We start from the raw sequence: 111,666 nt of genomic DNA, 5'->3' as shown, positions 1-111,666 counted from the left end.
ACCGGATCTTCGGCGGCTCCGGCAATGACTCCGTCGAGGGACGCGGCGGCTCGGACATCGTGGACGGCGGTGCCGGCAACGACGTGATCTACGGCGGCAGCGGCAACGAGCACATCGTCGCCGGCGCCGGCAACGACTACGCCGAGGGCGGCAACGGCCGGGACACCATCGACGCCGTGGACAACGTCAGCGGCAACGACTACGTCGAAGGCGGCGCCGACGTGGACGACTGCCGCGCCGACTTGGGCGACAACGTCAGCGGATGCCCGTGACCAGCGCGAGTGAGCAGCGCGCCCAGTTCCCGTACACGGCGAGACAACACGAAAGGCGGGCACCCATGAGAACACGAAGCATCTGCACCACCGTGGTGGCGATCGGCGCACTCACCTGCGCCCCGCTGACCGCCGCCTCCGCCACGCCCGGTGCGGTTCCCGGGGCAAGCCTGGCCGGCACCACGGTCGTGCAGGAGGTGGGCGACACCTTGGTCGTCACGGCCGCCCAGGGTGTGGCGAACGACATCACCGTCCGGCGCCAGGGCAACGTTGTCGTGGTGACGGACACGGGCGACACCGTGTCCGCCGTCGCCCCGTGTCAGTCGACGGGGACGCACACGGCGGAGTGTCCGCTGCCCGTCACGTCGATACGGGTCAACGCCGACGACGCCGATGACAGCGTCACCATCTCCCCGAACCTGGAGGCCGCCGGAACGGTGATCGGCGGTGCGGGTGACGACCGCCTCAGCGGCGGCCCCCGGGCGGACCGGCTCGTCGGCGACGACCCGGCTGCCACCGGACTGCGGGCGACGCCGGGCAACGACACCATCAACGGCGGCCCCGGCCACGACACGATCTCGGGGCTGGCGGGTAACGACACCATCAACGGCAATGCCGGCAACGACACCCTCAACGGCGACGACGGCAACGACACCCTCGGGGGCGACCAGGGCAACGACACCCTCACCGGGGGCCGCGGCAACGACACGCACATCGGCAGCGAGGGCAATGACACCCTCAACGCCATGGACAGCGTGATCGCCAACGACAGCCTCGACGGCGGCCTCGGCTTCGACACCTGCAACCGCGACTCCGGCGACACGGCCGTCAACTGCCCCTGATCGGGACTTCCCGAACCGCTTTACCGTCACGCGCTCCTGCGGCATTCCGGAGGACTGATCGGATCGGAGGCGTCGCCGGGCAGCCGTATCGGCTGCCCGGCGGCAGCATGACAGCCGGTGATGAACGACTGCTGGTCGGCGATGCCGGCGCTGGTGAGAGCGCGCTCGGCGCCTGCCGAAGGTGGCCCCCTACGTGCCTACTGCACTGGTTGTGGCACGTGTCGTGCGCGCCTGAAACGTCCGGGAGCGACAGCGAAAGCGCGCCGAAGGCGTTGGCGAAGGCCAATTCTGCGCCGCGCGACCGCGGCTTGCGATCTCCGGTCGAGGCGGCTCAGCCGAGCAGTTGCGCGCTGCCGGCCGGTTCGCGACGCTCTTGTCCGTTGATGCGGTGCCGTTCGATGGACGAGCGCCGGTAGACCTCCTGCCGCACCCGCTGGATCTCACCGATGGGCCGGTGCTCCTCGCGTGAGCGCCACGGTGTGATCGACGTGGCGTCGGCGGCCACGAGGTTGCCGTCCCCGCCGATGTCCTGGCGCGGGAGGTCCACCCGGGCGACTGTCACCCAGGGGGCCAGCTCCTCGGGCCATTTCACGGAGGTGTTGTCTACCGGCATTCGGGCCAGATCGGTGTTGAGCTGCACCTGGAGCTCGAAGGAGTGATCGCGCTCGGCCACTTCGGCAACCAGAGTGCGACGGAACGCCTCGTTGTCCGCGCGCACGTCCACGATCTGGTGTGTGAGGGCGGCCAGGGACTCGGCCGTCGGCACGGTGCGGATCTTGGCGATGTGGTCGCCGTACCGGAAGGCTCCCATGCTGTTGTAGGTGTACGACAGCAGGTTCCGGCGCGGGACGGTGGTGAACGAGAGCATGGCGAACAGCTCGTCCCACAGCCAGCCTTCGGGATCAGTGAGCGTGCCCCGGCGGGTGAGGAACTCCGCCATCCAGGTCTTGCGGCGGGCGGGGTTCACCAGGGCCTCGGGCAGCTCGGCGAACAACTCCTCGATGACCATGTAGTCGTAGGCGGTGTTCGCGAAGAAGACCTCGTTGTTGATCAGGTTGAGGTCGAAGGTACCGGTGTCTTGTTCGTCGGCCAGCAGTGAGGGGCCGGGGACCCCGAACAGCTTGATGCCCATCCCGCACGCCGCGCCCAGCTGGTGGTCGGGACGCTGGTGGCCCAGACCGTTGGAGTAGCGGACGACGGCGTCGTAAACGGTGGGCCGGGCGAAGATGCCCTGCCCGTGGAATCCCCGGTTGTCACCGACCGTGACGGTGGCCTTGAGTAGCCCGTAGGTCTTTCCGTGAGCGGTCCGGACGGCGCGGCCGACGGCCTCACGCTCGACCGAGGCGCCGGTGCGCTGGGCCACCTGTGCGACCACTGCCTCCAACTCCTCTTGGTAAGTCGGGCGTTCGACGGGGCGGTAATCCTCATAGCGGACGGGATCCATGGTGCTGCCTCCCTGTGACGGTGCTGTCGACTCCAGACGCTAGCCAGCAATTCAATTGTGCACAACGTAACTGGTTGTGATGAATCACACGTTGCCGTGGGCAACCATATGGGGGGCGCCGCACCGCAGGGCCGACGTCGGCGTCGGCGGGCGGCGACTCCCCAGGCGCGGCGGGCCGACAACTCCCCCGTGAGGTCGGCCCCGTTGGGCCGAAGTGAAGCTCGCGGGTCGCGGGGTTGTTGTTGAGGCGGACGAAGACACTTGCGCCGCTGCCGAGCTTGATCGTGAGCACCACGCATGTGGCACTCAGCCCCCGCCGCCTGACCACCCAGTTCCGGGCCGAGCACACACGCGACGCCGTCGTCCGGACCGTCGCCACGGGCTGCGCACCAGACCTGGCACGGGTGGCCGCCGAGTGCGGCTACTACGACCACTCCCACCTCGTGCGCGACTTCAGGCAGTACACCGGCCTGAGCCCCACCGCCTGGCCGGCCGAAGAGTGCCGGAATATCCATGGCCGACATCGCGGCCCTTGAGTGAGAAGGCGAGCCGCGTGTCCTCCTCGCCCGCTCCCCGCCGACGTCCGCGCCCGGTGGGCCGAGCACCGCGCGCCACCGAACGGCTCAACCGCGCCGTCGAGCCCGCCGGTGCCCGGACGTCACGTCTGGTGCGCCGAGCGCCGGTTCGGCAGCGTGCTCATACGGTGTGATCGGGGCGACGGAGAAGCGGGCGCAGGGTCTCGATGACGCCCGGGTCGTCCACTGTGGACGGGATGGGTTCATCCAGGCCGTCGGCGATACCGCGCATCGTCTTGCGCAGGATCTTCCCCGAGCGCGTCTTGGGCAGGGCGGCCACGACGGCGACCTCCTTGAGGGAGGCGACGGCACCGATGCGCTCGCGTACGAGCCGGACCAGTTCGGCCTCGACCTCGCCGGGGCCGCGGGAGGTGCCCGCCTTCAGGACGACGAAGCCGCGTGGCACCTGCCCCTTGAGGGGGTCCGCGACGCCGATCACGGCGCACTCGGCGACATCGGGATGAGCGGCCAGTGCCTCTTCCATGCTGCCGGTGGACAGCCGGTGTCCGGCGACGTTGATGACGTCGTCGGTGCGGCCCATGACATACAGGTAGCCGTCCTCGTCGAGGTGCCCGCTGTCGCCGGTGAGGTAGTAGCCGTCGTAGGCGGAGAGGTAGGAGGCGACGAAGCGGGCGTCGTCGTTCCAGAGGGTGGGCAGCGCACCGGGCGGTAGGGGGAGCTTCACGACGATCGCGCCGTCGACGCCGGTCGGCACGGGCTGCCCCGAGGGGTCGAGGACGCGGACGTCCCAGCCCGGCAGGGGACGGGTGGGCGAGCCGGGTTTGACGGGGGCGGCCTCGATGCCGACCGGGTTGGCGACGATCGGCCAGCCCGTCTCCGTCTGCCACCAGTGGTCGATCACCGGGATGTCCAGGAGGGCGCTCGCCCAGTGGTAGGTCTCGGGGTCGAGGCGCTCACCGGCGAGAAAGAGGTAGCGCAGGCGGGAAAGGTCGTAGGCCGCGGTGAGGGCTCCCTTCGGGTCCTCCTTCCTGATGGCGCGGAAGGCGGTGGGTGCCGTGAACATGGTCTTGACGCCGTGTTCGGCGGCGACCCTCCAAAACTGGCCCGCGTCCGGGGTACCGACCGGCTTGCCCTCGTACAGCACGGTCGTCGCACCGGCCAGCAGCGGCCCGTAGACGATGTACGAGTGCCCGACCACCCAGCCGACATCGGATCCGGTGAACATCGTCTCGCCCGGGCCGATGTCGTACACGGCACTCATCGACCAGTTCAGAGCCACGGCGCAACCGCCGCAGTCGCGGACGACTCCCTTGGGTTTTCCGGTGGTTCCGGACGTGTAGAGGATGTAGAGGGGGTCGGTCGCGGCCACGGGAACACACGCGGCCGGCGGTGCGGCGGCGACCAGGTCGGCCCAGTCGAGGTCGTCCGGCCCCAACTCGGCCCGCTCCTGCGGGCGTTGCAGGACCACCCGTTTCTGCGGCTTGTGCTCGGCGAGTTCGATCGCGCGGTCCAGCAACGGCTGGTACGGGATGACGCGCCTGCCCTCGATGCCGCAGGAGGCGGAGACGACCACCTTGGGGGTGGCGTCGTCGATACGGACCGCGAGTTCGGGCGGGGCGAACCCGCCGAAGACGACCGAGTGGACGGCGCCGATGCGTGCGCAGGCCAGCATCGCGACAGCGGCCTCGGGGACCATCGGCATGTAGATGACCACCCGGTCGCCGTACCCCACACCGAGCCCGGCGAGTGCCCCGGCGAAGGCCGCCACCTCGTCCCTGAGCTGGGCGTAGGTGTAGGTGCGCCGGGTGCCGGTCACCGGGGAGTCGTAGACGAGCGCGGGCTGTTCGCCCCGGCCGGCTTCGACATGCCGGTCCACCGCGTTGAAGCAGACGTTGAGCCGGCCGTCCGGGAACCAGCGGTAGAAGGGTGCGCCCGAGGGGTCCAGGGCACGGGACGGCGCCGCCTCCCATGCGACGCCTTCCGCCGCCCGCAGCCAGAAGGTCTCAGGGTCTTCGAGGCTGGCCCGGTAGACGTCCTCGTACGTTCCCATCGCGCTCTCCTTGACCATAGTCGTGGTGGCCCGCCTGCCCCCATGTCACATGGTGATCAGGCGACCGCCGATGAGCTCACCGTACGTCGCAAGTACACGGGTGCGTGCTCTCGCTGTCATCCGCGATGGATCCGCCCTGCCCTCCACGCCACAGGAGTGGCCCGCGTGCCGGAACGGCCCGTCACGTCAGGCTCGATGGGACGATCCCGTAGCGGCGCATCTTGCGGTACATCGTGGCGCGGGAGATCCCGAGGTCCTGCGCGGTTTGCTGGACGTTGGAGTTGCGGTCCATCAGCCCGCGCAAAATGGCGTCGCGTTCCAGCGCCTCGATGGTGGTGAGGACCTTGTTCGACGACACCCGGCATTCCGGCGGCAGGTCCTCCGCGTGGATCATCCGGCCCGAGGGCCGCCGCGCCAGGCCCCGGATCACCGACTCCAGCTGCCGTACGTTCTCCGGCCAGGGACATCGCTGCAGCAGGGTCAGCGCATCCGGGGAGAACCCGTTCTCACCGCTCGGCCGGTACTTGCGCAGGAAGAACCGTGCGAGGTGCTCGATGTCCCCATAGCGATGACGCAGGGCGGGCACCTCCACCGAGGCGTCGCAGAGCAGGTCGAGGTCGTCGTCGGCGCCGATCATCGACGGCTGGCTGGTCATGACCAGGTTCCCGGTCGCACTGCCGTCCCGCCGCGCCAGCAGGGCCGTCAGCCGCTGCCGCTGCTGGTCGCCCAGCAGGTGGACATCGCGCAGGAGGAGCACGTTGGACGGCACGACGAGCAGCTCCTCGATGTCGTGCAGCCAGCGCTCGGTGACGGCGGTTGAATCCGACATCGGCGCTTCCCGTATCTCCAGCCGACGCCCGGCGCCGTGGGCCCGGTGCAGGGCTTCGACCAGCGTCCTCTTGCCGACGCCGGCTTCGCCCAGGAGATGAAGCCCTGTCCCGGCGACGAACGCCGCCTCGCTGTCGGCGACCGCGCGCAGCCAGTGCGGGGACGAGCCCACCAGTCCCAGGCCGGCGCGGACCGGCGCGGCGGAAACCGCAGCCGTGGACTGGGGCCTCCCGATCAGCCGGACTCGGAAGACGGCGCCCGCGTCGCTGTCCTCGCGCCGGCAGCGGCTGACCCTGAGTTCGGCCACCCGCCCCGAGGGCAGGGCGATGCTGCGGGTCCCCTCCAGCCGGGGATGCTCGGCGATCTCACGCGCATGGTCGAGCAGCGCGTAGTGGTCGGGCCCGGTCACGGCTGCGCTGAGCTGCTCGTTCATCATGACGACATCGCGGTTGAGTGCCAGCACGGGTCCCGGGCGCGCCGAGGAGCACGCCTCCAAGTAGTCCTGGAACAGGGCCCGCTCGCGCCGCGAGGTGATCGCCGCGATCTCGGCCTCTATCTGGGCCGCGACCGAGCGGGCGAAGGCCATCAGCATGCCGTCGGAGCCCTGGCGGATGGTGGTGAGGTTGAACGCTCCCAGCACGCTGCCGCGGGTGGGATGCAGGATCGGTACGGCCGCGCAGTGGAAGTCCCGCAGCTCCTCGACGTAGTGCTGCCTTCCGGCGATCACGACAGGGCGGCCGCTGGCCAGCGCGGTTCCGATGCCGTTGGTGCCGACGTAGCGCTCGGAGAACACATGGCCCGGGGCCAGACGCACGCGGTTGAGGTGCGTCGTCAGGCCGTCGTGGGACACCTTCCGGGACAGCACGACGCCGTTGCGGTCCGTGATCATCGTGGATACCGGGTCGTCGGCGAGCTGCTCGTGCAGCGTGTCCAGGATGGGCAGCGCCGCCCTGGCCAGGGGGCTGTCCAGATTGGGGTTGTCCAGGTAGGGGGCGTCGAGGCTGCCCGACTTCACCTTGTACTCGATCGAGCGTTGCCATGAGGCGACCACGAGTGGCCGGGCGCTCGGATCGTTGGTGGCTTCCAGATAGAGCTCTCTGGCTGTTGTCAGGGAGTTTCCGGGTTGGTGTCGGGGCATTTAACACTCCCGTGCGGCGCGCGTCACAGTCCTCGGTGCAGTGATTGGAACAGCTCGGCGGCGTCGCGCCTACGGCGTGTATCACATTGAGACATCCGCGGACGAATTCTGAGACATCGACCTGCGATCGGCCGCCTGTGTAATCGGCGCACCACCCACCCGCCGAGTCGCAGGGAGCCGCCATGAAAGCCGTGCAGGTCATCGAGTACGACGAGCCGCCCGTGCTCGTGGACGTGCCGGACCCGCAGATCACCGGCCCGCTCGATGTCATCGTGAAGATCGGGGGCGCCGGGGTCTGCCGGACCGATCTGCACATCCTCGAAGGACAGTGGAAGGACAAGAGCGGGGTCGCCCTTCCGTACACGATCGGTCATGAGAACGCCGGCTGGGTCGCGGAGATCGGGGAGGCCGTCACCAACGTCGAGGTGGGTGACCCGGTCATCCTGCACCCACTGGTGACCTGCGGTCTGTGCCGCGCCTGCCGGGACGGCGACGACGTCCACTGCATGAACTCGGCCTTCCCCGGCATCGACACCGACGGGGGCTACGCCGAGTACCTCAAGACCAACGCCCGCTCGGTCGTGCCCCTCGCCCCGTCCCTGGAGCCGGCCTCGGTGGCGGCCCTGGCCGACGCCGGCCTCACGGCGTACCACGCCGTCGCCAAGGCGGCCCGGGCACTGTGGCCCGGTGACAAGGCCGTGGTCATCGGCGCCGGCGGACTCGGGCACATCGGCATCCAGGTGCTGCGCGCCCTGTCGCCGGTCGAGATGATCGTCATCGACCGCAGCCCCGAGGCCCTCGCCCTGGCCAAGGAACTCGGCGCCGACCACACGCTCCTCGCGGACGGCACCGAAGCCGACCGCGTACGGGACCTCACCGCGGGACACGGTGCGGAGGCCGTTCTGGACTTCGTCGGTGAGGGCGGCGCCGTCGAGACGGGCGTGGCCTGCCTGCGCCGCAACGGCAACTACTACGTCATCGGCTACGGCGGCCACCTCCATGTGCCGACGATCGACGTCATCTCCACGGAGATCAACTTCATCGGCAATCTCGTGGGGTCCTACAACGACCTGTCCGAGCTGATGGTCCTGGCGGCCCGCGGCAAGGTCACCCTGCACACCCAGCGCTACCCCCTCGCCTCCTTCCGGCAGGCCCTCGACGACCTGCACGCCGGCGCCGTACGCGGCCGAGCGATCTTGATCCCCTGACACCGCAGGAGAAGCCCCATGCGCAGCAGACCGTACCCGGGCCTGGTCGCCGTCGCGGCCGTAGCGGCCCTGACCGCCACCGCCTGCACCGCCCAGAACGAGGCACAGCACAAGCCCAAGGAAAAGGCCGCGCTCTTCAAGCCCGGCTCGGAGATCAGCTACCAGAAGTACGGCAAGACCTACCCGGCGACGAAGGTCAAGGACGTCCCCGGCACCTGCAGCTACGAGTCGATCAGCCGCAAGGACTACTCCGGGCAGACGCTGAAGATCATCAGCCATGCCGTCCCGGTCATCGGTGAGCCGACGCAACTGCATGCCAAGCAGTTCGAGGAGATCACCGGCGGGAAGGTCGAGGTGGTCAACGTCCCCTTCGGAGAGCTCCACCAGAAGATCCTCACGCCCCTCCAGGCGGGCCAGCCGGCGTACGACGTCATGTTCTACCCGTCCCTGTGGATCGGCGACATGGCCCCGTACCTGGCTCCGGTGCCGGAGAAGTACCTGAACACCACCGGTATGCAGGACGTGACCGCGGCGTACATGGACGTGGCGACCTGGGACGGGAAGGTCGTGCAGTACCCGGTCGACGGCGACCGGCACTACCTCAAGGTCCGCACCGATGTACTGAAGGACCCCAAGTGGCAGGCGGAGTACAAGAAGGCCACGGGCAAGGACCTGAAGGTGCCCAGGACGTGGGCCGAATACCAGGACGTGGCCGAGGTGTTCAGCGGCAAGGACTTCGACGGCGACGGCAAGAAGAACTACGGCAGCGCCGAGGTCACCAAGCGCGACGACCTCACCTTCTCCGCATTCATCAGCCGGGCGGCGCCGTACGTGAAGAACCCGGACGTCAAGGGCGGTGTCTTCTTCGACGTCGAGACCATGAAGCCGCTGATCAACACGCCCGGCTTCGTGCGCGCCCTGGAGGACATGGTCAAGGCCAAGTCCACCTGGGCACCCGGCGGCGCCAACTTCGGCCTGGGCGACGAGATCTTCTCCTTCGGAGGCGGCCAGACACTGATGTCGTACTCCTGGGACGACGCCTTCATCCAGGCCCAGCAGCCGGACAGCAGGATCCGCAACGCGGTTGAGGCGGCGCCGCTGCCGGGCTCCACGGAGGTCTATAACCGCACCACGAAGTCGTGGGACAAGAAAGCGAACCAGGCGGCCTACTTCACCTGGGGATGGACCTCCGCGGTGGCCAAGGCGTCCAGCCACCAGGAGATGGCCTTCGACTACCTGTGCTTCTTCAGCAACGAGGCCAACACCGCCCTCGACCTGACCATCGGACGCTTCGGCGTCAACCCCTACCGCATCTCCCACTTCGACCCGGCGTTCTGGGAGAAGCAGGGCTGGGACGAGGACGTCGCCAAGGCGTACGTCAACACGCTCTCCGGCATGGAGGAGAACCCCAACCGCGTCTTCGACCTGCGTGTCCCCGGTGTCAACCAGTACATGTCCGCTCTGGCGAGCGGCGTCGCCGCGGCGCTGGCCGGCCAGGAGTCCCCGCAGCGGGCGCTGGACGGCGTGGCCGCGGAATGGGCCAAGATCACCGACCAGATCGGCAAGGAGAAGGCCCAGAGCGCCTATCGCAACGTGGTCGCGCTCGAGGACGAGTCCTGATCCGACCGCAGGGCGCCCCGGGTGGCCGGACCGCACCGGCCGGCCACCCGGGGACTCCGCCCCATTCCGCACGGAGAACCATTCCGCAAGGAGAACCATGGACGGCCTGCGCCGGCACAAGAGCATGTTCCTGCTGCCGGGACTGCTCACGCTCTTTCTGATCATCATTTTCCCGCTGCTGTTCACGATCCGCGTCAGCTTCTCCGGCTGGAACGTGTCCAGCCCTCGGATGGACTTCATCGGAGGGGCCAACTACACCGCGATGCTGGACGACAGCCGCTTCTGGGCCTCCATCACCCGGCTGATCCTGCTGGCGGGCGGCACGGTCCTGATCCAGTACGTCATCGGGTTCGGCATGGCCCTGCTGGTCTGGCGCGAGGTACGCGGCCGCAGATTGTGGCGGGTGCTCTTCCTCGTCCCCATGATGACCACGCCCGTGGTGATGGCCGCCATCTGGCAGACGATCTTCCATGAGTCGCTGGGGCCGGTGAACGACCTGCTGGGGATGCTGGGCCTGACGGAAATACCTTGGCTCACCGAGTCCGGACCGGCCCTGTTCGCGCTGATGACCGTCGAGGTCTGGCAGTGGACCCCTTTCATGTTCCTGTTGTTGCTGGCCGGCCTGCTCAGCCTGCCCAAGGAACCGTTCATGGCCGCCGCGATCGACGGCGCCGGCACCTGGCGCACCTTCTGGAAGGTGACGTTCCCGCTGATGGCACCGGTCTCGGTCGCGGCGGTCATCATCCGGCTGATCGAGGCGTCCAAGCTCTCCGACAGCGTCTACGTCCTGACGTCCGGCGGGCCCGGCTCCGCCACGGAGACCCCGGGTTACTACCTGTACATCCAAGGGCTCAGGGACCAGCAGACCGGCTACAGCGGCGCGATGTCCCTGACCTACCTCGTCCTGATGATCGTCACGCTCACGGTCGTCGCCGCCCTGCTCACCAGGGCCTTCAAGCTGAAGGGGGACTCATGAGGTCGCGCCTTTACCCCGTGTTCAAGTACACCGTGATCGCCCTGTGGGCCTGCTTCGTCGCGGGGCCGTTCTTCTGGGCGATGACGACGAGCTTCAAGAACGCCAACGCCGTGCAGGGCGGCCCGACTTACCTTCCCTGGGCGCAGTACGAGCCCACCCTCACCGGCTGGCGCAACATCTTCGGCGGAGCCGGCGGCGTCGATGTGATCGACCCCTTCGTCAACAGCGCGATCGTCACCCTCGCCGCGTCCGCCATCAGCCTGGCCCTGGGCTCCCTGGCCGCCTACGCGCTGTCCCGGTACCGGTTCAGGCTGGGCTTCATCAAGAACAGCGACATCGTCTTCTTCTTCGTCTCCCAACGGATCATGCCGCCGGTCGTCCTGGTGATCCCGTTCTTCTACCTCCTGCAGTGGGGTGGCCTCCTGGACACCATCCCCGGCCTGGTCATCGTGACGGTCGCGCTGCTGCTGCCGATCGCGGTCTGGGTGATGGTGGACTTCTTCAACGGCATCCCCCGGGAGATCGACGAGATGGCGATGCTGGACGGCTGCCCTCCGTTCCAGGCCTTCGTACGGGCGATCCTGCCGAACTCCCTGCCCGGGCTGACCGTGGCGGCGATGTTCTGCGCCGTGTTCGGCTGGAACGACTTCTTCTTCGCCTTCCGGCTGACCTTCACCGAGGTCCAGACCCTGCCCCAGGCGGTCGTCGCCCTCAACTCCTCCATTCCACCGTGGTGGACGCTGTCCGCCGCCGCGCTCTTCGGCGTGGCACCGCTGATCCTGCTCGCCCTGTGGGTGGAGCGCCTGTTGTCCAAGGGGAACCTGTCGGGAGCGGTCCGATGAACCTCAGCGCCACTGATCTGTGCCTGACCGTCGACGGCGTCGACCACCTCAGGAAGGTGACCGCCACCTTCGAGCCGGGACGGCTGCACACCGTCATCGGCCGGACGATGGCCGGGAAGACGACGCTGCTACGGGCCCTGGCCGGCCTGCAGAAAGTGGACTCCGGCTCGCTCACCCGGGCGGGAGCCGACTTCCTGAGGACGCCGGTGTGGCGGCGGGACACCGCCATGGTCTACCAGCAGTTCATCAACTACCCGCATCTCAACGTGTTCGACAACGTCGCCTTCCCGCTGAAGCGGGCCGGACTGTCACGGGACGAGATCCGGCGACGGGTCCGGCAGAGCCTGGCGAGCGTGGGACTCGCGGACTTCGAGCAGCGCAAGCCCTCCCAGCTCTCCGGCGGCCAGCAGCAGCGCGTCGCGATGGCCCGCGCCCTGGCCCGCGAGACCGGCATCCTCCTGCTCGACGAGCCACTGGCGAACCTGGACTACAAGTTGCGGGAACAGCTGCGCGACGAGTTCAAGGCCCTCTTCTCGGACCAGGGCGACACGATCGTCATCTACACGACCACCGAACCCGCCGAGGCGATGATGCTCGGGGACGTCGTCCTGGTCATGCACGAGGGGCGGATCCTCCAGACCGGGACGCCGCAGGAGGTCTACGAACGCCCGGCGACCACCACGGTGGCGTCCATCATCAACGACCCGCCCATGAACGTCTTCACGGGCCGACTCGAGGGCGGCCAGGTCACGGTGGCCGGCTTCCAGGCCACCCATGTCTCCCCGCACCTGGCCGACCTGCCCGACGGCGCCTACCGGTTCGGGCTGCGCGCCACCGACGTCAGCCTTGCCGCCGGCGGGGTCGAGGGCGAGGTCACCTTCGTGGAGATCTCCGGTTCCGAGACCTTCGTCCACGTGGCCGTCGGCGAGAGCCCCTTCGTCGTCCAGATCGAGGGCATCCACGACGTCGCCCTCGGCGACCTGGTCAAACTCCGGCTCCGTCCCGACCGGCTGTTCGCCTTCGACGAGCAGGGGTCGCTCGTGCGCACACCTTCATACGATCTCGCTTCAGTGGAAGGGCGTTGATATGGCCCAGTTGGACATAGTCGACGTCGGGCACGCGTACGCGCCGGGTGCCGAGGAGGAGCGGTGGGCGCTCAAGCCGCTGCAGCTGACCTTCGAGTCCGGCAGGACCTATGCGCTGGTCGGCCCCTCCGGCTGCGGCAAGACGACGCTGCTGAACATCCTGTCCGGCCTGGTCACGCCGTCCCGGGGGCGGGTGCTGTTCGACGGCGTCGACGTCACCGCCCTGCCCACGAAGGCCCGCAACATCGCCCAGGTCTTCCAGTTCCCCGTCATCTACAAGTCCATGACGGTCTACGACAACCTCGCCTTCCCACTGCAGTGCCGGCGCTGGGACGGGGCGAGGATCGACGCCAAGGTACGGCACGTCGCCGAGGCCCTGGACCTGCACGACCGGCTGAAGCAGCCCGCTCGCGGTCTCACCGCCGACGACAAGCAGCTGATCTCACTCGGCCGCGGCCTGGTCCGTGACGACGTGGCGGCGGTCCTGATGGACGAGCCGCTCACCGTGATCGACCCTCAGCTGAAGCACTCGCTGCGGCGCAAGATCCGAGAGATCACCGAGCAGTTCCGGCCCACGGTGATCTATGTGACGCACGACCAGTACGAGGCGATGAGCTTCGCGCAGGAAGTGCTGGTGATGAAGGACGGCCGTGCCGTGCAGCAGGGCACGCCGGAGCAGCTCTTCGAGGCGCCCTCGTCCACCTATGTCGGCTATTTCATCGGCTCACCGGCGATGAACTTCCTGGCCGTGGGCCGAAGCGACGGATCCCTCGCGCTGGGTGGCCGGACGCTGTCCGCCGCCTGGGACATCCCGCACGGCACGACCGAGGTCCAGGTGGGTGTCCGGCCCGAGTATGTCAAGATCGTCACGGACCCCGGTCACAACACCTTTCCCGGCAGACTGCGGGGCGTCACGGACCATGGCGCGCAGCGCGTGCTCGAGGTCGAGGTGGCCGGGCAGCTCGTCAGGACCAAGACGCCGCGGGAGGAGGGAATTCCGGCGGGCGAGGAGGTCCTGGTCCATCTGCCGCGCGCCAAGGTCCTTCCGTACGCGGACGGACAGTTGGTACTCCAGTCGTAACGACGCATCACCGAAGGAACCCTCATGATCTTCATCACCGCCAAGTTCCGAGTCCGTCCCGAGCACGCCGACCGCTGGCCCGAGATCACCGCCGACTTCACCCGGGCCACGCGCGCCGAGCCGGGCTGCCTGTGGTTCGACTGGTCGCGCAGTGTGGAGGACCCGACGGAGTACGTCCTGGTCGAGGCGTTCCGCGACGACGAGGCCGGGGCAGCGCATGTGCAGTCCGCGCATTTCAAGGCGGCGCAGCAGACGTTGCCGCCCCATCTGGTCGAGACGCCGCGCATCGTCAACATGAACGTTCCGCAGCACGACTGGTCGCTGCTGGGGGAGATGGCGGTCCCCGGCCAGGAGTAGCAAGGCCCGAGACGGTCAGGTGAACGTCCCGGCCAGGGGTTGTTCGGTCCACACCGTCTTTCCCTCGCGGGTGTACCGAGTGCCCCAGCGCTCGGCCATCTGGGCCACCAGGAACAGGCCGCGCCCGCCCTCGTCGGTGGTGCGGGCGCGGCGCAGGTGGGGTGAGGTGTGGCTGGTGTCGCTGACCTCGCACACCAGGCACCGTTCGCGGATCAGGCGCAAGGTCGCGGGGCCACTGGCGTAGCGGTAGACGTTGGTGACCAGTTCGCTGGCGATCAGCTCAGTCGTGAACGCCAAGTGCTCCAGACCCCATTCGGTCAGCTGGGCGGAGGTCAGGGCCCGGGCGCGGGCGGCGCTTTCAGGCTCCGGTGGCAGACACCAGGAGGCGACATCGTCCGGTGGCAGCGTGCGAGTGCGGGCGATCAGCAAAGCGACGTCGTCGCCGGGGCGCGATGGCACGAGCGAGTCGACCACCGCTTGGCATGTCCGTTCCAGCGCGTCGGCGGGGTGGGTCAGCGCTGCGCACAGCTTGGTCAGGCCGACGTCGGCATCGATGTGGCGTTCGCCGATGAGCCCGTTGGTGTACAGACTCAGCAGGCTTCCCTCGGTCAGTTCGACGTCCCGGGCCTCGAACGGCAGGCCGCCCAGGCCGAGCGGTGGGCCGGCCGGCAGGTCCAGCAGCTCCACCCGCCCGTCCGGAGCGGTCACCACGGGCGGCGGGTGGCCGGCGCGGGCCATGGAGCACCGCCCGGAGACCGGGTCGTACACGGCGTACAGGCAGGTGGCCCCGACGACCTGCTCCCCCACGGGCCGTTCGCCGGCTGCTTCCTGTTCGGCCGCCAGGAGGTCGACCAGGTCGTCCAGGCGGGAGAGGACCTCGTCCGGTTCCAGGTCGAGGCTGGCGAGGGTGTGTACGGCGGTACGCAGTCGGCCCATGGTGGCGGCGGCGTGGATGCCGCGTCCCACCACGTCACCGACGACCAGGGCGACCCGGGCCCCGGACAGGGGGATGACGTCGAACCAGTCGCCGCCCAGGCCCGGGGCCGCGCTGGCGGGCAAGTAGCGCATGGCCACCTCGACGGCCGACTGGTCCGGGACCGTCCGGGGCAGCAGGCTGCTCTGCAAGGTGAACGCGGTCTGCTGCTGCTGGGTGAAGCGCCGGGCGTTGTCGATGGCGATGGCGGCGCGCGAGGCGAGTTCCTGGGCGAGGGTGAGGTCGTCCGCCTCGAAGGGATCGGGGCGGCGTGAACGCCACAAGGTCATCACGCCCAGCACCAGGCCTCGTGCGGCCACGGGGACCACGATCAACGAGTGAGCGGCCAGGGCCGGGGCGTGGGCCCCCTGGTGGCCTTCCTTCGAGAACCAGTCGGGTGGGAGAACCGGTTCCAGGACGGGCCGTCCTTCGGCCAGGCATCTGGCCTGGGGGGTGTCGGGCCCGAACTCGACCGGCTCGCCCTGGGGATGGGGCGGGCCGGCCTGCTGGGCGCCGACGCTGCAGACGCCCAGGCGGACCACCGGCTCTGCCAGCGCCTGCGCCAGTTCCCCACCGCACGTCACCGGCCGAAGGAGGTCCACCGACGCGTGGTCGGCGAGGTGAGGCACCATCACCTCGGCGAGTTCCCGGGCGGTCTCCGCCACGTCAAGGGTGGTTCCGATACGGCTGCCGGCCTGGTCGAGGAGCGCGAGCCGACGCTGGGCCCGGTGCCGTTCGGTGATGTCCTCGATCATCTCGGCCACACCCAGGACGCGGCCGGACGCGTCCTCCATCGGGAAGGAGGAGACCATCGCGACCCGTTCCCGTGCCGGATCCCACTGCAGGCGAACGAACTGCTCGGAGTAGACCGTCGGCCTTCCGGTCTCCATCACCTGCCGCACCCGGTCCATGGCCCTGCGTGCGTCGTCGGGGACGAGGAAACAGCCGGTGGGCAGCCCTCGAAACTCCGCCGCCGGGACGCCGCTGAAGCGTTCGATGGCCCGGTTGACCTTCAGAAGCCTCAGGTCGGGGCCATGGACGACCAGGCCGATCGGACACCGGCGGTACAACCCGTCGAGCACCGCGCGGTCCCTCTGCCACTCCAGGACGTCGACCGCGAGTGCTCCGGCGAGAAACCACTCGCGGCTGTGGCCGTCGCGGGAGAGCGCTTGGGCCCTGAGCCCCATCTCCACGAGCCGCCCGTCGCGGTGCCGCACGTTGAGCACCCCGAACCAGCCGCTGTCTCTCCTGCAGCTCGCCGCGGCGTCCCTGACCGCCGGCAGATCGCGGGGATCGACAAGGACCTCGAACGCCGGACGACCGATCACGGCTGTCTCCGGATGGCCGAGCAGTTCCTGGGCCCGCCGGTTCCATCCGACCACGGTTCCCCGGTCGTCGAGCACCGCCAGGGCGGCGAGGTGCGGGGCGAACGGATCGTCGTGGCTTTCGCTGAGCTCCGTCATCCGCTTCTCCACCGCTGGACACCACTTTGTCCCATTGAACCCGGTGAGGCCGCGGGCTCGCCCGCCGCGAGGTACGGCGTGGCGGGCACCGGTGACGGAGCGGGGGCGGTCCCGAGGTGTCAGGGCCTCGACCGGGGCCGCCCCCGCCGGCTCACTTGGCGAGCGGGCCGAACTCCTTCCGGGTGTCGACCGGCTTGCCGAACAGCTGCCACCGCTCGCCCTTGAACCGCATCAGCTGCATCGTCTCGATCGGGAAGGCGTCGTCGGGCCCGGTGGAGAGGGTGACCCCGGGCAGCAGCATGTCCACCTTCACGTCGTTCAGGTTGCGCACCGCGTCCCGCAGCCCCTCCCTGGTCGGGCACTTCATCGCGTCCAGCGCCTTGTGCAGGCTGGAGGCGGCGGCCCAGCCGTAGGCGTTGAACTGGTTGGCCGGGTCCGAGTCGGGCACGTGCTTGTGCAGCGCGTCCTTGTACACCTTCATCTCCGGGTCGTCGGCCCACTGCGGGTCGGCGGGGTCCTTGAAGTACGTCGCCGAGACCACGCCCTGGACGTTCTTGAACCCGACCGGCTGGAGCACCGTGGCGGACGAGGACACGTTGTTGACGATGTGCAGCGGGTTCCACTTGGTGTTCTTGGCATCGGCGGCGAGGGCCTGGCTGCCGAACTTGGGCGTGGTGATGTTGAGCAGCACGTCCGCCTTGGACCGGGCGAGGCTCGTCATCTGCGCCGAGACGGACGGGTCGGTCACCTCGTAGCTCTCCTCGGCGACCACCTTGACGCCGCTGCCGGCGACGGCCTCCTTGAACCCGCCGAGCAGGTCCTTGCCGAAGTCGTCGTTCTGGAAGAGGACCGCGACCTCGGCCTTCGGCTTCTCGTCCTTGAGGTACTTTGCGTACACCCGTGCCTCGGACACGTAGTTGGGCTGCCAGCCGATGGTCCAGGGGTGCTTGTCGTCCGTACCCCAGACAGAGGCGCCCGTGGCGACGAAGGGCTGCGGCACCTTCTGCTTGTTCAGGTAGTCCCAGACGGCTGCCGTGGACGGGGTGCCGAGGTTCTGGAACACGGCGAAGACCTTCTCCCGCTCGACCAGTCTGCGGGCCTCCTCGACCGCCTTGGGCGGCTGGTAGCCGTCGTCGCGGACGATGAACTCCACCTTGCGGCCGTCTATGCCGCCCTTGTCGTTGACGTGGTCGAAGTACGCGGTCACGCCCTTGCTGATCGTGCCGTAGGCCGAGGCAGGTCCCGACAGGGGGTAGATGCCGCCCAGCTTGATGGTCTTGTCGGTGATGCCGGTGGTCTGCTGGCCCTTGCAGGCACCGTCGGCTGCGGTGTCCTGGGAGTCCTGCCCTCGCTGGCTGCTGCAGGCGGTCGCGGTGAGCAGAGCTGCGGCCGCGGCGGCAGCCGCGCGCAGAGCGGTGGTCTTGCGCATGTGAGTCATTCCTTTTCCGTGCGGGGCGGTGCGCCCACGGGTTCGGCATCGGCAACTGCGGGATCCGCGGGGGTGTCCGTCGCGGAGGGTTCGGATGCGGACTGGGACTCCGGCTTGGCATCCGGTGCGGATGCGGCCTCGGGCGTCCGGTCGGGGGCGGCCGCGGGGCGGGGCAGGCGGCGGGCGACGGCGGCCCGGACCCGGCCCGGCAGACCGGCCAATCCCGTCGGGGCCACGAACATCACCGTGATGATCAGCAGGCCGAACACCACTCCCGGTGCCGCCTCGCTGACGTCCTGGGACACGCTCGGCACGTACATCACGAACGCCGCCCCCAGCAGGGGCCCGTACAGCGAGCCGAGCCCTCCGACCACCAGCCCGGCCAGCAGCGTGATGGACAGGACGAAGCTGAAGGAGTCGGGCGAGACGAAGCCGATCACCCAGGTGTACAGACACCCGGCGACACCCGCGAACATCGCGCTCCACGCGAAGGCGAGGGTCTTGTGCAGCGACAGCCGTACGCCCATGACCTCGGCGGCGCTCTCGTTGTCCCGTACGGCGAGCAGTGCCCGGCCGACCCGGGAGCGCAGCAGGTTGCGGGCGAGCAGCAGGGCCACCGCGGTGACGGCGAGGACCACGAGGTATACCCACTGGTCCTCGGCCAGGCCGCTCCACGCGGGCGGCTGCAGCTTGTCCACGGTCAGGCCCATGGAGCCGCCCGTCACCGGTTCGAGCCGCTTGAGCAGGGGCGGTAGGAACACCGCGAACGCGAGGGTGACCAGGGCCAGGTACAGGCCGCGCAGCCGCAGAGCGGGCACTCCGAATCCCAGGCCCAGCAGGAAGCATCCCGCTGCGGCGACCGGCAGCGTGGCCAGGTGGCCGGTGTCGTACTGGTCGAGCATGACCGCCGCCGTGTAGGCGCCCGCCGCGAAGAACGCGCCGTGCCCGAGCGAGATCTGCCCGCCGAAGCCGACCAGCAGGTTCAGTCCCGCCAGCGCCACGGCGTACAGCAGCACCATGGTCAGCTGGAAGACCTGGAAGGGGGCGAAGTAGAACGGTGCGCCGACGGCGACCGCCGCGGCGAGCAGGACGGTGAGCGCGGCCCGCAGGCGCCGGGCGCGGTCCGTGCCGAGGGTGGCGGTGATCGTGCTCATGCGCGTTCCACCGCCGCTCGTCCGAACAGGCCCTGGGGTCGCACCAGCAGCACCGCCAGGATGATCACGAGGGGGACGCCCACCTTCAGATCGGCGCCGATGACGTCGACGTACGCCCCGGTCAGGGTCTCGGCGACGCCGACGAACAGGCCGCCGACGACCGCGCCGACCGGGCTGTCGAAGCCTCCGAGGGTGGCCGCGGCGAAGGCGTAGATCAGCACGCCGCCCATCATGTTGGGCTCCAGGAACAGCAGCGGGGCGACGAGGACGCCCGACACGGCGCCGACCGTCGCGGCCAGCCCCCAGCCGAGCATCAGGACCCGGTTCACCCGGATGCCCGACAGCCGGGCGGAGGCAGGGTTGCAGGCGGCCGCCCGCATCACCAGGCCGATGGGGGTGTGCTGGAACAGCAGGTACAGCAGGCCCATCACGACGGCCACCACGCCGATGATCCCGAGCGTGGACCAGTCCACGCGCACCCCGGCCAGGTCGAGCCCGCCGTCGGGGAACGGCTGCGGGAAGTCCTTCACGGTGAACGACCAGATCAGGCCGGCCAGCGCGTTGACGAAGATGAACAGGCCGACCGTGACGATGACGACCGTCAGCTCGGGCGCGCCCTGCACGGGACGGATGACGATCCGCTCGACCAGCATGCCGCCGGCGAAGGACACCGCGAGGGTGACCGGCAGCGCCAGCCAGAACGGCATCCCGGAGGCCACCAGCTGCCAGGCGACGTACGTGGAGAGCATGGCCAGCTCGCCCTGCGCGAAATTGACGATCCCCGTGAACCGGTAGATCAGTACGAGGGCCAGCGCCAGGCTGGCGTACACCGCGCCGGAGCCCAGTCCTTCCACCACTTGCTGGAGAAGTTCGGTCATGGCGCTCACCCGGTCTTCCGGGCGCTGACGGAGACACCGAGGTAGACCTCGGCGACCTGCCCGTCCTCGCGGATCTGTGCGGCCGGTCCGGACAGCGCCAGGCGGCCGGCCTCCAGTACGTGCGCCCGGTGCGCGATGTCCAGCGCGAGCTGGGCGTTCTGCTCGACGACGACCACGGTGGTGCGTTCCTCCTCGTTGACTGCACGGACGATCTCGAACAGTTCGCGGGTGACCAGCGGCGCGAGCCCCAGGGACGGCTCGTCCAGGAGCAGCAGCGAGGGCCGCAGCATCAGCGCCCTGCCGATGGCGAGCATCTGCTGCTCCCCGCCGCTGAGGCTGCCGGCGGCCTGCCGCGAGCGCTGGCGCAGCTTGGGGAAGTAGCCGTAGATCCGCTCCAGGTCGGCCGCCACGGCCGCACGCTCGGCACGGCGCCGCGAGCGCAGGTGGGCGCCGACGCGCAGGTTCTCCTCGACGGTCAGGTCGTTGAAGGTGCCCCGGCCCTCGGGCACGTGTGCCACGCCGAGCCGGGCGGCCTGCTCGGGCGAGCGGCCCAGCAGCTGCGTACCGTTCAAGGTGACCGAGCCACGGCCGCGGACCATGCCGCACAGCGCCCGCAGCGTCGTGGTCTTGCCCGCTCCATTGGGCCCGAGGATCGCGCACACCTCGCCGCGGGCGACGGAGAAGTCGAGGCCCTGGAGGACGCGGGCCTGGCCGTATCCGGCGTGCAGGTCCGTGACCTTCAGAAAGTCCGGCTGCTCCGCACCCTCCGCGGCCTCGGTGCGCTCTGTGGTGGGCTCGCTCATGCGGCCACCCCCAGGTACGCCTCGATGACCGCACCGTTGCGCTGGATCTCCTCCGGCGAGCCCTCGGCGATCTTGCGGCCGAAGTCGAGGCAGACCACCTTGTCGCACAGGCCCATCACGAACCCCATGTGGTGTTCGACCACCACGAGGGTGAGGTCGAAGTCCTCACGCACCGACCGGACCAGATCCGCGAAGTGGCCGACCTCGCCGTGGCTGAGTCCGTTGACGGGTTCGTCGAGCAGCAGCAGCCGGGGCCGTACCGCGAGCGCCCTGGCGAGTTCGACGCGTTTGAGCGTGCCGAACGGCAGCCCGGAGGCGGGGTGGTCGGCGACGTCCGCCAGGCCGAGTCGCCGTAGCAGGTCGTCCGCCTGGTCGCGCAGTTCCCTCTCCTCCCGCCGGACGCGGGGCAGCCGGAGCGCCGCGGCGACGTGTCCGGTGCGCCCCCGGCTGTGGGCGCCGACCATGACGTTCTCCCGGACCGTGAGCCGCGGGAACAGGCCGAGGTTCTGGAAGGTGCGGGCGATGCCGCGCCCGGCCACGGCGTGCGGTGGAAGGGCGAGCAGGTCCTCACCCTCGAACCGCACGGTTCCCGCGTCGGGGGTGCAGCGCCTGGTGAGGCAGTTGAACAAGGTGGTCTTGCCGGCTCCGTTCGGTCCGATGAGCCCTACGGCGGTGCCCGGCTCGACGGTGAACCCGACACCGTCCAGTGCCGTGATCCCGCCGAAACGCACGCTGATACCGTCGACCGCGAGCATGAGTGACGCCCTTTCCGACGTGCTGGGGGGTGGGCGAGCGTCACAGTAGGTGGGGGTGTTCCGGGCGCACATTGGGTGCGAGCACCCAACTTCCGGGCCGCCGGACTGTGCGCCGCGCACAGGTCCCCGCGGATGTCCCACCCCGGGCCTGTTGACGGAGCACGAGGCGGGCGGCGACGATCGGCGCCATGCCTCGCGGTCCCGCTCCGGGCACCCCCCGACTCTCCGAACCGCTCCGCCGGGAGCGGCGGCGGATCCTGCACACCGTCCACGACCGGATCGAGGAGGTGGCGGAGACCGCCGTCGAGGTGATGCGCGCGGAGATCCCGTCGTACGCACTCCAGGACGAGCGGTTCTTCGACGACGTACGGGAGCAGGTGCTGGAGCACTACCGGATGCAGTTGGCGGCGCTGGCCGGCGACCGGGACATCGCGCCCGAGGACCTGGTGTTCAGCCGCGCGGCAGCGATGCGCAGGGCACGGGCGGGGTTCGCCCTGGAGGACTGGATCAGTGCCTTCCGCGTGGGCCGGCAGGTGCTGTGGGACGCGCTGCTGGACTGCGCGGGCACGTCCGCCGAGGCCCAGCAGGCCGCGCTGTCCCTGGTCACGCCGCTGATGCGGTACGTCGACTTCGCCAGCACGCATGCCGCGCAGGCCTACGTCGAGTACCAGCAGCACGTGGTGGCGGACGCGGACCGGGAACGCCGCGATCTCCTGGACCATCTCCTGACCGGCGCGGCACCGACGCGAGGTCCGCTGTTCGCCGCGGCGCAGGCGTACGGCATCGGACCGCGCTCGCCGATGATGGCGGTCGTGGCGGTGTGCGTCGACACCACCGGCGCCGGGGACCTCACCTCGGCCGAGCACGGGTACGCCACCAGCGCGTCGATCAGTGTCGCCGGGCCCTGGGCCGGCAGAACCCTGGTCGTCGTGCGCCACGGTGAGGTGGTGACCGTGCCCGTGGTACGGGCCGGCATGAACGCGGAGGACATCTGCGCCCACTTCGAGGCCGTGCAGCGGCGGCTCGCGCGGGACGGAACGATGCTCTCCATGGGCATCAGCACCGTCGCACAGGGCGCTGCCGAACTGCCGCGCGCCTACGCGGAGGCGCGGGCCGCCCTCGACCTGGTGCCGAGCGGGGGCGGGGTGGCGGCGCTGCCGCGGCTGTCCCCCTTCGACTACCTGGCGCTGCGCGCCGACGATCTCGCCCGCCAGCTGGTCGACTGCCGGGTGCGGGCGCTGCTGGAGGAGGACCGCAGACGTGGCGACACGCTGGCCGCCACCATTCGGGCCTTCGCGGAGGCGGATCTCAATCTGCGGCTGGCCGCCGACCGGCTGCGGATCCACCACAACACGGCGCACTACCGGTTGCGCCGCATCGAGGAACGCACCGGCCGCAATCCGCGCCGGATCGCCGACCTCCTGGAACTGCTGGTCGCCCTCGCCATCCGCGACGGGGCCGGGGAAGGTGAGGACGGCCCGTGAGCGGCATCGTTGAATCCGCCGGCACCGAGAGGGCACGTCAACTGCCGGAGGAGCAGGGGAACTTGGGCCCGTCGGAAAGTGGCGGCGGTGAGGACCGCTCTGTCCGGCGTGCGCTGCTGGACGCCGCGCTGGAGGTGTTCACCGAGCGCGGTTACACCGACGCCGGCCTCAGCGAGATCGCGGCGCGCTCCGGCATCCCCGTGGGCAGCCTCTTCCAGCACTACGGCGGAAAGCGGGGGCTCTATCTCGCCCTCTGGGAGGAGTTCCGCGAGGAGCAGGAGCGCCGGACCGCGGCCACGCTGACCGCCGAGCGCGGCCGTGGCGTGGACGATCCCGTCGCCCTCTTCGTGGCGGGAGCCAGGGCATATCTGGCAGGCGCCTGGGACAACCGGCGGCTCGCCAAGCTCCTCGCGGAGGACGACGGCCCGGCGGGCTTCGACAGACTGCGCCGTCAGTGGGACCGTGCGTGGGTACGCCGTAACGCCCGACTCCTGAAGGTGGACGAGCGGCAACGCGCCGGCCGGGTCCGGGTGAGCGTACTGACCACCGTCATCGGAGGGGCGGCGCGTGAGCTGGGCGACTGCGGGGACGAGACGGAGGCCCGGGAGATCGTGGACGAGGTGTGCGGCATCCTGATCCATCTGTCGGCACCGCCCGGCTGAATCACCGGGCGGTGCTCACGGTGTCCGGTCTAGGCACCGATGGCGGCTCCCTGCCTGAACGCAAGCGCGTCACCGAGCAGTTGCCCACCGTCGATCACCATCGTCTCGCCGGTGATCCAGCTCGCGGCGTCGGAGACGAGGAAGGCGACCGCCGAGGCGATGTCGGCGGGCTCCCCTATGCGCCCGAGTGCCGTCGAGGCGGACACCCTCTGCTCGTGCTCCTTCCACAGCGCCTCGGCCAGCTTGGTGCGCACCACGCCCGGTGCGACCGCGTTGACGCGAACCCTCGGCGAGAGTTCCAGGGCCAGTTGCTTCGTAAGATGGATCAGCGCGGCCTTCGACGCGTTGTACAAGCCGATGTTCGCCTCGAAGGCCATGCCGCCGACCGACGCGGTGTTGACGACCGCACCGCCGTGCTCGCCCATCCAGGCGCGGGTGGCCAGCCCCGTCCACAGGACGGGAGCCCACAGGTTCACGTCGAAGGTCTTGGCGAACCGGCCGTGGTCCTGGTCGATGACCGGTCCGAAGGCCGGGTTGGTGCCCGCGTTGTTGACGAGGATGTCCAGGCTTCCGAAACGCTCGAGCGTCAGATCCACACAGCGCCGGGCCGCCTCTTCGTCGACCGCGTGCGCAGCGACACCGACCGCTGTGCCCCCGACCTGGGCCGCGGCGGCCTCCGCCGCCTCCTGGGAGCGGGAGGTGAGGACGACGTTCGCCCCGGCGGCGGCGAGGGCCCGGGCGATCGCCAGCCCGATGCCGCGCGAGGCGCCGGTGACCACAGCGGTGCGGCCGGTGAGATCGAGTCCTGCCATCTCAGTTCACCGCCGCCGCGGCCTCGTCGCGGTACTGCCGCAGTTCCTGCTTGGCGATGGCCCGCTTGTGGACCTCGTCGGGACCGTCCGCCAGCCGCAGCGTCCGCAGACCCGCGTACATGAACGCCAACGGGAAGTCGTCGGTCACTCCCGCTCCCCCGTGCACCTGGATCGCGCGGTCGACGACCTTCAGCGCGATGTTCGGGGCGGCCACCTTGATGGCCGCGATCTCGGTACGCGCTTCCTTGTTCCCGACGGTGTCCATCAGATACGCGGCCTTGAGCGTGAGCAGGCGGATCATCTCGATGTCGATCCGCGCTTCCGCGATCCAGTCCTGGATGTTGGACCGTTCGGCGACCGGACTGCCGAAGGTCACCCGTGACTGCGCGCGCCGGCACATCAGTTCCAGCGCCCGCTCGGCCGCGCCGATGGCCCGCATGCAGTGGTGGATACGACCGGGCCCGAGCCGGGCCTGGCTGATCGCGAAACCCTCGCCCTCGCCCTTGAGCACGTCCTTGGCCGGCACCCGTACGTCGGCGAAGTCGATTTCGGCGTGCCCCTCACGGTCCTGGTAGCCGAACACCGGCAGACCGCGCATCACCGTGATTCCGGGGGCGTCGATCGGGACGACCATCATCGACTGCTGCCGGTGCGGGGCAGCGGTGGGGTCCGTCTTCCCCATGACGATGAGCACCTTGCAGTTGCGGTGCAGGGCGTTGGACGCGAACCACTTGCGACCGTTGAGCACGTACTCGTCGCCGTCGCGCTCCATCCGCAGCTCGATGTTGGTGGCGTCGGAGCTGGCGACACGCGGCTCGGTCATCGCGAAGGCCGAGGCCATCGTTCCCTCGAGGAGGGGCTTGAGGTACTTCTCCTTGTGCTCGTCGCTGCCGAACAGCGTGAGCACCTCCATGTTGCCGGTGTCGGGAGCGTTGCAGTTGCACGCCTCGGAGGCGATGTGGCTGCGCCCCATGATCTCCGCCAGCGGCGCGTACTCGAGGTTGGTCAGCCCCGGGCCCCACTCCGGGTGCGGGTGGAAGAGGTTCCACAGTCCGCGCCGGCGCGCCTCCGCCTTGAGCTCCTCGATGATCGGCGGGTGGAAGTGCGGGTCACCCGACGCGCTCATCTGCTCGTGGTACACGGCCTCGGCGGGGTAGATGCGCTCGTCCATGAACTCGAGCAGATCCGCCCGGTACTTCTTGGCGCGGTCCGAGGTCTCGAACAGGGACATACGAACTCCTTACAGAGAGGGAGGGAAATTCGGGGCGGGCGGCGTGGAAGGCTCGCCCGGCACACCGGTCATGGCTGCGCCAGCAGGGACCTCTGGTAGCGGCGCATTCCGCGCAGCCACCGGTCGTAGTCCGAGCCCTTCTGCCGGTACATCTCGAGAACGTCTTCGTGCGGCAGGATCAGGAAGCGCTCGTCCTCGATCGCGGCCAGCACGGCGTCGGCGACTTCGGCCGGCTCCAGGACGTCACCGGCGGAGGTGACGGCTCGCGTCGCCGCTCTTCCCAGGGCGTCCCCGGAGTCCTCCCCGGAGGTCAGCATCCTGGTGTTCACGCCCATCGGGCACAGACAGCTGACCCGGACCCCGCGGTCGCCGTAGGTGACGCTCAGCCATTCGGCGAAGGCGACGGCCGCATGCTTGGTGACGGCGTACGTGGCGGAGCCGATCTGGGTGAGCAGCCCGGCCGCCGATGCGGTACTGACGAAGTAGCCCTCGCCGCGTTCGAGCCACCCCGGTACCAGCAGCTTTGCCGCACGGATGTGGGCCCGCAGGTTCACGTCGATCGAGAGGTCCCAGTCCGGTTCGCCCGCGTCGAGGCCGGGTGCCCCGGCGATACCCGCGTTCGCGAAGTAGAGGTCGACCGGGCCGAACGTGCTTTCCGCCAGGTCGATCAGCTCCTGGATTCGGGCGCCGTCCGACACGTCGGCGCCGGCGCTGACGGTGCTGCCCGGATGATCGGCGTTGACCGTCTGCGACACCGCCCGCGCGGCCTCCGGGTCGAGGTCCGCGACGACGACCCGGGCACCCTCACGGGCCAGCCGTGCGACCAGCGCGCTGCCGATGCCACCGCCCCCACCGGTGACGATGGCGACTCTTTGTGCAACGTTCACGGCAACCCTCTCCGTTGACGGGGCGTGCTGTGCGTCCGAACTGTATAATTGAATCCGACGTCAAGTTCAATACCTGCTTGCGCGGAAGGATAAGAGAAAGCCGCCCAACCCCAGGGGTTGAGCGGCTACGAGGCAGGCGGATCAGCGGTGGCCGGGGAACCGCAGGGCGTTCGCCCAGAGCCGGGTGACCGTGGTCACGAGTCCCTCGAAGTCCACCGGCGCATCTCCCTCTTGCTCTTGCTCCTCACTGAGCACGAAGGCGTTGTAAGCCATGACGCTGACCATGCCGGACAGTGCACGGGACGCCATCATCGGATCGACCTCACGGTCTGCGACGCCCCGCGCCTGCAGATCGGCGATGCCGCGGGCATTGCGGCGGATGAACGCGTCCCCGCGCCGCCTCCGGAACTCCCGGAACTCCGGCTCCACTTGTGCGACCTGCTCGAGCAGTGCCATCAGCTTCGCGTTCCGCTTGTATGCCGCGAGATACGCGCGATTGCTCGCCTCGAGCACGGCATAGGGATCGTCGGTGCCCTGCACCCGGCCCGTGCCGGGGTGCATCATGTCCTCCTGTGCCTCCAGGAGGACGGCGGCCAGCACCTCTTCCTTGTTGGCGAAGTAGGTGTAGAAGGATCCCGCCGCGCATCGAGCCTCTTTGGTGATGTCGGTGAGGCGGGTGTCGAGGTAGCCGTCCCGTTCGAACACCTTCCGCGCGGCCTTCACCAACGCGGCCCGTGTCCGCGCCCCACGCTGCGTCGTAGGCGGCTCGCGAAGCTGCGAGAAGGGCGCCACAGGCGGTGCGGCCTCGCTGTCGGTCTCCTCGGGCACAGTGGTGTCCATCCCCGGGACTTTACTTGAATCCGACGCCATAGTCATAAACCCCCAGGGGCCGGCGGGGCCGGTCGATGTCCTGGTCTCCGAGGTTCAGCGGGGGGTCAGGTGGTGATACGGAAGCGTTCGGCGAGTTGGCGGCGGGTGTCGGCGGCACTGGTGTGCAGCACGCCCCCGATTCCGATACGCGCCGCTCCGTCGAGGTTCTGCTGCAGATCGTCGATCATGACTGCCGCCTCGGGGGCGATGCCGAGGCGTTCACAGGCGATCGCGTAGATCCGGCGGGAAGGCTTGCGGATCCCGACCTCGGAGGAGATGACGACCACATCGGCGACGGCGGCGAGGTCGACGCCGTCGTAGGTCCCGGTTCCGAACGAATTGGACACCAGCGCAACGGGACAGCCTGCGGCGCGAAGCTCACCGAGCAGCGCGAGCATGTCCTGATCGATCGACAGTCCCGCCTGCATCCGGGCCGTGAGCCCCTCGGCCGGTACGTCCGCGCCGTGGGCGCGGAGGCGCTCGGCGAATCCGTGTTCGAAGGCTTCGGCGTCGATACGGCCGCACTCGTGGTCGGCAAGGAGGGTGCGTGAGGGCTGGTCCTGGGCGAGGAGCTCCAGCGGCAGGCGCGGGTCGCCGCCGAGCGAGGCGCCGAAGTCGGTGAAGGCCCGCAGCACACTGGAGGTGATGACCCCGCCGAAGTCCACCAGGACCGCGGTTCGGTCCTTCTCCTTCTGCCTCTCCGTCTCCATCAGACGACCTCGAACAGCCCGGCTGCGCCCATTCCGCCGCCGACGCACATCGAGATCACCACGTACCGGACCCCTCGGCGCTTGCCCTCGATCAGGGCGTGCCCCACCAGGCGGGCACCGGTCATTCCGTACGGATGGCCGACCGAGATCGCACCACCGTTGACGTTGAACCGCTCCGGGTCGATGTGCAGTTCATCGCGGCAGTACAGCGCCTGGGAGGCGAACGCCTCGTTGAGTTCCCACAGGCCGATGTCGTCGATGGTGAGATTGTGCTGCTTCAGCAGCTTCGGAATGGCGAACACCGGACCGATGCCCATCTCGTCCGGCGCGCAACCGGCGACGGTCATGCCCCGGTAGACGCCCAGCGGTTCCAGGCCGCGGCGCTCGGCCTCCTTCGCCTCCATCAACACCGAGGCCGAGGCCCCGTCCGACAACTGCGAGGAGTTGCCCGCCGTCACGCTGGAGCGCGCGCTCACCTGGCCGTCGGGCAGCACCGGCGCCAGCCCGGCCAGGCCTTCGAGCGTCGTCGATGCGCGGTTGCCCTCGTCCCGGGTCAGGGTGACCTCCTCGTCCCGCACTTCCCCGGACTGCTTGTCGAGCACCTTCCTGACGCTGCTGAGCGCGACGATCTCCCGGTCGAACCGGCCGGCCTCCTGCGCCGCCGCCGTGCGCTGCTGCGACACCAGCGCGAACTCGTCCTGGCGTTCCCGGCTCACGCCGTAGCGTTCGGCGACGATCTCCGCCGTCTGCAACATCGGCATGTAGATACCCGGCTGGTGCTCGACCAGCCAGGGATCCGTCATGCGGTGGGTGTTCATGTGGTCGTTCTGCACGAGGGAGATCGACTCGACACCGCCGCCGACAGCGACCTGCATGCCGTCCGCGACGATCTGCTTGGCTGCCGTCGCCATGGCCATCAGGCCCGACGAGCACTGCCGGTCGATCGTCATCCCCGACACGGCGTCCGGAAGTCCGGCACGCAGAGCGGCCTGGCGAGCCACGTTGAAACCGGAAGCCCCCTGCTGGACGGCACAGCCGAAGATGACGTCCTCGACCTCGCCTCCCTCCAGCCCGGCGCGCTGCACCGCGTGCGAGAGGGCATGGGCGGCGAGTTCCTGCGCCTGGGTGTCGTTGAACGCGCCGCGGTAAGCCTTTCCGATCGGGGTCCGTGCCGTCGAAACGATGACTGCTTCCCTCATGTCACCTCACTGCTTCCTGTTGATGGTGCCGTACGCCAACTGAGCCGCCGTGACTGCTCGTTGACCGCTTGGGCCGCTTGAACCGCTTGCTTCGCCGACCGATGACATCAGCCATGGCCGCAGGGGGTGACGCGAGTCGGCCTCGGGCTCGTTATAGTTGAATTCGGCGTCATGTTCAACCCAGGCGATCCGTGCTCGCACCTTGACAGCGCCGGCCCCTGACTGGAGGCTACCGACCAGTCGGTTTGAATGGGGTGGGCCGTGGCCGAGCTGAGCATCTCCACTGGTGCAGGTGTGTTCGACGCGTTCGCGGCCGGTCCGCCCGACGGCCGCCCGGTGCTGCTGTTGCACGGCTTCCCGCAGACGGGGCTGGTGTGGCAACGGCAGATCACGGCACTGGCCGCGCAGGGCTACCGAGTGGTGGCACCGGATCAGCGTGGGTACTCCCCCGGCGCCCGCCCCGAGCGGCCCGAGGACTATCGCATCGGCCTGCTCGTCGACGACGTGGTCGCCATCACCGAGGAACTGGGCTGGGCGGCGTTCGACCTGGTCGGCCATGACTGGGGAGGCGCGGTGGCCTGGTGGACAGCGCACGCCCACCCTGGCCGCGTACGCACCCTGACGGTTGTCTCGACCCCGCACCCGGGTGCTCTGGCCACCACTCTGCGCACCGACCAGGATCAGCGTGAACGCTCGCGCTACATGATCGACTGGCGCGAAACACCCGCGACCGAAGAGCGCATGCTCGCCCACGACGCTCAGGAGCTACGCGCCTTCTACGCCGGGAAGGTCCCGCAGGACAGCGCCGAGGCCTACGTGCGGCACCTGTCCCAACCGGGTGCTCTCACCGCGGCGCTGAACTGGTACCGGGCCGGCCGCCCCGACGGCGCGATCGGCGTCATCGAGGTGCCCACCCTGTACGTCTGGAGCACGCAGGACCGCGCGTTCGGCACGGCAGCCGCGAGGGAGACCGGACGGTGGGTCAACGGGCCGTACCGGTTCGAGACCCTCCAAGGCGTCAGCCACTGGATCCCCGAGGAAGCGCCCGAAACGCTGAGCCGCCTGCTGCTCGACCATCTGCGAGCTCACGCCGAGTACTGAACCGCAGCGAACACCGCCGTTCGTCGACGCACCCCTGAAAGGTGATCCCGTGAAGACAGCGCACGCGGCCTGGCGCCGCCTCGAGCCCGTGCACGGCATGATCTACTTCGTCCCCGAGGGAAGGCGACGGTACGCGGACCTCGGACTGAGCGGACGCACCGGGTACTTCGCCTCCAGAAGTGCCGCGTTCGGACGGGCGTCCGCCGAGCTGGTCATAGCGACCTTCTACAACTTCAACCCCGATTTCGTACGGCAGGCGGTCGCCGGAGCCTGGGACGCGACGACGCCTCAGCAGGTGCTGGACGCTCGGTACGCCGCCGCCGGCGAGGCCCTGCGGCGGGCGGGAATCCACGAGTTGCCCGCGCTGGACGAGGTCCTGGCGCTGACCCGCAAGGCCGCCGAGGCCGCCTGCGAACACCCCCAGGGCCGCCCGCTGTTCGCCGCGCATGCCGCCCTGCCCTGGCCGGAGGAACCGGTACTGCAGCTGTGGCACGCCCAGACGCTGCTCCGGGAGTTCCGTGGAGACGGCCATGTCGCGTGCTTGCTGAGCGAGGGCGTCGGAGGCTTGGAAGCCCTGATTCTGCACGCCGCCACCGGTGAGGTTCCCGTCGACTTCCTCAAGGCGAGCCGCGCATGGCCCGAGGAAGAGTGGGCCGACGCCGAGGAGCGCCTGCGCACGCGCGGCCTTCTCGACGGCGACGCCCTCAGCGCGGAAGGCGTACGCCTGCGCCGGCACATCGAGGACCGCACCGACCTCCTCGCCCTTCCCGCCTACGCCGCCTTGGGTGACAGCGGCTGCGAACGTCTCGCCGAACTCGCCGGCCCGTTCGGCCGCGCTGTCGTCGGAGCCGGCCTCATCAAGCTCGGCTGACCGGGCACGGACCATGACCAGCCGTCGAGTACGCGCCCGGCCGTACGCAGTTGGAGCGCGCTGTCACCTCAGCGGGTCTCATCGGGAACAACTGACTTCGCCTCTATGAGCCGCGTGCAAGGATGCTGCGCGTGACCGGATCGTCTTCCTCGTCTGTCGCCGAGGGCACGCCTGGCAACTACGGCCTGGGTTCCCGGGCCGCTGCCGCTCTTGTGTTCGGGTCCTCAGCCGCAGTCCTGGTGGTCGAGATCGTCGCCTTACGGCTGTTGGCTCCCTACCTCGGCCTCACCCTCGAGACCAGCACCATGGTGATCGGCATCGCCCTCACCGCGATCGCCGTCGGATCCTGGCTGGGTGGGCGCATCGCCGACCAGGTCAATCCACGCCGGCTCCTGGGCCCCTCGCTCGGGGTGTCGGGAGCGGTCGTGGCGCTCACCCCCGCCGTGCTGCGCACCACTGCGGAGTGGGCACCAGCGGTGCTCTTGCTGATCGCGTCGCTGACCATCCTCGTGCCGGGCGCGCTGCTCTCCGCGGTGACGCCGATCGTGACCAAGTTGCGGCTCACCAGCCTCGCCGAGACGGGCACGGTGGTCGGCCGGCTGTCCGGCGTCGGCACCGTGGGCGCCATCGTCGGCACCGTCCTCACGGGCTTCGTCCTCGTATCGCGGTTGCCGGTCAGCGGCATACTGATCGGCCTCGGAACACTGCTGGTGGTCGGCGCGGCGCTGGTCGAGTGGCGAACGCGCGGGTGGACCGGCACCCCTGTCCTCGCGCTCGTGGTCATGGCCGGCGGCCTCGCCACCACGGTCGCGCCCGGTGGCTGCGACACGGAGACCAAGTATCACTGCGTACGGGTCGTCGCCGACCCCGACCGGGGCAGCGGCCGCACACTCGTTCTGGACGGCTTGCGGCACTCCTACGTCGACGTCAACGACCCGACGTTCCTGGAGTTCGAGTATGTGCGCGCCATCGCGTCGGTGGTCGATGCCGCCTTTCCGGAAGGTGAGCCGCTTGCCGCCTACCACCTGGGCGGCGGCGGGCTCACCTTTCCCCGCTACCTCGCGGCCACGCGGCCCGGGACGCGCAGCCTTGTGTCCGAGATCGACAGCGGGGTCGTACGCGTCAACCGCGACCAACTCGGGCTGAGTTCAGAAGCCGGTATCGACGTACGCGCCGAGGACGGCAGGCTCGGACTGCGGCGACTGGACACCGGCAGTCGTGACCTCGTCGTCGGTGACGCCTTCGGGGGCGTGAGTGTGCCGTGGCACCTCACCACGGTGGAAGCGATGACTGACATACGGCGGGTGCTCACCGAGGACGGCCTGTACGTCGCCAACCTCATCGATCACGGTGATCTGGCCTTCGCACGGGCCGAAGTAGCCACCCTCGGCGAGACCTTCGCGCACGTCGCCCTCGTCGGCGAACCCACCGATATCGGCCTCGACCGGACCGGCACCCCCGAGGGCGGCAATCTGGTGGTGCTCGCCTCCAACCGCCCAGTCGAGGTACGCGCGATTCAGAACGCGTTGGACGCCCGCCAAACCGGCTGGAAGATCGCCACCGGTGACGACCTCACCTCCTGGACCGGCGATGCCCAACTCCTCACCGACGACTACGCACCCGTCGACCAGCTCCTCCAGCCCTACGGCCCACGGAGCAGCCGGTGACACTACTCAGCCGAACCGCAGGATGCGCGGTGCGAAGGTGCCCTCGGGACCGTCGGCGCGCCCGACCGACCACACCGTCGCCGTGCCCGGCACCGGTGCCAGCCGCAGCGTCCTGGAGCGCCCCTCCCCGGCCACCGCCGGTTCGCTGTACTCGGTGAACGACTGTCCGTTCCAGGCAAGGAAATCCGGCCCGGGGACCAACGGTGGAGTGCTGCCCGGCGGGCCCCACTTCTGCGAGCGGGCCACCGAGACCCAGCCCAGCGAGCCGGAATTGGTGGGCGCCAGTGAGGTGATCCCGCCGAAGTCGGTGGGCACGGTCACCCGGCTCCAGGCCTGCCCGTCGAAGCGGACCAGCAGGGGTGGAATCGGCCGGCCCGGCGGGCCGCCGACGAACCCGGCCGTGCCACCCGCCCACACCTCCGTCGGCGAGACCGCCAGCACACTGCCCACGGCCGACCGCGGGAACCCGTCCACGAGCGTCTGCTCCCACGCCCGCCCGTTCCAGTGCGACACGGCCGCACCCGAGTTGGTCTCGCCCGCGGCCCAGACGTCGTCGGCCGCCAGGATGTGCAGGCCGTACACGGATCCCGGCGGCACCGGCACGTCCCGCCAGCCGCGCCCGTCCCAGCGCAGCAATACCTGTGCGCCGTCCCGCGAACCGATCAGCCAGGTCTCTGCGCCGCCGGCGACGGCTTTGGTCAGCACGACACCACGCGGCGGCCGGCTCTCGGACCAGGCGGTGCCGTCGAAGCGGAGCAGGTGGGCGCCGCCCGCCGAGTCGCGGCCGACCGCCCAGACGACGGTCGGTGAGGTCGCGGCGATGGACAGCAGCTCTCCCTGCCAGCCGATCCCGGGCAGACTCTGCCGCTGCCACGCGGTTCCGTCCCAGCGCAGCACCAGCGGGAAGCCCGGCGCCTCGCGGCCGACGGCGTCGGCACCCACCGCCCACGCGCGGTCCGGCCCGAACGCCACGGCCTCGTTCAGCCCGGCCTGGGGGCGCACCTGTACCGGAACCGGAACGTGGTGCCAGGACAGGGTTTCCGCCGCGGCCGAGGTCATGGTGGTGACGATGGTCATGGCGACAGCGAGGGCCGCGACGAGAAGTCTGCGTGCCACGAGAAGTCGGCGTGCCATGGTCAGCCTCCCAGCCGCTCGCTCATCAGGTTCGGTTTCGAGCCGTAGATCTCCACGGTTCCGAAGGAGAGCAGTGAGAACCCGGCCCTCGCCAGTGCACGCGGTTTGACGTCGATCGCGTCTCTGCGCTCCGGGCCGTAGGAGAAGGTGGCGCGGATGCCGTCCACCCGTGCGTACTTGGACTGGAACGCGCGGTCGCTGCGCACCGGCAGCCAGAGCGCGCCGTCCGGGCCGCGCACCATGGCCTCGGTGTAGGTGTCGCCCAGAGGTGGGTAAGTGGTGTGCCAGGTGCGGCCGTTGAAGGTCATCAGGTAGGTGCGGGCCACGCCGTCGGTGTACTGGCTGCCGCCGATCGTGACGCGGCCGGACGGTTCGAGCAGGATCGTGTGCACATTGCTGTTCGGCGGCAGCGGGACCTTCGCGTCCCGCCACATCGTGCCGTTCCAGCGCAGGACGGTGGTCCCGGTGCTGGTGTCCGCCCAAGCCCATGCGTCGGCGGCGGTCCTCGCGGTGATCCCCATCAGGAACAGCACACCGTCCGGGGTGGACTGGGTGGTCCAGCCGGAACCGTCGTAGTGCAACACCTTCAGTCCGGTGTCGTCCTCGCCGACCACCCACGCGGCACCCGGTACCGCGGTGAAGTCCTGGTAGGTCCACAGGGTCTGCGGCAACGGGACGGCACTCCACCCTCCCGCCGACCGGCGCAGGATCTCTCGGGCTCCCGCGCGGTCGCGGAAGATCCACACCTCGTCGTCGACGAACTGCACCTTGCCGAGCCGGCCCGGCTCACCGGCGCCGGGGAAGGCGGTGTCCCGGCTCCACGCCGTGCCGTCCCACCGGTACAGCATCGGCCGCGGTCCATCGGCGGCGTGCTCGTACCCGGTCGCCCACGCCTCGCCCGGCCCGCGGGCGGCGAGATCGGACACGGTCACCGGCGGGGCGGCCGCCGGCACCGGCAGCGGCGACCAGCTCGGCTTCGCAGCCGCGCCGGGCGTCACAGCCGCGGCCGGCGACACGACCGAGGCACACGTGATGACAAGGCAGACAATGACCGCACGGAGACCGTTCACGAGACCCCCCCAGATCGCGGAGGTCGCAGAGCTTATGGGCGTTCACTCAACCGTGAACAGACGGCATCAGGCCATCCGGGTTCTCATTCGAGGCCCGGACACCGGCGAACACCGTGTGCTGGAGCGCCAGCCGCCGCTGAAGGGTGGCCTCGCCTTGAGCGGCGACGTGGCGCGTAACGCGCTCTTCGTGTCCGGCGAGGACCCCGAATCCGGCCTGCCGCTGCGCCCCGAACTATGTCGTCCCGCCACATGTGCCCCTGACCTGCACCTTCCTACGGTGTGCGAACACGTACCCGTCCCCACCGCACACGAGGAAGTGGCGCACATGGCCTCCACAACCACCGCTCCCCCACGCCCCACTCAGCGTTCGTGGACGACGCGCCCGTCGAACACCGTGAGGGCCACCTCCACCTGGCTGATGTCGTGCGGGTCGAGATGCAGGAGCGGGCGGTCCAGGACGCACAGGTCCGCAACCTTGCCGGGTTCGATGGTGCCCTTCCAGTCGTCGGCGAAGTCCTGCCAGGCCGCGTTGACCGTGTAGGCGCGCAGGGCGGAGGCGAGGTCCACGCACTGCTCGGGGCCACTTCGCTGACCGCTTGCTTTGGATTCGCGCAGCATCATCGACGCCACACCCTGGCGCCAGTCGGGTTCGGTGATCGGCGCGTCGGAGCTGGAGCAGACCCTGACGCCCGCGTCGATCGCTGAGCGCACCGGCCATTGGTACGCCGACCGTTGTGGTCCCACGATCTCGTCCATGAGGTCGGAGATGGTCCACTTGATGCCGGGGTTCATGTTGACGCCGTAGCCGTGCGCGGCGAGTTTGGTCAGGCTGTCCGCTCCGATGAAGTCGCCGTGGATGACGTAGTGGCGGGCGTCGGGGCGGGGTGCGGCCTCGTCGGCCGCGACGAAGGCGTCCACGACGGTGTCGATGGCCCGGTCGCCGGTGACGTGCACCCCGAGCTGGAATCCGGCCTCGTGCGCGATGCGGATCATCTCGCGCAGCTCCTCGACCTGGAGGGCGGGCGACTCTCCGTGCACGCAGAGGGCGCCGTGGCCACCGTCCGGGTACGGATCGTTCATCCACGCCGTACGGTTGGGGGGCACGCCGTCGGCGAAGATCTTGACGCCGATGACGTTCAGCAGCCGCGGGTCGGCCGACTCCGGGCGGCGCAGCTCGGCCAGCCCCTTGCGCACGTCGTCGGCGGATCCGCCCATCGGCGCAGGGAGCAGCAGCACGCTGACGCGCGCCTGAAGGTCACCTGCTGCGGCGAGGTCGGCGTACGCGGTCCAGTTGTCGGTGCTCAGGCCGCCGAAGAGGGTGCCGGTGCCGCCGGGGCCGAGTCCGGGCTCGGTGTAGCTGGTGATGCCCCGGGAGTGCAGTTCCCGGATCACGCCTTCGATGGCCTGGCGGCGCTGGGCGACGGTGGGGGTGGGCAGCGCGCTCTGGACGAGCCGCTGGGCGGCTTCGCGCAGGATGCCGGTGGGCTTGCCGTCGGGATCGGTGTCGATGACGCCGCCGTCCGGCGCGGCGGTGTCCGCGTCGATGCCGCAGACGCGCAGGGCGGCGGTGTTGGCCCACACCATGTGGGCGGAGAAGTCGGTCAGGCAGACCGGGTTGTCCGGGGCCACCGCGTCCAGGTCGCGGCGGTGTGGGAAGCGCCCGGGGGCCGTGAGGCACTCGGTGAGGTAGCCGGCGTCCCAGCCGAGGCCGACGATCCACTCGCCTGGCGGGGCGGCGGACACCGCGCCGCCGACGAGCGCGGTGATGTCGGCGATCGACCCGACCGCGGGATGGCCGACATCGAGGGCGAAGGGGGGCTTGGTCATCCCGTAGGCGGCCCCGTGCAGGTGGGAGTCGTTGATGCCGGGCAGGACGGTCCTGCCGTCGAGTTCGACGACACGGGTGCCTGGCCCGGCCAGGGCGCGCATCTCGGCGTCGCTGCCGACGGCGACAATGGCCCGGTCGCGTACGGCCACTCCCTCCGCGACGGTGAAGTCCCGGTCGACGGTGAGGACCTGACCGCCGGTCAGGATAAGGGTGGGAGCGGATTCGGTCACAGGTGAACTCCTTGAGGGGAGGGAAGAACGGGCTTTGGAGGTCAGCGCCCGGGGCGGGGTGCGAAATACGCCAGTGCGGCGCCCGCCACCAGCGCTGTGCCCTGGGCCATCTGCTGCCAGAACGTCGGCACGCTCAGCAGCGTGAGGCCGTTCTGCAGCCCGCCGAGGAAGAGCACCCCGAGCAGGACGCCGAGAATCGACCCGGAGCCGCCGGTCAGCGCGACCCCGCCGATGAGCACCGCTGTCAGAACGGCGAGTTCGAAGCCGGAGCCGGAGGTACCCGCGACCACGCTGTCCAGGACCGATGCCTTGATGGTGCCTGCGAGAGCGGCGGCCGCGCCCGTGGCCACGAACAGTGCGAAGGGCGTACGGCGGATGTTGATGCCGGACAGGTGTGCGGCCTCGCGGTTGACGCCGATGGCGAACACGTGGCGACCGGTCGGGGTGAGCGCCAGGAAGAGGGCGCCGGCGATGAGGACGAGCGCGGCGACGACGACCGGTGCGGCGATCCCCGCGATCCGCGCGCCGCCCAGCCAGGCGAATCCGGAGCCGAATCCGCTCAAAGGCAGGGGGAAGAGCTGCTGTGCAAGGCCGCGTATCGCGGTGAGCATGCCGAGCGTGACGATGAACGGGGAGAGCCCGAGATGGCAGCACAGCACGCCGTTGACGACGCCGACCGCGGCTCCGGCCGCCAGCGCCCCGAGGACGGCGACGGCCGGCGTGTGCCCGTTGGTCGCCAGCCAGCCCGCGACCAGCCCGCCGAGGGCAAAGGTGGAACCGACGGAGAGGTCGAGGTAGCCGCTGATGACGAGCAGGGCCAGCGGTACGGCGACGATGGCCAGGGTGGCCGCGTCGGTGGCGATGCCGCCGAGGTTGGCCGGGTCGAGGAAGCTGTCGGTCGAGAGCTGGAAGGCCACCACCATCACGGCGAGGACGACAAGCAGGGGCTGGCGTCTGAGGGTGGTCAGACCGCCCGTGGCCAGGACGCGTGGACGGGTGAGGAAGCGGTCGGCGGTGGTCATGCTGCTCCTTGGGCGGGCCGGGAGTCGGGCTCGTGGACGGCCGACAGCAGGGTCTGTTCGGTGAGGTCGGGGCCGGAGAGTTCGCCGACGATGCGTCCGCCGGCGACGATCAGGCAGCGGTCGGCGAGGGCGACGACCTCCTCGGGGTCGCTGGAGGCGAACAGCACGGCCGTACCGCGTTCGTCGGCCAGCCCGGTCACCACGCGGTAGATCTCCTGGCGGGCGCCGACGTCGACGCCCTGGGTCGGTTCGTCCAGCAGCAGCACTTCCACGTCGCGGGCTTCGTTGATCCACCGGCCGAGGACGAGTTTTTGCTGATTGCCGCCGGAGAAGGCGCCCGCGGGAAGTCCTGGGCGGGCGGGGCGCAGCCCGACGCTCTCGGCCAGGGAGCCGAAGACACGGCGCTCGACGCCGAGCGCCCGCACCCCGGCGCGGGAGAGCGTCCGGATCGAGGGCAGTAGCACGTTGTCCTGCGCGGTCAGCGACGGGAACAGCGCCTGGGCCCGCCGGTCCGCGGGTACCAGGGCGATCCCGGCGGCGAGGGCCTGGGCGGGCCGGGTGGGGTTCACCGTGAGTTCCCCGACCCGGATCGTTCCGCCCTGTCCCCGGCGTCGGCCGAAGAGGGTCTCCAGCAGGCGCGTTCGGCCGGAGCCGATGAGACCGAACAGTCCGACCCGTTCGCCTTCGCCGACGGTGAGGCTGACGGGGCCGAAGCCGGGGCCGTACAGTCCGTCGACGGTGAGGCGAGGCCGCCCGGCGGTCCGCGCGGGACCGCTCCGTGTCGTGGCGTCGTGACGGCGGCCGGCAATGGCCTCCACCAGCTCATTGCGCGAGAGCCCGGCCACGGACGAGTGGTGGGTGACACGGCCGTCGCGCATCACGGTGACCGCGTCCGCGAGTCGCTCCACCTCGGACAGCAGGTGGGTGACGTAGACGATGGCGAGGCCCTGGGCGCGCAGGTCCTCGACCCGTTCGGCCAGGGCGTCGCTCTCGGCGCCGGACAGGGCGGCGGTCGGTTCGTCCAGAACGAGCACGGACGCGCTGCGGCTGAGCGCTTTGGCGATCTCCACCAGCTGGCGCTGGCCCGTCGGCAGGTCGCCGACGCGGTCGCGCGGGGAGCAACTGGCCGCCACCCGTTCCAGCAGGCCGGCCGCTGCCTCCTCTTGGACGCGCCGGTCGACACGTCCGTGGCGGGTCCACTCCTGGCCAAGGAAGACGTTCTCCGCGACCGTCAGCGCGTCGACCACGCTGAGGGACTGGTAGATGATCGCCGCGCCCGCGGTGATGGACTCGCGCGGGGTGAGGCGGGTGTAGGACCGGTCGCCGATCTCGATCGTCCCGGAGTCCGGCGGGAAGGCGCCGCCGAGGCATTTGATGAGGGTGGACTTGCCCGCGCCGTTGTGGCCGAGCAGAGCGTGCACCTGACCGGCGGGGACGGTGAGGTCCACGCCGTCCAGGGCTTTGACCCCGCCGAAGGACTTGGTCAGCCCCCGGATACGGAGGTTCGTCGTCATGGCCGGCCCTAGGCGTTCTGGGCGAGCAGGTCATCGATCCTGGCCGTGTCGCCGCGCTGTACGAGGTTGATCGGCACCTGGGCGCTGGGGTTGGCCTTGCCGGCGGCGACCGCGAGCGGCACGTCGACGATGGCGGCGGCGAGATCGTTCGGGGCCAGGGCAGCGGAGGCCCGGTAGAAGGTGCCCTGCTTGATCGCGAGGAGGGAGGGCGCGGAGCCGTCCTGCCCGCCGACGAAGGTCTTGGCATCGTCCCTGGCGCGGCCCGTCTGCTGCAGGGCCTTGTAGGCGCCGTACGCGGCGGCGTCGGTGATACCGAGGACGATGTTGAGGTCGGGGTGCTTGGCGAGGATGGCCTTGGCCTTGGACAAGCCGGTGTCCGGGTCGATGGCCTGTTCCTGTGCCACCACGTCCACGCCGGGAGCGGCCTTGGTGAAGGCCTCGACCATGCCCTTGGTGCGCTCGCGGCCCAGCTCGATGGTGCTGTCGGTGAGGAAGGCGACCTTGCCCTTGCCCCCGAGGCTCTCCTCGGCCCACTTCGCCGCCGCCTCGCCCAACTGGGTTCCGCCCGCACGGAAGCTGAACTGGATGTCGGCGCTCTGGTGCTCCAGCGATCCGCCGTAGGTGACCCAGATCAGGCCCGCCTCCATGGCACGCTGCGCGACGGCCTCCATGGCCTCGAACACCATCGGGAAGGAGACGATCGCCGGGACCTTCTGCGCGATCCAGGTGTTGAGGTTGGAGGCCTGCGTGTCGGCGTTGGCGTTGTCGCTCGTGGTGATCAGGGAGCTGCCGTGCTTCTTCGCCTCGGCCGTGGACAGCTTGACCAGCGTGGAGTAGAGCGGGAGCTGCGTGAAGGGGTAGTCGAGTCCGATCTTCGTCAGCTCCTTGCCCCCCGAGGATGCGGGCTTGGCCGAGGCCGACGCTTTCTCCGGCGCCGAACAGCCGGCCGCGGCCAGCGCCGTGGTGGCCAGCGCGCCGGCGGACAGGGCGAGGAACCGTCTGCGGGAGGCGGCGGAAGGCATGCTGGACTCAGGAGTGATCATGGCAGGGCTCTCCGAGGGGCAGGCCCGCGGGAGGCGGGCGTCCGGGGTCGTGCCGGGTGACGCGTCGAGTTACATGTCGAGTGACGTGTCGAGTGGCGTGTCGAGTGGCGTGTCGAACAGGAAAGACTCCCGGCCGCCGTGCCGCCATCGGTAGAAATACCGATCAGGTACGACGACGTGCCCTCACGGGATCGATTGGGTCACGGAACGGTGAACACCTTGCCGCCCGAACAGCCGCCTCATATCGTTGGGCCTCAAACGACCTTCCTGATTCCGAGCCCACCCGGAGGCTCGTTTGCAGAGCCATCACCAGATCGCGGCGGCCGCCCGCATCGGCATGCTCGCCCACGAGCCGGACACACCGGCTGCCTGTGCCGAAGTCCTGCGCGAACTCGCCCGGGCTCTCCCCCTCGACGCGGCGACGCTGCTCTCGATCGATCCGGTCACCGGCGACCACGTCCAGTTGGCCGGGGTCGGCTACACCACCGAGCTGTCCCAGAACCTGGCCGCCGAGTTCGTCAAAACCCCGTGGTACCAGAACGTCATGCGGCAGGAACTGCCGCCGTCCATCTCCGAGGACGCCGACGACAGCGGAACGCGCTTCAGGCACGGCTGGTTCTACGCCGAACGGGTCCGCCCCGCCGGGTTCCGCGACGGAGTGACCGGAGCGCTGCGTCACCGCGGCCGCCTCGTCGGTCTGGTGCACCTCTCCACCGAGCGTGCCGACGCGTACGACACCGACGCACGGCGCCTGCTCGCCTGCGTCATGCCGGCGCTCGCGGCGCTGGCCGACCCGGTGCCGTACATCACCGACTTGGAGAACGGCCTGACGCACGGAAGTGCGGCGAGCCTCGTGACGGACGGTGCCGTGATCGACGTGCCGGGGCGTGAGCGCGCAGGGATCGTGCGCGACGAGGTCTTCCACGAGCTCCTGCGGGCCTTCACCGGCACGGGCGGGCGGCGGCTGCGCCTGCTGTGGTCAGTGGGGGGCGACTGGCGGCGCGTGACGCTCCAGCGGTACCTGCCGGGTTCCCACCGCCTCACCGGTGCGGTGCTGGTGGTGGAGACACCCACCGAACTCCCCTACGGGCTCAGCCCGCGGGAGCTGGAGGTGCTGACCCGGGCAGCCACGGGCCAGACCAACCAGGCCATAGCGCAGGCGCTGTACCTGGCGCCACGGACCGTGCATACCCACATGGAGCACCTGCTGCGCAAGACGGGCGCCGCCTCTCGCGCCGAGGCCACCGCCCTGGCGGTCCGCGACGGTCTGCTGCGCCCGGCTCCGGATCAGGTGGCCCGCTTCGTCGAGCGGTGAGGCGTACCGGGCGGGGCGACGCCGGCGCACAGGGTGCCGGGCGGTTTCCTGCGCGCCGGGCCGGGTGGTCCGTCCGTGCGGCGGTCAGCCGACCAGTCGCTCCACGCGCCGCATCACCTCACGGCAGAACGCCCCGACGCCGCCTGGGTCGTCGATGAACTGGTTCGGCTTGACGCAGAAGGTCGTGAAGCCGCTCTCCCACTGCTCGGGAACCGCGGCGAGGGCCGCTCCGAGATCGGCCGGCGAGCGGTCGTCGGGGAAGACGGCCTGGGTGCCGCCGATCATCTCCAGGTCGGTGATGTCTCGTCCCGCATCCGACATCGCGTCCTTCAGCGCCCGCAGGTCTTCGGGCGCGGGCCGGCCGAGCGGATGGAAGCCGTGGCCGTGGCGGACGAGCCGCCGCAGCAGCGGGCCGTGCAGTCGCTGCCCGCCGAACCAGAGCCGGGGGCCCTCGGGGCGGTATGCCTTGGGCTCGAAGTAGACGTCCTGGAAGGGGTAGTACGGACCGTCGTGGGAGAGGGGCGACGGCCCCCACGCCTTCGCCCACACCTCCAGGTGCTCATCGAGCAGCTTTCCGCGCTCACCGAACGGCACGCCGAGCGCGTCGTACTCGTCCCTGCTCCAGCTCACCGTGGGTTGCACCACCAGCCTCCCCTCGCTGATCAGGTCGAGGGTGCCCAGTTCCCGGGCGAGCAGCAGCGGGTGGCGCAGCGGGGCGAGGACGGCCGCGGCGGCCAGCCGGAGTCGTTCGGTGACCGAGGCGATGGCGGCGAGCAGGAGCAGCGAGTTCGGCCAGGGGGTGTACGGGTCCTGGTTGCCCGGCAGGGCGTAGTCACGGGGGTTGCCCATGATCCCCCGGTCCGCCGCGTCGGGTCCGAGGACGATGTGCTCGCTGACCATGACGGCGTCGAAGCCGGCGTCTTCGGCCTCACGGGCCCATCGCACGGCCGTGGGCAGGTCGGCCCGGCCTCCGGTGAGGGTCCAGTTCTCGCTGAGGACGAGCAGCATGCGTGGGGTGGCGGGGGTACTCATGGGGCTCCTCTTCATCTTCGTACAATTTGGAGCCGAACGAACGGCCCGGTGGGACACGTGTCCGTTCGGGGAGCAGGCGTTGCCGCGACCAGACGAAGGAGCCGCCCATGCCCGGCCAGCGATCCATCACCGAAGCCGAGAAGCTGGCGGCCGCGAAGCTCGGTGGTTTCCCGATCCGTCGGGAGCAGATGGCCGCCGTGGCGAACATCTACCGGGCCGCCTCCGCGGTCCGGCATCACCTGGAGAACTCCGTCCTGCGCGGCTCGGATCTGACGTGGACGGCGTTCGTGGTGCTGTGGGTGGTCTGGGTGTGGGGCGAGTCGGAGACGCGGTACGTGGCCGAGGAGGCCGGTATCTCCAAGGGCACTCTCACGGGGGTCTCCCGCACCCTCGAGTCTCGTGGACTGATCAGGCGGAGCGGGCACCCGACGGATGGACGGCTGGTGTTGCTCGGCCTCACCGAGGAAGGCGAGGAGTTCATGCGCCGGGTGTTCCCGGCGTTCAACGAGGAGGAGGCGTTCGTCACCGCCGGGCTCAGCGACGCGGAGTGCCGCAGTCTGGCGGACGGTCTGCGCAGTGTCGTCATGCAGGTCGAGCAGCACGGCGAGGAGCGGCGCCAGTCGCTGCTGGGCGGCGCCGAGCCCGCGCCCCGTCGCAGCGGTCGCCGGTCCAGGAGCTGAGCGGGGCGTCAGCGTCGCTCCTCGGCGGCCCGTACCAGGGCGTCGAAGAGCCGCTGCTGGACCGGATCCTCGTGGGCGGTGTCCTCAGGGTGCCACTGCACGGCGCTGAACCAGCCCTCGGCGGCGGGCAGTTCGAGCGCTTCGACCGTGCCGTCCGCCGCTCGTGCCGTCGCTCTCAGACCCGCGCCGAGGCGGTCGACGCGCTGGTGGTGGTAGCAGGACGCCTCCACCTTCTCGGCGGCCGTCGCTCGTGCGACCACCGAGCCGGCCTCCAGGGCGACGGGATGCACGACGTGCCGGTGGTCGCGCCCGGGACCGCCCATGTCCTGTTCCAGGGTGCCGCCGAGAGCTACGTTGACCGCCTGCAGGCCACGGCAGACGGCGAGCAGGGGCAGGCCGGTCTCCAGCGCGGCCCGTGCCACGTCCAGGTCGAAGGCGTCCTGGACGTCGTCCACGTCGTAAATGCTGGCGTGGGTGTCGACGGCGCCGTACGTGTGCGGGGCGAGGTCTCCGCCTCCGGGCAGCAGGACGCCGTCGAAGCGGGCGAGCCGGGCGGCGGTGCCGGTCTGCGCGGGATGGAGGCTCACGGGTTCTCCGCCGGCCCGCCACACCGCCTCGATCAGGGCTCGGGCGTTGACCTCGGCGGCGTAGCGCAGTGCGGAGGTGGTGGCGCTGAAACGGGCGGGGATCGCGATGAGCGGGCGCATCACAGCTGGATCCATGTCGTCTTGAGTTCGGTGTACTTCTCCAGGGCGTGCGCGGACTTGTCGCGGCCGTTGCCGGACTGTTTCATGCCGCCGAAGGGCACGGTGAGGTCGCCCTCCTCGTAGCAGTTGACCCAGACCGTGCCGGCCTTGAGGGCGCGGGAGACGCGGTGGGCGGTGGACAGGTCGGAGGTCCAGACGCCGGCGGCGAGGCCGTAGTCGGTGGCGTTGGCCAGCCGGACCGCCTCGTCCAGGTCGTCGAAGGCGAGGACGGAGAGCACCGGACCGAAGATCTCCTCGCGGGCCAGCCTCATGCGGGGGTCCACGTGGTCGAAGACGGTCGGCTCCAGGAAGCTGCCGCCGGTGTCGGTGAGGGTGCGGGAGCCGCCGGTGAGCAGGCGGGCGCCCTCCGCCAGGCCGGTGGCGATGTGGTCCTGGATGCGCCCCAGGTGCTCCTCGCCGACCAGGGCGCCCATGTCGGTGGCCGGGTCGAGGGGGTCGCCGACGCGCAGTTCGCGGGCGCGTCGTACGACGGCCTCGGTGACGTCTTCGGCGATGGAGGAGTGGACGAGGAGGCGCGAGGGCGCTGTGCACATCTCGCCCTGGTTGAAGAAGATGCCCCAGGCTGCGGTGGCGGCGGCCTTCTCCAGGTCGGGGGCGTCGGGCAGGATGATGTTGGGTGACTTGCCGCCCAACTCCAGCCAGACGCGCTTGAGGTTGGAGTCGGCCGCGTAGTGCAGGAAGTGGCGGCCGACGGCGGTGGAACCGGTGAAGGCGAGGACGTCGACATCCGGGTGCAGGCCGAGGGCACGTCCGGCGACAGGGCCGTCGCCATTGACGACGTTGAGCACGCCCGGCGGCAGTCCCGCCTCGGCGGCGACGGCGGCCAGCAGCAGCGCGGACAGCGGTGAGTGCTCCGACGGCTTCAGTACGACGGTGCAGCCGGCGGCCAGGGCGGGGGCGAGCTTCCAGCCGGCGAGGGTGAGCGGGAAGTTCCACGGCACCACCGCGCCGACGACTCCGGCGGGTTCGCGGGTGACCAGGGCGAGGGCGTCGGGGGCGGTGTGCGGGGACTCGTCGGTGAGCTTGTCGGAGAGCTGGCCGTACCAGCGGAAGGTGTTGATGAGCGCGCGCAGTTCGATGTCATGGGCGTCGGTGATCGGTTTGCCCATCTCCAGGGTCACGGCGAGGGCCAGATCAGCGCGCTGCTCCTGCAGCAGGTCGGCGATGCGCACCAGGATGCGGCCGCGGTCGGCGGGCGCCAGCCGCGGCCAGGGCCCGCTGTCGAAGGCACGGCGAGCGGCGGCCACGGCGGCGTCGATCTCGGCGGCGCCGCCGTCGGCGACCTCGGTGAGCACCTGGCCGTCCCGCGGCGAGACGACGGGGAAGGCTGCGCCCGCCCCGGCTTCCTCGGCACCGTCGATGTGGTGTGCGTGCGGCAGCACCAGCGCCTTGGCCCGGCGGAGCCATTCGTCGTGGGTGACAGCGGGCATGGGGTTCTCCAGACCGTGTTTCCGGTGGGACGTCGAAGGAGGTGGGACGTCGAAGAATTCGAGGAGCCGAGGAGCCGAGGAGCCGAGGAGCCGAGGAGGCAGCGGGCGAGGTGTTACGGCTGCGCCCGGCCGCGCCGACGCCTGAACCACTCGGTGGCGGCACCCACGACGAGCACGGCGGGGACGGTCGCCTCCAGCCACGCGGCGGTGCTCGCCTCGCCGCCGATGAGGGTCGTGAAGTTGGCCAGGATCAGCCAGATCGCGCCCGCCAGACCGAGTGCGGCGAGTGCGGGTGCGACCAGCGTGTTGAAGCGCCGGGGGTCCAGCCGCTCACGGCGGAAGAAGACGATCACGGACACCGAGGTCAGCAGGTACAGCAGCATCATCGCCAGGACGGCGAGTCCACTGAACCAGGAGAACAGGGTGAGCACCGGGTCCTTGCCCGCGATCACGAAGGGGACGACGAGGAGGAGGGCGATGCCGGTCTGCGCGCACCCGGCGGCCCAGGGCGCGCGGCGAGCGTTGAGCCTGCGCAGCGGCTGCGGCAGCAGTCCGTCGCGGCTGAGGGAGAACAGGTAGCGGTTGGCCGAGTTGTGGAACGTGAGGATGCCCGCGAACAGGGAGGTGGCGAGCAGGACGGGCAGGACGTCGTTGACCCATCCGCCGAACTGCGTGGCGATCGGGGCGAAGACGAACCCGGCCGAGTCGCCGCCCGAGAGGGCCTCTCCGGCCGCCGCCGGGGCCTTGTCGGCGCCGTAGGCGGAGACCAGCGCCCAGGACGTGAGGGCGAAGAAGCCGGTGACCACGAGTACCGAGAGATAAGTGGCCCGGGGCACGGTCTTCTTCGGCTCGCGGGCTTCCTCGCCGTAGATCGCGGTGGCTTCGAAGCCGAACAGCGACGCGACCGCGAACATGACCGCGACTCCCGGGGCCCCCTGAAGGGCCGCTGACGGCGAGAAGCTGTCGGCGAGGCCCAGTCCCTGCGGCCCGCCGCCCTGGAACAGGGTGACCAGACCGAACAGCAGCAGGATGCTGAACTCCGCCGCGACGAACACGGCGAGGACCTTGGCGCCCATCTCGACGCCGGCCGCGCCCAGCGCCTGTACCACGGCCATGGTGGCCAGCGTCCACACCCACCAGGGCAGGTCGAGGCCGGTGTGGTCGGCGACCAGACCGGCGACGATCGCGCCGTACAGGCCGTACATGGCGGCCTGTATGACGCAGTACGCGAACAGGGCGACGGCCGCGCCGGCGGCACCGGCGGTGCGGCCAAGGCCGGTGCCGATGTAGGTGTAGAAGGCTCCGGCGTCCACGACGTGGCGACCCATGGCGACGAAGCCGACCGAGAACAGCAGGATCATCGCGCCTGCCAGCACATACGCGGCTGGCGTGCCCGCGCCGTTGCCGATCGCGATCGAGATCGGTGCCGCGCCGGCGATGCCGGTGAGCGGCGCCTGGGCGGACAGGACGAAGAACATGATGCCGAGCACGCCCAGGGCGTTGGGCTTGAGCGCGGCTGTGGTGCCGCCTCGCACGGTCTGCTGCGGAGGAGCCGTCTGACTGCCCACGTGGATCACCTGCCAGGGAAGGGAGAGAGGGGACGGAGCGAGAGGAAGCAGAGGGCGGGAAGGAGCGAGAGGAAGCAGAGAGGGAAGGAGCCGCGTATTCATTTCGGCCCAAACGAGATGGCACTCATCGTGGAGCCGGACTATCCGTTTGGCAAGGGGCGGGCGTGGGGATTCCCGGAGCCGGCGGATTCTTGCAGCGGTGTCCCCCGCACCTTGTCGGGGGCGGCAGGCTCAGACGCCGTCCGTGCCCTCGGCGAGGCCCTCCAGCAGGGCGCGCAGTTCGGCGAGGGCCTCCTCGGTGACCTCCCGCTCGCCGAAGACGAGCTGGTGCAGCACCAGGCCCTCCAGGGCGGCGAAGACCAGCCGCGACAGGCCCCGGCCGACCGGCCGGGCGAGCATCTGGGACAGCTCGCGCCGGGTCGCGTCGAAGTACTCCTCGTACAGGCCCCGCAGGTGCGGCAGGAGTTCCGCCCGGCGGCGTGCCTCCAGGAGCAGCTCGTACTGGAACGCCTGGAGCTCGGGACCGGATTCCACCATGTCCGCGAGGCCGGCGGAGAAGTCGGCGACCTTGCCCGTGCCGGGTTCGAGGGTGCTGCTGCTGAGGGAGGAGCGTACGGCGTGCGCGAGCGCCTCCTCGATCAGCGCGTCACGGGAACCGAAGTGGTGCACGACCAGTCCGTGGGTGACCCCGGCCTCCTCCGCGACCGCCCGGTAGGTGAGCCTGCGCAGTCCGCCCCGCGCCACCACGCGCACCGCGGCTTCCAGCAGGGCCTCACGGCCGGCCCCGTAGTTCTTCACGCGTTTGCGGGGGCCGCGCTCACCGGCGGGCTCGGTCATGCCCGCGACTCTACCCGTGGCCAGGGCGTCAGCGCCGCGGTGGCCGAATGCCACGGAACTCCCAGTCGCCGCCGAGGGCGGTGGACAGCACTTCCTCGGACTCGGTGGGCTGGGCGCCGACATCGGCACGGACCGGGGTGGGTCCGGTGACGATGTGGTTGCTGAGCCGGCCCAGGCCCTCCACCTCCACCTCCACCACGTCGCCCGGCTGGACGGGGCGCGAGTTGGCCGGCGTACCGGACAGGAGGACGTCGCCGGGGTAGAGGGTGATGGTGCGGGCGATGTCGGCGACGAGGTAGTGCATGTCCCACTTCATCTCATCCGTCGAGCCGTCCTGCACCACCTGCCCGTTGACGTACGTGCGCAGCGACTTGCCGCGGAAGTCCCAGTCCGTGACGAGTCCCGGGCCGAGCGGGCACAGGGTGTCGGAGCCCTTGACGCGGAGCATGGAGCCGGCGTCGGTGTCACGGAAGTCGTGCAGGCCGTAGTCGTTGGCGATGGTGTAGCCGGCGATGTAGTCGCCCGCCTCGGCCGGATAGATGTTGCGGGCGGTCCTCCCGATGACGATGGCGACCTCGCCCTCGTAGTTGAGCCACTTGCAGCCCTCGGGGCGGACGATAGCGCCCCTGTGGGAGTTGAGGGACGAGGTGGGCTTGTGGAAGTAGGTCGGGGTGTCGGGCAGGTCGATCTGGAACTCGTCCACGCGGCTGCGGTGGTTGAGGTGGACGGCGATCACCTTGGAGGGGACGACGGGGGGCAGGTGCTGGGCGTCCTCGGTCTTGACGCGGCGGCCGTCGGCGGCGACGAGTTCGTCGCCGTCGACGGTGACCTGGACGGCGGCGCCGTCGAGGAGGATGCGGCGGTATTCGGGCATGGCTGGGACTCCTGGCTACGACTGGATACGGCTGTGTGGGGTGCGCGGGGTGGGCAGGCCGGTGCCGGTCCAGCCTTCGGCCGGGCGGTCGAACCAGAGGTGGACCTGGCCGGTGCCGATGGAGTTCTCGTACTCGCCGTACTGGCGGGCCTTGGCGGTGCAGGCCTGTTCGCCGAGGGCGCCGGCCATCATCAGGTAGTGGAAGAACTTCGCCTCGGGCTTGAACTTCCAGAACTCGTCCATGGTGTCGAGGACCTTGTCGTGACGGCCCTCCTTGAACCAGGCGATCCGCTCGAAGTCCGCCTCGCGGGCCTCGGGCGTGAAGATGTGCACCGGGTCGCTGGCCTCGTGGTCACGCAGCTCGCGCAGCGGCCAGAAGGTGTGCGACAGCGCGCCCGAGGCGATCAGCAGCACCCTCCGCCCCGGAGTGGCGGCGATACCGTCCGCAAGGGCGCGGCCCAGGCGCAGGTGGTCCTCCATGTCACCGGTCTGGCAGACGCCGATGGTCACCCACCTCTTGTCGGGCAGTCCCTCGCCGAGGAACTTCCAGAGGTTGATGGTGGCGTAGTAGATCGGCAGGTAGTCGTCGTCGATCGCGGTGATCCAGGTGCCGTGCCGGTCCGCGAACTTCTCGATGTTCTGGGCGAGTTCGGGGTCGCCGGGGAAGTCGTACGGCATTCGGCACATACCGCGCGGCAGCTCCTCCGAGGTGAACAGACCCGCCCGGCGCTGCTGTGCGGTGACGACGAACTCGACCGTCGTGGCCCAGTGGGAGTCGAGGACGACGACGGTGTCGTAGTCGTCCCGTGCGAAGACCTCCTCGCGGAGTTGCTGCAGGCCGGTGACGAGGGTGATCTCCTTGCCCTCGTTCAGCTCCAGCCGGTCGGCCTCCGGCAGCACGATGGTGGGGACGTGGGCGAGCAGGCCCGCCCCGACGATCTCACCCATGGTTGGTCCATCCGTTCGGGGCGGTGACGGTGTTCTTCACGTCGCAGTAGAAGTCGAAGCTCCAGGTGCCGCCCTCGCGGCCGACTCCGGACAGGCGGGAACCGCCGAAGGGGGCCTGCAGATCACGTACGAAGAAGCAGTTCACCCAGACGGTTCCTGCGACGAGTCGCGCGGTGACGCGTTCGGCACGCTCGGGGTCGCCGGTGGCCAGGGTGGCGGCCAGCCCGAAGCGGGTGTCGTTGGCGAGCCGGATCGCCTCTTCCTCGTCGGTGAAGGTCTGCAGGGTCAGGACGGGACCGAAGACCTCCTCCTGCACGATCTCGGAGTCCTGGGCGACGTCGGTGAGGAGGGTCGGCGCGTAGTACTGCCCGTCCTCGGGGTGCCCGCCGATGACCGCGCGGGCTCCTGCCGCCAGTGCCCGCCGCACGAAGCCGTCGATCTTCTCCAGCTGGCCGGGGTGGATGTTGGGCCCGATGTCGGTGGCCTCGTCACGAGGGTCGCCCTGCCTCAGGCCCATCGTCCTGTCGACGAAGCGCCGCGTGAACTCCTCGGCGACCGACTCCTCGACCAGGAAGCGCGTGGCGGCCAGACAGACCTGCCCCGCGTTGTCGTACTGCTCCACCGCAAGGTCGACGGCGAGGTCCAGATCCGCGTCGGCGAACACCAGCAGCGGTGACTTGCCGCCGAGTTCGAGGCTGAGCGGAGTGAGGTTGGCGGCGGCCGACGCGGCGATCCGCCGGGCGGTGGGCACCGAGCCGGTGAAGCTGATCCGGCGCACGTCGGGATGCGAGGTCAGGGCGTCGCCGATCTCCGAGCCGTACCCCTGGACCACGTTCAGCACCCCGGCGGGCAGCCCCGCCTCGGCGGCGATGTCGGCGAGGAGGGAGGCGGTCAGCGGGGACCACTCGGCGGGCTTGAGGACGACGGTGTTGCCGGCCGCGAGTGCTGGCGCGACCTTCCAGGTGGCCAGCATCAGCGGCGCGTTCCACGGGGTGATCAGCACGCAGGGGCCCGCCGGATCCCAGCTGACGTGGTTGCTGTGGCCCCGGGTCTCGAAGTCCCCGTGCTCCAGCTTCAGCAGCCAGTCGGCGAAGAAGCGGAAGTTGTGCGCCACCCGCGGCATCACACCGCGTCGGTGCGAGCGCAACAGCGCTCCGTTGTCAGTGGTTTCGACGATGGCGAGCTCTTCGATCCGCTTCTCGACGCCGTCGGCGATGGCGTGCAGGATACGGGCGCGCTCGACGCGGGAGGTGGCGGCCCAGCCGGGGAAGGCGGCCTTCGCCGCGGCGACCGCGGCGTCGGCCTCCGTCGCGGTGCCCCGGGCGATGTCTGCGAGGACACTGCCGTCGATGGGCGAGGCGTCGGGGAAGGTGTCGGTGGAGGCGACGCGTTCGCCGCCGATCCAGTGCCGGGTGTCGACGGCGACTCCGGCCACGGTGGTGAGGTGCTTGTTCATGCCCTGGACTCCTGGTGATCGATGCGGTGCGAGCTCACTCGGCGCCGGAGGTGTTCGACTCCAGCAGGCGTCCGCCGTCCCACACCACGCCCACCTGGCGGTAGTACGCGGCGATCGGCTCGCGGATCTCCAGCCGGGCCAGCTCCTCGGTGGGCGCCTCGAACAGCTCCAGTTCGGCGTCGCCGCGCCAGGGCTGCCCGCCCTCGAAGGAGGCGGCGCCGGACTCGATCAGCTCGTCCAGTGCCAGGCCCTTGCCCTTCTCGATGGAGGGCAGCCAGCGGTGATGAGCCATGGGGTGGCCGTTGACGAAGCCGTTGGTCTCGGACGGTTCCCGCAGGGTCACCACCGTCTGGGCCAGTCGACGGTCCGCCGCGGCGAGCGTCGCCCCGAACCGCGCTCCCGGCTCGATCCGCGGAGCGGGCCCGTAGGGGTGCGGGCGGGTCTGGTGGATGGAGCCGAGCTTCTTCGGGTAGCCCTGGTGCAGTCCGCGGGCAATGGCGAAGTCCTTGTCGACCCAGATGTACACGCAACGGGTGTATGTCTGCCCCTTGTACTTGCAGCGGACGACCGCGAAGGCCTCCTTGTACTGCGAGAGAACGGGGTCGACGAGCTCCGCGCCGGACTCGGAGCACGACTGCCAGTCGGCCCAGATCAGCGCGACCGCCCCGGGGTCCTCGTCCGCCAGTTCAAGCGGTTCGGGGAGGAGTTCGCGGACACGGGCCGGGTCGGTGCGGTACTCGACGGTGAGCAGGTCGCCGGAGTACCGCCACGGCGGCGCGGGGATCAGCGACGACCGTCCGCTCGCCGTCTTGGGGTGGAAGTAACCACGAACTGGGCTCATGGCGGGGATGTCCTTACGCGGTGAGGGCGGGCTGCTTCAGCAGCCGGGCGCGGTAGCGGGCAGCGTTCAGGGCGGCCGACTGACCGCCGAGCGCCACGACACCGACCAGCCGGCCGGCGGTGTGGTAACCGACGAGCACGTCCCCGTCGGGGTCCCCGTCCAGGACCCGTACGTCGTCCTTGCCGAGCGCGGGCGCGCCGAAGGACTGCAGACGGAACTCGTGCTGGTCGCTCCAGAAGGTGGGCAGCGGCGCGAACGGAGCCAAGTCGGCGGCTGAGCCGGTGAGATGGGCGACGAGGACCTTGGCGGCGTGCTTGGCGGTGTCCGTGGGGATGGACCAGTGTTCGACGCGGCGGGGCACGCCGTCGTAGCGGGCGTTGGGGAAGCGGGCCACGTCACCGACGGCGACCACGTCCGGGAAGCCTCCGACACGCAGCTGCTCATCGGTGACCACCCCGTCCGACAGGTCCAGGCCGTTGTCGTCCAGCCACTCGGTGTTGGCGATCGAGCCGACCGACTCCACGACCACGTCGGCGGGCAGGACGGTGCCGTCGTCCAGCACCACCCCGGTGACCCGGTCCTCGCCCTCGAGTCCCGCGACCGACGTACCGAGCGCGAAGCGCACTCCGCGCTCCTCGTGCCGCTTCAGCAGCGCGCGGCCCAGCAGGTCACCCAGCGGTCCCCCCATGGGCAGGGTCAGTGGATCGACGACGGTCACCTCGGTGACCCCGAGTCCGACGGCGGTGGCCGCCACCTCGCAGCCGATGAAACCGGCTCCGACCACGACCACCCGCGCGCCGGGCCGGGTCAGCTCGTCACGCAGGCCCTGGGCGTCAGTGAGGGTGCGGACCGTGTGACGGCCGGCGAGGGGGCCGGGGCAGCCCAGCCGACGGGGCCGCATGCCGGTGGCGACGACCAGACCGTCGTAGGAGACGGCCGAGCCGTCGTCGAGCACGACGGTCCGCTCCGCGAGCCGGGCCGCGACGACCTTCGTTCCCAGCCGCCACTCGACATCGGCGGCGGCCGCCTTCGGTGTGAAGGCCAGCGACTCGAAGCCTGCCTTGCCCGCCAGTACCTCCTTGGACAGCGGAGGCCGGTTGTAGGGCATGTGGGGTTCGTCGCCGATCACGGTGATCGCACCGGTCCAGCCCGCCGCGCGCACCTGCTCGGCGGCTCGCAGGCCGCCCAGGGAGGCGCCGGCGATGACGACGCGTCCGGTCATGGCGCTCAGTCCCCGATCCGGATGGCCTGGAGGGGGCACACGTCGGCGGCTTCCTCGACCTCCTCGCGCAGGGCGTCGTCCGGATCGGCGACGTACACCAGGTGCCCGTCGTCGTCCATCGAGAAGACGTCGGGAGCCGCGAAGACGCACTGGCCGTGGTCCTGGCATTTGTTCATGTCGACGACGACCTTCATGGCCGGTCCTCCTGAGGTGAGGGCGTCGGAGTGGCGGATGAGGCATGAGGGGCCCGGTCCGGGGAAGGGCCGGGCCCCGGGCAGGGAGCTGAGGAGCTACCGGGGATCCACGCCGAAGTTCATTTGGCTTCAAACAAGATAGGAACGCGCCGACCGACGGTCAATACCTGTCCAGGTGGATAATTTCTTTGGGCTGGACTCTTGCGAGGCGGCGAGAGCTTCCATACTGTTCGGATTCAAACGACGACCTGAGAGCCGCGCCTCCCCCGCGCCCGGGCACCGTCCCCCTCACGCCACCTGCCCAAGCCCCCTCCCCGGGGCCGGCCATCCCACCGTCCCCCCAAGGAGACACCGGTGAGCGCTCATGAGACTCTCGACATCCGTCGCCACCAGGAACGGCTCACCGCCGAGGGCATCGACGTGGTCCGGGTGATCTATCCCGACCTGATCGGCACCGACCGCGCCCGCGACGTCCTGCTGGACCATCTCCCGTCCGCCTGTGCGCACGGTCTGGCCTTCTGCCGCGCCGTCTACCACACGAGCCCGCAGGGCGACGTCGTCCCGGTCGCCGGCGGGCTGGACGCCGGCCTGCCGGACGTGTCCGTCCGTCCTGACCTGTCCACCCTGACCACGCTGCCGTGGGAGCCGGGTGTCGCCACCTGCCTCGGCGAGGTCAGCGACCCCGCGACCGGACGACCGGCCCCCGAGTCGCCGCGGGACCTGCTACGCGCCGTCCTCGCCCGGTGCGCCGAGCACGGGCTGCGCCCGGTCGTTGGCCCCGAACTGGAGTACTTCCTGCTGGAGCCCGCCCCCGGCTCCCCGACCGGATGGCGCCGCGCCCCGCGGACGACCGGCGCCGTCTATACGGCCGGCCTGCGCGCCGACCCGGACAACCGTCTGCTGCGCACCCTGCGCCACCTGCGGGATCTGAACATCGGTGTCGTCACGGGCAACCACGAGTTCGACGGCGGCCAGTACGAGATCAACCTCACCCACTCCACCGCCCTCGATGCCGCCGATCGGGCCTTCCGCTTCAAATCGGCCGTCAAGGAGCTCGCCCGGACCGAGGGCAAGCTCGCCACGTTCATGGCCAAGCCCTTCAACGACGCCGGCGGCTCCGGTTTCCATCTGCACCTCTCATGCGAGGGCGACAGCGGCCGCAACGCCTTCGACGACCCCTCCGGCGCCCACGGCCTCTCCGCCACCGCCCGGCACGCCATCGCCGGCGTCCTCGCGCACGCCCCCGCCCTCGCAGCGCTGGCCAACCCGACCGTCAACTCCTACAAGCGCTTCGGGCCCGACACCCTCGCGCCCTGGCTGATCGACTGGGGGCTCGACAACCGCAGCGCCATGGTCCGGATCCCGCCCGAGCGGGGCAGCGGCGCCCGCCTCGAGATCCGCCTCGGCGACGCCAGCGCGAATCCGTACCTGCTGATCGCCGGAGCGATCGCCGCCGCGCTGCTCGGCATCCGGGCGGGCCAAGAGCCCCCGGCCCCGCTGGAGGGCTACGGCTACGACACCGCCCGGTCGGCCGCCCTGCCCATGAACCTGCCGGCCGCGCTGGACGCCCTGGAAGCGGACACGGAACTGACCGACGTCCTCGGCAAGGACTTCACCGCGTCCTTCCTCTCCTATAAGCGCAACGAGATCGAACGCTTCCAACGGCACGTCACCGACTGGGAGTTCACCGAGTACGCCTACCACCTGTGACGACTGGGAGCCATCCGATGACGACCGAGACCGAGACCCCGACCGCCGCCGTGAACGACCCGATGCCGCTGGCGGACGTGAACCTCGCCGACCTGGACAACTTCACCGACGGCATCACCCCATGGCGTATGTTCCACACCCTGCGCCACCAGGACCCGGTGCACTGGCAGCCCGAGGAGGCCCCCAACTCCGGCTTCTGGGCGGTGACCCGGCATACCGACATCGCCCGCGTCGACCGGGACGCGGAGACCTTCACCTCGACGAAGTTCGTGAACCTCGAAGAGGTCGATGACGACCAGATCAAGAAGCGCGCCTCCATCCTGGAGCTGGACGGCGTCCGCCATCGCGCCCTGCGCAGTCTGCTCCAGCGCCAGTTCGGCGCGAGCGTCATCAACAGCTACAGCGACTTCCTGCGCGGCCTGACCGCCAGGACCCTGGACGCGGCCCTCGCCAAGGGCACCTTCGACTTCGTCGCCGACGTCTCCGCGGACTTCCCCATCAACGTCCTGGCCCGCCTGCTCGACGTCCCGCCGGAGGACAACCAGCGGCTCATCGATTGGGGCAACCGCATCATCGGCAACACCGATCCCGACTACGCCGACGTCCTGCTGCACAGCGCCGAGAGCGAGAAGTACCGCGACCTGCCGTTCCGCTCCCCCGCCTCCCTCGAAGTCTTCGAGTACGGCCGTGAGCTCGCCCGACAGCGGCGCGGCGGCGACGGCACGGACCTGGTCTCCCGGCTGGTGAACACCACCCCGAGGGACGGCGTGCCGCTCTCGCCTCAGGACTTCGACAACTACTTCCTCCTCCTGGTGGTGGCCGGCAACGAGACCACCCGGCACACCATCACCCACTCCATGCTGGCCCTCCTCCAGCACCCCGAGCAGCTCGCCCGCCTCCAGGACGACCCCTCCCTGATCCCGACGGCGGTGGAGGAGTTCCTGCGCTGGGCCTCCCCCGTCTACCACTTCCGCCGCACCGCGACCCGTGACGTCGAACTCGGCGGCAAGCAGGTCAAGGAGGGCGACAAGGTCGTCATGTGGTACGCCTCCGGCAACCGCGACGAGGAGGTCTTCGGAAACCCGTACGACTTCGACGTCACCCGAGCCGACAACGACCACGTCACCTTCGGCAAGGGCAGCCCGCACCTGTGCCTGGGCAACCTGCTCGCCCGCACCGAGATCCGCATCATGTTCGAGGAGCTCATCCCGCGGATCGCCGACATCCGCCTGGCCGGGGACGTGCCACGCGTGCGGTCCAACTTCGTCAACGGCATCAAGAAGCTGCCCGTGGAGGTCGTCCTCATGTGAACGGCCCGAGCTTTCCGGATGCCATCGGTGAGCCTGCGTCATTCGGTTCGCGCGGTCATCCTCGATGAGGATGACCGCATCCTCCTGTACCGATGGGACACAAGGTCTCGGTGGGCGGCCTGTTCGAGCACCCGTGGTGCGGCCGCCGATCCGGTGCTTGGGCGTCGCCCAGAATGCCGCACGCCGCGCGTCCTGGACAGCGGTCGTCTCGAACCTCTTCCAGCCGCTGAGCCGCCGCTCCGCGCGCGGACATGGCGGCCCGACGCATAGCCGTGCCCCGAACTATGTTGCCCCACCACATGTGCCCCTGACCTGCACCTTCCTACGGTGTGCGAACACGTACCCGTCCCCCACCGCACACGAGGAAGTGGCGCACATGGCCTCCGCAACCACCGCTCCCCCACCACCCGGCAATCTCAAGCGCATCGTCGCCGCCAGCCTCATCGGCACCACCATCGAGTGGTACGACTTCTTCCTCTACGGCTCCGCCGCCGCCCTCGTCTTCAACAAGCTGTTCTTCCCGGATTCCGACCCGATCGTCGGCACTCTCCTGTCGTTCCTCACGTACGCCGTCGGATTCGCCGCCCGGCCGCTGGGCGCGCTTGTCTTCGGGCACTACGGGGATCGGCTCGGCCGCAAGAAGCTGCTGGTGCTGAGCCTGTTGCTGATGGGTGGGGCGACCTTCGCGATCGGGCTGCTGCCGACGCACGCGACCATCGGGACCGCCGCGCCCGTGCTGCTGACCGTGTTGCGGCTGGTGCAGGGCTTCGCGCTCGGCGGTGAGTGGGGCGGAGCCGTGTTGCTCGTGTCGGAGCACGGGGACGCGCGACGGCGCGGCTTCTGGGCATCCTGGCCGCAGACCGGCGCTCCCGCGGGGCAGCTCCTGGCGACCGGTGTGCTGTCCCTGCTGACGGCCGTGCTGTCGGACAGCGCCTTCGGCACATGGGGCTGGCGGATACCGTTCCTGCTCTCCGGTGTGCTGGTGATCGTCGGTTTGTGGATTCGTCTGTCTGTCGATGAATCGCCGGTCTTCCGGCAGGCGTTGGCGCAGGCCGAGGCCCGCAAGGCCGCGCACAAGGACGACGCCGAGCGGCTGCCGCTGGTGTCCGTGCTGCGGCACCACTGGCGTGACGTCCTGGTGGCGATGGGCGCACGCATGGCCGAGAACATCAGCTACTACGTCATCACCGCGTTCATCCTCGTCTACGCCACCACCTCGGCCGGAGTCTCCAAACAGACCGCCCTCAACTCCGTGCTCATCGCCTCCGCCGTGCACTTCGCCGTCATTCCGGCCTGGGGCGCGCTGTCCGACCGCCTCGGCCGCCGTCCCGTCTATCTGCTGGGCGCTGTCGGCGTCGGGCTGTGGATGTTCCCGTTCTTCCAGCTCGTCGACACCGGCGACTTCGGCAGCCTGATCCTCGCCGTGACCGTGGGCCTCGTGCTGCACGGCGCCATGTACGCGCCCCAGGCCGCCTTCTTCTCCGAGATGTTCGCCACCCGGATGCGCTACTCCGGTGCCTCGATCGGCGCCCAGTTCGCCTCGGTCGCGGCCGGCGCCCCCGCGCCGCTGATCGCCACCGCACTGCTGTCCGACTACGGCAGCTCCACCCCGATCGCGCTGTACGTCATCGCCGCGGCCGTCCTGACGGTGATCGCGGTGGGCGTCGCCAAGGAGACCCGCCACCGGGATCTTTCCGACGTGGAGCCCACCACCGACGCGAAGCCCGCGACGGCTCAGGCGGCGGACGCGCACACCGTCTGACCCGGACCGTCACGGCCCGAGGCCCTGCGACCGGCCCCCCTACGCCCGTGCGTGCGGGGGTCAGTGCTGTGCCGGTGCCGACAACCGGTGCAGCCGCAGGGCGAGTTGGATCTCCAGCGCGCGGGCGGGACTCTGCCAGTCTTCGCCGAGGAGACGGCCCACGCGCTCCAGGCGCTGGGCGACCGTGTTCACATGGACGTGCAGTTCGTCCTTGGTGCGGGCCGGGCTCATCCCGCAGGCGAAGTACGCGTCGAGGGTGTGCAGCAGGTCGGTGCCGCGCCGTTCGTCGTACGCGACGACCTGGCCGATCGTACGGCCGACGAAGCCCGCGATGTCCCGGTCCCCCGCCAGCAGCAGCCCCAGGAACCCGAAGTCCTCGGCGGCCGCGCCGTCTCCGGCGCGGCCGAGCAGCCGCAGGGCGTCGAGGCAGCGCCGGCCTTCGTCGTAGGCGGCTGCCACGGCGTCGGGATGGGCGGCCAGTCCCTCGACCGGGGCGGAGGCCCCGACGGTCACCGCCTCGTGGACGGCCGTGCCGAGGTGCCGGGCGGTGCGGCGGGCCAGGGCGGTGGCCGTGTCCCCGGCTTCGAGAGGCAGGAGCAACACCGTGCCGCCGTCGCGGGCGGCGGCAAGGCCGTGCCGGGTCGCGGCGAGGTGGGACGCGGCGGACCACAGGCGTCTACGGGCGTCCGCCTCCTGGTCGGCGTCGGCCGGGGCGGCATCGAGGCGGGCGGCGAGGACGACATGCGTGGCGTCGAGGTCGGCGTCCAGCCGCGACGCGCGTTCGCGCAGCAGACGTGGGTCGCGGTCCCGGGCGTCGAGCAGGTCATCCAACAGCTCGCCACGTACGCGCTGTTCGGCCTCGGCGGCGGAACGCCGGGCGAGGAGCAGGAGGGAGGTGACCATCGCGGCCCGCTCCAGCGTGCGCTGGTCGACGGGGTCGAGGCCGGGATGACCACGCAGCACCAGCGCGCCGAGCAGTTCACCGCCCGCGGCCACCGCGGCGATCCAGTCGTCGTCGTGCCGCACGGCGTGGCCTTCCGCGCGGGAGACCTCCAGGGCCCGGGCCGGCGCCGCGGTGGCGTCCGCGAACTCGACCGCGCCGTCGAGGACTTCGGAGACCGCGGCGGCCACGTCGTGCACCCCGCCGCCGCGGAGCACGAGTTCGGCGAGCCGGTCGTGCACGTCCGAGGCACGTTCGATGACTCCGCTGCGATCCCGGATGATCTCGTTGGCCCGCTCCAGGTCGGCGAGGGCCGAGCGGGTCTCGGTGAGCAGGTTCGCCGTGTCGATGGCGGCCGCCGCGAGCGCGGCGAAGGAGCCGAGCAGGGCGATCTGCTCCCGCTCGAAGACGCGGGCGCGCCGGTCCGCCGCGAAGAGGACCCCGATCACATGGTGTCCCAGCATCAGGGGCACCCCGAGGATGGCGACGAGCCCCTCGTCGCGCACGCCGGCGTCGATGGTGAGGGTGTGCTGGAAGCGGTCGTCCTTGAAGTAGTCATCGGTGACGTAGGGGCGTGCGGTCTGCGCGACGAGGCCACCGAGGCCCTCGCCCATGCCGAGCCGCAGTTGCTGGAACCGGGCGGCGACCGAGCCCTCGGTCACCCGCATATAGGTGTCGCCCCTGGCCGGGTCGTTCAGGCTGAGATAGGCGACGTCCGTGCCGAGCAGCGACCGGGCGCGCTGCACGATCGCCTGCAGTACGGCGTCCAGGTCCCGCAGGCCGGCCAGGTCGTGGGCTGTCTCGAAGAGGGCCGACAGCTCGGCCTCCCGCCTGCGCCGCCCCTCCAGCTCTGAGCGCACCCGCAGCGCGAGCAGCTTGGCCTGCTCGAGGGCGACGATCCGCTCGGCCGGTCTGCCCTCGGCGCGCGCGAGCAGCACCGGCTGCTCGTAGGCGTCGGCGGACGCACCCCGGGCCAGCAGCTCGAGGAACGGTGCCTCGGCGTTGCTCATGGGCGCTCCGGCCGCAGCGGCGGAACGTTCGGCGGACTGCACGTGATCGCGGGACATGCCCACAGGATTGCTCATCGCACCGCCACCCCGTCAGCCCTGTGGATAACCCGGAAGTCGGCCGGATGTTCGATGAACCGGCACTCAGTGAGCGGTCCAGCCACCGTCGAGAACCAGCGACGTGCCAGTCACGAAGGATGCCTGCGGACCGCACAGATACGCCACGGCCTCGGCGACCTCCTCCGGTTCGATGAGCCGCTTGACCGCGCTGTCCTGCAACAGCACCTCGGACAGCACCCGCTCCTCGGGGATGCCGTGCGCCCGGGCCTGGTCGGCGAGCTGCTTCTCGACCAGTGGGGTGCGCACATAGGCGGGATTCACACAGTTCGAGGTGACGCCATGGGGCGCGCCCTCCAGGGCCGCGGTCTTGGAGAGTCCCTCCAGACCATGCTTGGCAGCCACATAGGCCGACTTGAAGGCCGAGGCTCGCAGCCCATGGACGGAGGACACATTGACGATCCGGCCCCAGCCCTGCCCATACATATGGGGCAGGGCACCACGGATGAGCCGGAACGGTGCTTCCAGCATCACCGTGAGCACCGTGTGGAAGACGTCCGGCGGGAACTCCTCGATGGGGCGCACCAGTTGCAGCCCGGCGTTGTTGACGAGGATGTCGGTACCGGCGGCCGCGAGTTCGGCGGCGTCCAGGTCGGTGAGGTCGAGGATGTGCGGCTCGACCGCACCCGCGAGGGTCCGCGCTGCCTCGGTGAGCGCCTCCAGGCCCGCACCGTCCCGGTCGACCGCTCTCACCTTCGCCCCGGCAGCAGCGAGCCGCAGCACACAGGCACGGCCGATCCCACCGGCGGCGCCGGTGACGAGGGCGGTGCGGCCACCGAGGTCGAGTGAGGAAGGCCGGGAGGAGCCGTGGGCCGGGAGAGCGCTGGACGGGGTCATGGCTCGACCCTAGGCAGCACCCTCGTCGGCCCACATATGGTCACAGTCCATACTTCAGTCCGAAGTCATAGGCTCGAACCACGTGGGTTCATCGGACAGCGCCTGCTTGATCCGGAACAGCTGACGTTCGCCCATAACAGGCAGCGCGTCCACCTCGTACCACCCGACTTGCAGGGATTCGTCGTCGTTCACACGGGCCTCGCCGCCGACGGCCCGGCAGCGGAAGGTGATGTCCATGAACTGGCACATGTCGCCGTTGGGATAGGTGACCTCGTTGCCGGACCTGACGAGGACGACCCGCTCGGCGACGCACCGGACACCCGTCTCCTCGTACACCTCCCGTACCGCGCAGGCGGCGGGCTGCTCGCCGGGGTCCGGGATGCCGTTGATCACCGTCCACTTGCGGTTGTCCGCGCGTTGCCCCAGCAGGACCCGCCCCTCGTCGTCGAAGACGACGGCGCTGACCCCTGGCAGCCACAGCAGTTGGTGCCCGGCGGAGGCTCGGATCGTACGAATGAAGTCAGGAGTGGCCATGGCCTCGACCCTAACGGGCAGATGGCGGCGCTCCCGGCGGGTTCCGGGGGCGTGCGACCGGCGTACGGCTACACCTGAGCAGCGCGTCGACCGCGCACGCCCGCACCGATCGCCCAGCCGAGTCCGCCGGCGGCTACCAGCACCAGCGCGATCTCCGGCAGGATGCCGAGTCGTGTGGCGGGCGTCTCGGTGGAGCGCAGCGGCACCTTCTGGACCAGCGAGTCGGCCACGAACATGCCGGTCCTCTGGGTGATCCGGCCGTCCGGCATGATGATCGCGCTGACGCCGCTGGTCACCGGAACGGTGACGGTCCGGCTGTGCTCGACGGCGCGGACGCGGGACATGGCGAGCTGCTGGTAGGTCATCTCGCTGCGGTCGAAGGTCGCGTTGTTGCTCGGTACGGAGATCATCTGCGCGCCGTCGGTGACCTCGGAGCGCACGGTCCAGTCGAAGGCCGCCTCGTAGCAGGTGACGAGACCGACCTTGGCGCCGTCCATGGTGAACACGCCCGGTTCGCTGCCCCGGCTGAAGTCCTGGCGGACCATCGAGGTCCAGGTCTCGTTGATCGCGCCGACGAGCGAGCGCAGCGGCAGGTACTCGCCGAACGGCTGGATCTGCCGCTTGTCATACGTGTCGACCGGGCCCTTGACCGGGTCCCAGAGGATCTGCTCGTTGAGCAGCTTGCCGTCCCGCTCCACGACGCCGCCGACGGAGATGGGTGCCCCGATCGCCTTGGCGGCCGCGTCGATGACGGCGCGGGCGTCGGCGTTGGCGAAGGGGTCGATGTCTGAGGAGTTCTCCGGCCAGAGCACGAAGTCGGGCTGTGCGATCTTGCCCGCCTTGACCTCGGCGGCCAGCCGCTCGGTCTCACGTGCGTGGTAGTCGAGCACGGCTCGCCGCTGGGCGTTGAAGTCCAACCCCGCGCGCGGAACGTTGCCCTGGATGACCGCGACCGTCGCGGTGCCGTTCTCGGCCTTGTCGCTGATCAGCGGCCGCGCGGCCACAGCGCCCACGACCGGCACGGCCACACTCAGCAGGGCCACGGCCGCGGCGGACCGTCGTATCGCCCGGGTTCGCCGCCGCTCCACGACCAGGCGCACGACCTCGTAGAGGCCGAAGCCGCACAGGACGACCGCGAAACCGAGCACGGGGGTGCCGCCCACCGCTGCGAGCGGCAGGAAGACACCGTCGGCCTGACCGAACGCGATCTTCCCCCACGGGAAGCCGTTGAACGGCGCACGCGCGCGTGCCGCCTCTCCGGCGATCCACAGTGCCGCCGCCCACACCGGCCGGCCCGGCAGCTTGGACACCGCGGCGACTCCCGCGCCCACCAGTGCCACGAAGATCGCCTCGATCGCGGCCAGCGCGATCCAGGGGCCGGGCCCGACCTCCACTCCGGTCCACACCAGCAACGGCAGCAGGAAGCCGAGGCCGAAGAGATAGCCGAGGCCGAGGCCCGCCTTCCAGCTGCGGCCGCGCAGCACCCAGCCGAAGGCGGCGAAGGCCGGCAGGGCCAGCCACCACAGGGTGCGCGGCGGGAAGCTGACATAGAGCAGCACTCCGGAGAGCGCCGCGGTGAGGGCCGGAACCAGGCGCACGAGCCATGCCGCGCGCGAGGCCGGCGCGGTCTGCGGCTGCAGCTGGTCCGACTCGTCCACGGAAGTTGCGGTGACGGTCACTCCGGGAGTGTACGGCGGTCGACCTCGGCATCGACAGCGCGGTCCAGTGGCAGCGATCTTGACGTACTGGCCGGGAGGGCGGGGGTCCCGCCCCCGGCAGGGGGGCGCCCCGCCCCCCTCGGTAATCAGGCAACCGCCCGCTCCGGCCCGACGACCCGATCCCTCCGCACGCACGTGACGCATCGTTCCTGCACGACACGTCCACAAATCGGCCATCAGCCGTTACGGTATGCCGGAGCCTCAGTCGTACCGGCCGGTGAGGTCCGGATGGCCGAGGTGCGTCACGGGTCGGGGGACCGGGTTCGGGGGGCGGGGTGGGTGTCACGGGGATGGCGTCTGCGGCGGGTCCGGGTGAGGACGGCGACAGACGAAACGTTTCTGATGCCGCGGGCGTTGTCGTGTTGGGGGTCTGCGCCACGTGGTCGCTGATCTCGGCTGCCGTGACCGGCGGCCGTCCCGAGGGCGTTCTGCTCGCGATCCTCGCCGTGGCGGCCGGTTATGCCGCGGGGCGGATCAGCGGGGCGCTCCTGCCGGTCGCCGCGCCCTGTGCCGGAGCGCTGGCCGGAGTGGGCCTGACGCTGACCGTTCCACACCTGGCCCCGGGCCCGCAGATCATCGCCCCGCTGGGGCATGCCGGGGCCACCGCCGCCGTACTGACCCTCGCCGCCGGTGCCGCGTGCTGCGCCGCCTGGGCCGCGTCGGCGCCCGTCCTGCGCCTGGCCCTGCGCATGCTGGCCGCCGGAATCGCGGTGACGGCCGCCGTCCTCGGCTCGACCACGGGCTTCGTCACCTGCACCGCCGTCGTGCTGTGCTCCCTCGCGGCCGGCCAGATGCGCCATCGCGGCGTGGGCATCGCGGGACTGGCGCTCACCGCGACCGCGGTCACCGGCCTGACCTGGGCGGTCGCCGCGAGCGCGGTGCCCGACGGGTTCGCCTCCTGGCTGGAGGGTCAGCTGACACCGCACCGGATCCAGCTGTGGCGCGACGCCCTGCACCTGGCACGCGAGGACCTCGCCCTGGGAGTGGGCCCGGGACGCTTCGGGGAGCTCAGCACCACGGCGACCGGAACGTTGCTGTCCGACGGCAAGCCGCACTCGGCGCCCCTGCAACAGGCGGCGGAGCAGGGAGTCGCCGGCGTGATCCTGCTGGCGGCGGCCTTCTGCTGGATGCTGTTCGCACTGTGGCGCACCGCGCGCCCCACTCCGGTCGCGCTGACCGCGGGCGCCGCCCTTACCGCGGTGGCGGCGATCGCCGCCGTAGGCAACGCGCTCAGCTTCACTTCGGTGTCCGTGGGCGCTGGCCTGCTGGCGGGGCTGGCCACGGCGCGGCCGCTCGCCGACGCATCGTCGGAGCGCGAGATCGACGCACGCGCGCGTGGCGGACGGCCAACCCCATGACCCCGGAGGAGGCTAAGGACTGGCCCCCATTATCAGTGCGCCGCGCCCGGCGTCCGTGTCCGCAGCCGGTCCCTGATGACCCGTACGGCCGCCTCCGCGTCGTCCACGGTGATCGTGAACGTATGGCCGTCACCCAGCCTCAGCACCAGCCCCTCACCACGCCGTACGACGACCGCGGTGCCCTTCTCGGGCCGCCACCGGTAGCCCCAACCGCCCCAGTGGCGCGGAGTCACATGCTCGACGAAGTCGGCGCCCTCGACCTCGGACAGGGGGATGCGGCGGCGCGGCACACCGATATGGCCGCAGCGCACCTCGAGGCACTCCTTGTCGACCCTCAGGGCGACGTGCACGAACGCCAGGGTGCCGAAGAGGACCAGCAGCCCGGCGGCGATGCAGCCGACGACGGCCATGACGAGCGGGGCGATGCCGTCGTTCCACGGTGAGTCGACGGCCAGCTCGATCCCGAGGGCCATGCAGGCGGCGCCGATGAGCGCCAGCAGCCATTGGACCCTGTTGGTCGCCCGCCCGGTCCAGACATCGGGGTGCGGTTTACCGCCGTGGGGGTGGTCCCTCATGGCTATGAGGTTACTCAGGTTTCGCTCCGCCGGTACCGCGTCGCACAGGGTGACTGCGCCGACTGGACCAGGCCGGACCGAAAGCGTCCGCCCTGTGACCGCCGGGTCACCGTGCGGGGCTGATCGCCTGCAGGAGACGGCCTTCCTCGTAGACGAGAGCGGCCTCGGGCAGATTTCCCTCACGTCCGCTCAGCAGCACCGTCAGGGTGCCGTTCGGCTCGGCCCCGGGAGCGGACTGCTCGCCGAGGCGGCGCAACGCCTGCGCGGCGACCGCTTCGGCTGAGCCGTGCAGGACCAGTGGCGGGAACCCGGGACGCTGGACGGCGGCGCGGATCCGGTCGGCGACCAGCTCGTAGTGGGTGCAGCCCAGGACGACGGTCGTCACGTCCTCGGGGGTCAGCGCGGCGGCGGCTGCGACGGCGGCCTCGATCGCGGTCTCGTCCGCGTGCTCGACCGCCTCGGCGAGCCCGAAGCACGGCACCTCGGTGACGGTCACGCCGTCGGCGAAGTCCTTTATGAGCCCCTTCTGGTAGGGGCTGCCGGTGGTGGCGGGCGTGGCCCAGATCGCGACGGGGCCGCCGCCGGCCGCGGCCGGCTTGATCGCCGGGACCGTACCGATGACCGGAATGCGGGGTTCGAGGCGGGCGCGCAGGGTGTGCAGGGCGTGCACGGTCGCGGTGTTGCAGCCGATGATCAGGGCGTCGGGCCGGTGTTCGACGGCGGCGTCGGCGACGGCCACGGCGCGCTGCGTGAGGTCCTCCAGAGTCCTCCGTCCCCAGGGCATGCCGTCGGGGTCGAGGGAGAGTACGAGATCTGCGTCGGGTCGCAGCCGCCGTACGGCGGCGGTGGCCGCCAGCAAGCCGATTCCGGAGTCCATCAGCGCGATCTTCACCCGGCCACGATAGACGATGGGCCCTTGCGGGCCGTCCCCGTGGGGCAGACTCACGCGCGTGAGCGCCATCGCGTGGACCGCCGCCGGATCACTCGCCGCCTGGCTGTGGCTGCTGCTCTGCCAGGGCTTCTTCTGGCGTACGGACGTCAGACTTCCGCATCGTGCGGAACCGGACGACTGGCCCTCGGTCTGCGTCGTCGTACCGGCGCGCGACGAGGCCACGGTGCTGCCCGCCAGCCTGCCGTCGCTGCTCGCCCAGGACTACCCGGGGCGCGTGGAGATCTTCCTCATCGACGACGGCAGTTCGGACGGCACCGGCGATCTCGCGCGCGAGCTCGCGCGGCGGCACGGCGGGCCGTCGCTGACAGTCGACTCCCCCGGCGAGCCGCCCGCCGGCTGGACGGGCAAGCTCTGGGCGGTGCGGCACGGCATCGGCCTGGCACGCGCGCGTGCCCCTGAGTATCTGCTGCTGACGGACGCCGACATCGCGCATGCGCCCGACAGCCTGCGGGAGCTGGTGGCGGCCGCGCGCAGCGGGGGTTTCGACGTCGTCTCGCAGATGGCCCGGCTGCGGGTGGAGAGCCTGTGGGAGCGGCTGGTCGTGCCGGCCTTCGTGTACTTCTTCGCGCAGCTGTATCCGTTCCGCCGGATCAGCGGGAAGGGGACGCGGACGGCGGCCGCGGCGGGCGGCTGCGTCCTGCTGCGTACGGATGCCGCCGAGCGGGCGCGGATCCCGGACGCCATCCGGCACGCCGTCATCGACGATGTGGCGCTCGCACGGGCCGTCAAGGGCAGCGGCGGGCGCATCTGGCTGGGGCTGGCCGAGCGCGTGGACAGCGTGCGCCCGTATCCGCGGCTGCGCGACCTGTGGCGGATGGTCTCGCGCAGCGCGTACGCGCAGCTGCGGCACAACCCGCTGGTGCTGGCCGGGACGGTCGCCGGGCTCGCGCTGGTGTACCTGGTGCCGCCCGCGGCCGTGATCGCGGGGGCGTTCGGCGGGGATGCGGCGACCGCGGCGGTCGGCGGTCTCGCGTGGCTGGTGATGGCGGGGACTTATGTGCCGATGCTCCGCTACTACCGCCAGCCGCTGGTCCTCGCCCCGCTGCTGCCGTTCACCGCGTTCCTCTATCTCCTCATGACGGTCGATTCCGCGGTGCAGCACTACCGGGGCCGCGGGGCGGCGTGGAAGGGGCGTACCTACACGCGTCCCGACGCCGTGCCGGACGAGAGCTGACTACTTGCGGCCGGGCGTCCAGTTCATGCCCCACCCGTAGGCGTGGTCGACCGTGCGCTGGGGGCTCACTCCGCGCTCGGGCACCAGGTAGCGGGCCTCGCGCTGGACGACCAGGTCACTGCCGGTGTTGGTGATCAGCGCGAGTGCGCACACCGTCGAGGGCACCGTGCACTCGTCGAGCGAGAACTCGATCGGGGCACCGAACTGGGGTGTGAGGGTGACCGTGGCGTGCAGGTCCGCGAAAGAGCGCGCGCCTTCGTAGATGGTCACGAAGACGAGGACGCGCCGGATGGCCCGCTGGTGGTCGAGACTGATGGTGAGGTTCTCGCCGCTGGAGCGGGCACCGGTGCGGTCGTCACCGTCGAGGTGGATGTACGGGGGCTGCCGCAGCGCACCGAAGGCATTGCCCAGGGACTGGACGACACCCTTGCTGCCGTCGGTGAGCTCGTACAGGGCGCAGAGATCGAGGTCGAGGTCGTTGTGCATGGCGACCGGGCGGCCCAGTTTGCTCGCCCAGCCGGAGAACTGCTTGCGCATCTGCCAGTTGAGGTTCACGCGCATGGTGCCCGACGTGCCGCCCTGCTTGGTCAGCGAGACGGAGGGGGCCTCCTTGGTGAGCGTCACCTTGCTCAGGCTGATGGGTGGCGCCTGGGGCGCAGGGGGAGCAACCGGTGGCGTGGCGGGCGGCGTAACGGGCGGGGGCATGGTCGCCGGGGGCGCGACCGGCGGAGCCGCGTTCTGGGGCTCGTCGACGGTGATTCCGTAGTCGGTGGCCAGACCCTCGAGGCCGCTGCTGTAGCCCTGGCCGACGGCGCGGAACTTCCAGGCGCCCTGGCGGCGGTAGAACTCACCGAGGACGAAAGCGGTTTCCACGGTGGCGCCCATGCTGTCGAAGCGGGCGACGAGGGCGCCCTGGGCGGCGTCCTTGACCTCGACGCAGAGGTCCGGCACCTGGCCGAACGCACCACCGTCCGCGGAGGCGGCCAGGATGACGGTCTCGATCGCGGACTCCACGCGCGTGAGGTCGACGAGGAGGCTGTCGGTCACCCGGCCGCCCACGTCCCGCTTGCCCTCGTGACGGACGGCGCCGGAGGAGTGCTCGGGCTGGTTGTAGAAGACGAAGTCCCCGTCGGAACGGACCTTTCCGCCGACCAGCAACAGCGCCGAGGCATCCGCGTCGGGCACGCCCGGTCCGGAGCGCCACCCCAATTCGACCCGCAGTGCCGTCGTCGGCACCGGAGCATTCGATCCCTTCGACATTGACATGTCCGCCCCCAAGACGGGTCACCGCGCCAGGTATGTCCCGGCCGCTCATTGGGTTCTTCTACAAAGCCAACCTATTCCCCGCGCCGGCGAACTCCCACGTGGAGCCCAGGAACACCGGTGGCCAACCGTCGGTAACCCGCTCGGAACTCGGCATTTACACGATCCGAGCGCGGATTGGCGTCCCTTTTTGGCAAGTTCGCTCGCATTGGGGATCCGCCGTCACTGCGGGCACATAAAACAACCCTCTTATCGGTCTCCCCAACCAGCACATCGTGGGCTTAACGTATGCGCCATGACCTCCCCCCGCTCCACCTATGGCGGCGGCTACTACTCCGCCTCCTTCCCGGACACCCCGATCTACGACTCGCTCGTTGCCGAGCGGGGCACCCCGCAGATCGCCCCGATCCGGGTCCCCGCCGCGTACGACATGCCGAGCAGCAACCTGCCCGCGCTGCCCTCGGCTCTGCCGGCCCTCCCGGCCGCCCCGTCCCAGCCCTCCTACGGTTATCCGCAGACGCAGCAGCCCGCCCCGCTACAGCAGGCTCCCGCTGCCTACATCCCGCAGCAGGCGGCCGCCCCGCGCGGCTATCCGGGTCCGCAGGCGCAGCAGCCTCGGCCGATGGCGCCCGGCGGCACGGGCTACGAGGCCATGCGCCCCGCGGCTCCCCGCCCCGCCGCGGCCCCCTACCAGGACCCGTACAACAACCAGCAGTACCGCGGCTACTGACCCGTGCGCCCCGGGCTGTCGGAGCCACCTGGCACGATGGCCCCATGGGGCACGCGAAGCTGCAGTCGATTCACCTTCATCCGGTCAAGGCATGCCGGGGCACTGCGCCCCGGGAGGCCGTCGTGGAGCCCTGGGGGCTGGCCGGAGACCGACGCTGGGCGCTGATCGACGACGGGGGAAAGGTCGTGACGCAGCGCCAGCGACCGCGCCTTGCGCTGGCCGCCGCCGAGTTGCTGCCCGGTGGCGGCGTTCGGCTGTCCGCGCCCGGCATGGATCCGCTGACGGTGCCCGTACCCCGTCCGGTCGGCACCGTGCCGGTGGAGATCTTCCGGGACAAGGTCGAGGCGGTTCTCGCCGAGGACGACGCCGCGCATGCCTGGTGCAGCGCCTTTCTCGGCGCGGAGGTACGCCTCGCGCACATGGACGACCCCGGCACCCGCCGCCCGGTCGACCCGCAGTACGCGCTGCCGGGCGAGACCGTCTCCTTCGCCGACGGCTATCCGCTGCTGCTCACCACGGCGGCCTCGCTCGACGCCCTCAACTCCCTGATCGCGCAGGGTGATCACGCCGACGAGGGCCCGCTGCCGATGAACCGTTTCCGGCCCAACGTGGTCGTGTCGGGCACTCCGGCCTGGGCCGAGGACGACTGGTCGCGCGTCGCCATCGGCGAGGTCACCTTCCGTGTCCCCAAGAAGTGCGGGCGGTGCGTGGTGACCACGACCGACCAGGGCACCGCCGAGCGCGGCAAGGAGCCCCTGCACACCCTGGGCAGGCACCGGCGCCTCGACGGCAAGCTGGTGTTCGGCCAGAACCTGGTCCCGCTGTCCCGCGGCACGATACGGGTCGGCGACCCGGTCACGATCCTCGGCTGAGAAGGATCCCGCCGAGCGACGACATGCGGGAACCGGGGTCGGGGGCCTGCTCGTTGGGCTTTTCGTGAGAAGTTCATGAGAGGTCCCGGGCGCAGGTGATTTCGCTCTCTCTGCGCCGGGCCCGCGGATGAACGGCTCCGGCAGGGGTTGTCACGGGGCGGGATGGGGGGTGGCCGGACGATGCGGGCGATCAGCGGACTCTGGCGCTGGCGGCACAATCCGCTGCGCCGTACGACCGATCTGGTCGAGGCCTGGGTCGCCCTCGCGGCCCTGCTGCTGGTCCTGGTCGCCGCGCCCTTGGCCGGCTCCCTGATCGGCGGCCTCGCGCAGGACACCCTGCAGGAGTCGGCCCGCGAACAGCGCGTGTCCCGGCACCTGGTGACGGCGACCGTGGTCCGCAAGGTGGAGGGCTCCCGCCTGGACGTCGACCCCGAGGCCTCCTCCGGCCGGGACATGCGCACCCGGGTCGTGGCCGACTGGACCGCACCGGACGGCAGCGTTCACCGGGCAGCGGTCATGGCGAACCTGGACACCCCCCGGCCCGGCGACCGCTTCACGATATGGACGGACCGGCAGGGCCGCACGGTGGCCCGCCCCCTGGACCCCGCGACGGCGTCGACGCACGCGGTTCTCGCCGGGTTCGGCGGTGCCCTCCTGGCCGCCGGGCTCATCGAGGGCGGCAGACGGCTGGTCGTCTGGCGCATGGTCCGTCGGCGGTACGCGCGTTGGGACCAGGCATGGGACAAGGCGGGTCCGGACTGGGGCCGGGCGGGCACCGGCAGTTGACGGCCTTCCGGCTCTGGTCAACCCACCGCCCGCGCGCACGCTACGGTGGACCGGCCGAACTCTTCGGCAGCAAAACCCGCGTACTACGAGGTGGGGGCACATCAACGCCATGGCACAGGGCACGGTCCAGGTGACGCACACCGGCACCTCGCGGTGGCGGCGCCGCACGGGTGAGTACGCATCGCTCGCCGCCGCCCTGGAGGCCGCGGCCGACGGCGACGTCCTCACCGTCGCGCCCGGCACCTACCGGGAGAACCTCGTCGTCCAGCGGGCGGTGACCCTGCGCGGCCCCGAGGGTTCCCCGGGCTCGGTGCGGATCGCGCCCCTGGACGGGGTGCCGCTGACCGTGCGCGCCTCGGCCGTGGTCCAGGACCTGCATGTGGAGGGCCAGGACGCGGCGGCGCCCGCGCTGCTCGTCGAGGAGGGCGCTCCGGAGCTGTCGGACGTCCGGATCGTCACGCGGTCCGCGGTCGGCATCGAGGTGCGCGGTGGGGCGCGGCCGACCGTGCGGCGCTGCACCGTCGACAACCCCGCGGGCATCGGCATCGCCGTACTCGACGGTGGGGGCGGGGTGTTCGAGGAGTGCGAGGTCGTCGCGGCCGGGCAGGCGGGCATCGCCGTGCGCGGCGGCGCCCACCCCCGCCTGGAGCGCTGCCGGGTTCACCACGCCTCCGGCTCGGGGCTGACGGCGACCGGTGAGAACTCCGCGCTGGAAGCGGTGGGTTGCGAGGTCTACGAGGTCCGGGGCTCCGGCGTCCAGGTCACCGGCCGGGCCACTGCCCACCTCACCGACTGCGATGTGCACCGCACCACTGCCGACGGCGTCACACTCGACACGGACGCCGTGCTGACGCTGGCGGACTGCCGCATCCACGACATCCCGGAGAACGCGGTCGACCTGCGCTCCCGCTCCGTGCTCACCCTGACCCGCACGACGGTGCGTCAGTTCGGGCGCAACGGCCTGTCGGTGTGGGACCCGGGCACGCGCGTGGACGCCAACCAGTGCGAGATCTTCGACAGCACGGGTGACTACCCGGCGGTGTGGGTCAGCGACGGCGCCACCGCGGTGCTGGACTCCTGCCGGGTGCACGACGTGCCGGACGCCCTGTTCGTCCTCGACCGGGGCTCGCGCGCGGACGTCGTCGACAGCGATCTGTCCCAGGTGCGCAACACGGCCGTGTCGGTGAGCGACGGCGCCACCGCCCAGCTCGACGACTGCCGGATCCGGGACGCGGCGACGGGTGCCTGGTTCCGGGACCACGGCAGCGGCGGCACCCTGAACAACTGCACCCTGGACGGCAATCAGACCGGCGTGATCGTCACCAAGGGCGCCGACCCCGTCATCGAGCGCTGCACGGTCGACTCCCCGACGGAGGCCGGGTTCTACGTGTCGGCGGGCGGCCGCGGCACCTTCCTGAACTGCCGGGTGCGGGGCAGCGCCGGCTACGGCTTCCATGTGATCGACGGCTGCCGTACGACGCTCAAGAAGTGCCGTACGGAGCGGTGCGCGCGGGGCGGCTACGAGTTCGCGGACGGGGGCCCGGACGCGGCCTCCGGTGCGGGCCCCGACGTGGAGGACTGCACCAGCGACGAGAGCGCGGGCCTCAGGCAGCCGCCCACGGCGCCGGAAAGCGCCGTGCAGACCGCGCGCCAGTCGCCCAGCCTCCTCGGCGCGATCCCCGGTCAGCGCACGACCGAGCAGGAGCCCCTCATCGCCGCCTTGGAGGGCGAGAAGCCGACGCGGACCTCCAAGGCGGTTCTCGGTGAACTGGACGCGCTGGTGGGCCTGGAGAGCGTCAAGCGCGAGGTGCGCGCCCTCACCGACATGATCGAGGTGGGCCGGCGCCGACAGCAGGCGGGCCTGAAGGCGGCGTCGGTCAAGCGCCACCTGGTCTTCACCGGCTCCCCCGGCACCGGTAAGACGACGGTCGCCCGCCTCTACGGCGAGATCCTCGCCTCGCTGGGTGTCCTGGAGAAGGGCCACCTGGTCGAGGTGTCCCGCGTCGACCTGGTCGGCGAGCACATCGGCTCCACCGCGATCCGCACGCAGGAGGCCTTCGACAAGGCACGCGGCGGTGTGCTGTTCATCGACGAGGCGTACGCGCTGTCGCCGGAGGACTCGGGCCGGGACTTCGGCAAGGAGGCCATCGACACGCTGGTGAAGCTGATGGAGGACCACCGGGACGCGGTCGTGGTGATCGTCGCGGGCTACACGGCCGAGATGGAGCGCTTCCTGTCGGTCAACCCCGGGGTGGCGTCCCGTTTCTCGCGGACCATCACCTTCAGCGACTACGGCCCCGACGAACTGCTGCGGATCGTGGAGCAGCAGGCCGAGGAGCACGAGTACCGGCTCGGCCCGGGTCTCGCCGAGGCCTTGCTGAAGTACTTCACGGCGATCCCCAAGGGCCCGGCGTTCGGCAACGGCCGCACGGCACGCCAGACCTTCGAGGCGATGGTGGAACGGCACGCGGGCCGGGTCGCCCAGCTCGACGAGCCGAGCACGGACGACCTGACGCTGCTGTACGCGGAGGATCTGCCCGAGCTGCCCTGATCAGCAGAGGGGTGCGGTCTACTGGGCGTCGAGCTGGTGGTCGGCCCAGACGTAGCTTTCGGGCAGCAAGTCGGTGATGAGGACGGTTCGGAGGCGTTCGTCGTCCCCGACGATGACCTTGAGGTCGGGGAAGTAGTCGAGAAGGACCTGACGGCACCGGCCGCACGGCGGCACAACCCCCCGGCCCCGGTCGCCCACGGCGACGATCGTGTCCAGCTCGTAGGCGCCCTGGGCGGCCGCCGCACCGACGAGGACCATCTCGGCGCAGGGGCCGCCGGTGAAGTGGTACGCGTTCACCGCGGTGACGATCCGGCCGTCCCGGGCGCGAGCCGCGGCTGCCATGGTGTGGTTGTCGCCCCTGCAGCGCGTGCGAGCGACGTGCGCCGCGGCCTGGACGAGTTCGTGGTCGACGGGGTGGGTCCGGGTGGTCATCTTCTCTGCCTTCGTCGGGTGTCAGGCGATGGCGTACCACAAGAGTGCGGCAGCCACCGGGGCGGCGACGATGAGGAGTGCCGAGTACCACCGGGGTGGCCGCGCCCTTCCCTGGGAGGACGCGGTCTTCACGACCGCCGTCCAGGCGTTCGATTCCCTACGGTGCTGACTCCGGCCGCTGTGCCGGTAGCTCCGGACTCAGCCGGGCCAGCAGCCGCTGGCGTTCCTCCGCGAAGGCGGGGTCCGCCTGGTATTCGCCGTGGCCGAGGATGGGGGCGGGCAAGGGGTGCTCGGTGGTGCGGCCGTAGGCCAGGGGGTCCTTGAGGGGAGCGCGGTCCACCTCGGGGCCGCAGTCGCCGGGCAGGCCGACAGGGCCGCCGATGGGGTCGGTGAGCCGGTAGAGGTTGCGCCAGCAGTCGACCTCGGCGTGCAGGGAGGTGAGCGCGGCCGGGCCGAAGTGGGCCGGGAACCAGCGGCCGTAGAGGCGTTCCAGCGGGGAGCCGTAGGTGAGGAGCGCGACCCGCTTGCGGTCGGCGGGTGTCAGCTGCCAGGCCGCCGCGGCCGCGAGCACGCTGCCCTGGGAGTGCCCGCAGATGACGAGGCGGCGGCCCTCCGCGGCGCGGGTCCAGGTCGCCATCCGCCAGGTCAGATCGGGCACCGCGCGCTCGGCGTAGCACGGCGGCGCGAAGGGGTGCGCGGCGCGCGGCCAGAAGGTGCCGACGTCCCACAGGATGCCGATGGTGCGTCGCGCGGAGGCGTCCTTGTAGGCGCGCCTGCCCCAGGTGACGAACAGTATGAAGCCGACGCCGATCAGCCAGGAGCCCAGCGCCTGCGCGGTCTGCGCGGCGCCGTGGACGAAGGCGTACGTCTCCTCGGCGGCCTTGCTCGGCGTCTTGTCGCTGGTCAGGGCACCGACCAGGGCTCCGGCGCCCAGCAGCAGGGTCGCGGTGGAGGTGACGGCCACGACGAGGGGGACGCGGTCGGTGAGCGTGGCCATCGCGCGCGTACTCGCGATACGGCGGGTGCGTGCCGTGTCCCGGGGCTCCCCGGCGTAGTCGCGTTCCACCGTGCCCAGCTCGGTGCGGCGCAGCTGCCAGGCCCGCCACGCCAGCCAGCCGCAGAGCAGCAGCACAAGGACCAGCAGGGGTGGGATGACGGAGGCCTGCCAGGTCAGCAGGACCGGCGGGCCCGCGATGGACGCCCCGGTGCCGTCGAGCCAGTCGGCCACTCGCTGGGCGACCCCGCCGGACATCACACCACCGAGGGCGCAGGCCAGCATCGCCACGGCCGGTCCGCCCACTCCCCGCATCGCGGCACGAGGATCGCCGTGCGTGCGGTGGAGGAGGTGAGCGACCACAGCGAGGACGATCACGAGCAGGCCCTGAATGAAGGCGATGGCACCGAACGTGGGGTCGCCGGGGAGGCGGCCCGCCGACTGCCAGCCCGGGCGGTCCCACCCGGCGTAGACCAGGGCGAGCGTCAGCAGGACGAGGGAGGCGAGCGGGAGCCGGCGTACGAGACGCTCGTCGAGTTCCTGGTCGAGGCGGTTCTCGCTGCGGCCCCGGCGGCAGACCACCCACACCACGACGGCCGCCCCGGCGATCAGCGCGGCGTGCAGGAGCCACCCCAGCGTGTCCAGCAGCGCGGGTCCACCGGGCCGGCGGTCGAAGCGGGCCGCGGCCGAGCCGACCGCCGCGGCGACGGTGAGCAGGCCGGCGGCGGTGTGCGCGGCGCGCAGCCGGGCGACCAGGCGCCGGCCGTACCAGAAGCCGGGGCGGCCCAGGGAGGTGCGGCCGGAGTCCTCGTCGGGCTCGGGCCCGCGGGCCATCGGCTGCTGGGACTCGTACGCGCTCCAGGTACGGCGGGAGAGGTACCAGAGCAGGCCGGTCAACGCGGTGGGCACCACGGCGGCGAGTGCGAGCCTGCGGCCCGGGTGGCTCCACCAGCCGCCCTCGGAGACCACGGGCGACAGGAAGCCGAGCCAGGTGTGCCGCTCGGCGCACGCGCGCGTGCCCGCGCACTGCCAGGCGGTGAGGTCAAGGGCGACCTCGCAGGCGGCCGCGACGAGCAGCACGGTCAGGGTCAGCCCCGCGAGCCGCACGAGCAGGCCGTACAGACGCACCGTCCGCTCACGGTCCCGTGCCGCGGGGCGCATCCAGTGGGCCAGATTGACCACCATGAACGGCAGCAACAGCAGCCACAGGGCGCGTGCGCTGTTCCCGGAGGTGAGGTTGCACCAGACGTACGCCTCGGGGACCGGCTTGCCCCGGTAGTCGTCCGGCCGGTCCTCCGCGTCGACGTCCTCGGCCCGCCGGAAGACGGCGGCCGTGTCGTCGCCGGTGATCCGCACGGTCCGCGGATCGTCGAGCATCTCCTGCGGTGTGGTGCCGCCGACACCGTGGACCAGGAGTTCCAGGGCGGTCCCCGCACTGTCGGCGTCCGCGACGGCACACCCGTCGGGACCACCCGTCGCCGCGTCGGCGCCCTCGCTCCGGGCGCCTTCCTGCGCACGTTCCACTGTTCGCACTTCCCCCGTGACGAGCCTTCGGCTTCTGTCCGTGCGGGCACAAGGATCTCCGCTGAGAGGGCCCTTGACACCTCTCGTCACGGAATCTCCCCGATCCGCGTGAAGAACGGAGCAATGGATGATGCGGAAGTGACATGCGCGCGTCGTGACAGCCAGTGGCGCGACCGGTACCGACCCATGCGAGGATGGGTCGTCCCGCGCACCGGGAACGGCGAGAATGTCCTTGTCGGAGGGGTTGCGCAGGGCGTGTCGGACGGCATGAGGCGAAAGGACCGGAGCGTACGTGAGTGAGAATCAGAACCTCCTCGCGGAGCAGCGGCGCGCCCTGATCCTGGACGAGGTACGGCGCCGAGGCGGGGTGCGCGTCAACGAGCTGACCCGCAAGCTCGGCGTGTCGGACATGACGGTGCGCCGCGATCTGGACGCGCTCGCCCGGCAGGGCGTGCTGGAGAAGGTGCACGGCGGCGCGGTCCCGGTGGTCGAGGCGAGCACGCACGAGCCGGGCTTCGAGGCCAAGTCGGGTCTGGAGCTGACGGCCAAGGAGGACATCGCGCGGGCCGCGGCCGAGCTGGTCGTGCCGGGCTCCGCGATCGCGCTGTCGGGCGGTACGACGACGTACGCGCTGGCGCATCAGCTGGTCGACGTGCCGGACCTCACCGTCGTCACGAATTCGGTGCGGGTCGCCGATGTCTTCCACGCCGCGCAGCGCACGACGGGCCCACGGCAGGGCGCGGCGACGGTCGTGCTGACCGGTGGGGTGCGCACTCCGTCGGACTCACTGGTGGGTCCGGTGGCCGACCAGGCGATCGGGACGCTCCATTTCGACGTGCTGTTCCTCGGTGTGCACGGGATATCGGTCGAGGCCGGCCTGTCCACGCCGAACCTGGCGGAGGCCGAGACCAACCGGCGCCTGGTGCAGTCGGCGCGCCGGGTCGTGGTGGTCGCCGACCACACCAAGTGGGGTGTGGTGGGGCTGAGTTCGTTCGCGGCCCTGGAGCAGGTCGACACGCTGGTGACGGACGCGGGGCTCGCGTCCGAGGCACGCTCGGAGATCGCGGAGCATCTGCGGCGGCTGGTGGTGGCGGGCGAGCCCGACGAGGACGCCGACCTCTGAGGCCGGTGGCGTCCGGCGGTGCAGACATCTGACGGAGCGCCAGCTATGGTGACGCTGCTCGGAGCGGCGTCGGCATAGGGGGTTTCGTCCATGGCTCACCTGCTGCGTGAGGTGGGGCTCGACTTCGTCGAGCGCGCGCCCGTACGGCTGGTCTTCGCGCGGGAGATCTCTGCTCCCCCGGAGCCGGTGTTCCGCGCGCTGGCCGAGGACGTGCCGGGCTGGCCGGAGTGGTTCTCGGCGGTGGCACTGGCCCGGCCGCTGGACGACGGGGCCCGGCGCGAGGTCCGGCTCCGGGGCGGTACGCGCTTCGAGGAGACCATCCTGGCGGCGAAGAGCCCGGAGGTGTACGCCTACCGCGTCGACGTGACCAACGCGCCGGGGGCACGGGCCATCGTCGAGGAGTGGCGGCTCGCCCCGGCGGGGACGGGCACGCGGGTGCAGTGGACGTTCGCGGTGGACGGCACGGCGCCGTTCCGCTTCGCCTTCAGCCTCGCGCGACCGGGCCTCGGCCGGACGTTCCAGGGCGCGGTGACCGCGCTGGACCGGCGGCTGGCGTCCGCGCGCACCTGAGACGCGCTGTTCCGTCCGGTCCCTGTGACGCGCCCTTCACCCGGTCCTTGAGGCCCGCTGTTCAGCCCGGTTCCTGAGGCCCGCTGCTGGTCACTCCGGCCACACGCCCGTGGCCAGCAGTTGCTCGATGGCCGCCGAGTACGGCCCGATGTCCAGGCCCTGCTCGGCCAGCCAGGCGTCCGAGTAGTACTTGTCGAGGTACCGGTCCCCCGGGTCGCACAGCAGCGTCACCACGCTCCCCCGCCGTCCCTCGGCCACCATCTCGGCGATGATCTTCAGTGCGCTCCACAGCCCGGTGCCCGTCGAGCCCCCCGCCTTGCGCCCGATGGCTCCCTCCAGGGCCCGTACCGCGGCCACGCTCGCCGCGTCCGGCACCTTCATCATCCGGTCGATGGCACCCGGCACGAAGCTCGGCTCCATGCGCGGCCGGCCGATGCCCTCGATGCGGGAGCCGCAGTCACACGTGACGTCCGGATCGCCGGTGGTCCAGCCCTCGAAGAAGCACGAGTTCTCCGGATCGGCGACACAGATGCGGGTGTCGTGCTGCATGTAGTGCACGTACCGGGCGAGGGTCGCGGAGGTGCCGCCGGTGCCTGCCGTGGCGACGATCCACGCGGGCTCCGGGAACCGCTCCAGCCTCAGCTGGCGGAAGATGGACTCGGCGATGTTGTTGTTGCCGCGCCAGTCCGTGGCCCGTTCGGCGTAGGTGAACTGGTCCATGTAGTGGCCGCCGGTCTCGACCGCGAGGCGGGCGGACTCCTCGTACATCTTGCGCGAGTCGTCCACGAAGTGGCACTGCCCGCCGTGGAACTCGATCAGGCGGCACTTCTCGGCGCTCGTCGTGCGTGGCATGACCGCGATGAAGGGCACGCCGATCAGCTTCGCGAAGTACGCCTCGGAGACGGCCGTCGAGCCGCTGGACGCCTCGATCACCGGGCGGCCCGGCCGGATCCAGCCATTGCACAGGCCGTACAGGAAGAGCGAGCGGGCCAGCCGGTGCTTGAGGCTGCCGGTCGGGTGGGTCGACTCGTCCTTCAGGTAAAGGTCGATGCCCCAGTGCTCGGGCAGCGGGAAGCGCAGGAGGTGTGTGTCGGCCGAACGGTTGGCGTCCGCCTGGACCTTGCGGACGGCTTCTTTCAGCCAGTCGCGGTAGGCGGCGTCGCTGTGGTCGACGTCGAGGGTCACGCCGGACGGGATCTGCTGGATGGTGCTCACGGCGCTGCTCCTCATGCTGTGCGGCAGCGGCGACTCGCGCGGCCGTCGCTTCGAGCATAAACATCTTCCGCACGCTTCTCACCTGCATAAACACACCTTTGAGAGCCTCAAAGGCATCCCTGGACCGATTGCCCCACGGGACCCCTGGGGGCGCATTCGCGCGAGTGCTCCGAGCGCCCCCGGTCAGGCGTGTCGTGCGTACTGGTGCTCGACGCGGGACGCGGGCAGACTGCACCGGACGGGACGGCGATCCCGAGCGGGGGCACACTGGATCACGACCAGGGCCGGCCACACCGACGCGGAACGAGCCGGCGACCGACGCGCACAAGGGGGCGGGGCATGGCGGAGCCGGAGTTCACGGCCACGGGCGTGCGGATCGGCAAGCGGCTGCGCTCGCTGACCCGTGCCGGTCAGGTGCGGATCAGCGACGGCAGGCTGCAGTTGCTCACCAGCTACGGCAGCGAGATAGACAGCGCGCCGGTGCAGGCGGTGCGGGCGTCCAAGCCCTGGTTCGCCCCGGACGACAAGGCGCTGGCGGACGTCAACGGCACGCGCTACTCGCTGACCCTGGGCGATCACGACCCCGCGCCGGGGGAAGCGGGTCCGCCGGCGGCACGCCGGTTCATCGAGGCCGTACGGAAGGCCGCGGGGCGTAAGGGCTGAGTCACCGCGAGTTGCGGTACCGCACCCCCTGCGTCACGCTGGTCTCACGTCACTCTGGGTTTACCGGCGATAACGCTGCGAACCAGCCCGCCGGACACGTCAGCAGGCGGCCGTTTTCCTCAAGCACCCTGCTGGATCCGAACTTCGTGTTCTTCCGGACCTCTTCAGTCGGGGAGTCGCAGCCGTGATCAGTCACCCAAGCAGGCACTGCACGGTGGAGCTCCAAGCCCTGCCGTCGCGGATCGGTCAGGTCCGCAGAATCGTATCGGCGCAGTTGCGCTACTGGCATCTGGACCCCTTGATAGACCGCGCCGCGCTCGGTGTCACCGAGCTGTTGACCAACGTCCACCAGCACGCCCAGCCGGACAAGATGTGCACCGTGGAGATCGAGCTGCTGCTCGACCGGCTCAAGGTCTCGGTGCGCGATCACGACCCGCGGCTGCCGGTCGTGGCGGACGTCGAGGACGCCGACGCGTTCGCCACCTGTGGGCGTGGGCTGGCGATGGTGGCCGCCGTCAGCGAGAGCTGGGGCGCGCGGCCGGACGGCGAGTCCGGCAAGGTCGTGTGGTTCACGCTGCCGACACCCATGGCGGCACGGGCCGCGGCCGCGCGCCCTCCGCAGCGGGCGGCCGTGGAGAAACCCGCGCGCCGTTTCACCGAGGTCGGGCCGGGCGTCGACCTGCGCAGGCCCGAACACGCTCCCGCCCGGTCGGCCGTTGTCGGCTGACCGGGCGGTGAGGGGGTGAGGGAGCGAATACGGTTGCCGCACCCTTGGACAGTTCTCTCACCCCTTGCATTGTGCGGTCGCCTACGGGGCGCCGTATGCCGGTGCCCCTTCGGCTCCCTCACGGCCGGTGTCGTTGGCCCAGCAAGGTTGGTGGGCACTTGCCGTTGGGCCTGTTGGCCCTCGGCCGACCGGCTGCTCTTGTTACTCCATGGCGATCGCCCGCAGTACGTCCAGGCGGGCCGCCCGGCGCGCCGGGCGTAGCCCCGCGAGGGCTCCGGCCGTGAGGCCGACCAGGGCCACCACCGCCAGTTGCAGGGGCGGCATCGCGAAGGCGAAGGCGCTGTCGCTCGCGCCGTCGGAGGCCTTGACGAGGACCCAGCCGAGGAAGCCGCCGAGGACGAGGCCGCCGACCGTGCCGAAGGCGGCGACCAGGACCGACTCCCAGCGGACCATCGCGCGAAGTTGGGAGCGGGTCTGGCCCACGGCTCGCAGCAGGCCCAGTTCGCGGGTGCGTTCGTGGATCGCCAGGGTCAGGGTGTTGGCGATTCCGAGGAGCGCGATGAGCACGGCGAGGGCGAGCAGCGCGTAGACGAGCGTCAGCATCATGTCGATGCCGCCGGCCGATGACCGCGCGTACTCGTCGCGGGTCTGCACCTCCGGGTCGCCGTACCTCTGTGCCGCCTTCTCGACCGCCGCCTTGCCCGTGTCCGTGCTCACACCGTCTTTGAAGGAGACGGCCACCAGGGTGTCGGCGTCCTGGGTTCGGTGCGGTGCCCAGGCGTCACGCGTGATGACGTAGTCGCCGGCGAGTTCGGACTGGCCGTAGACCGCGCGGACGGTGAAGGTCTCGGTTCGGCCGTCGGTGAAGGTGAGGCGGGTCCTGTCGCCGGTCGTCAGGTTCTGCTTGCCGGCCTCCTTCTCGGTGATGGCGATGCCGTCGGTGCCGAGGTCGCGCAGGGAGCCGCGGATCTGGCCCAGGTCGAAGGTGCGCTCGAGGGCCAGCGGGTCGGTGACCGTCAGGGCGCGTCCCTTGCCGTCGACTTCGGCAACGCCGCGGCCGAGTCCGACGGCCGTGTCGACCTCGGGCAGGCGCTGGACGGCGTCGGCGAGCCGGGGGCTCAGTCCGCTGCCGCCCGCGCCGAACGACGGGGTGCTCACGGCCACGTCACCCGCGAAGGAACGGGACACGGTCTGGTCCATGGTCGCCTTCAGCGAGGCGCCGAACACCGTGAACAGGGAGACGACGGCCACGCCGATCATCAGGGCGCTCGCGGTGGCGGCCGTCCGCTTCGGGCTCCGCAGGGCGTTGCGCCGGGCGAGTGCGCCGGTGACGCCCCGCAGCCGGTCGAGCGGACCGCCGAGGATGCGTACGGCCGTCGTGGAGGCGACCGGGCCGAGGACCACGAACGCGACCAGGGCGAGGACCGCGCCGGTACCCGCCAGCCAGAGGGACGGGGACAGCAGGACGCCGCTGACTGTCACGCCGACCGCGAGGGCGAGGAGACCCAGGCCGGTGACGGCGCGGAGGCGGGAGGCGCCGGACGTGTCCACGGCCGTCTCGCGCAGGGCCGCCAGCGGGGCGGTACGGCCGGCCCGTACGGCGGGCAGCAGGGCGGAGCCGAGGCAGACCCCGATGCCGACCACGAGCGGCAGGGCCATGGAGAGGGCGCTGATGACCAAGTCGCCCTCGGGGAACGGGAATCCGATCGCCGGAAACAGCGCCTGGAGCCCGGCCGCGATGCCAATGCCGCCCGCAAGGCCGGCCACTGACGCGGTGACGGCGACTGCGGTCGCCTCGACGAGGGTCGACGCGGTGACCTGGCGGCGCGAGGCCCCGAGGGCGCGCAACAGGGCGTTCTCGCGGGTGCGTTGGGCCACCACGATCGCGAAGGTGTTGTGGATGGAGAAGGTGGCCACCAGGAGGGCCACGCCCGAAAACACCAGCAGGAACGTGGTGAACACGCTCAGGAACTGGCTGGAGATCATGTCCGTGTTCTCCTCGGCCGACTCCTGGCCGGTGATGGCCTCAACCCCCTTGGGAAGTACGGGAGTCAGGGCGTCCACCAACTCCTGCTGGCTCACGCCGGGACCGGCCCGCACCTGAATGCCCGCCGCCTCACCGGGCCGCGCGGTGAGGTACTTCTCGGCGTCGGCCTGGGTCATTCCGGTGAAGGTCACCTGGGCCATGCCGTCCTCGCCGCCGAAGGTCGCGAGGCCGACGATCGTCACCTTGACGGGGTCCGGCGTGCGCAGGGTCGTCGTGTCGCCGATCGCCAGGCCGCCGCGCTCGGCGGTGCCGCGGTCGATGACGACCTCGCCGGACCTCTGCGGGATGCGGCCCTCGGCGAGCTGGTATGCGTTGAGTTCGGGGTCGCTGATCCAGTTGCCGGCGAGGGTGGGCGGGCCCTGACCGCCGATGGGGTCGCCGTTCCTGCCCACCAGCTGGCCGGCGCCCTGGATGTTGGGCGCGGCGGCCGCGACGCCGGGGACCTTGTCGATCGTGCTCACGAGGTCCGTGGCGACCGGTTCGCGCACGCCCTCGCTCTCGCCGGGCGTGGTGATGGCCTCGGCGCTGCGGACGACGGCGTCGGTGCCACGGGTCGCGTTGCCGAACATCGTGTCGAAGCCGGCGCGCAGCGTGTCGCCCATGACCAGGGTGCCGGCGAGGAAGGCGACGCCGAGGAAGACCGCGAGGAACGTACCGGCGAGGCGGCGCTTGTGGGCGCGCAGGGAGGACACGCTCAGGCTGACGGATGCGTTCATGACGGCACCTCGAAGGCTTTCATGCGGTCCAGGACCTTGTCGGCGGTCGGGGACCCCATACGGTCGACCAGGCGCCCGTCGGCGAGGAAGACGACCTCGTCGGCGTGGGCGGCTGCCACGGGATCGTGGGTGACCATGACGACCGTGCGGGCCGTCTGGCGCACCGCCCGGCCGAGAAGGCCGAGGACCTCGCCGCCGGAGCGGGAGTCGAGGTTGCCGGTCGGCTCGTCGGCGAAGACGACATCGGGCCGGCCGGCGAAGGCGCGGGCCACGGCGACCCGCTGCTGCTGGCCGCCGGAGAGCTCGGAAGGCCGGTGGTGGAGCCGGTCGCGCAGGCCGACGACGTCGATCAGCGCGTCGATCCACTCCGGGTCGCCCTTGCCGCCGGCGAGGTCCAGCGGCAGCGTGATGTTCTCCGCGACGGTCAGCGTCGGCACCAGGTTGAACGACTGGAACACAAAGCCCACGCGTTCCCGGCGCAGGAGGGTGAGGCGGCGGTCGTCGAGGCTGCTCAGCTCGGTGTCACCGATGTGGGCGGTGCCGGAGGTGAGGGTGTCGAGGCCGGCCGCGCAGTGCATCAGGGTGGACTTGCCGGAGCCCGACGGGCCCATGATCGCGGTGAAGCGGCCGACCGGGAAGTCGACGCTCACCCCGTCCAGGGCCCGCACACCGGTGTCGCCGCTGCCGTACACCTTCACGGCGTCGACGACGCCGGCGGCCGTCGGCGTGGTCGTCATGGCGCTCGTGGCGCTGGTGGCCGTCATGCCGCACCGCCCTTGCCCGTACGGCCGAACTGCTCGTCCAGGACGGACAGCCGGCGCCAGTACTCGTCCTCGTCGATCTCGCCGGAGGCGAAGCGGTGGCCGAGCACGGTGATGGGCGAGTTCTCGTCGGGGGCCGACCGCCGGGGGCCGCGGCGTCCGCGCCACACCGTGCGGCGCAGCAGCGTGATGCCGCCGACCACGACGGCCGCCCAGATGAGCGGGAAGAGGAGGATCCACGGGCCGGGGCCGCCGTCTGCGAAGTGAGCCAGCGTCTGCATATCGAGTCATCTCCCGAGTCGGTCGGACTGTCGGTCCTTCGGTGATGTCTCGAGACTCGCGCCGCGAGGGGGTCCGGGTCGTCGTACGGCCAGCGGCAGTGCGCGTACCTCGCCGGGAGTACGCGGGCGTGGCCGCGCTGCTCCGGAGGAGCTCGATTTCTGTAACTACTAGTATGTACAGTGAGGGCATGAGCACCTCGGACCGACTGATCGAGTCCACCCGCGAACTGCTCTGGGAGCGCGGCTACGTGGGCACCAGCCCCAAGGCGATCCTGGAGCGCTCGGGCGCCGGGCAGGGCAGCATGTACCACCACTTCAAGGGGAAGCCGGATCTCGCGCTCGCCGCGATCCGGCGGACCGCCGAGGAGATGCGGGCTACCGCCGCGGGAGTACTCGACGGCCCTGGGACGCCGTACGAGCGCATCGAGGCGTATCTGCTGCGCGAGCGCGATGTGCTGCGCGGCTGTCCGATCGGGCGGCTGACGATGGATCCGGACGTGATCGCCAGCGACGAACTGCGCGCGCCCGTCGACGAGACCCTCGACTGGCTGCGCGAAAGGCTGGCCGGGATCCTCGAGGAGGGCAAGGAGCAGGGCCAGTTCGCGGCCGGGCTCGACGGGGAGGCGATCGCGGCCACGATCGTCGCGACCGTGCAGGGCGGCTATGTCCTCGCCCGCGCGTCCGGTGCACCCGCCGCCTTCGACGTGGGCGTACGGGGGCTGCTCTCGCTGCTCGCTCCGCTCGACGACACCCGTATTTCTTGAAGGAGTTCAGGCACGTGCACATCACCCGGCAGCGCCCCGACAGCCGGCAGGGCCCGGCGGAGAACTTCACCGGGACGGTGTGGCTCGACGAGATCGCCGCGCCCGCCGTCCCGTCCCGGCTGCGGATGTTCAACGTCCATTTCGCCCCGGGCGCGCACACCGCCTGGCACACGCATCCGCACGGCCAGGTGTTGCACGTCCTGGAGGGTGAGGGCCTCGTGCAGCGCAGGGGCGGCGACGTCGAGCCGATCCGGGCGGGCGACACCGTGTGGATCGAGCCGGGCGAGTGGCACTGGCACGGAGCCACGCCACGCACCTTCATGACGCATCTCGCGGTCGTCGAGGCCGCCGAGGACGGCACGACCGCTCAGTGGCACGAGCACGTGACCGACTACCCGGCCTGAGACCGAGAACCGGCCGAGAAAGGGACTTGGCATGCATGCCATGCAGTACGAGTTCACGCTGCCCGCCGATTACGACATGGACGTCATCCGCTCCCGGGTCGCCCGCGTCGGGCATCTGCTGGACGACTGGGACGGCCTCGGCGCCAAGGTGTATCTGCTGCGCGAGCGCGGCGTGCACGGCTCTCCCGTCAACCAGTACGGGCCGTTCTACCTCTGGAACACCATGGAGGGCATGAACGCCTTCCTGTGGGGAGGCGCCTTCCAGGGGCCCGTGAACGACTTCGGGAGGCCGCGGGTGCGTCAGTGGACGGGGCTCGCGTACGAGGAGGGCGGCGCCGCGGGCTCGCCTGCCGCGTTCGCCGTACGGCGGCGCCAACCGGTGCCGGAGGGTGTGGAGTTGGCCGCGTTCATGGCGGACCCGGTCGAGGAGACCGAGCGGCTGGCGGCGCGGGACGGCGCCGTGCTGGCCGCGGCCGCTGTCGACACGCACGCGTGGGAGCTGGTCCACTTCTCGCTCTGGGAACATGACAGGCCCAAGGCCGAGGGCGATGTGTACCAGGTGCTGCACCTGTCGGCGCCGGAGCGCGGCGCGTTGCCGCAGGGCCGGCAGTGGTGAGTGCGGTCCGTACGGTTCTCGGCGATCTGCCGGCCGAGGAGCTCGGCGTGTGCGACGCGCACGACCATCTCTTCCTGCGCAGCCCGGGGTTACCCGGCCAGGAGCTCCAGGACGCATCCGCCGCCCGCGCCGAGCTGGACGCGTTCCGCGCGGCCGGAGGTTCGGCCGTCGTGCAGTGGACGCCGTACGGCATGGGGCGCCGGGCCGCGGACCTGCCGCCGCTGTCCAGGGCCACCGGGGTGCACCTGGTCTGCGCGACGGGACTGCATCAAGCGGCGCACTACGCCCCGGAGTTGCTCGGTCGACTGCGCGGCCGGCTGGCCGACGTCTTCGTGTCCGAGCTGACCGAGGGCATCGGCACCTCGGGGGTCCGCGCCGGGCTCATCAAGGTCGCCGGTGGGTTCCACGCCCTCGACGCGCACGCCCGGTGGACGATGAACGCCGCGGCCGAGGCGCACCATGCGACGGGCGCCCCCATCGCCGTGCACCTGGAGATGGGGACGGGCGCGCTCGACGTACTGGACCTGGTGTGCGGGGAGTTGGGCGTCCCGCCGCACCAGGTGATCCTCGGCCATCTCAACCGCTCCCCCGACCTGCCGCTCCACCGCCAGGCCGCCGAGGCGGGCTGCTGGCTTGCCTTCGACGGGCCCTCGCGGGCTCATCACGCCACCGACTGGCGCATGCCGGACGCGATGCGGGCGCTGGCCGAGGCCGGGTTCGGGCACCGGTTGCTGCTTGGTGGGGACACCGTCGTCGCCGGGACGCGGTCGGTCGACGGCGGACCTGGAATGCCGTATCTGCTGCGCCGGATTCGGCCGCGGCTCGCGCTCGCGCTCGGCGAGGAACTGGTGGTGCACGTCCTCACCGACAATCCCGGCCGGGCCTTCGCCGTCGACTGGCGCTGACCTCCGGCCGGACTGTGGCCCGATCGTGTTGATCTTTGGCCCTCCGGACACTTTCGGCCGCTCCCGGCGGCCGGAGGATGGGAGGTGACGAAGCTGCCCCTGTGAGAAAGGCCGAGGACATGGCGCTGGAGATGCGTGACCGATGCGAACGCTGCGAGACCGCGTCGCTGCCGCCGGACGCCCCCGCCCGTATCTGCTCGTACGAGTGCACCTTCTGCGTCCCGTGCACCGAGGGGATGCAGGGCGTCTGCCCCAACTGCGGTGGCGAACTCGTCCCGAGGCCGCGCCGCATGTGAGAAGCCACCCGCCTGGGCAAGTAGCCGCGCCTCGTGTCATCGTCTACGTGGCGATCACGATGCGGTCCGGGCGCACCGCCGCGCAGAAGCGGGCGTGGCCTCAGCGGCAGAGTTCGTCCAGGTCCTCGGAGAAGGTGGGGAACTCGGAGCGCGCCTCGGTGACGATCTCCCGGGCGGGCCGGCGCGGGGTGGTCGCGTGCCGTTCGGCCAGTTCGGTCAGTGTCGCGTTGGGGCGCCCCTCGTACTGCTCGAAGTCCACGACCTCCAGCGGTCCCACGCCGCCCGCCAGCACCCACAGGAAGTCGGACAGGTTCCCCGCCACCACTCCGCGCTCGCCCTCCGAGCCGAGGAACACCACGGGCTGCTCGGCGAGGGGCCTGCCCTGCCGCACGCGCCACAGGGCGGCGAGACCGCCGGTGCCGTCCTGCCCGAAGACCCGGTAGGCGTCGCCGTCCAGCTCGTGGTTGCCGGTCCAGTGGCGCAGCCAGTCGGTGGTCTCCTCCGCGGAGTCGAAGGCGTCGTACGGCTCGAAGTCGATGCCGTCGACGTCGTAGTCGAACTCCACCCGGGCCACGTCGGCCAGGGCGGGCGGAAAGCGGCGGTCGTCGCCGGTCGTCTCGATCATGCGCGCAGACTAACCGCCGCCACTGACAACGGCCCCTGGCCGACCGGGATGTCCACGGACGGCCGCAGTTTCGCCGCCGCGGCCGGCGCCGCGTGCACGGGGGTGCGTGCCGAACGCCGTCAACAGGGCCGCGTGGGCGGGGCGTTCGGCGGCGGGGTAGGCGATCTGCTCGCACGCCGATCCGGCTCATGGGGCGTGCGCCGAGCCGCCGTTCGGCCAGGATCACGCTCCGCAGTTCGGTGCCGTCAGCGACCTCGTCGTAGATCTCGGCGACGATCTCGCGAGCGGGGCCGTACGTCGCCGTGTAGGCGGGGTCGAGGCCCTCGCGCGGCGCCGAGGAGGATGGCGCGCTCGCCGACGATGTCGGAGCGGTGCTCGCGGGTACGCGACCGGCTGTCGGTGATCGACGCCGATCCGCCGCCGGTGGCGGCGCTGTGGAGCCTGACGGCCACCTAGGCCCGGCCGGCGTCCAGTCGTCCGATGCGCGCCACGTTCCCCCGGTCCTCGGCATCGCCGCTCGCCTCGGCGGCGAACCAGGCGTCGAGGATCTCCTTGAGCAGCGGCTCGGAGGTGAGCCGCAGGCTGAGGGCCAGCACATTGGCGTCGTTCCAGCGGCGGGCGCCGTCGGCCGTGTAGGCGTCCGTGCACAGGGCCGCCCGCACCCCCGGCACCTTGTTCGCGGCGATCGACGCGCCCGTGCCGGTCCAGCAGCACACGACCGCCTGGTCAGCCGTCCCGTCGGCGACCTCGCGGGCGGCCGCCTCGGAGCAGGCGGCCCACTGGGGGTCGTCGCCGGGGCTCAGCGCGCCGTGGGTGACGACGTCGTGGCCGCGGCCGCGCAGCTCGTCGACGAGGAGGCGGGCGACAGGTTCGTCCATGTCCGAGGAGACGGAGATCCGCATGTCTCGAGCCTACCGCCGGGCATGCGTCCGCTCGGCTCGCGGCCGAGCATGGAGGTGACCGGCGGGAACGGCCGAGGAGGAGCCATGCCGACCCTGCACATCGAGCACCCGATCAAGGACTTCGCCACCTGGAAGTCGGCCTTCGACCGCTTCGCCCCGCAGCGCGCCGAGGCAGGCGTAAGGCACCACCGCGTCCAGCGGCCGGTCGACGACCCCGCCTACGTCGTCGTGGACCTGGATTTCGACGAGGTGGCCGACGCCGAACGGTTCCTGGGGTTCCTCAGGACGAGGGTGTGGTCCTCGTCGGAGAACGCGCCGGCGCTGGCCGGTGCGCCCCGGACGCGGATCCTGGAGACGGCGGAGGAGGCCTGAGACCCAGGCTCCGCGACTCCGGGACGATCCGGGGCAGGCCCCTAGGTCAGCGCCCCCAGTGGATCGTCCAGCACCGGCTGCCACGCCAACTCGGCCGCGCCGACCAGGCTGTTGTGGTCGAGGGTGCACGCGAGGATCGGGACGCCGCCGCTCTGGCCCCACAGGCTGCGGTCGGCGACCACGGCGCGCAGGCGGTCGGGGTCGGCGTCGAGGAGCGTGCGGTGGAGGCCGCCGAGGATGATGCGGTCCGGGTTGAGGATGTTGACCAGGCCCGCGAGACCGAGGCCGAGGCGGTCGATGAGGTCCTCGGTGGCCGTGCGGACCGACGGGTCGGCGTAGTGGTCGCGGATCAGGTCCTTGGCCTGCTGGAGCAGCGAAACCTCGGGGCCCGGGTCGCGCCCCGCCGCCGTGAGGAGGGCCAGCGGGTCGGCCTCGACGTCGAGGCAGCCCCGGCTGCCGCAGTGGCAGGGTCTGCCCTCGGGATTGACGGTGAGGTGGCCGACCTCCAGGGCCAGGCCCGAACTGCCGGTGTGCAGACGGCCGTCCAGCACGAGCGCGCCGCCGACGCCCCGGTGACCGGTGGCCACGCACAGCAGGTCGCGGGAGCCGCGCCCCGCGCCGTGCCGGTGCTCGGCGAGCGCGGCGAGGTTGACGTCGTTGCCGGTGAACGCCGGTCCGGTGATCCCGGCCGCGCGCACGCACTCGGTGAAGATACGGCGCACGGGCGCGCCCACGGGCCAGGCCAGGTGCAGGGGGTTGAGGGCCAGCCCGTCGGGTTCCGCGACCGCGGAGGGGACGGCCAGGCCCGCGCCGACGCAGCGCCGCCCGGTCGTGCGCAGCAGGTCGGCGCCCGCTTCGACGACCGAGCCGAGGACCTTCGCCGGGTCCGCGTCGACGGTCTCGCAGCCGGGCGCGGTGGCGACGATACGGCCGCCGAGGCCGACCAGCGCCGCCCGGAACCCGTCGGCGTGCACCTGTGCGGCGAGGACGACGGGGCCGTCCTCGGCGACCGCCAGCCGGTGCGAGGGCCGTCCCTGCGAACCGGCCGCCGCGCCGGGCCGGGCGTCGACCCGGATCAGCCCGAGCGCCTCCAGCTCAGCGGCGACCGCGCCGGCCGTCGCCCGGGTCACCCCGAGCTCGGCGGTGAGGACGGCACGCGTGGGCGCGCGCCCGGTGTGCACGAGCTCCAACGCGGGCCCGAGCGCACCGCGCCCCCGGTCCAGCCGCGTCCTCGAGGTGGTCCCTTCCCCCGCCGTCCGGGGGTCCGCCTTGCCGCTCATGAGGGGGAGTCTCCCATGATCCGTAGATGCGGCGGCCTACAGGCCGCTCACTCTGAGCGTGATGTTCAGCCGGCCGGTCAGCCCCAACTCCGGCGGTGCGGTGCCCGGCTGCACCTTCGGCACGCCGTGGTAGGCGAGCCGCGACGGGCCACCGAACACGAACAGGTCGCCGCTGCGCAGCTCGACGTCCGTGTACGGCCGGGCCCGCGTCTCGGTGTTGCCGAAGCGGAAGACGCAGGTGTCGCCGAGGCTCAGGGACACCACCGGGGCGTCCGACTTCTCGTCGCTGTCGCGGTGCATGCCCATGCGGGCGTCCCCGTCATAGAAGTTGATCAGCGCGATGTCGTACGGCGCCCCTGGTTCGCCGAGTGCGTCACGCACCGCGCTGCGGCCCAGCTCGCCCAGCCAGTCGGGGAACGGCTTCACGGGAGCGCCGTCGCCGTCGACGACCGTGCGGGCGTAGGCGTACGGATACCAGTGCCGGCCCAGGCAGACCTGCCGGGCGGTCATCGTGCCGCCTCCGGGGGTGCGGACCGTGCGCAGGCCGGCGGGTGGGCGCGCCCACTCCCGGCAGGCTTCGAGCAGCTCGCGCTGGGCCGACGCGTCCAGCCAGTCGGGCATGTGCACCGCGCCCGGCGCGACCTGCGCACGCTCGCGGGGGAACAGCTCGGCGTCCATGCCTCCCATCCTCCCCCACCGGCCGTGAGCTGCGGCTCGGCTAGCCTGGACGCACGATGAACGACCGTATGACGACGCCCTGGGGCGAGCTCGCGCTGACCCGTTTCCCCGAGGACCCGCGCGAGAGGCTGCGCGCCTGGGACGCCTCCGACGAGTATCTCCTCAGGCACCTGGCGGAGCGGGAGATCCCGCTCTCCGGCACGGTCGTGGTCGTCGGCGACCGCTGGGGCGCCCTGGTCACGGCGCTCGCCGAGCACCGGCCGACGCAGATCACGGACTCCTTTCTGACCCAGGAGGCGACCCGCGCCAACCTCGCCCGGCACGCCGTCGAGCCGGGCACCGTCCGGCTGCTCACCACGCAGGACGCGCCGCCGGACCGCATCGACGTCCTGCTGGTGCGGGTGCCGAAGAGCCTGGCGCTGCTGGAGGACCAGCTGCTGCGGCTGGCGCCGTCCCTGCACGAGGGCACGGTGGTCATCGGCACGGGCATGGTCAAGGAGATCCACACCTCGACCCTCCAGCAGTTCGAGCGGATCCTCGGCCCGACCCGCACCTCGCTCGCCGAGAAGAAGGCCCGGCTGATCTTCTGCACGCCCGAGCCCTCGTCGGCGCGGCCCGCGAACCCGTGGCCGTACACCTACACGCTCCCCGATGGTGTGGGGGCCGTCTCGGGGCGCACGGTCGTCAACCACGCGGGCGTCTTCTGTGCCGACCGGCTCGACATCGGTACCCGGTTCTTCCTGGGGCAGCTGCCGGACGGGAAGGGTGCCCAGCGGGTGGTGGATCTGGGCTGCGGCAACGGGGTCGTCGGCACGGCGGTGGCGCTGGCGAACCCGGAGGCCGAGGTGCTGTTCGTGGACGAGTCGTTCCAGGCCGTGGCCTCGGCCGAGGCGACGTACCGGGCGAACGGGGTGCCGGGGCACGCGGAGTTCCGGGTCGGGGACGGGCTGGCGGGTGTGCCGTCCGGGAGCGTCGACCTCGTGCTCAACAATCCGCCGTTCCACTCCCACCAGGCGACGACCGACACGACGGCCTGGCGGATGTTCTCGGGGGCGCGGCGTGCGCTGAGGCCGGGTGGTGAGCTGTGGGTGATCGGCAACCGGCATCTCGGGTACCACGTGAAGCTGCGGAAGCTGTTCGGAAACAGTCAACTGGTCGCGTCCGACCCGAAGTTCGTCGTGCTGAGGGCCGTGAAGAGGTAGCCGCGGTCACGGACGACTACCGTGGAGTCCGTGTCTGATTCCTCCGTGCGGGCGTTCTACGACGCACTTGCCCCGGACTACCACCGGATGTTCGTCGACTGGGACGCCGGCATGGCCCGTCAGGCGGCGGTGTTCGACGATCTGATCGGCGGCCGCCTCGGTGCGGGTCCGCACCGGATCCTCGACTGCGCGTGTGGGATCGGCACACAGGCGATCGGGCTGGCGCGGGTCGGCCACCAGGTCGTCGGCAGCGATCTCAGTGCCGTGGCCGTCGCGCGTGCGGTCGCGGAGGCGGCGGCCCGGGGTGCCGCTCTCCCGGCGGTGGCGGCGGACATGCGCCGACTGCCGTTCGGACCGTCCGGTTTCGATGTCGTCCTGTGCGCGGACAACGCGCTGCCGCACCTGCTCACCGGGCAGGACGTCGAGGCGGCGCTGCGGGAGATGCGGCGGGTGCTCAGGGAGGACGGACTGCTCGTCCTCACCGTGCGCGACTACGACGAGGCCCGGCGCACCAGGCCCGCGGCGACTCCGCCGCAGGTGTCGCAGACCGCCGCCGGAAAGGTGATCACCTTCCAGCTCTGGCAGTGGCACGAGGACGGCGAACACTACGACCTCGAACACTTCCAGCTCGTCCCCGCGGCGGACGGTTGGGACGTCCGGGTCCGCCGCACCCCCTACTGGGCCCTGACCCGGCGGCAGGTGACCGACCTCGCCGACGCGGCCGGCTTCACCGACCTCACCTGGCACGCCTCCGCGCTCAGCGGGTACTACCAGCCGGTCCTCACCGCGCGGCCGGTCGGCCGAGCACGCCGATGATCCGTGCCACCGCCTGGACCATCGCCTCCCGCCCCACGCTCAGGTACTTGCGCGAGTCGACGGCCTCGGGGTGGGCGGCGAGGAAGTCGCGGATCGCGGCGGTCATGGCGATGTTGAGGGCCGTGCCGACGTTGACCTTGGCGATGCCGCCCGCGACGGCCGCGGTGAGTTCGCCGTCGGGGACGCCCGAGGAGCCGTGCAGGACGAGGGGGACGTCCAGGGCCGTGGAAAGGCGTTTGAGGAGGTTGTGGTCGAGGGTGGCGGTGCGGGTGGTCATGGCGTGGGAGCTGCCGACGGCCACCGCGAGGGCGTCGACGCCGGAGTCCGTGACGAAGGCGTGCGCCTCGGCGGGATCGGTGCGGGCGCCGGGGGCGTGGGCGTCGAGCGGCGGCTCGCCGTTCTTGCCGCCCAGCCGCCCCAACTCGGCCTCGATCCAGAGGCCTTGGGCGTGCGCCCAGTCGACGGCGGCTCTCGTCGCGGCGAGGTTGTCCGCGTACGGCAGCCTGGCCGCGTCGTACATCACGGAGCTGAACCCGGCGTCCGGCGCCTGGCGCAGCAGGTCGTCGCTCTGGATGTGGTCGAGGTGCAGCGCGACGGGGACGGCGGCGCGTTCGGCGGCGGTGACAGCCGCGCGGGCGAGCGGGAGGAGCCGTCCATAGCGGAACTTGACGGCGTTCTCGCTGACCTGGAGGACGACGGGCGAACTCACCGACTCGGCACCGGCGATGACCGCCTCGATGTGTTCGAGGGTGATGACGTTGAAGGCGGCGACGGCGGAGCGGTCCGCGGCGGCACTGGTGATGAGCTCGCCGGTGGTCACGAGGGGCACGGTCTGTCCTTTCTCCTGTCCTGTCCCGGCGCGTGACGGGACGCGTCAACGGGTGCGGAGGATCCCTCAGGGGGCGAGGATCACCGAGCGGGTGAGGTGGCGCGGCCGGTCCGGGTCGAGGCCGCGGGCCGCTGCGACGGCGACCGCGAGGCGCTGGGCGCGGACCAGTTCGGCGAGCGGGTCGAGGCGGCCCTCGATCCACAACCCGCCGGTGGCGCGCACCTGTTCGGCCAGCCCCTCGGGCGCCTCGCCGAACATCCAGGTCGCGGTGCCACCCGTGGTGATGCTGATCGGGCCGTGCCGGTACTCCATCGCCGGGTAGGCCTCGGTCCAGGACAGCGACGCCTCACGCATCTTCAGCCCGGCCTCATTGGCCAGCCCCACCGTCCAGCCACGGCCCAGGAAGGTGAACTGCCCGCACTCCACGAGCCCTTCCGGCAGTTCGCCGGCGAGTGCGGTGCGGGCGTCGGCCACGGCCGCGTCGGGGTGCAGGCCGAGGTGGGCGCGGAGCAGGGTGAGGGCGGTGGTGGCGAACCGGGTCTGGACGACGGACCGTTCGTCCGCGTAGTCGAGGACGACGATGTCGTGCGCTGCCGTCATGACGGGCGTGTCCGGGTCGGCGGTGATCGCCGTGGTGCGGGTATGGCCCTTCACCTGCCCCAGCAGGTCGAGGACCTCGGTGGTGGTGCCGGAGCGGGTGAGGGCGAGGACACGGTCGTACGTCCGCCCGTGCGGGAACTCCGACGCGGCGAAGGCGTCCGTCTCCCCTTGGCCCGCCCCCTCGCGCAGCGCGGCGAACGCCTGCGCCATGAAGTACGACGTGCCGCAGCCGACCACGGCGACCCGCTCGCCCGGCGCCGGCAGCACGCCGCCGAGTCCGGCCGCCTCCGCCGCGGCGCGGGTCCAGCACCCGGGCTGGCTGTTGAGCTCGTCCTCGACATGCGTCATGCCGCGCCCTCCGGCTTCCGATGGGGTCTCATGCCTGCATCCATGATTACTCTTGCAAGATATCGCTAGCTTTCGAGCAGAATCAAGCATTCCGGTTGAAGGGCGTGCGCTAAGGTCGCCGGAGATCGAGGAATGGAGGGCGGATGTCGCGCGATGCGCGCTGGAAAGCGCTGCTGGAGCTGCTCGTCGAGCGGGGCCGGCTGGACGTCGAGGAGGCGGCCGTCGAGCTCGAGGTGTCGGCCGCCACGATCCGCCGCGACTTCGACCAGCTCGCCGAGCAGCAGATGCTGGTCCGCACGCGGGGCGGCGCCGTCGTGCACGGGGTGTCGTACGAACTGCCGCTGCGCTACAAGACGGCCCGGCACGCCTCCGAGAAACAGCGCATCGCCAAGGCGGTGGCCGACCTCGTCGCGCCCGGCGAGGCGGTGGGGCTGACCGGCGGTACGACGACCACCGAGGTGGCGCGCGCCCTGGCGGTGCGCAGCGACCTGGCGTCCGGCGCGCCGGCGCTGACCGTCGTCACGAACGCGCTCAACATCGCCAATGAGCTGGCCGTGCGGCCCCAGTTCAAGATCGTGGTCACCGGCGGGGTCGCGCGCCCGCAGTCGTACGAGCTCATCGGGCCGCTCGCGGACGGGGTGCTGGCCCAGATCACGATCGATGTGGCCGTGCTCGGCGTCGTCGCCCTCGACGTCGCGCACGGCGCCGCCGCGCACGACGAGGCGGAGGCGGCGATCAACCGGCTGCTGTGCGAGCGGGCCGAGCGGGTGATCGTGGCGGCGGACTCCAGCAAGCTGGGCCGGCGGGCGTTCGCCCGGATATGCGCGGCCGACGCGGTGGACACCCTGGTCACGGACACGGCGGCCACGGCGGACACGGTGGCACGCTTCGAGGACGCGGGGCTGACGGTCATCACGGTCTGACCCGGGCTCCGGTCGCAGAGTGCCTGCCCGGGCACGCCCGCTATCACCTGACCACCCCCGATCGCCAGTGATCCCATCACCAGCTGGCCGCCTGCCCCGTTCCCGCCACCAGCCCGCCCGATTCCACCTACGCTGGGACCGAGGCGCATGGCGGGCCAGGGAGGCTGCGATGAGCACGACACCGATCGACCGGGGCGGACCGGCGGCGTCGCGGTATGTGCCGATCGCTGAGCACGGGCTGATCGGCGATCTGCGCAGTGTGGCCCTGGTCGGGACGGACGGCACGATCGACTGGTACTGCTGCCCGGCCTTCGACGCACCGAGCGTCTTCGCGGCGATCCTGGACGCCGAGCGGGGTGGCTGCTTCGAGCTGGCGGCCGCGGTGCCGGCGAAGACCAAGCAGTTCTACTTCCCCGACACGAACGTCCTGATCACCCGGTTCTTCACCGAGGACGGCGTCGGCGAGGTGCAGGACTTCATGCCGGTCGACGGCGACTCGGTCGAGGCGGACCGCCACCGGCTGATCCGGCGCGTGGTGTGCGTGCGCGGGTCCATCCCGTTCCGGACGCGTGTGGCCCCGCGCTTCGACTACGGCGCCGCGCCGCACACCGTCCGGATGGCGGGCGACGTCGCGGTCTTCGAGTCGGAGAAGCTGTCGCTCGGGCTGACCGCGACCGTGCCGCTGGAGATGGACGGCCTGGACGCGTGCGCCGAGTTCAAGCTCGCCCAGGGCGAGTCGGCGGTGTTCGCGCTGGACCAGGTCGGCGGCGAGGTGAACCCGCGCCGGTGCGCGCGGACCGAGGCCGAGGAACAGTTCAGCAGCACGGTGGCGTACTGGCGGCGCTGGCTGTCCGCCTCCAAGTACCGGGGCCGCTGGCGGGAGATGGTGCACCGCTCCGCGCTCACCCTGAAGCTGCTCACCTACGCGCCCACCGGCGCCATCGTGGCCGCACCGACGACGAGCCTGCCCGAACAGCCCGGGGGCGAACGCAACTGGGACTACCGGTACGTTTGGATCCGCGACGCCGCCTTCTGCGTGTACGCCCTGCTGCGGCTGGGCTTCACCGGTGAGGCCGCGGCGTTCATGAACTTCCTGACCCAGTACGTCAGTCGCGGCGACGGCTGTCACGCCGGCCCGCTGCAGATCATGTACGGCATCGACGGCCGCACCGATCTGACCGAGCGCGAACTCGACCACCTGGAGGGACATCTGGGATCCGCCCCGGTGCGGGTCGGCAACGCCGCCGCCGGCCAGCTCCAACTGGACATCTACGGCGCGCTGATCGACTCCATCTACCTCTACGACAAGTGGGCGGAGCCGATCTCCAGCGACCAGTGGGACGACGTGTGCGCGCTGGTGGACTGGGTGTGCGAGCACTGGGACCAGCCCGACGAGGGCATCTGGGAGACCCGCGGCGGCCGCAAGAACTTCCTGTACTCGCGGCTGATGTGCTGGGTGGCGATCGAGCGGGGCATCCGCATGGCCAACCGGCGCGGTCTGCCCGCCGATCTGCCGCGCTGGCGGGAGTGCCGGGACACCATCTACCGGCGGATCATGAAGCGCGGCTGGTCCGAGACGAGGAAGGCCTTCGTCCAGCACGAGGACGGCGACGTGCTCGACGCGGCGGTGCTGATGATGCCGCTGTCGAAGTTCATCGCGCCGACCGACCCCAAGTGGCTGTCCACGCTGGACGCCCTCACCCAGGAGCTGGTGTCCGACTCGCTGGTCTACCGCTACGACCCGATGGCGAGCCCCGACGGACTGCGCGGCGACGAGGGCACGTTCTCGATCTGCTCGTTCTGGTACGTCGAGGCCATGGTCCGGGCCGGACGGATCGACGAGGCGCGGCTCGCCTTCGAGAAGATGCTCACGTACGCCAACCATCTGGGCCTGTACGCCGAGGAGATCAGCCACACCGGCGAGCAACAGGGCAACTTCCCGCAGGCGTTCACACATCTTGCCCTGATCAGTGCCGCCTTCAACCTGGACCGCGCCCTGGGATGACGGCACTTCTCACGGCAAAGGAAGCAGACATCCAACCACGGCGGCCTGCGCGGTGGCCACCGCGGCCGCCGGCCCGATCCCGTTCGTCGCGCTCATCGCCCCGCAACTGGCCCGCCGGCTCACCCGGGCCCCCGGCCCCAACCTCCTGGCCGCCACCTGCGCCGGCGCTCTGCTCGTGGTCGTCGCGGACTTCGCCTCGCAGCGGGCCCATGAGACGGCCCAGTTTGATCTGACCGTGCGGGCGGTGGCGCCAAGGCAACGAACGGTGCGAGGCCGGCCTCAACAACGCGGAAAGAGAAAGGACTCGACGATCCGGGTACCGTACTCCTGCCCGTGCACCCGGATCTCCGCGATCGCCACGAAGTCCCGTTGGTCGACCTCCGCCGCCAACTGCCGTGCCAGACCGGGGTCGCGCAGCAGCCGGGCCGAGCCGGCGGTGCCGAAGCCGTGGCAGCCCATCACGAGGAAGGCCGCGGTCCTGCCCGAGGGGTCGAAGGGATTCTGGCAACGCACGACCAGACCGTAGTCCTTGACGACCTTCTGCACGTCGGCGTCGTACTCAGGTGCATATCGGCGGTTGGCGATGGTGATCGCGACATCGTCCAGGTTGATGCTCACCGGCAGCCTGTCCTGGAGGGCGTCGAAGGCCCGACGGGAGACGTCGTTGACGGCCGGTCCACCGAGGATCAACAGATTCTCGGCGGAGAGCTCGGAGTCGGCGGCGTCCAGCGAGTCCGTGATCCGATACTCGATCCCGATCTTGTCGAAGGTCGGGGTGAACTCGAGCAGCACCCGGACCTCGTTGATGCTCGTACGGTGAGTGCTACGGGGCAGAGGCCCGCGCCGACAGGTGAGCACGAGCCCCAGGGGACGGCCGTTCTTCAGGATAGGCCGCCACATACGGCGCTCCGCCCGAGTCCTCCAGGCACCGATCGCGCGGTGTGCGGTGGCCGTACCGATCACCAGGATCACGCCGCCGGCGACTTCGGAAGCAACAGACGGTAACCCGTCCATCACACCGTTCACGGTGTGCCCTGCCCCCGGCCGGACAGGAGCAGGATCGCCGCGACCGTGGGAGCATGCGTGATCTCTCCGCCCAGCACCAGATTGCGCGCTTCCTCCAAGGGCACCCAGACCAGGCCGAATTCCGCGCCCCGCTGGGACAGCTCGAGCTTGTGAACCCGCACGAGATGAGTTCGGTGCACAGAGACGGAGAAGTCCATGTCCAGGGTGAGGAGTTCCTCGCCGTCCTGCGCCACACACCCCGACTCCTCGGACAGTTCGCGCAGGGCGGCTTCGACGAGGTGCTCCCCCTGGTTCACCTTCCCGCCGGGCAGTTCCAGAGTGGAGCGGTGGTGGGCCGCCCGTTCCTGCCGGACCAGCAGGACCTCTTCCGCATCGGTCACATGCAGGGCGCACACCGATTCGGGGAACACCACCCGCCCTCCGTCCAGCCGAAGCCCGTCCGGAAGTTCCATACGCCCCCCATTGCCCGATAGCGACGACCCGCCTGCGGTATCAGTGATTTCCCCTCAAAGACGCGGGCCATGCCGATCCTCAGTGCCCGTGTTCGGGCTCTTCCTCATGCGATGACTCCTGTGCGGTGACCGCACCCGCCCGGACCGTGAACGCCGCGGTGTGCACCTCCCCCTCGTGCTTGAAGTCGAGGAACAGCCGGTACGCGCCGCCGCTCGGTGCCGTGGCGTGGAACGAGATCTCGGGGCCGGGCTTGGTCCTTCCGTCGCCGGGTTCGCCGCCCGGGTGGACGTGGAGGTACGCGAGGTCGCCGGAGCGCAGGGCCACCAGGTGGCCGTAGGCGCCGAGGTAGGGCTGGAGGTTCGTGACGGGGCGACCGTCACGGGAGACCTTCAGCTTGAGTTCGCTCTCCTTGCCCGGGCTCAGTGCGCCGTCCAGGCGGACCTCGTAGCCGTGGATCTTCGCGGTGGTGTTCGGCGCGGGCAGTCGCTGGGGCTGGTAGGGGCCGGAGGCGGCCAGGTCCGCGCCGAGGACGAGGTTCTCGGCGCCCTTCTTCGCCGGGGTGAAGTCGGCGAAGACCCGGTAGCCGCCCGCGCGGGGCAGCTCGACGGGGATGCTCCAGGTGCCGTCGGCGGCACGGGTGGGGTGCAGATGGCGGTAGGTCACCAGGTCGCGCGAGGCCACGATGAGGTGCAGTTCCTTCTCGTGCTCGCGCCGGAACGCGGTGACGGCGCGGCCGGCGCTGTCGCGGATCACGAAGTTCAGGTCGGAGCGCTTCCCCGCGGTGACGCTCGGGGTCTTCAGGTCGAGGGTGTAGCCACCCTCGGAGATCTGGAGCCCGCCCGGCGTCGTCTCCTGCCCGCCGCCTCCCTGCGGTGCCGGCGAGGCTTCGCTGTGGCTCTCGTGGCGGGCGGGCGCCGGGCCCTCGGCGACGGGGTCGACGCCCTTACCCACGCCGTAGGCGGTGCCGAAGGTCGCGGCCAGTGCGGCGGCGAACGCGGTGATCCTCAGTCCGGCATGCATGGCGGTCTCCTGTGGGTCGGGTCCTTCGATATGGTCTTTGGTGCACTTCAGCATACCCCCCAGGGGTATGGAGTCAAAGCGATTCCCGACTTGCCTTGCGTACCCCCTAGGGGTATACATGGACATCGCAAGGATACCCCCGCCCCGTATAGCGGTTAACTTCAGCCCCGCCCCTCAGGAGGAACCCATGTCCACCACCACCTACGCCGTCTCCGGTATGAGCTGCGCCCACTGCAAGGCCACGCTCACCAAGGTCATCGGCGAGCTGGACGGCGTCACCGGCGTCGATGTCGATCTCGTGGCCGGGCAGGTCACCGTCACCAGCGCCGCCGAAGCCGACGACGCCCTGATCGCCGAGGTCGTCGACGACGCCGGCTACGAGCTGACCGGCCGCGCGGCCTGACCCGCACCCCGAACCGCCGGGTCCCGGCCGCACCGGGCTCGGCCCGCACCCCGCACGAGGAGCAGCGATGACCACCACCGCGTCCGACCCCACGACCGAGGTAGAGCTCGCCATCGGCGGCATGACCTGCGCCTCGTGCGCGGCGCGCATCGAGAAGAAGCTGAACCGGATGGACGGCGTGACCGCCACCGTCAACTACGCCACCGAGAAGGCGAAGGTCAGCTACGGCGGTGACGTCTCCGTCCAGGACCTGATCGCCACCGTGGAGGCGACCGGGTACACCGCGCAGGAGCCCGCGCCGCCCGTGCGGGAAGAGGCCGGGGGCGCCGACGAGGACGATGAACTGCGACCACTGCGGCAGCGGTTGGTCACCGCCGTGACGCTGGCCGTGCCCGTCGTGGCGATGGCCATGATCCCGGCCCTGCAGTTCGAGTACTGGCAGTGGCTGTCACTCACGCTGGCGGCGCCCGTCGTGACGTATGCGGCATGGCCCTTCCACAAGGCGGCGCTGACCAATCTGCGGCACGGCGCCGCCACCATGGACACGCTGATCTCGGTCGGTACGTCGGCCGCGTTCCTGTGGTCGCTGTGGGCGCTGTTCCTCGGCACCGCGGGCGAGCCGGGCATGACCCACCCCTTCGAGCTGACCATCTCCCGCGGTGACGGCTCGGGGAACATCTATCTGGAGGCGGCCGCCGGTGTCACCGCGTTCATCCTGGCGGGGCGCTACTTCGAGGCCCGTTCAAAGCGCAAGGCGGGCGCGGCGCTGAAGGCGCTGCTGGAGCTGGGCGCCAAGGACGTCACGGTACTGGGCGCGGACGGCGGCGAACGGACCATAGCCGTCTCGGAGTTGACGGTCGGCGACCGCTTCCTCGTGCGCCCCGGCGAGAAGATCGCCACCGACGGCACGGTCGTCGAGGGTTCGTCGGCGGTGGACGCCTCGATGCTGACGGGCGAGTCCGTGCCGGTCGAGGTCGCGCAGGGCGACCCGGTCACCGGGGCGACGATCAACGCCGGCGGCCGTCTCGTCGTCGAGGCCACCCGCGTGGGCGCCGACACCCAACTCGCGCGGATGGCGAAGCTGGTGGAGGACGCGCAGAACGGCAAGGCAGCCGCGCAGCGGCTCGCCGACCGGATCTCCGCCGTCTTCGTGCCGATCGTGATCGCCCTCGCGCTGGGCACCCTGGGCTTCTGGCTCGGCAACGGCGCCGGGCCGGCCGCCGCCTTCACCGCCGGGGTCGCCGTACTGATCATCGCCTGCCCGTGCGCCCTGGGCCTGGCCACACCGACCGCACTGATGGTGGGCACCGGGCGGGGCGCGCAGCTCGGGATCCTGATCAAGGGTCCGGAGGTGCTGGAGTCCACGCGCAAGGTGGACACGATCGTCCTGGACAAGACGGGCACCGTGACCACCGGCCGGATGACCCTGCTGGCCGTGCACACCACCGAGGAGGCCGACGAGGCCGAAGTCCTGCGGCTGGCGGGCGCGTTGGAGCACGCCTCCGAGCATCCGATCGCCCGTGCCGTGGCCGACGGGGCGCTGGAGAAGCTGGGTGCGCTGCCCACGCCCGAGGACTTCGCGAACGTGCCCGGGCTCGGCGTGCAGGGCATCGTCGACGGCCACGCGGTGCTCGTGGGCCGGGAGCGGCTTCTCGAAGAGTGGGCCATGGAACTGCCGGAGGACCTCGCACGCGCCAAGTCCGAGGCCGAGGCGGCCGGCCGTACCGCCGTCGCGGTCGCCTGGGACGGCGAGGCACGGGCGGTCCTCGATGTCGCCGACGCGGTGAAGGAGACCAGCCCCGAAGCGGTCCGGCGACTGCGCACCCTCGGCCTCACCCCGATCCTGCTGACCGGCGACAACGAGGCCGTCGCCCACGCCGTCGCCCGCGAGGTCGGTATCGCGCCCGAGGACGTCATCGCCGAGGTACTGCCGCAGGACAAGGCCGATGTCGTCAAGCGCCTTCAGGGCGAGGGGCGTTCGGTCGCGATGGTCGGTGACGGCGTCAACGACGCGGCCGCCCTGGCGCAGGCCGACCTGGGCCTGGCGATGGGCACCGGCACGGACGCCGCGATCGAGGCCGGCGATCTCACCCTGGTGCGCGGCGATCTGCGGGTCGCCGCCGACGCGATCCGGCTGGCCCGCAGGACACTCGGCACGATCCGGTCGAACCTGTTCTGGGCCTTCGCCTACAACGTCGGCGCGCTGCCGCTCGCCGCGGCCGGACTGCTCAACCCGATGATCGCCGGGGCGGCCATGGCGTTCTCGTCGGTGTTCGTGGTCGGCAACTCGCTGCGGCTGCGCTCGTTCCGGGCCGCGAGCTGATTCATCGGCAGGAAGGATGAGGGGGCGCCGCGCAGGCGGCGCCCCCTCATCCTTGACTGCGTGTCAGCCGAGGGCCTTCACGGCCTGGTAGTACGTCCACGCCGTGCTGTTGCAGGCGCTCTTCGTCGCACCGCTGTAGTTCGCGCACACACGCTTGAGGTCCTCGTAGAAGGCGCTGTCGAGGCGCGACTTATTGGCGTCGAACCCGCCCAGCGCCTTGTAGTTGCGGTACCCGAAGTCGTGCCGGGCGCAGGACGTGGCGAAGGGGAAGCCGAACGGGTTGTCGGGCGAGGAGGAGCAGTAGTCCGTGGACCAGTCGAACCCGTACGCGGACCAGGCGGACTGGTTGGCGCGGGCGGCGACCCAGGCGTTGTAGCTGGACGCGCTGGTCTGGGTCCAACCGGCCAGTACCTGGGGCTTGTCGGCGGGAGCGGCGGTCGCGGCCGGGGCGCCGGCGAGGACGGTCGCGAGGGAGAGGGTTGAGGCGGCAAGACCGGTGGCGAGTCTGCGGTGCATTCCACACCTCCATGAGGCTGCGACCCGCCGATCGGGTCGCAGGTTCATGACAAGATGATCGGCACCCGAACAGCCCTTTCCCACCGCATGCGCCCTAATGGCCCCTTAACTCTTGGACCTGCCGGGAGATCGGAGGATGAACCCGACGGGATGCCGCCGAGAGCCGTTCTCCGAGCATTCACGACGCCCTCACGTCAGGGCGGTTGAGCCCATCCGCCGTCGAACTAGCTTCTAGTGGTCGCCCGAACCGACTCGCCCCGAACCGAAACGAGTGAGGTTTCGATGTCCGCAGGACCTGCCCTCGCCGGCCTGGCCGTGGCCGCGTTGCTCGCCTCCCCGGCGGCCGCTCACGCGACTCCGCACGACGGCTTCGGCGTATCGCCGCACAAGACCCCCTTCGACCTCCAGGCCCACCGCGGCGGCATCGGCATGACGACCGAGTCGACCCTGGAGGGGTTCGGCAAGGCGCTGCGTCTCGGAGTCTCCACCTTGGAGCTGGACACGCAGGTCACCAAGGACGAGAGGGTCGTCGTCACCCACGACCGGCAGGTCAGTGCCCAGAAGTGCAAGGACACGGCACCGGTCACGCCGGGCGACCCGCTGTATCCGTATGTCGGCAAGTACATCAAGGACTTGACGCTCGCTCAGATCAGCACGATGGACTGCGGGTACCGGCAACTGCCCGGCTACCCCGAGCAGGAGCAGATCAAGGGCGCCCGCATGGTCGAGTTGAAGGACGTACTGAACCTGGTCAAGAGCTACCGGGCCCGGCAGGTCCAGCTCAACATCGAGACCAAGGTCGAGGCGGGCGCCCAGGAACAGACCGCGCCGCGTGAGCTGTTCGTACGCCGGGTGTTCGAGGAGATCCGCCGCTCGGGCATCGAGCGCCAGGTCACGATCCAGTCCTTCGACTGGGGCGCGCTGAAGGCGATGCACAAGCTGGCGCCGAGGTGGCCGCTGGTCGCACTGACCAACTACGACTTCCTCCAGGTCGGCAAGCCCGGCGCCTCCCCGTGGCTCGGCGGGATCGACGCCGACGACTACGACGGCGACTTCGTCAAGGCCGCCGCCACCGTCCCCGGCGTCAAGGTCCTCTCCCCCAACTACGGCTTCCCGCAGAGCGGCAAGATCGGCGACCCGGGCTTCCGCTTCTACCCCGACCGGACGATGATCCGCGAGGCCCACGCCCGCGGCCTGAAGGTCGTCCCGTGGACCTGCGACGACCCGGCCACCGTCGAAGCCCTGATGGACATGGGCGTCGACGGCATCATCACCAACTACCCCGACCGGGTACGGCAGATCATGGCCGACCGCGGCCTGCGCCTGCCCAAGCCGTACTACTCGCGCTAAGCCGCCCGCCTCCCCTCCGCGTCCTCCCTCCGTACGTCCACGGCGGCGAGCGCCAGGGCCAGCGGCCCCGGGGCGAGGAAGGCGAGCGGCAGCAGCATCCACGCGCAGAGGGCGGCGGTGGCCACCGCGAGCAGCACCAGGCCGCTGCCGCCCACGTCCCGCACGGAATCCCGGGCTGCCTCGCGCACCGCCGCACGCCAGTCGGAGAGCGAGTCGCGGCGGGCGCAGGCCCTGAGGCCCACCACCGTGACGCAGACGCCGATCGCGGCGGCCGTCACCGCGAACAGCGGCGCACCCGGGAGTCCCGCCCCCGCCAGCGCCAGGTCGGCGGCGAACAGCAGCGCCCCCGCCACCGCGAGGGCGCCCGCCGCCAGGTCGCCGACGCGCAGCCGCCGCCGTAGCAGCGCGAAGTACCGCCCGGCGGTGGCGGGTCGGCCCTCCCGCGCACCTCGCAGCACCGCGCATGCCGTAGACAGCGCGGCCGGGGCGGTCAGCAGCGGCAGACCGGCGACGGCCGTGGCGAGGCCGACGCTCAGTACATCGGCGAAGAGTGTCGTCCGCGGGCCGAACACCTCGCCCGCCTCACGTACCGGCATCCCGCTCACCCCTTGAGTCCGGAGCTGGCCATGCCCTCCACCAGCAGGCGCTGGAAGGCGAGGAAGAACAGCACGATCGGCAGCAGCGCGATCACGGACATCGCGAACATCGGTCCGAACGCCGAGGTGCTGGAGGCGTCCACGAACGACCGCAGGGCCAGCGTGAGCGTGAACTTGTCCGGGTCGAAGAGGTAGATGAGCTGGGTGAAGAAGTCGTTCCAGGTCCAGATGAAGGTGAAGATGGCGGTCGTGATCAGCGCGGGGCGCGTAAGCGGCAGCACTACCTGGAAGAAGCTGCGGAACGGGCCGCAGCCGTCGATACGGGCCGCCTCCTCCAGCTCGCGCGGCAGACCGCGCATGAACTGCACGATGAGGAACACGAAGAAGGCTTCCGTGGCGAGGAACTTCGGGAGTATCAGCGGCCAGTAGGTGTTCACCAGACCGAGCTGGTTGAAGATGATGTACTGCGGGATCAGCACCGCGTGGTGCGGCAGCATGATCGTCGCGATCATGAACGCGAACAGCGGTCCGCGGAAGCGGAAGCGCAGCCGTGCGAAGGCGTAGGCGGCGAGCGAGCAGCTGATCACGTTGCCGAGGACCGCGCCGCCCGCGATCAGCAGCGAGTTGGTCAGCAGCCGCCAGATGGAGACGTCGTTGACGCCGTCCAGGGCCGTGGAGTAGTTCGACCATTCCAGACGGCTCGGCAGCAGGTCGAGGCTCGCGATGACCTCGACGGCCGGCTTGAGCGAGGTGGCCAGCAGCCACGCCAGCGGGTACAGCATCACCAGCAGGGCGGCCAGACAGCCGAGGTGCAGGGCGATCCCGCCCCAGCGAACCGGCTTTCGGGAAACGGTGGTCGGTAGGGCGGTCATCGGTCCCCCTCGGAGGCGTAGAAGACCCAGGAGCGCGAGGTGCGGAACAGCACCGCCGTGACGGCGCCGATCACGATCAGCAGCACCCAGGCCATGGCGGAGGCGTAGCCCATGTGGGAGGCGACGAAGCCGCGGTCGTAGAGGTAGTGGGTGTAGACGAGGGTCGAGTCGGCGGGGCCGCCCTTGCCGGCGCTGAGGGCGAAGGCGGGCGTGAAGACCTGGAAGGCCTGGATGGTCTGGAGGACCAGGTTGAAGAACAGGACCGGGGACAGCATCGGCACCGTCACGGACAGGAACTGCCGCCACTTCCCGGCCCCATCCACGGCGGCCGCCTCGTACAGCTCGCCAGGGATCTGCTGGAGGCCGGCGAGGAAGATGACCATCGGCGCCCCGAACTGCCACACCGTCAGCAGCGCTACGGCGAGCAGCGCCCAGCCGGGCTTGTTGACCCAGCCGCCGGTGCCGAACAGGTTGTCCACGGTGCCGCCGTCGTTGAAGATCGCGCGCCACACGAGGGCGATGGACATCGACGCGCCGAGCAGCGAGGGGGCGTAGAAGGCGGACCGGTAGAAGCCCTTGCCGCGTTTCATGGACTTCAGGGCGAGCGCGACGACGAGAGCGAGCGCGAGTTGCAGCGGCACGGCGATGACGACGTACGTCACGGTGGTCACCACCGACCGCCAGTAGCGCGGGTCCTCGGTGAACATCTGGACGTAGTTGCGCAGGCCCACCCAGCGCGGCGGGTTGAACAGGTCGTAGTCGGTGAAGGACAGGTACAGCGACACGGCCATCGGCAGCAGCGTCAGAACGGTCGCGCCGAGCACCCACGGGGACAGGAACACCCAGGCGGGGCCCTGGCGTTCGCGCCTGGGCCGGCGCTTCGGGACGGCGGCGGTGGCGGGCTGCGCCTTTGTGGGGATCGTGGTGGTGGTCATGACCTCAGCTCCGCCTTCGCTTCGGTGACGTAGTTCTCGGCCGCCTCGCGGGGTGACATGCGCTCGTACGACACCTGGTCGTAGTCGCGCTGGAAGGTGGTCTGCAGGGCGTTGTCGCCCGAGGGCGGGGCCTGCGGCGGGTCCTTGAGGGTGCCTTCCAGGGAGGCCTGGTACGCGGCGATCGTCTTGTCGAAGTCCTTGAGCTGCGGCTCGATCTCCTCGCGGACGGAGTCGTTGACGGGGATGCCGCGGGTGGCGCCGAGGAGCTTCGCGGCCTCCTGGTCGTTGATGAGGAAGTCGACGAGCTGTGCCGCCTCCTTGGGGTGACCGGTGTTGGCCCCGACGCCCAGGAACATCGACGGCTTGAAGTACTGACCGGGGGTGCCGTCCGCACCGGACGGCATCGGCGCGAGTGCGACGCCACTCGGTATGAGGGCGAGGTAACCGCTCGCCGGGGCATCCCAGTTGGTGTCGGACATGGCCTCGCCGCGCCCGAGCGGGGTGTTCTCCACGGAGCCGTCGAGCTGTGTGGTCTGCTCGGCGGGCGAGACGACGCCCTCGCGCCGGAGCTTGTCGGTGAACGTCCACCAGCGAGTCAGGTCGTCGGCGGTGAAGCCGAGGCCGCCGTCCTTCGTGTAGAGGGACTTGCCCTGGCCGCGCAGCCAGACCTCGAAGGAGTCCTCGCTCCAGCCGGGGTCCGTGGCGCCGGGCTTGCCGGTCTTCTTCGCCAACGCCCGCATGGTGTCGGCCCATTCACTCCAGGTCCAGCTCTTGCCCGGGAGCGGCACGCCGGACGCCTTCCACGCCTCGACGTCGTAGGCGACGGTCTCGGTGCCGCGGCCCTGCGGAATCGCGTACTGCGTGCCGTCGAGCCGGCCGGTGGCGAGCAGGCCCGCGTCGATCTCCTCGGTGCGCAGTACGGCCTTCTGCTCGGCGAGGTCGAGCAGGACGCCGCCGGTGGCGTACTGGTCGATCTGGCGGTAGTCGAGCTGCATCACATCGGGGGCGTCGCCGCCCGCGGCCTGGGTGGCGAGCTTCTGTTTGTACGCCTCGTAGGCGGAGAACGACGTCTGCACCTGGATGTTCGGGTGCTGTTTCTCGAACAGGGCGACGGCCTGCTCGGTGCGTTCCGCGCGGTCGGGGTTGCCCCACCACGTGTAGCGCAGCACGACCTTGCCGCCGCCGACCGACTCCCCGGATCCTCCGCAGCCCGCCAGCATCACGCAGAGCGCGAGTGCGGCGGCCGACGCGCAGAACCCCTTTGTCCTGTGTCCGGGCATGCCGAGGTCACCTCTCTTCTCCTCGGACCTTCTTGACGGCCCCCCTCTGCCCCCCTGGGAAAGCGCGGTTACTCGCCGCCGTACGGCAGCGTCGTGCCGGGCAGGTTGTACTCGTCCCGGCGGCCGCACATACCGAAGCCGCCCAGCCGGGTGGGCGCGGTCTCGTACGCGGTCGCGTCGGTGAGGTACGCCGGCTCGCCGGCCTCCAGCGCATCGAGCTGGGCGCCCGTGCGTTCGGCGGTGGCCAGCGCCCCCGCCCGCCACAGCTCCCGCCAGTTCGGCACCTTGGCACGCACGAGCCGGGCGGCGGCACGCTGGAAGTCCCGGTACGGGCCGTTGTCGCCGGCCACGAGCGCCTCGCGCAGGGCCAGGTAGCCCTCGACGGCGAGGTCCCTGCGGCGGCGCGCGGCGGCGGCCGTCTCCGGGCCGGTGCCCGGCGGGAGCGCTGCGGCGGCCGCGTACCGCTCCGGATCCGCGAGCACCTCGGGCGGGAAGGTGAAGACGGCGTCCCCGGCTTCCGGCAGCCCGCTGTTCTGCATCAGCACGGTGATGCGCAGATCGCCGCCCTGCACCATGCGGTGCACGGTCCCGGGCGTGAACCAGGCGACCGAGCCCGGCTCCAGCGGGATGTCCCGGTACCCGTCCGGGCTCAGGGTCTGTACGGCACCCCGGCCGCCCGTGACGACGTACGCCTCCGTACACACCAGGTGCAGATGCGGGCTGCCGCCGCACACGCCGTCGGCGGCCTCCCAGTCGTAGGCACTGAGGTGGGACAGGCCCACGGCGCCGGGCAGCGGGTGCGGAAGGTTGGGCTTCACCACGGCATTCCCTCCAGGTGGGAGGCCACCCGCTCCCGGTCCCAGGCCCCGTCGGCGAACACGACCCGGTACCGGTACGCGAAGGACTCACCGGGCGGCAGCTCGAACTCCTCGAAGAACGCCCAGGAGAACGCCACGGTCGGGATCGGCTCGGAGCGCACGAACCAGTGCGACTCGTGGATCGCGGCCTTCTCGTCGAGGTTCTCGGGTGCGTGCGCGAAGACGAGCGTGGAGTGGCCGTCGGTGTCGTCGTGCTCGGTGGTGAAGGCGAGCCACGGGCCCTGTGTGCCCATCAGCTTGCCCGCGTCCGCTCCCGCTCCCCCGTCGAGGTCGGGCCCGAAGGCGGTGCCCCCGGTGAAGTCGCGGGGGCCGCGCCACTGGAGCCCCGTGTAGCCGGCCATCTCCCGGCCCGCTGTGGTGGGCGAGCCGAAGGACAGAGGCTCGGCACGGACGTTGGTCAGCCGGATCGACCAGTCCATGGCCCAGGCGCCGGCCGTCTCGTCCACCGAGTGGACGGTGAGCCCGCGCACCTCGCGTGCCCACTCCTCACCGCCGTTCTCCACCCAGGTGAGCTCCTCGGTGAAGGCGAGCCGGTCGTCCTCGACCGTGAACTCGCCGAAGCCGTCGTGCCGCATCGAGCCGATGCGCTCGGGCAGCGGGAGGTAACCCTCGCCGTGCACATAGCAGTTGCCGCCCCAGAAGTTCTGGCCGGACAGATGGCTCGCGGTCATCTGCAGGCCCTTGTGCCAGCGGTGGTCGCTGGGCCGATAGCCGGTCACGGTGTGCCCGGCGAGGGTGCGCACGGGGTGGGCGTACGGCTTGCGGGACTCGAAGGCATCCGGGTCGGGGCGGTAGACGTACCGCAGGATCTCGGTGCCGTTCGCAGCCGTGACCGCGATGTGGTCGCCGTGCGCGTGGGTGACGCGGATGCTCATTAGAGGACCATCCCTTCTGCAGCCCTGGGTAGGGTTGTGACCTCTCGGTCCCGGTGGGTGCACGGCCAAGGGTGCGAGCCAGGTGATGGCCA

General features: G+C 70.9%; 104 protein-coding genes and 2 pseudogenes (1 of these 106 only partly in view). 44 read left to right on the top strand and 62 right to left on the bottom strand.

Going from position 1 to position 111,666, the window contains the following annotated elements; all coding sequences use genetic code 11:
* Together IF78_RS44885 and IF78_RS43365 are read left to right on the top strand one after the other, a co-directional pair.
* On the top strand, positions 1-272 hold the end of the coding sequence (locus IF78_RS44885; RefSeq protein ID WP_078662335.1) for a calcium-binding protein. It extends 502 nt beyond the left edge of the window; the window shows 272 of its 774 coding nt (coding positions 503-774); its start codon lies beyond the left edge, outside the window; the stop codon is at positions 270-272.
* A 65-nt stretch (positions 273-337) separates the two neighbouring features.
* Entirely contained in the window at positions 338-1,114 is a 777-nt protein-coding gene (locus tag IF78_RS43365; RefSeq protein ID WP_199921419.1) for a calcium-binding protein, read from the top strand.
* 331 nt (positions 1,115-1,445) lie between these two features.
* On the opposite strand, the gene IF78_RS0106745 is transcribed toward IF78_RS43365, so the two are convergent.
* On the bottom strand, positions 1,446-2,558 hold the full coding sequence (locus IF78_RS0106745) for a catalase family protein (protein ID WP_031484108.1): 1,113 nt from the start codon (positions 2,556-2,558) through the stop codon (positions 1,446-1,448).
* A gap of 284 nt (positions 2,559-2,842) precedes the next feature.
* Between IF78_RS0106745 and IF78_RS0106740 the strand changes: the two genes are divergently transcribed.
* Positions 2,843-3,094: a helix-turn-helix domain-containing protein gene (locus IF78_RS0106740; protein ID WP_234439864.1), complete on the top strand. Its 252-nt coding sequence runs from the start codon at positions 2,843-2,845 to the stop codon at positions 3,092-3,094.
* 160 nt (positions 3,095-3,254) lie between these two features.
* On the opposite strand, the gene IF78_RS0106735 is transcribed toward IF78_RS0106740, so the two are convergent.
* Both IF78_RS0106735 and IF78_RS0106730 read right to left on the bottom strand, forming a co-directional pair.
* On the bottom strand, positions 3,255-5,144 hold the full coding sequence (locus tag IF78_RS0106735) for an AMP-binding protein (RefSeq protein ID WP_031484105.1): 1,890 nt from the start codon (positions 5,142-5,144) through the stop codon (positions 3,255-3,257).
* A gap of 181 nt (positions 5,145-5,325) precedes the next feature.
* Positions 5,326-7,110 (bottom strand): sigma-54-dependent Fis family transcriptional regulator, encoded by a 1,785-nt coding sequence (locus IF78_RS0106730; protein ID WP_031484103.1) that lies wholly within the window; start codon positions 7,108-7,110, stop codon positions 5,326-5,328.
* 182 nt (positions 7,111-7,292) lie between these two features.
* Here IF78_RS0106730 and IF78_RS0106725 point away from each other — a divergent pair, with 182 nt between their 5' ends.
* From IF78_RS0106725 to IF78_RS0106695, 7 genes are all read left to right on the top strand, one after another.
* On the top strand, positions 7,293-8,318 hold the full coding sequence (locus tag IF78_RS0106725) for an NAD(P)-dependent alcohol dehydrogenase (protein ID WP_031484101.1): 1,026 nt from the start codon (positions 7,293-7,295) through the stop codon (positions 8,316-8,318).
* Between the two features lie 18 nt (positions 8,319-8,336).
* Positions 8,337-9,938 (top strand): extracellular solute-binding protein, encoded by a 1,602-nt coding sequence (locus tag IF78_RS0106720; protein WP_031484100.1) that lies wholly within the window; start codon positions 8,337-8,339, stop codon positions 9,936-9,938.
* A 97-nt stretch (positions 9,939-10,035) separates the two neighbouring features.
* Positions 10,036-10,914 (top strand): carbohydrate ABC transporter permease, encoded by an 879-nt coding sequence (locus IF78_RS0106715; protein WP_031484098.1) that lies wholly within the window; start codon positions 10,036-10,038, stop codon positions 10,912-10,914.
* Positions 10,911-11,756 (top strand): carbohydrate ABC transporter permease, encoded by an 846-nt coding sequence (locus IF78_RS0106710; protein WP_031484096.1) that lies wholly within the window; start codon positions 10,911-10,913, stop codon positions 11,754-11,756. The genes IF78_RS0106715 and IF78_RS0106710 overlap by 4 nt, the downstream gene beginning before the upstream one ends.
* Positions 11,753-12,841, top strand: a complete 1,089-nt coding sequence (locus IF78_RS0106705; protein ID WP_031484094.1) for an ABC transporter ATP-binding protein — start codon at positions 11,753-11,755, stop codon at positions 12,839-12,841. The genes IF78_RS0106710 and IF78_RS0106705 overlap by 4 nt, the downstream gene beginning before the upstream one ends.
* Before the next feature lies 1 nt (position 12,842).
* The gene (locus IF78_RS0106700; RefSeq protein ID WP_031484093.1) at positions 12,843-13,922 is read left to right on the top strand and encodes an ABC transporter ATP-binding protein; all 1,080 of its coding nucleotides are present in this window, start codon (positions 12,843-12,845) and stop codon (positions 13,920-13,922) included.
* 24 nt (positions 13,923-13,946) lie between these two features.
* Complete coding sequence (locus IF78_RS0106695; protein ID WP_031484091.1) at positions 13,947-14,279, top strand: putative quinol monooxygenase; 333 nt, start codon at positions 13,947-13,949, stop codon at positions 14,277-14,279.
* A gap of 15 nt (positions 14,280-14,294) precedes the next feature.
* Here the strand turns inward: IF78_RS0106695 and IF78_RS0106690 are convergent, their stop codons facing one another.
* The 6 genes from IF78_RS0106690 to IF78_RS0106665 form a co-directional block, all read right to left on the bottom strand.
* Positions 14,295-16,715: a SpoIIE family protein phosphatase gene (locus IF78_RS0106690; RefSeq protein WP_031484089.1), complete on the bottom strand. Its 2,421-nt coding sequence runs from the start codon at positions 16,713-16,715 to the stop codon at positions 14,295-14,297.
* 151 nt (positions 16,716-16,866) lie between these two features.
* On the bottom strand, positions 16,867-18,144 hold the full coding sequence (locus tag IF78_RS0106685; RefSeq protein ID WP_107049900.1) for an ABC transporter substrate-binding protein: 1,278 nt from the start codon (positions 18,142-18,144) through the stop codon (positions 16,867-16,869).
* A gap of 5 nt (positions 18,145-18,149) precedes the next feature.
* Entirely contained in the window at positions 18,150-19,298 is a 1,149-nt protein-coding gene (locus IF78_RS0106680) for a branched-chain amino acid ABC transporter permease (protein WP_037639838.1), read from the bottom strand.
* Positions 19,295-20,176, bottom strand: coding sequence for a branched-chain amino acid ABC transporter permease (locus IF78_RS0106675; protein ID WP_031484085.1), 882 nt, complete (start codon positions 20,174-20,176; stop codon positions 19,295-19,297). The genes IF78_RS0106680 and IF78_RS0106675 overlap by 4 nt, the downstream gene beginning before the upstream one ends.
* A gap of 5 nt (positions 20,177-20,181) precedes the next feature.
* Positions 20,182-20,979, bottom strand: coding sequence for an ABC transporter ATP-binding protein (locus tag IF78_RS0106670; protein WP_051827531.1), 798 nt, complete (start codon positions 20,977-20,979; stop codon positions 20,182-20,184).
* Positions 20,976-21,734 (bottom strand): ABC transporter ATP-binding protein, encoded by a 759-nt coding sequence (locus tag IF78_RS0106665; RefSeq protein ID WP_031484081.1) that lies wholly within the window; start codon positions 21,732-21,734, stop codon positions 20,976-20,978. Before IF78_RS0106665 ends, IF78_RS0106670 begins: the two co-directional genes overlap by 4 nt.
* Before the next feature lie 188 nt (positions 21,735-21,922).
* Here IF78_RS0106665 and IF78_RS0106660 point away from each other — a divergent pair, with 188 nt between their 5' ends.
* Together IF78_RS0106660 and IF78_RS0106655 are read left to right on the top strand one after the other, a co-directional pair.
* Positions 21,923-23,218: a PucR family transcriptional regulator gene (locus IF78_RS0106660; RefSeq protein WP_031484079.1), complete on the top strand. Its 1,296-nt coding sequence runs from the start codon at positions 21,923-21,925 to the stop codon at positions 23,216-23,218.
* Positions 23,215-23,880, top strand: coding sequence for a TetR/AcrR family transcriptional regulator (locus IF78_RS0106655; RefSeq protein ID WP_199921417.1), 666 nt, complete (start codon positions 23,215-23,217; stop codon positions 23,878-23,880). Before IF78_RS0106660 ends, IF78_RS0106655 begins: the two co-directional genes overlap by 4 nt.
* A gap of 29 nt (positions 23,881-23,909) precedes the next feature.
* Here the strand turns inward: IF78_RS0106655 and IF78_RS0106650 are convergent, their stop codons facing one another.
* The 6 genes from IF78_RS0106650 to IF78_RS0106625 all read right to left on the bottom strand — a co-directional run bounded on the left by IF78_RS0106650 (position 23,910) and on the right by IF78_RS0106625 (position 29,589).
* Positions 23,910-24,692, bottom strand: a complete 783-nt coding sequence (locus IF78_RS0106650) for an SDR family oxidoreductase (RefSeq protein ID WP_031484074.1) — start codon at positions 24,690-24,692, stop codon at positions 23,910-23,912.
* A 1-nt stretch (position 24,693) separates the two neighbouring features.
* The gene (locus IF78_RS0106645; protein ID WP_031484073.1) at positions 24,694-25,923 is read right to left on the bottom strand and encodes an acyl-CoA dehydrogenase family protein; all 1,230 of its coding nucleotides are present in this window, start codon (positions 25,921-25,923) and stop codon (positions 24,694-24,696) included.
* A 68-nt stretch (positions 25,924-25,991) separates the two neighbouring features.
* Entirely contained in the window at positions 25,992-26,810 is an 819-nt protein-coding gene (locus tag IF78_RS0106640; RefSeq protein WP_031484071.1) for an SDR family oxidoreductase, read from the bottom strand.
* A 141-nt stretch (positions 26,811-26,951) separates the two neighbouring features.
* Positions 26,952-27,650 (bottom strand): TetR/AcrR family transcriptional regulator, encoded by a 699-nt coding sequence (locus tag IF78_RS0106635; protein ID WP_031484069.1) that lies wholly within the window; start codon positions 27,648-27,650, stop codon positions 26,952-26,954.
* Positions 27,651-27,745: 95 nt separating this feature from the next.
* Complete coding sequence (locus IF78_RS0106630) at positions 27,746-28,390, bottom strand: HAD family hydrolase (RefSeq protein ID WP_031484067.1); 645 nt, start codon at positions 28,388-28,390, stop codon at positions 27,746-27,748.
* A complete protein-coding gene (locus tag IF78_RS0106625; RefSeq protein WP_031484065.1) occupies positions 28,390-29,589 on the bottom strand; it encodes an acetyl-CoA C-acyltransferase in 1,200 nt (399 codons plus the stop codon). The genes IF78_RS0106630 and IF78_RS0106625 overlap by 1 nt, the downstream gene beginning before the upstream one ends.
* Before the next feature lie 270 nt (positions 29,590-29,859).
* Between IF78_RS0106625 and IF78_RS0106620 the strand changes: the two genes are divergently transcribed.
* The 3 genes from IF78_RS0106620 (at position 29,860) to IF78_RS0106610 (ending at position 33,228) form a co-directional block, all read left to right on the top strand.
* The gene (locus tag IF78_RS0106620; RefSeq protein WP_107049908.1) at positions 29,860-30,690 is read left to right on the top strand and encodes an alpha/beta fold hydrolase; all 831 of its coding nucleotides are present in this window, start codon (positions 29,860-29,862) and stop codon (positions 30,688-30,690) included.
* Between the two features lie 49 nt (positions 30,691-30,739).
* Entirely contained in the window at positions 30,740-31,561 is an 822-nt protein-coding gene (locus IF78_RS0106615) for an SCO6745 family protein (protein WP_031484060.1), read from the top strand.
* Between the two features lie 131 nt (positions 31,562-31,692).
* The gene (locus tag IF78_RS0106610; protein ID WP_031484059.1) at positions 31,693-33,228 is read left to right on the top strand and encodes a fused MFS/spermidine synthase; all 1,536 of its coding nucleotides are present in this window, start codon (positions 31,693-31,695) and stop codon (positions 33,226-33,228) included.
* A 6-nt stretch (positions 33,229-33,234) separates the two neighbouring features.
* Here the strand turns inward: IF78_RS0106610 and IF78_RS0106605 are convergent, their stop codons facing one another.
* The 6 genes from IF78_RS0106605 to IF78_RS0106580 all read right to left on the bottom strand — a co-directional run bounded on the left by IF78_RS0106605 (position 33,235) and on the right by IF78_RS0106580 (position 41,069).
* Positions 33,235-34,344, bottom strand: coding sequence for a beta propeller repeat protein (locus IF78_RS0106605; protein WP_031484056.1), 1,110 nt, complete (start codon positions 34,342-34,344; stop codon positions 33,235-33,237).
* Between the two features lie 20 nt (positions 34,345-34,364).
* Positions 34,365-35,432, bottom strand: a complete 1,068-nt coding sequence (locus tag IF78_RS0106600) for a hypothetical protein (protein WP_031484054.1) — start codon at positions 35,430-35,432, stop codon at positions 34,365-34,367.
* A gap of 360 nt (positions 35,433-35,792) precedes the next feature.
* Entirely contained in the window at positions 35,793-37,490 is a 1,698-nt protein-coding gene (locus IF78_RS0106595) for an amidohydrolase (protein ID WP_031484052.1), read from the bottom strand.
* 41 nt (positions 37,491-37,531) lie between these two features.
* Entirely contained in the window at positions 37,532-38,512 is a 981-nt protein-coding gene (locus tag IF78_RS0106590) for an ABC transporter permease (protein WP_031484049.1), read from the bottom strand.
* A complete protein-coding gene (locus IF78_RS0106585) occupies positions 38,509-40,026 on the bottom strand; it encodes a sugar ABC transporter ATP-binding protein (RefSeq protein ID WP_031484048.1) in 1,518 nt (505 codons plus the stop codon). Before IF78_RS0106585 ends, IF78_RS0106590 begins: the two co-directional genes overlap by 4 nt.
* An 8-nt stretch (positions 40,027-40,034) precedes the next feature.
* On the bottom strand, positions 40,035-41,069 hold the full coding sequence (locus IF78_RS0106580; protein WP_234439862.1) for a sugar ABC transporter substrate-binding protein: 1,035 nt from the start codon (positions 41,067-41,069) through the stop codon (positions 40,035-40,037).
* A 295-nt stretch (positions 41,070-41,364) separates the two neighbouring features.
* Between IF78_RS0106580 and IF78_RS0106575 the strand changes: the two genes are divergently transcribed.
* Positions 41,365-42,384, top strand: a complete 1,020-nt coding sequence (locus tag IF78_RS0106575) for a helix-turn-helix transcriptional regulator (protein ID WP_031484044.1) — start codon at positions 41,365-41,367, stop codon at positions 42,382-42,384.
* Positions 42,385-42,468: 84 nt separating this feature from the next.
* Here IF78_RS0106575 and IF78_RS0106570 read toward each other — a convergent pair whose 3' ends face one another.
* Positions 42,469-43,416, bottom strand: a complete 948-nt coding sequence (locus tag IF78_RS0106570) for an LLM class flavin-dependent oxidoreductase (RefSeq protein ID WP_031484042.1) — start codon at positions 43,414-43,416, stop codon at positions 42,469-42,471.
* A gap of 107 nt (positions 43,417-43,523) precedes the next feature.
* On the opposite strand from IF78_RS0106570, the gene IF78_RS0106565 reads away from it, so the two are divergent.
* Positions 43,524-44,096, top strand: coding sequence for a MarR family winged helix-turn-helix transcriptional regulator (locus tag IF78_RS0106565; protein WP_031484040.1), 573 nt, complete (start codon positions 43,524-43,526; stop codon positions 44,094-44,096).
* A gap of 8 nt (positions 44,097-44,104) precedes the next feature.
* Here IF78_RS0106565 and IF78_RS0106560 read toward each other — a convergent pair whose 3' ends face one another.
* The 10 genes from IF78_RS0106560 to IF78_RS0106515 all read right to left on the bottom strand — a co-directional run bounded on the left by IF78_RS0106560 (position 44,105) and on the right by IF78_RS0106515 (position 54,233).
* A complete protein-coding gene (locus IF78_RS0106560; protein ID WP_234439861.1) occupies positions 44,105-44,806 on the bottom strand; it encodes a gamma-glutamyl-gamma-aminobutyrate hydrolase family protein in 702 nt (233 codons plus the stop codon).
* Positions 44,803-46,293 (bottom strand): aldehyde dehydrogenase, encoded by a 1,491-nt coding sequence (locus tag IF78_RS0106555; RefSeq protein ID WP_031484036.1) that lies wholly within the window; start codon positions 46,291-46,293, stop codon positions 44,803-44,805. Before IF78_RS0106555 ends, IF78_RS0106560 begins: the two co-directional genes overlap by 4 nt.
* 113 nt (positions 46,294-46,406) lie before the next feature.
* Positions 46,407-47,861: an APC family permease gene (locus tag IF78_RS0106550; protein ID WP_031484033.1), complete on the bottom strand. Its 1,455-nt coding sequence runs from the start codon at positions 47,859-47,861 to the stop codon at positions 46,407-46,409.
* A gap of 231 nt (positions 47,862-48,092) precedes the next feature.
* Positions 48,093-48,698: a TetR/AcrR family transcriptional regulator gene (locus IF78_RS0106545; protein WP_031484031.1), complete on the bottom strand. Its 606-nt coding sequence runs from the start codon at positions 48,696-48,698 to the stop codon at positions 48,093-48,095.
* Positions 48,699-48,726: 28 nt separating this feature from the next.
* Positions 48,727-49,572, bottom strand: a complete 846-nt coding sequence (locus tag IF78_RS0106540) for a fumarylacetoacetate hydrolase family protein (protein ID WP_031484029.1) — start codon at positions 49,570-49,572, stop codon at positions 48,727-48,729.
* Positions 49,573-49,587: 15 nt separating this feature from the next.
* Positions 49,588-50,520, bottom strand: a complete 933-nt coding sequence (locus tag IF78_RS0106535) for a 3,4-dihydroxyphenylacetate 2,3-dioxygenase (RefSeq protein WP_031484027.1) — start codon at positions 50,518-50,520, stop codon at positions 49,588-49,590.
* Positions 50,513-51,976: an aldehyde dehydrogenase gene (locus tag IF78_RS0106530; protein WP_031484025.1), complete on the bottom strand. Its 1,464-nt coding sequence runs from the start codon at positions 51,974-51,976 to the stop codon at positions 50,513-50,515. The genes IF78_RS0106535 and IF78_RS0106530 overlap by 8 nt, the downstream gene beginning before the upstream one ends.
* Positions 51,977-52,010: 34 nt before the next feature.
* Positions 52,011-52,817 carry an acetoacetate decarboxylase family protein gene (locus tag IF78_RS0106525; RefSeq protein WP_031484022.1) on the bottom strand — a complete coding sequence of 269 codons (807 nt, stop codon included), beginning with the start codon at positions 52,815-52,817 and terminating at the stop codon, positions 52,011-52,013.
* 13 nt (positions 52,818-52,830) lie between these two features.
* Positions 52,831-54,039, bottom strand: coding sequence for an NAD(P)/FAD-dependent oxidoreductase (locus IF78_RS0106520; protein ID WP_031484020.1), 1,209 nt, complete (start codon positions 54,037-54,039; stop codon positions 52,831-52,833).
* A gap of 5 nt (positions 54,040-54,044) precedes the next feature.
* Positions 54,045-54,233, bottom strand: coding sequence for a ferredoxin (locus tag IF78_RS0106515; protein ID WP_031484019.1), 189 nt, complete (start codon positions 54,231-54,233; stop codon positions 54,045-54,047).
* 354 nt (positions 54,234-54,587) lie between these two features.
* On the opposite strand from IF78_RS0106515, the gene IF78_RS0106510 reads away from it, so the two are divergent.
* The 3 genes from IF78_RS0106510 to IF78_RS0106500 all read left to right on the top strand — a co-directional run bounded on the left by IF78_RS0106510 (position 54,588) and on the right by IF78_RS0106500 (position 59,015).
* Complete coding sequence (locus IF78_RS0106510; RefSeq protein ID WP_031484017.1) at positions 54,588-55,943, top strand: glutamine synthetase family protein; 1,356 nt, start codon at positions 54,588-54,590, stop codon at positions 55,941-55,943.
* A gap of 17 nt (positions 55,944-55,960) precedes the next feature.
* Complete coding sequence (locus tag IF78_RS0106505) at positions 55,961-57,253, top strand: cytochrome P450 (RefSeq protein ID WP_031484015.1); 1,293 nt, start codon at positions 55,961-55,963, stop codon at positions 57,251-57,253.
* A 376-nt stretch (positions 57,254-57,629) separates the two neighbouring features.
* The gene (locus IF78_RS0106500) at positions 57,630-59,015 is read left to right on the top strand and encodes an MFS transporter (RefSeq protein WP_031484013.1); all 1,386 of its coding nucleotides are present in this window, start codon (positions 57,630-57,632) and stop codon (positions 59,013-59,015) included.
* A 60-nt stretch (positions 59,016-59,075) separates the two neighbouring features.
* On the opposite strand, the gene IF78_RS0106495 is transcribed toward IF78_RS0106500, so the two are convergent.
* The 4 genes from IF78_RS0106495 to lnt form a co-directional block, all read right to left on the bottom strand.
* Positions 59,076-61,022, bottom strand: a complete 1,947-nt coding sequence (locus tag IF78_RS0106495; protein ID WP_031484011.1) for a helix-turn-helix domain-containing protein — start codon at positions 61,020-61,022, stop codon at positions 59,076-59,078.
* A gap of 84 nt (positions 61,023-61,106) precedes the next feature.
* On the bottom strand, positions 61,107-61,916 hold the full coding sequence (locus IF78_RS0106490; protein WP_031484010.1) for a 3-hydroxybutyrate dehydrogenase: 810 nt from the start codon (positions 61,914-61,916) through the stop codon (positions 61,107-61,109).
* A 54-nt stretch (positions 61,917-61,970) separates the two neighbouring features.
* Entirely contained in the window at positions 61,971-62,450 is a 480-nt protein-coding gene (locus IF78_RS0106485) for an NUDIX hydrolase (protein WP_031484009.1), read from the bottom strand.
* 68 nt (positions 62,451-62,518) lie between these two features.
* Positions 62,519-64,129 carry an apolipoprotein N-acyltransferase gene (lnt, locus tag IF78_RS0106480; RefSeq protein WP_031484007.1) on the bottom strand — a complete coding sequence of 537 codons (1,611 nt, stop codon included), beginning with the start codon at positions 64,127-64,129 and terminating at the stop codon, positions 62,519-62,521.
* A 329-nt stretch (positions 64,130-64,458) separates the two neighbouring features.
* On the opposite strand from lnt, the gene IF78_RS0106475 reads away from it, so the two are divergent.
* The gene (locus IF78_RS0106475; RefSeq protein ID WP_078662333.1) at positions 64,459-65,526 is read left to right on the top strand and encodes an O-antigen ligase family protein; all 1,068 of its coding nucleotides are present in this window, start codon (positions 64,459-64,461) and stop codon (positions 65,524-65,526) included.
* Positions 65,527-65,558: 32 nt separating this feature from the next.
* On the opposite strand, the gene IF78_RS0106470 is transcribed toward IF78_RS0106475, so the two are convergent.
* Positions 65,559-66,101: a hypothetical protein gene (locus tag IF78_RS0106470; protein WP_031484003.1), complete on the bottom strand. Its 543-nt coding sequence runs from the start codon at positions 66,099-66,101 to the stop codon at positions 65,559-65,561.
* 106 nt (positions 66,102-66,207) lie between these two features.
* Positions 66,208-66,993 (bottom strand): glutamate racemase, encoded by a 786-nt coding sequence (locus IF78_RS0106465; RefSeq protein ID WP_031484001.1) that lies wholly within the window; start codon positions 66,991-66,993, stop codon positions 66,208-66,210.
* A gap of 16 nt (positions 66,994-67,009) precedes the next feature.
* Between IF78_RS0106465 and IF78_RS0106460 the strand changes: the two genes are divergently transcribed.
* Complete coding sequence (locus IF78_RS0106460) at positions 67,010-68,227, top strand: glycosyltransferase (protein WP_051827529.1); 1,218 nt, start codon at positions 67,010-67,012, stop codon at positions 68,225-68,227.
* On the opposite strand, the gene IF78_RS0106455 is transcribed toward IF78_RS0106460, so the two are convergent.
* The gene (locus IF78_RS0106455) at positions 68,228-69,487 is read right to left on the bottom strand and encodes a TerD family protein (RefSeq protein WP_031483997.1); all 1,260 of its coding nucleotides are present in this window, start codon (positions 69,485-69,487) and stop codon (positions 68,228-68,230) included.
* Between the two features lie 298 nt (positions 69,488-69,785).
* Between IF78_RS0106455 and IF78_RS0106450 the strand changes: the two genes are divergently transcribed.
* The 4 genes from IF78_RS0106450 (at position 69,786) to IF78_RS0106435 (ending at position 74,429) form a co-directional block, all read left to right on the top strand.
* A complete protein-coding gene (locus IF78_RS0106450) occupies positions 69,786-70,220 on the top strand; it encodes a DUF6643 family protein (protein WP_031483996.1) in 435 nt (144 codons plus the stop codon).
* Positions 70,221-70,264: 44 nt separating this feature from the next.
* On the top strand, positions 70,265-71,092 hold the full coding sequence (locus IF78_RS0106445) for an MOSC domain-containing protein (protein WP_031483994.1): 828 nt from the start codon (positions 70,265-70,267) through the stop codon (positions 71,090-71,092).
* Between the two features lie 180 nt (positions 71,093-71,272).
* The gene (locus IF78_RS0106440) at positions 71,273-71,878 is read left to right on the top strand and encodes an Rv1733c family protein (protein WP_031483992.1); all 606 of its coding nucleotides are present in this window, start codon (positions 71,273-71,275) and stop codon (positions 71,876-71,878) included.
* Between the two features lie 109 nt (positions 71,879-71,987).
* Positions 71,988-74,429: a right-handed parallel beta-helix repeat-containing protein gene (locus IF78_RS0106435; RefSeq protein WP_031483990.1), complete on the top strand. Its 2,442-nt coding sequence runs from the start codon at positions 71,988-71,990 to the stop codon at positions 74,427-74,429.
* An 18-nt stretch (positions 74,430-74,447) separates the two neighbouring features.
* Here the strand turns inward: IF78_RS0106435 and IF78_RS0106430 are convergent, their stop codons facing one another.
* A complete protein-coding gene (locus tag IF78_RS0106430; RefSeq protein ID WP_031483988.1) occupies positions 74,448-74,861 on the bottom strand; it encodes a cytidine deaminase family protein in 414 nt (137 codons plus the stop codon).
* Positions 74,862-75,018: 157 nt separating this feature from the next.
* Positions 75,019-77,379 carry a membrane protein gene (locus IF78_RS0106420; protein WP_031483986.1) on the bottom strand — a complete coding sequence of 787 codons (2,361 nt, stop codon included), beginning with the start codon at positions 77,377-77,379 and terminating at the stop codon, positions 75,019-75,021.
* A gap of 292 nt (positions 77,380-77,671) precedes the next feature.
* Here IF78_RS0106420 and IF78_RS0106415 point away from each other — a divergent pair, with 292 nt between their 5' ends.
* The gene (locus IF78_RS0106415) at positions 77,672-78,502 is read left to right on the top strand and encodes a DeoR/GlpR family DNA-binding transcription regulator (RefSeq protein ID WP_031483984.1); all 831 of its coding nucleotides are present in this window, start codon (positions 77,672-77,674) and stop codon (positions 78,500-78,502) included.
* A 90-nt stretch (positions 78,503-78,592) separates the two neighbouring features.
* On the top strand, positions 78,593-79,072 hold the full coding sequence (locus IF78_RS0106410; protein ID WP_031483983.1) for an SRPBCC family protein: 480 nt from the start codon (positions 78,593-78,595) through the stop codon (positions 79,070-79,072).
* Between the two features lie 90 nt (positions 79,073-79,162).
* On the opposite strand, the gene cds1 is transcribed toward IF78_RS0106410, so the two are convergent.
* Positions 79,163-80,287, bottom strand: coding sequence for an L-cysteine desulfhydrase Cds1 (cds1, locus tag IF78_RS0106405; protein WP_031483981.1), 1,125 nt, complete (start codon positions 80,285-80,287; stop codon positions 79,163-79,165).
* Positions 80,288-80,626: 339 nt separating this feature from the next.
* On the opposite strand from cds1, the gene IF78_RS0106400 reads away from it, so the two are divergent.
* Complete coding sequence (locus tag IF78_RS0106400; RefSeq protein WP_031483979.1) at positions 80,627-80,950, top strand: hypothetical protein; 324 nt, start codon at positions 80,627-80,629, stop codon at positions 80,948-80,950.
* A 184-nt stretch (positions 80,951-81,134) separates the two neighbouring features.
* Positions 81,135-81,677: an ATP-binding protein gene (locus IF78_RS0106395; RefSeq protein WP_078662332.1), complete on the top strand. Its 543-nt coding sequence runs from the start codon at positions 81,135-81,137 to the stop codon at positions 81,675-81,677.
* 201 nt (positions 81,678-81,878) lie between these two features.
* On the opposite strand, the gene IF78_RS0106390 is transcribed toward IF78_RS0106395, so the two are convergent.
* From IF78_RS0106390 to IF78_RS0106380, 3 genes are read right to left on the bottom strand one after another with little or no spacing between them, the layout of a single operon-like run.
* Positions 81,879-84,440, bottom strand: coding sequence for an ABC transporter permease (locus tag IF78_RS0106390; protein ID WP_031483975.1), 2,562 nt, complete (start codon positions 84,438-84,440; stop codon positions 81,879-81,881).
* Entirely contained in the window at positions 84,437-85,204 is a 768-nt protein-coding gene (locus tag IF78_RS0106385; protein ID WP_031483972.1) for an ABC transporter ATP-binding protein, read from the bottom strand. The genes IF78_RS0106390 and IF78_RS0106385 overlap by 4 nt, the downstream gene beginning before the upstream one ends.
* A complete protein-coding gene (locus tag IF78_RS0106380) occupies positions 85,201-85,482 on the bottom strand; it encodes an SHOCT domain-containing protein (protein ID WP_031483970.1) in 282 nt (93 codons plus the stop codon). The genes IF78_RS0106385 and IF78_RS0106380 overlap by 4 nt, the downstream gene beginning before the upstream one ends.
* Positions 85,483-85,670: 188 nt before the next feature.
* Here IF78_RS0106380 and IF78_RS0106375 point away from each other — a divergent pair, with 188 nt between their 5' ends.
* The 5 genes from IF78_RS0106375 (at position 85,671) to IF78_RS0106355 (ending at position 88,467) form a co-directional block, all read left to right on the top strand.
* Positions 85,671-86,246: a TetR/AcrR family transcriptional regulator gene (locus tag IF78_RS0106375; protein WP_234439860.1), complete on the top strand. Its 576-nt coding sequence runs from the start codon at positions 85,671-85,673 to the stop codon at positions 86,244-86,246.
* Positions 86,247-86,260: 14 nt separating this feature from the next.
* A complete protein-coding gene (locus tag IF78_RS0106370) occupies positions 86,261-86,650 on the top strand; it encodes a (R)-mandelonitrile lyase (protein ID WP_031483967.1) in 390 nt (129 codons plus the stop codon).
* Positions 86,651-86,681: 31 nt separating this feature from the next.
* Positions 86,682-87,266, top strand: a complete 585-nt coding sequence (locus tag IF78_RS0106365) for a DUF4865 family protein (RefSeq protein WP_031483965.1) — start codon at positions 86,682-86,684, stop codon at positions 87,264-87,266.
* Positions 87,263-88,171, top strand: coding sequence for a phosphotriesterase family protein (locus tag IF78_RS0106360; RefSeq protein ID WP_031483963.1), 909 nt, complete (start codon positions 87,263-87,265; stop codon positions 88,169-88,171). The genes IF78_RS0106365 and IF78_RS0106360 overlap by 4 nt, the downstream gene beginning before the upstream one ends.
* Positions 88,172-88,290: 119 nt before the next feature.
* A complete protein-coding gene (locus IF78_RS0106355) occupies positions 88,291-88,467 on the top strand; it encodes a DUF1272 domain-containing protein (protein WP_031483960.1) in 177 nt (58 codons plus the stop codon).
* 100 nt (positions 88,468-88,567) lie between these two features.
* On the opposite strand, the gene IF78_RS0106350 is transcribed toward IF78_RS0106355, so the two are convergent.
* From IF78_RS0106350 to IF78_RS0106340, 3 genes and pseudogenes are all read right to left on the bottom strand, one after another.
* Positions 88,568-89,092 (bottom strand): hypothetical protein, encoded by a 525-nt coding sequence (locus IF78_RS0106350; RefSeq protein ID WP_031483958.1) that lies wholly within the window; start codon positions 89,090-89,092, stop codon positions 88,568-88,570.
* Positions 89,089-89,420 (bottom strand): annotated as a pseudogene (locus IF78_RS50630) (hypothetical protein); the annotation flags it as partial. The pseudogene IF78_RS50630 and the gene IF78_RS0106350, both read right to left, overlap by 4 nt.
* Before the next feature lie 124 nt (positions 89,421-89,544).
* Entirely contained in the window at positions 89,545-89,994 is a 450-nt protein-coding gene (locus IF78_RS0106340; RefSeq protein WP_031483955.1) for an RpiB/LacA/LacB family sugar-phosphate isomerase, read from the bottom strand.
* Positions 89,995-90,078: 84 nt separating this feature from the next.
* Between IF78_RS0106340 and IF78_RS0106335 the strand changes: the two genes are divergently transcribed.
* Positions 90,079-90,366: a hypothetical protein gene (locus IF78_RS0106335; protein WP_031483953.1), complete on the top strand. Its 288-nt coding sequence runs from the start codon at positions 90,079-90,081 to the stop codon at positions 90,364-90,366.
* A gap of 41 nt (positions 90,367-90,407) precedes the next feature.
* Here the strand turns inward: IF78_RS0106335 and IF78_RS0106330 are convergent, their stop codons facing one another.
* Both IF78_RS0106330 and IF78_RS0106325 read right to left on the bottom strand, forming a co-directional pair.
* On the bottom strand, positions 90,408-91,646 hold the full coding sequence (locus tag IF78_RS0106330) for an ROK family protein (protein WP_031483951.1): 1,239 nt from the start codon (positions 91,644-91,646) through the stop codon (positions 90,408-90,410).
* Between the two features lie 36 nt (positions 91,647-91,682).
* On the bottom strand, positions 91,683-92,324 hold the full coding sequence (locus IF78_RS0106325) for an alpha-ketoglutarate-dependent dioxygenase AlkB family protein (RefSeq protein WP_031483949.1): 642 nt from the start codon (positions 92,322-92,324) through the stop codon (positions 91,683-91,685).
* 68 nt (positions 92,325-92,392) lie between these two features.
* Between IF78_RS0106325 and IF78_RS0106320 the strand changes: the two genes are divergently transcribed.
* Together IF78_RS0106320 and IF78_RS0106315 are read left to right on the top strand one after the other, a co-directional pair.
* Positions 92,393-93,526, top strand: a complete 1,134-nt coding sequence (locus IF78_RS0106320; RefSeq protein ID WP_031483947.1) for a methyltransferase — start codon at positions 92,393-92,395, stop codon at positions 93,524-93,526.
* A 30-nt stretch (positions 93,527-93,556) separates the two neighbouring features.
* On the top strand, positions 93,557-94,342 hold the full coding sequence (locus tag IF78_RS0106315; RefSeq protein ID WP_031483945.1) for a class I SAM-dependent methyltransferase: 786 nt from the start codon (positions 93,557-93,559) through the stop codon (positions 94,340-94,342).
* On the opposite strand, the gene IF78_RS0106310 is transcribed toward IF78_RS0106315, so the two are convergent.
* Positions 94,308-95,171, bottom strand: a complete 864-nt coding sequence (locus IF78_RS0106310; protein ID WP_031483943.1) for a class II fructose-bisphosphate aldolase — start codon at positions 95,169-95,171, stop codon at positions 94,308-94,310. The genes IF78_RS0106315 and IF78_RS0106310 overlap by 35 nt on opposite strands.
* A 66-nt stretch (positions 95,172-95,237) precedes the next feature.
* Complete coding sequence (locus IF78_RS0106305) at positions 95,238-96,119, bottom strand: SIS domain-containing protein (protein ID WP_031483941.1); 882 nt, start codon at positions 96,117-96,119, stop codon at positions 95,238-95,240.
* Between the two features lie 143 nt (positions 96,120-96,262).
* On the opposite strand from IF78_RS0106305, the gene IF78_RS0106300 reads away from it, so the two are divergent.
* The 3 genes and pseudogenes from IF78_RS0106300 to IF78_RS45740 all read left to right on the top strand — a co-directional run.
* On the top strand, positions 96,263-97,042 hold the full coding sequence (locus tag IF78_RS0106300; protein ID WP_031483940.1) for a DeoR/GlpR family DNA-binding transcription regulator: 780 nt from the start codon (positions 96,263-96,265) through the stop codon (positions 97,040-97,042).
* 169 nt (positions 97,043-97,211) lie between these two features.
* Positions 97,212-99,047: a glycoside hydrolase family 15 protein gene (locus IF78_RS0106295; protein ID WP_031483939.1), complete on the top strand. Its 1,836-nt coding sequence runs from the start codon at positions 97,212-97,214 to the stop codon at positions 99,045-99,047.
* A gap of 49 nt (positions 99,048-99,096) precedes the next feature.
* Positions 99,097-99,285: pseudogene (locus IF78_RS45740) on the top strand (iron chelate uptake ABC transporter family permease subunit); the annotation flags it as partial.
* A 41-nt stretch (positions 99,286-99,326) separates the two neighbouring features.
* Here IF78_RS45740 and IF78_RS48825 read toward each other — a convergent pair.
* From IF78_RS48825 to IF78_RS0106280, 3 genes are all read right to left on the bottom strand, one after another.
* A complete protein-coding gene (locus IF78_RS48825; protein WP_031483938.1) occupies positions 99,327-99,839 on the bottom strand; it encodes a hypothetical protein in 513 nt (170 codons plus the stop codon).
* Positions 99,840-100,069: 230 nt separating this feature from the next.
* Positions 100,070-100,525: an NUDIX hydrolase gene (locus IF78_RS44880; protein WP_078662330.1), complete on the bottom strand. Its 456-nt coding sequence runs from the start codon at positions 100,523-100,525 to the stop codon at positions 100,070-100,072.
* 79 nt (positions 100,526-100,604) lie between these two features.
* The gene (locus IF78_RS0106280; RefSeq protein ID WP_031483936.1) at positions 100,605-101,546 is read right to left on the bottom strand and encodes a hypothetical protein; all 942 of its coding nucleotides are present in this window, start codon (positions 101,544-101,546) and stop codon (positions 100,605-100,607) included.
* Between the two features lie 187 nt (positions 101,547-101,733).
* Between IF78_RS0106280 and IF78_RS0106275 the strand changes: the two genes are divergently transcribed.
* Both IF78_RS0106275 and IF78_RS0106270 read left to right on the top strand, forming a co-directional pair.
* On the top strand, positions 101,734-101,949 hold the full coding sequence (locus tag IF78_RS0106275; RefSeq protein ID WP_031483935.1) for a heavy-metal-associated domain-containing protein: 216 nt from the start codon (positions 101,734-101,736) through the stop codon (positions 101,947-101,949).
* Between the two features lie 67 nt (positions 101,950-102,016).
* On the top strand, positions 102,017-104,272 hold the full coding sequence (locus IF78_RS0106270; RefSeq protein ID WP_031483934.1) for a heavy metal translocating P-type ATPase: 2,256 nt from the start codon (positions 102,017-102,019) through the stop codon (positions 104,270-104,272).
* Positions 104,273-104,335: 63 nt separating this feature from the next.
* Here the strand turns inward: IF78_RS0106270 and IF78_RS0106265 are convergent, their stop codons facing one another.
* Positions 104,336-104,788, bottom strand: a complete 453-nt coding sequence (locus IF78_RS0106265; RefSeq protein WP_031483933.1) for a phospholipase — start codon at positions 104,786-104,788, stop codon at positions 104,336-104,338.
* Positions 104,789-105,070: 282 nt separating this feature from the next.
* Here IF78_RS0106265 and IF78_RS0106260 point away from each other — a divergent pair, with 282 nt between their 5' ends.
* Positions 105,071-106,138 carry a glycerophosphodiester phosphodiesterase family protein gene (locus IF78_RS0106260; RefSeq protein ID WP_031483932.1) on the top strand — a complete coding sequence of 356 codons (1,068 nt, stop codon included), beginning with the start codon at positions 105,071-105,073 and terminating at the stop codon, positions 106,136-106,138.
* Here IF78_RS0106260 and IF78_RS0106255 read toward each other — a convergent pair.
* From IF78_RS0106255 to IF78_RS0106230, 6 genes are all read right to left on the bottom strand, one after another.
* The gene (locus tag IF78_RS0106255) at positions 106,135-106,734 is read right to left on the bottom strand and encodes a hypothetical protein (protein WP_031483930.1); all 600 of its coding nucleotides are present in this window, start codon (positions 106,732-106,734) and stop codon (positions 106,135-106,137) included. The two genes, IF78_RS0106260 and IF78_RS0106255, sit on opposite strands and share 4 nt — an antisense overlap.
* 5 nt (positions 106,735-106,739) lie before the next feature.
* Positions 106,740-107,606 (bottom strand): carbohydrate ABC transporter permease, encoded by an 867-nt coding sequence (locus IF78_RS0106250; protein ID WP_031483928.1) that lies wholly within the window; start codon positions 107,604-107,606, stop codon positions 106,740-106,742.
* Complete coding sequence (locus IF78_RS0106245) at positions 107,603-108,541, bottom strand: carbohydrate ABC transporter permease (RefSeq protein ID WP_031483926.1); 939 nt, start codon at positions 108,539-108,541, stop codon at positions 107,603-107,605. The genes IF78_RS0106250 and IF78_RS0106245 overlap by 4 nt, the downstream gene beginning before the upstream one ends.
* Entirely contained in the window at positions 108,538-109,821 is a 1,284-nt protein-coding gene (locus IF78_RS0106240) for an ABC transporter substrate-binding protein (protein ID WP_031483924.1), read from the bottom strand. The genes IF78_RS0106245 and IF78_RS0106240 overlap by 4 nt, the downstream gene beginning before the upstream one ends.
* 68 nt (positions 109,822-109,889) lie before the next feature.
* Positions 109,890-110,642 (bottom strand): cupin domain-containing protein, encoded by a 753-nt coding sequence (locus tag IF78_RS0106235; RefSeq protein WP_031483922.1) that lies wholly within the window; start codon positions 110,640-110,642, stop codon positions 109,890-109,892.
* A complete protein-coding gene (locus IF78_RS0106230) occupies positions 110,636-111,574 on the bottom strand; it encodes a DUF6807 domain-containing protein (RefSeq protein WP_031483920.1) in 939 nt (312 codons plus the stop codon). The genes IF78_RS0106235 and IF78_RS0106230 overlap by 7 nt, the downstream gene beginning before the upstream one ends.
* Positions 111,575-111,666: the final 92 nt, after the last annotated feature.

It is taken from the genome of Streptomyces bicolor, assembly GCF_000719285.1.
Taxonomy (GTDB): Bacteria; Actinomycetota; Actinomycetes; order Streptomycetales; family Streptomycetaceae; genus Streptomyces; species Streptomyces bicolor.
This window is presented reverse-complemented; position numbering and strand designations above follow the sequence as displayed.

Excerpts from the sequence above, each read along its gene's own strand:
- IF78_RS0106585 (WP_031484048.1), bottom strand. The coding sequence starts at position 40,026 with ATGACGACGAACCTCCGTATCCGGGGGCTGACCAAGTCCTTCGGCGGG.
- IF78_RS0106335 (WP_031483953.1), top strand. The coding sequence starts at position 90,079 with ATGCCGACCCTGCACATCGAGCACCCGATCAAGGACTTCGCCACCTGG.
- IF78_RS0106380 (WP_031483970.1), bottom strand. The coding sequence starts at position 85,482 with ATGCAGACGCTGGCTCACTTCGCAGACGGCGGCCCCGGCCCGTGGATC.
- IF78_RS0106255 (WP_031483930.1), bottom strand. The coding sequence starts at position 106,734 with ATGCCGGTACGTGAGGCGGGCGAGGTGTTCGGCCCGCGGACGACACTC.
- IF78_RS0106690 (WP_031484089.1), bottom strand. The coding sequence starts at position 16,715 with ATGACGGAGCTCAGCGAAAGCCACGACGATCCGTTCGCCCCGCACCTC.
- IF78_RS0106450 (WP_031483996.1), top strand. The coding sequence starts at position 69,786 with ATGACCTCCCCCCGCTCCACCTATGGCGGCGGCTACTACTCCGCCTCC.
- IF78_RS0106365 (WP_031483965.1), top strand. The coding sequence starts at position 86,682 with ATGCATGCCATGCAGTACGAGTTCACGCTGCCCGCCGATTACGACATG.
- IF78_RS0106470 (WP_031484003.1), bottom strand. The coding sequence starts at position 66,101 with ATGAGGGACCACCCCCACGGCGGTAAACCGCACCCCGATGTCTGGACC.
- IF78_RS0106245 (WP_031483926.1), bottom strand. The coding sequence starts at position 108,541 with ATGACCACCACCACGATCCCCACAAAGGCGCAGCCCGCCACCGCCGCC.
- IF78_RS0106350 (WP_031483958.1), bottom strand. The coding sequence starts at position 89,092 with ATGATCGAGACGACCGGCGACGACCGCCGCTTTCCGCCCGCCCTGGCC.
- IF78_RS0106260 (WP_031483932.1), top strand. The coding sequence starts at position 105,071 with ATGTCCGCAGGACCTGCCCTCGCCGGCCTGGCCGTGGCCGCGTTGCTC.
- IF78_RS0106695 (WP_031484091.1), top strand. The coding sequence starts at position 13,947 with ATGATCTTCATCACCGCCAAGTTCCGAGTCCGTCCCGAGCACGCCGAC.
- IF78_RS0106735 (WP_031484105.1), bottom strand. The coding sequence starts at position 5,144 with ATGGGAACGTACGAGGACGTCTACCGGGCCAGCCTCGAAGACCCTGAG.
- IF78_RS0106305 (WP_031483941.1), bottom strand. The coding sequence starts at position 96,119 with ATGACGCATGTCGAGGACGAGCTCAACAGCCAGCCCGGGTGCTGGACC.
- IF78_RS0106280 (WP_031483936.1), bottom strand. The coding sequence starts at position 101,546 with ATGCATGCCGGACTGAGGATCACCGCGTTCGCCGCCGCACTGGCCGCG.
- IF78_RS0106525 (WP_031484022.1), bottom strand. The coding sequence starts at position 52,817 with ATGAGCCCAGTTCGTGGTTACTTCCACCCCAAGACGGCGAGCGGACGG.
- IF78_RS0106325 (WP_031483949.1), bottom strand. The coding sequence starts at position 92,324 with ATGGACGCCGAGCTGTTCCCCCGCGAGCGTGCGCAGGTCGCGCCGGGC.
- IF78_RS0106660 (WP_031484079.1), top strand. The coding sequence starts at position 21,923 with ATGCCTCGCGGTCCCGCTCCGGGCACCCCCCGACTCTCCGAACCGCTC.
- IF78_RS0106435 (WP_031483990.1), top strand. The coding sequence starts at position 71,988 with ATGGCACAGGGCACGGTCCAGGTGACGCACACCGGCACCTCGCGGTGG.
- IF78_RS0106410 (WP_031483983.1), top strand. The coding sequence starts at position 78,593 with ATGGCTCACCTGCTGCGTGAGGTGGGGCTCGACTTCGTCGAGCGCGCG.
- IF78_RS0106445 (WP_031483994.1), top strand. The coding sequence starts at position 70,265 with ATGGGGCACGCGAAGCTGCAGTCGATTCACCTTCATCCGGTCAAGGCA.
- IF78_RS0106685 (WP_107049900.1), bottom strand. The coding sequence starts at position 18,144 with ATGCGCAAGACCACCGCTCTGCGCGCGGCTGCCGCCGCGGCCGCAGCT.
- IF78_RS0106250 (WP_031483928.1), bottom strand. The coding sequence starts at position 107,606 with ATGACCGCCCTACCGACCACCGTTTCCCGAAAGCCGGTTCGCTGGGGC.
- IF78_RS0106520 (WP_031484020.1), bottom strand. The coding sequence starts at position 54,039 with ATGACCGGACGCGTCGTCATCGCCGGCGCCTCCCTGGGCGGCCTGCGA.
- IF78_RS0106355 (WP_031483960.1), top strand. The coding sequence starts at position 88,291 with ATGGCGCTGGAGATGCGTGACCGATGCGAACGCTGCGAGACCGCGTCG.
- IF78_RS0106460 (WP_051827529.1), top strand. The coding sequence starts at position 67,010 with ATGGGCCCTTGCGGGCCGTCCCCGTGGGGCAGACTCACGCGCGTGAGC.
- IF78_RS0106670 (WP_051827531.1), bottom strand. The coding sequence starts at position 20,979 with ATGAGCGAGCCCACCACAGAGCGCACCGAGGCCGCGGAGGGTGCGGAG.
- IF78_RS0106275 (WP_031483935.1), top strand. The coding sequence starts at position 101,734 with ATGTCCACCACCACCTACGCCGTCTCCGGTATGAGCTGCGCCCACTGC.
- IF78_RS0106680 (WP_037639838.1), bottom strand. The coding sequence starts at position 19,298 with ATGAGCACGATCACCGCCACCCTCGGCACGGACCGCGCCCGGCGCCTG.
- IF78_RS0106625 (WP_031484065.1), bottom strand. The coding sequence starts at position 29,589 with ATGAGGGAAGCAGTCATCGTTTCGACGGCACGGACCCCGATCGGAAAG.
- IF78_RS0106565 (WP_031484040.1), top strand. The coding sequence starts at position 43,524 with ATGCCCGGCCAGCGATCCATCACCGAAGCCGAGAAGCTGGCGGCCGCG.
- IF78_RS0106475 (WP_078662333.1), top strand. The coding sequence starts at position 64,459 with ATGGCGTCTGCGGCGGGTCCGGGTGAGGACGGCGACAGACGAAACGTT.
- IF78_RS0106555 (WP_031484036.1), bottom strand. The coding sequence starts at position 46,293 with ATGCCCGCTGTCACCCACGACGAATGGCTCCGCCGGGCCAAGGCGCTG.
- IF78_RS0106440 (WP_031483992.1), top strand. The coding sequence starts at position 71,273 with ATGCGGGCGATCAGCGGACTCTGGCGCTGGCGGCACAATCCGCTGCGC.
- IF78_RS0106710 (WP_031484096.1), top strand. The coding sequence starts at position 10,911 with ATGAGGTCGCGCCTTTACCCCGTGTTCAAGTACACCGTGATCGCCCTG.
- IF78_RS0106330 (WP_031483951.1), bottom strand. The coding sequence starts at position 91,646 with ATGAGCGGCAAGGCGGACCCCCGGACGGCGGGGGAAGGGACCACCTCG.
- IF78_RS0106500 (WP_031484013.1), top strand. The coding sequence starts at position 57,630 with ATGGCCTCCGCAACCACCGCTCCCCCACCACCCGGCAATCTCAAGCGC.
- IF78_RS0106590 (WP_031484049.1), bottom strand. The coding sequence starts at position 38,512 with ATGACCACCGCCGACCGCTTCCTCACCCGTCCACGCGTCCTGGCCACG.
- IF78_RS0106490 (WP_031484010.1), bottom strand. The coding sequence starts at position 61,916 with ATGACCCCGTCCAGCGCTCTCCCGGCCCACGGCTCCTCCCGGCCTTCC.
- IF78_RS0106505 (WP_031484015.1), top strand. The coding sequence starts at position 55,961 with ATGACGACCGAGACCGAGACCCCGACCGCCGCCGTGAACGACCCGATG.
- IF78_RS43365 (WP_199921419.1), top strand. The coding sequence starts at position 338 with ATGAGAACACGAAGCATCTGCACCACCGTGGTGGCGATCGGCGCACTC.
- IF78_RS0106430 (WP_031483988.1), bottom strand. The coding sequence starts at position 74,861 with ATGACCACCCGGACCCACCCCGTCGACCACGAACTCGTCCAGGCCGCG.
- IF78_RS0106665 (WP_031484081.1), bottom strand. The coding sequence starts at position 21,734 with ATGCTCGCGGTCGACGGTATCAGCGTGCGTTTCGGCGGGATCACGGCA.
- IF78_RS0106700 (WP_031484093.1), top strand. The coding sequence starts at position 12,843 with ATGGCCCAGTTGGACATAGTCGACGTCGGGCACGCGTACGCGCCGGGT.
- IF78_RS0106635 (WP_031484069.1), bottom strand. The coding sequence starts at position 27,650 with ATGGACACCACTGTGCCCGAGGAGACCGACAGCGAGGCCGCACCGCCT.
- IF78_RS0106570 (WP_031484042.1), bottom strand. The coding sequence starts at position 43,416 with ATGAGTACCCCCGCCACCCCACGCATGCTGCTCGTCCTCAGCGAGAAC.
- IF78_RS0106715 (WP_031484098.1), top strand. The coding sequence starts at position 10,036 with ATGGACGGCCTGCGCCGGCACAAGAGCATGTTCCTGCTGCCGGGACTG.
- IF78_RS0106530 (WP_031484025.1), bottom strand. The coding sequence starts at position 51,976 with ATGAACAAGCACCTCACCACCGTGGCCGGAGTCGCCGTCGACACCCGG.
- IF78_RS0106545 (WP_031484031.1), bottom strand. The coding sequence starts at position 48,698 with ATGACCGAGCCCGCCGGTGAGCGCGGCCCCCGCAAACGCGTGAAGAAC.
- IF78_RS0106705 (WP_031484094.1), top strand. The coding sequence starts at position 11,753 with ATGAACCTCAGCGCCACTGATCTGTGCCTGACCGTCGACGGCGTCGAC.
- IF78_RS0106270 (WP_031483934.1), top strand. The coding sequence starts at position 102,017 with ATGACCACCACCGCGTCCGACCCCACGACCGAGGTAGAGCTCGCCATC.
- IF78_RS0106730 (WP_031484103.1), bottom strand. The coding sequence starts at position 7,110 with ATGCCCCGACACCAACCCGGAAACTCCCTGACAACAGCCAGAGAGCTC.
- IF78_RS0106240 (WP_031483924.1), bottom strand. The coding sequence starts at position 109,821 with ATGCCCGGACACAGGACAAAGGGGTTCTGCGCGTCGGCCGCCGCACTC.
- IF78_RS0106495 (WP_031484011.1), bottom strand. The coding sequence starts at position 61,022 with ATGTCCCGCGATCACGTGCAGTCCGCCGAACGTTCCGCCGCTGCGGCC.
- IF78_RS0106515 (WP_031484019.1), bottom strand. The coding sequence starts at position 54,233 with ATGAAGGTCGTCGTCGACATGAACAAATGCCAGGACCACGGCCAGTGC.
- IF78_RS0106320 (WP_031483947.1), top strand. The coding sequence starts at position 92,393 with ATGACGACGCCCTGGGGCGAGCTCGCGCTGACCCGTTTCCCCGAGGAC.
- IF78_RS0106340 (WP_031483955.1), bottom strand. The coding sequence starts at position 89,994 with ATGCGGATCTCCGTCTCCTCGGACATGGACGAACCTGTCGCCCGCCTC.
- IF78_RS0106385 (WP_031483972.1), bottom strand. The coding sequence starts at position 85,204 with ATGACGGCCACCAGCGCCACGAGCGCCATGACGACCACGCCGACGGCC.
- IF78_RS0106300 (WP_031483940.1), top strand. The coding sequence starts at position 96,263 with ATGTCGCGCGATGCGCGCTGGAAAGCGCTGCTGGAGCTGCTCGTCGAG.
- IF78_RS0106650 (WP_031484074.1), bottom strand. The coding sequence starts at position 24,692 with ATGGCAGGACTCGATCTCACCGGCCGCACCGCTGTGGTCACCGGCGCC.
- IF78_RS0106265 (WP_031483933.1), bottom strand. The coding sequence starts at position 104,788 with ATGCACCGCAGACTCGCCACCGGTCTTGCCGCCTCAACCCTCTCCCTC.
- IF78_RS0106485 (WP_031484009.1), bottom strand. The coding sequence starts at position 62,450 with ATGGCCACTCCTGACTTCATTCGTACGATCCGAGCCTCCGCCGGGCAC.
- IF78_RS0106720 (WP_031484100.1), top strand. The coding sequence starts at position 8,337 with ATGCGCAGCAGACCGTACCCGGGCCTGGTCGCCGTCGCGGCCGTAGCG.
- IF78_RS0106630 (WP_031484067.1), bottom strand. The coding sequence starts at position 28,390 with ATGGAGACGGAGAGGCAGAAGGAGAAGGACCGAACCGCGGTCCTGGTG.
- IF78_RS0106230 (WP_031483920.1), bottom strand. The coding sequence starts at position 111,574 with ATGAGCATCCGCGTCACCCACGCGCACGGCGACCACATCGCGGTCACG.
- IF78_RS0106745 (WP_031484108.1), bottom strand. The coding sequence starts at position 2,558 with ATGGATCCCGTCCGCTATGAGGATTACCGCCCCGTCGAACGCCCGACT.
- IF78_RS0106390 (WP_031483975.1), bottom strand. The coding sequence starts at position 84,440 with ATGAACGCATCCGTCAGCCTGAGCGTGTCCTCCCTGCGCGCCCACAAG.
- IF78_RS0106725 (WP_031484101.1), top strand. The coding sequence starts at position 7,293 with ATGAAAGCCGTGCAGGTCATCGAGTACGACGAGCCGCCCGTGCTCGTG.
- IF78_RS0106455 (WP_031483997.1), bottom strand. The coding sequence starts at position 69,487 with ATGTCGAAGGGATCGAATGCTCCGGTGCCGACGACGGCACTGCGGGTC.
- IF78_RS0106645 (WP_031484073.1), bottom strand. The coding sequence starts at position 25,923 with ATGTCCCTGTTCGAGACCTCGGACCGCGCCAAGAAGTACCGGGCGGAT.
- IF78_RS0106375 (WP_234439860.1), top strand. The coding sequence starts at position 85,671 with ATGAGCACCTCGGACCGACTGATCGAGTCCACCCGCGAACTGCTCTGG.
- IF78_RS0106580 (WP_234439862.1), bottom strand. The coding sequence starts at position 41,069 with ATGATCACTCCTGAGTCCAGCATGCCTTCCGCCGCCTCCCGCAGACGG.
- IF78_RS44880 (WP_078662330.1), bottom strand. The coding sequence starts at position 100,525 with ATGGAACTTCCGGACGGGCTTCGGCTGGACGGAGGGCGGGTGGTGTTC.
- IF78_RS0106540 (WP_031484029.1), bottom strand. The coding sequence starts at position 49,572 with ATGCCCGAATACCGCCGCATCCTCCTCGACGGCGCCGCCGTCCAGGTC.
- IF78_RS0106535 (WP_031484027.1), bottom strand. The coding sequence starts at position 50,520 with ATGGGTGAGATCGTCGGGGCGGGCCTGCTCGCCCACGTCCCCACCATC.
- IF78_RS0106400 (WP_031483979.1), top strand. The coding sequence starts at position 80,627 with ATGGCGGAGCCGGAGTTCACGGCCACGGGCGTGCGGATCGGCAAGCGG.
- IF78_RS0106295 (WP_031483939.1), top strand. The coding sequence starts at position 97,212 with ATGAGCACGACACCGATCGACCGGGGCGGACCGGCGGCGTCGCGGTAT.
- IF78_RS0106675 (WP_031484085.1), bottom strand. The coding sequence starts at position 20,176 with ATGACCGAACTTCTCCAGCAAGTGGTGGAAGGACTGGGCTCCGGCGCG.